Below are 109,683 nucleotides of genomic sequence, written 5' to 3'. Positions count from 1 at the left end.
GTGCATCACCGTGCCGACCTACACCACGAACACCGAACGCGATCACCAGCATATCCTCGACAACAGCGGCGCGCGCGCCGTCATCGTCTCGACCGCAAAGCTCGCGCGTACCCTGATGCCCGCGGTGATGCGGTCCGACGCGCATATCGTCATCAGCATGGAAAGCCTGCGCGTCGGCCAGCAGGGCGAGGTGGCGGTCCACGACTGGGCGCCGCTGGTCGAAGGCGGCGAGGCCCATCTGGCGGACGCGAAGGCGCGCGGTCTGGCGATGACGCGCGATGATACCGCCTGCCTTATCTACACCAGCGGCACCGGCGGCGCGCCGCGCGGGGTGATGCAGCATCATGGCGCGATCCTGCACAATGCGGCGGGCGCGGCCGAGGTGCTGGTCAATGATTTCGGCATCGGCGACGAAGAGGTGTTCCTCTCCTTCCTGCCCCTGAGCCACGCCTATGAACATTCGGGCGGACAGTTTCTGCCGATCATGGTCGGCGCGCAAATCTATTACAGCGAGGGTCTCGAAAAGCTCGTCTCGAACATCGAGGAAACGAAGCCGACGATCATGGTCGTCGTCCCGCGGCTGTTCGAAGTGATCCGCGCCCGGATGATCAAGTCGGTCGAAAAGCAGGGCAAGCTCGCAAACTGGATGCTCAGCCAGGCGCTGCGTGTCGGCGAAAAGGATTATGAGCGCCGCCTGGGCGTGCTCGACCGCCCGGTCGACCTCATCCTCAACAAGCTGTTCCGCCCCAAGATCCAGCAGCGCTTCGGCGGCCGGATGAAGGCGCTCGTTTCGGGCGGGGCGCCGCTCAATCCCGAAATCGGCGTCTTCTTCCACTCGATCGGCCTGACGCTGCTTCAGGGTTATGGACAGACCGAGGCGGGGCCGGTGATCAGCTGCAACCGCCCCTCGGTCGGCCTCAAGATGGATACGGTCGGCCCGCCGCTGATGAACACCGAAGTGCGGATCGCCGACGACGGCGAAATCTGCGTCCGCGGCGAGCTCGTCATGAAGGGCTATTGGCGCAACAAAGAGGAAACGGCGCGGGTCCTCGTTCCCGATCCGGCCGAACCCGACAAGGGGCCGTGGCTTCATACCGGCGACATCGGCCATATCGACGACCAGGGCCGCATCGTCATCACCGACCGCAAAAAGGATCTGATCGTCAACGACAAGGGCGACAATGTCTCGCCGCAGCGCGTCGAAGGGATGCTGACGCTCCAGCCCGAAATCCTGCAGGCGATGGTCTATGGCGACAAGCGCCCGCACCTTGTCGGCATATTGGTGCCCGATCCCGAATGGATGGCCGAATGGGCCGAGGTCGAGGGACTGCCCAAGGATTTGAAACTGCTGCGCGAGCATGAAAAATTCCGCACCGCGATCCGCGAGGCGGTCGACCGGGTCAACGGCCAACTTTCGGTGATCGAAAAGGTGCGCAAGTTCGACTTTGCCGACGAACCCTTCACGATCGAGAATGAACAGATGACCCCGTCGATGAAGATCCGCCGCCATATCCTGCGCAAGGTCTATGAGGACAAGATCGCGGCGCTCTACAAGGGGTAGGGGCGGAGCGTCGGAGGCGGGAATTGACCGATGCTGTTGAAAAGCTCTTGCAGTGTTGGCAAATCCTGATCCAGAATCTCCAGGACCGGAGATTTTTTGCAGATGCTGGGTGAACGGACCGTAATGCAGGAGGCGCTGTTTTACAGCTTCGGCCTTGAGGGACATGTGTCGACAGATCACCTGCTCCGGTTGATTGACCGGTTCGTGGACCCGGGTGATCTGCGCAAGCATCTTCACCCTGTCACAGCGAGATGGGTCGGCCATTGATCGATCCGGAGCTGATGGTCCGGATGCTTATCATCAGCTATCTCAAGGGATGCGTTGGCAGCGTCGGCGGGGCGACGAGGTACATGCGAACCTTGCTGCGCCAAAGAAGGATCGAACGACCGCTTCCGGTCGTTATCAGGCGTAAATTGCGATCGCCTGGCTGCCGTGCAGCACCGGTTCGCCGGCGCGGTTCCACAGCATCATGTCCTGCACCGACAGCCCGTTGCGGGCAAAGCCGGTCTTGGCCGAGAGCAGCCACCAGCCGTCGTCGGTCTCGGGCTTTGCGGTGAGCATGTTGACCGTCCAGTTCATCGAGCTGATCGGGCCGAATTCGGTGAACAGCGCCATCGCCGCGGGCGGCAGCGCATCGCCCATCGCGAGCAGCGCGACCGCCGGATGACAGGCGGGTTCTTCGACGAAGCGCACCCAGGTCAGATATTCGCCGACATCGCTTTTCCAGTTGAAGCGCGGGCCGGTCGTCGGGCGCATATCGAAATGGCGGGTGAAGCTGGGCCGCGCCTTATGCTCGGGCACCGGCTGAAGCGTTTCGGGGGCGGGCGCGTCGGGTATGGCGAGCCGGTTGTGATCGAGATGGCTTTGCCGGTCGGGCGAGAAGGCGAAGACCGCGGCGGTGCCGAAGCCCGCATCGCTGGTGACGCCCGCGTCGATGAACAGGCTCGATTTCGATTGGCGCAGTACGCGCGTCTGTACGGTGCAATCGCCGCTGACCGGTCCGACGAAGCTGATCTGTGCATAACGCAGCGGCGCCTCGGTCGGGTGGAGCGCCATCGTCCCGGCGAGCGCGACCGCCGAGCTGATCCCGCCATAGGCGGTGCGACCCTGCATCCAGCCGTCGTCGATATGTGCCGTCGCGACATCGCGGTCGACGCGCAGGGTGGAGAGCAGCGCGTCGAGCGCGCTGGGGGAGCTTGTCATCGGAAAACTCAATCCTCGATCTGGAAGGTCAGTCCGGCGTGGGCGGTCAGCCGGTCGATCAGCGCCTGGCCGAGCAGCGCGCCGGGGGTCCATACGCCGCCCGCGCCATCGGTTTCGAGCAGCGTCATGCCGGTTTCGGCAAGCATCTTCGACGTCGATCCATAGCCGGGATCGCGGTCGCCCTGGACGCTGGCGCGGATCGTGGTGCCGTCGGGATATTCGCCAACGAAGAGGATGTCGTAGAAGCCGTTTTCGCGTTCTTCCTTGCTCGGCCCCTCGCCGGGTTGAAGCTTGGATTCGCCGAAGGGGTTCGCCTTTGCCATCGCTTCGGCCATCGCCTTTCCGGCTTCGCCGATCGTCGTCATCACCATCTCGTCATAGACAAGGTCGGATCCCCATGCGTGGCCGAGCAGGAAATTGGTGCGGTGGACATTTTTGGTGTTGATCGGCGCCATCACGAAGGGCGCGGTCCAGGTGCCGGTCGCATGATCATATTCGGGGATCAGCCCCGACGGCTGGTGCGGACCTTCGAACCCCGGGGTCAGCGCGAAGGAGGATTTGAGCAGCAACGCGAGCGACGGCTTTTTGGCGACCGCCTTCAGGGTTTCGGTCAGGCTGGCGATAGTGCCGCCCGACGCGCCGCCCTGCATCTTGCGCACGCGGCCCTTCACGCGCGGCGCGGGCTTGCCGTGGCGCCTCACCGCTTCGGCCTGGAGGAACAGCACGCCGAGGTCGAAGGGGATCGAATCGAAGCCACACGAAAAGGTAATGCGCGCGCCCGATGCCTGCGCCTGATCCTGATGCGCGTCGATCATCTCGCGCATCCAGCCGGGCTCGCCGCACAGATCGGCATAGGCGGTTCCGGCCTTGGCGCAGGCGTTGACGAGGTCGCTGCCATAAAGCTGATAGGGGCCGACGGTGGTCAGCACGACGCGCGTGCGATGCGCCATCATGTCGAGGCTGGCGGGCTCGCTGGCGTCGGCAACGACGAGCGGCGTGTCGGCGGGGGCGCCGATCAGGTCGCGGACCTCGGCAAGCTTGTCGAGGCTGCGTCCCGCCATCGCCCATTTGGGCGCGTCCCTGCGGCCGCCATAATGTTGCACGAAATATTCGGCGACGAGGCGGCCGGTAAAGCCGGTCGCGCCATAGACGATGATGTCGAATTCGCGGGCCTCTGCCACGGCACCCTCCCATTTACGTAAACGTCAACTAGAGGCTAGCGCAGATGGGCGGCGGTGCCAAGGGGCGTCGCATCGCGCCCGGTCCGCGGAGCTCAATCCGCCAGTGTCAGGCGGGCGTCAGCGACCGTGCGAGCGCCACCCATTCGGCGACGCTGACCGTCTCGGCGCGGCGGGTCGGATCGATCCCGAGCGCATCCAGCGCGTCGATTGCGCCGGGGACGCCCTTGAGGCTCTGGCGCAGCATCTTGCGGCGCTGTCCGAACCCCTTTTCGGTGAGCTTCGACAGCATCGCGGGCGACACGCCGGGCGGTTCGTTGTCCGGGGTGACGTGGACGATCGCCGACATCACCTTGGGTGGCGGGGTGAAGGCCGAGCGGTGGACCTTCATCGCGAGCTTCACCTGCGCGCGCCATTGCGCCAGCACCGCGAGCCGCCCATAGGCCGAGCCGCCGACAGGAGCGACGATGCGTTCGGCGACCTCGAGCTGGAACATCAGCGTCAGCGACAGCCATTGCGGCGGCCAGGCAGCGGGTTCGAGCCAGCGTGTGAACAGTGCGGTGCCGACATTGTAGGGAAGGTTGGCGACGATATGATAGGGGCCGCCCGCCAGTGCGTTCGCATCGACCGCCATCGCGTCGTCCGAAACAACGGTCAGCCGGCCGTCGAAGGCATCCGCAAGATCGGCGAGCAACGGCAGACAGCGTTCGTCGCGTTCGACCGCGATCACCCGCGCGCCGGCGCGCAGCAGCGCGCGCGTCAGCCCGCCCGGTCCGGGACCGACCTCGAACACCGTGGCGCCGTCGAGATTGCCGGGGATCGCGGCGACGCGATCGAGCAATTGTTCGTCGAAAAGGAAATTCTGCCCAAGCGCCTTGCTGGCCGAGAGGCCGTGCGCGCGCACGACATCGCGCAGCGGCGGCAGCGGACGATTGGGCTGCGTCGTCACGCGGCGGCGGCACAGCCGCGCGCCCGCGCCCCAGCCATCCGCGCGGCCATCGCGATCGCGGCGATCGTCGGTCCGGGATCGGCGGTTCCCGAACCTGCGATGTTGAAGGCGGTGCCATGATCGGGCGAGGTACGGATGATCGGCAGCCCAAGCGTCAGGTTCACGCCGTCGTGGAAATGCAGCGCCTTGAACGGCGCCAGCGCCTGATCGTGATAGCCGCAGAGCAGCGCGTCATAGCGGTCGCGGATGCCGGGCGCGAACAGCGCATCGGCGGCGAGCGGGCCATCGACGACGATCCCCTCGGCGGCAAGCTGCTCGATCGCGGGGGCGATGATGCGGATTTCCTCGTCGCCGAGTCGGCCGCTTTCGCCGGCATGCGGGTTGAGCCCGGCCATCGCGAGGCGCGGCTGGGCGATACCGAAGTCGCGGATCAGGCCGCGCACGACGATGCGCGCCTTGGCAACGATAAGCTCGGCGGTCAGGCGTTCGGGCACCTCGGCGAGCGGGATATGGACGGTCAGCGGTACGACCCGCAGGCCGGGGCCGGCGAGCATCATCACCGCATTGGTCGCCGTAACGCCGCAGCGTTCGGCGATGAATTCGGTCTGCCCCGGATGAGTATAGCCGATGCTTTGCAGCGCATGTTTCGACACCGGACCCGTCACCAGCGCCGCGGCGGCGCCGTTGCGGGTGAGGCCGATGCCGGTTTCCAGAGCATGCAGGGCGCAAGTCGCGCCCGCCGCAGTCGGTTCGCCGGGGGTGAGGGGGCCGCTGTCCTCGAGATGCCAGACGGGCAGCGCCGTGTCGAACAGCCGTCCGGCCTCGTCCATGTCGTTGACGCGAACGATCGGGCCGTCCCAGACGGCTTCGACCACCGCAGCGTCGCCGACCGTTACGAAGGGAGGCAGGTCGTGCTTGTGGCGTTCGGCCCAGGCGCGGGCCGCTACCTCGGGACCGACGCCCGCCGGGTCGCCCATGGTGACCGCGATCGGGCGTCGTCTAATCATAGCCGTCATCAATTATATTCGATCACCGCATCCCGGCGCAGGTCGCGCAGATAGCGTTGCGCGCGCTTGTTGACCTTGTCCTCGAGCAGCTTCTGCTCGATCGCCTGAACGTCGGGAGCGGTTGCCGATTCAGGCAGGTCGCGGCCGCAAAGAACCAGGACGCTGACCCCTTCATTGGCGGCGCCGAACGGTTGAGTGACTTGCCCGATCTGCATGTTGATCAGCGTGTTCTGCAGCTGCGGCGGCAGTGCGCGCATCGAGATATTGTCGCGCGACACGACATTCGCGCCGAGCTTGGCGGCGATATCGTCGGCCGCGCCGCAACCGGCGATGCTGCGCGTCGCGTCGGCGAACTGGCTGGCGAGCTCGCTCGCCTTTGCTTCGGTCGTGCCGGGGGCGAAATCGAGTGACACCTGCTTGAGACTGAGCACCGCGTCGCGCGGGTCGGCCGTCAGAACCTGGCGCCGGTCGATCATCAGCAGGATCGATATCCCGCCCGGGACTTCGACCGGGCCGACGAGCTGGCCGGGCTGCATGTTGAGCGCCGCCTGCGCCATCGACGGCGGGAGGGTCGCGGGGCGGACCCAGCCGAGATCGCCGCCAACGACCGCGGTCGAGGCTTCGGAGAATTGGCGTGCATAGGCAGCGAAGCTGCCGCCGGCCTGAAGCGCCTGAATGATTTTTTGCGCATTCGCCATCACGGCGGCGGCATTTTCGGGCGTCGTCGCGAGATAGATTTCGCCGAGGTGCAGTTCGTCCTGACCCTTGGCCTCCTGCAGCCGCTTGACCACCGCTTCCACCTCGTCGGTCGACACATTGGTCGTCGATTGGATATTGCGTGACAGCAGGCGGTCCCAAGCGAATTCGCCGCGGATTTGCTGCTTTACCGCGGCGGCCGAAGACCCCTTGGACGCGAGATATTTGCTGAATTCGTCGGGCGTCTGCTTGAAACGCGCCGCCAGCCGGGCAAATTGTTCATTGATGACATTTTCGTCGATGTCGATCTTTGCCGCGCGGGCTTCCTGAATCTGGAGCTTTTCGTCGATCAGGTTGCTGAACACCTGCTGGCGCAGCCGCTGAATTTCCTCGGCGGGCAGTTCCATATTGTTGTTCGCAATGCGGATCAGCGCCATGCGCTGTTCGATGTCGGTCGCGGTGATGACTTCGCCGTTGACGATCGCCGAGGGGCGATAGACGTTGGGCTTGCCGTCGCCGTAAAGCTGGACATTGCCGGGAATGGCGAGGTTGGTCGCAGGGGTTTCGCTGTCGGCTACGGTCTGGGCCGACGCCGGGACGGACCCCACGGCCGCAGCGGCAATCAGTCCGAACATGGTCGAAATTTTGGTCATTGCCATCCTATTCGAGTAAGAATGCGACGCTCCGTATCAGCCGAAGCGCCCGATGGTCCAGCGCAATCCGCCATCCGGACCTTTGAAGCCGGGAGATAGCGGGAAAACGCTGAACGCAGGCTGAGCGATCAGAAACCGAGGTTGCGGAACGCGACGCGGAACGAGAAGCTGTTGCCGCGCCGCGCGTCGCCGGTGTCGACATAGTCGCGCCGCCAGGTGAAGGCGATCGACAGGCAGTCGTCGTCATAGGCGACGCCGAGCCGGTGGCGAATCGGGTCGAAGCCGTCCGATGTGCTGAGCGGATCGTCGGCCTTGCTGGTCAGATCGACGATCGCCGAGCCGAAGATCGACCAGTTTTTCGCGACCGCCACACGGCCGCCGACGCGCGCTTCTTCGCGATCCTGCAGATCTTCGCCGAGCAGGGTGATGTCGCGGTTGAGGCGCGAATAGCCGAGCACGGCATAGGTCGAGCGGCTGCCGATTGTCGCATCGAATTCGTTGCGGCGGATCGCCAGATTATCCTTGTCGAGCCGGAAGCGGTGGGTAAGGCGCAGGAAATCCTTGTAGGCGACGGTCGTCCGCCCGACGATGTCGGAGAGCCGGTCGGTGAGCCCGGTCCCGTCGGGGAACAGCGTCGGCTTGTCCGACAGGCGATAGCTTTGACCGATGACGCTGCTGATGTTGAAGCCGGGGCGGCTGAAATTCCATTCAACGCCATAGGTGATGCGCGCGCCGTCCTCGAACCGGTCGTAGCCGTTGAAGCGATTGATCGCGAAGAGATTGCCGTCCTCAAGATCGAAGGCGCGCGAATCCTCGTTCGGTATATCGACATTCTTGAGCGGCGGCGTCGCGACGATCTGCACCCGCGGGGTCAGCGTTTGGGTGCCGCCGAGGAATTCGCCGATGAAGGGCCAGCGCATGTCGGCGGCGATGGCGGCGATGCCGCGGGCCTGCCAACCCGACTTGCCGCGATAGTCGGCGATCGGCGTCAGCAGATTTTCGTCGCTGTGATAGACATCGCCGCGCACCAGCGCGGTCAGCGTGACTTCCTGGCCGAGCCCGGTCAGCCCGCGCAGATCCCAGCGGGCGCCGGCGAAGGCGCGCTGCGTATCCTGTCCCGCTGTGCGGGCGATCGACAGCGTGTTGAGCTGAAGCTCGAACTGACCGCCCAGCCACGGATCGGGCAGGCGTTGGCGATAGTCGATGATCGGAAGCGCGATCGGTTGCTGCCCCTGGCTGTCGCCCGCGCGCAGGGTCTGCGTCGCCCAGCCGGCGATCGACAAATAGCTCTGCCCGCCGATCCGCTCCAGCTCGAACATCGATCGCAGCCGGTCGTCGCGGCTGATATCGTAGCGGCGCATGAAGGTGCGGTCGGTGGTGATCCGGCCCGAATAGGTCAGGCTCCACTTGGGATCGAACTGGAACTTGCCTGCGCTTTCCAGATAGCCGCGAAAATCGTTGCGCTGATCGGCGGCGGTGCCGGTTCCGGTCAGCGGCACCACCGAGCTGTAGGTCGCGTAGCCATTGATGCGGAAAGCGCCGATATCGGTGAGAGCGCGGAACTCGCCTTCGATCATCGGCGCCGTATTGGTGTAGACGTGCGGTGTGATTGTCAGGTCGCGGTCGGGAGCGAGCCGCAGATAATAGGGTAGGGCAATTTCGAACCCGTTGGTGCGGCCGAGGCGGACGTCGGGGACGAGGATACCGCTGCCCGCATCATTGTTGGCGGGGTGGCTGAGCCCCGGCAGCGGGATGAGCGGCAGACCGAAGACTTCGACGCGCGCGCCCTTGTAGCGGATCTTGTTCTTCGCCTGGTCGTAAACGACGCGGACGGCGCGGATCTGCCAGCTCGGGTTCTTGGGGCAGCCCGCGTCATCCTCGACCGGGCAGGGCGTGTAGGCGGCGTTTTCCAGCTCGATGTTGCCGTTGTCGAAGCGCCTACCCTTCACCGCGGCGAGCCGCGCGCCATTATCGAACACGACGAGCATATTTTGGACGATGCCGTCGCGCAGCGTGTCGGTCAGCACGATGCGGTCGCCATAGGCGGTGTCGCCTTCGGGATTCTTGATCGCGACATCGCCCTCGGCGACCACTTCGCCGGTCTTGCGGTTCCACGTCACCTTGTCGGCGCGCATCGAGATGGTGTCGCGGTTCATTTCGACATTGCCGTCGGCAACCACGATGTCGGCATCGCTGTCGTAATTCAGATTGTCGGCGGCAAAGCCGATCTGTTCTTCGTCACCGGGCTTCGGTGCATCGACCGTGACGGCCGAGACGTCACGATTCTGGAGGTCGGGCTGCGCGGCCGGAGCCGCAGGTCCGGCGGCGGGCGCGGGCGCGCCGGTCTGCGCCGCGGCGGGCACGGCGACAAGGAGCATGCCGCTCGCGGTGGCGACCCAAAGGGGCCGCGCGCGCGCCGCGTGGGGGAACAAAGTCCGACTCATTTAATTTCTTTGTCCCACACCTTATCTTGCGTCCACCCTTTGCGGGCTGGCTGCTTTAGTTTTGCAACTCGCGAGCGAAACCCCTATCGGTCCGGCACGTTCCAATCAATCATCGCATAAGAGAGTTAAAAGATGGACATTCAGTTTGTCGCGCAAATCGATGCGTCTGCCGACGTTGTCGCTTTTCCGGTCCGCAAGGGCGAGGCCGGCGCGCTCGGTGCGCTGCTCGGCGCGCTGGCGAAGCAGGCGCGGTTCGATGGCGCCGCGGGTTCGGTGGCCGAAACCGCCGCCTTCGACGGTGACCGGGCCACGCGGCTGCTGCTGGTGGGCATCGGCGAGGGGACGGTCCATGATCTCGAGCGCGCTGGCGGCGCGCTGACCGCGCGGCTGCAGACGAGCGGCGTCGCGGTGCTGCACGTCGATTTCGCCAGCGCGGGCCAGATCGACGAAGATGATGTGCTCGCCTTTGCGATGGGTGCGAAGCTGCGCGATTGGCGCATCGACACCTATCGCACCCGCCTTTCCGACACCGCCAAGCCCAGCCTGAAAACCATCGTGATCGCGTCGCCCGCGGGTGATATTTCGGCGCGCTGGGGCAGCTATTCGGCGGTGGCCGACGGCGTGGCGCTGACCCAGACGCTGGTCGCCGAGCCGCCAAACATCCTCTATCCCGAAAGCTTCGTCGAGCGCTGCCAGCATCTGGCCGACCTCGGCGTCGAGATCGAGGTGCTCGACGAACGGCAGATGAAGGCGCTCGGCATGGGCGCGCTGCTTGGCGTCGCGCAAGGGTCGGTGCGGCCGCCGCGGCTGCTCGCGATGCGCTGGAACGGCGGCAATGCCGACGACAAGCCGGTCGTATTCATCGGCAAGGGCGTGACCTTCGACACCGGCGGGATCAGCCTGAAGCCCGGCCCGGGCATGGACATGATGAAGTGGGACATGGGCGGCGCGGGCGCTGTCGCGGGCGCGATGAAGGCGATCGCGGGCCGCAAGGCCAAGGCGAATGTCGTCGGCATCGTCGGCCTTGTCGAAAATATGCCGGACGGTAATGCGCAGCGCCCCGGCGACATCGTCACCACCATGTCGGGACAGACGGTCGAGGTGCTCAATACCGACGCCGAAGGCCGGCTGGTGCTGTGCGACGCGATCACCTGGGCGCAGAAGGTCTATGAGCCCAAGGTCATCGTCGATCTGGCGACGCTGACCGGCGCAATGGTGATCTCGCTCGGCCACGAATATGCGGGCATTTTCGCCAATGACGACGGGCTTTCCGAAAAGTTGATCGCTGCGGGTGAGGCGACGAACAACAAGCTGTGGCGTTTTCCCCTGTCGCCGGCCTATGACAAGCTGATCGACAGCCCCATCGCCGACATGAAGAATATCGGTCCGCGCGAAGGCGGGTCGATCACCGCGGCGCAGTTCCTCAAGCGGTTCGTCGACGACGGAGTCGCCTGGGCGCACCTCGACATCGCCGGCACGGCATGGAGCGACAAGGACGGCCCGGTGTGGGCGAAGGGCGCGACGGGTTATGGCGTCCGCCTGCTCGACCGCTATATCGCCGACAATCACGAAGGCTGATCCGGTTCGGGGAGCATGGCGCGCGTCGACTTCTATCGGCTGACCCGCGACCCGGTCGAACGGGTGCTCCCCGCGATCGCCACGCGCATATTGGATGGCGGCAGCCGGCTGCTCGTCGTCGCTGCCGCGGCGATGCAGCGGCAGGCGATCGACGAGGCGCTGTGGACGCTGCAACCCGCGAGTTTCCTGCCGCACGGCGCGGCGGGATCGCCCGACGAGGCGATCGAGCCGATCCTGCTCAGCGGCACGCTGGGCACCCCGGCGATCAACGGCGCCACCCATGTCGCGCTCGCCGATGGCGAATGGCGCGATGAGGCGCTGGCGTTCGAGCGCGCTTTCCTGTTGTTCGACAACAGTCGCATCGACGATGCGCGCGCGACCTGGCGCGCGCTGACCAAGGCCGAGGGCGTGGAAATCCACTTCTGGAAACAGGATGAGCGCGGACGCTGGTCCGAAGGGCCGTGACGCGATAGGCTGACCGGGCCGGGGAAGAGCGTCTTTCTGTGAGGGGGATCACCGACGGCAACCGGGTCGCACCCTAGGGACAGCAGCCGACCGATTCGGGGCAACAGGAGGTAGATTATGGCGACGCTCAGGACATTCACGCTTGGCACCGCAATTGCGCTGGCGATGACGCTTTCGGCGTGCGGATCGAAATCGGAAAAGGAAGTCGCGAGCGGCACTTACACCGACCCCGAAACCGGAAAGACCGCCGACTATAAGGTGACGTCCGACACCAGCGGCGAAAATGGCACAATCAGCATCAAGACCGAGGATGGCGAGATGCAGTTCGGCGGCGGCGCGGGCAATGCGAAATTCCCCGCGGGTTTCTCGCCCTATCCGGGTGCGAAGGTTACGGGCGGCTTCACCGCGACGAACAAGGATGGGGCCGGCGGCATGGCGAGCTTTGAGGTCAAGGGCCAGGCGGCCGACGTGATCGCACATTTCCGCAAGCAGGCCGAGGCCGCAGGCATGAAGATCACGACCGAGGTCAAGGCCGGCGAAACCGCAATGTTCGGCGCCGAACGGCCTGGCGACAGCAAGTCGGGCGTGCAGGTCACGGCGACGCAGGCGGGCGACATGGTCAACGGGTCGATCACCTACGGCCACGGCGGCTGACCCGGGGACGGGAAAGCCCCCCGCGCTCTTTGCTTGCGGAGCGGCGAAAGCGCGGCTAGAGGCGCGCCCATTCCGACAAGATATAAAGCAGGAGCTTTCCCAATGGCGGTCACCCGCACCTTTTCGATCATCAAGCCCGACGCGACCCGCCGCAACATCACGGGCGCCGTCACCAAGATGCTGGAAGACGCCGGCCTGCGCGTCGTCGCGTCGAAGCGCATTCACATGACCAAGGAACAGGCCGAAGGCTTTTACGCGGTCCACAAGGAACGCCCCTTCTTCGGCGAACTCGTCGAATTCATGACCTCGGGCCCGGTCGTCGTCCAGGTTCTCGAAGGCGAGAATGCGATGCAGCGTAACCGCGACGTGATGGGCGCGACCAACCCCAAGGACGCGGCTCCCGGCACGATCCGCAAGGAACTGGCCGAAAGCATCGAAGCGAACACGGTGCACGGCAGCGACAGCGATGAAAATGCGGCGATCGAAATCGCCTATTTCTTCAAGCCCGAAGAAATCGTCGGCTGAACCAGCCGAGCCGCAAGGCCAAAGAGGCCGCCGGAGCGATCCGGCGGCCTTTTTCAGTTGCGCGACGGGTAGATGCCTTGGATCGCGACGCAGTAGCGAATGGCTAGTGTCGGCTGCGTTTTGACTGTGCCCGATGCCGCGGGGTCGCGGGCGACGCTGCTGTTGCCGCCCTTTTGGCCGAGCACCAGCGGCGGTACATCACGGCCGTTACCGACATGGACCGGCGCGCGTCCCCGCAGATCAGGGAGCGCAAAGGTCTTGCTCCCATCCCCGCCATAAGTCGTTCCCAGCAACGAAAAAAGCGCCATATTCTCGCTGATTGACACGAGTTGGCCATTGGCTTCGGTCCAACCGCGCGGACAGAAGGTCGCGGCTGTCATCATTACTTCGCCGATAAAAGGGTCGCTCGCTGCATGAGCTGGCACAGATGTGGCCAGCAGCGCCACGCCCACGATCGAAAATGCATTGAATTCCTTGCCCATCGTCAAATCCCCCAGATCTAGCAGCGCACTTCTCGGGAAGGGGCGGCGCGCTGTCAACATGCCCGCCATCAGGTGGAACGGGCGGTGGTGGAGCGGCTGGCGCTAGAGCAGCGGACTGACCGTCGCGACGAGGTTTTGCCACAGCCGCCGGACGATGCCGAAGGATACGACATCGGCGGCGCCGACGGGTATCGAATCGGCGCGGTAAACTTCCTGCCGCGTACGAAGTTCGGCAGCAAAAGCTTTGTCAAGCAACAGGATATTATTCTCGAAATTGAGTTCGAAGCTGCGGCGATCGAGGTTGGCGGACCCGATCAGTGCGACTTCGCCGTCGACCACCATCGTCTTGGCGTGGAGCAGGCCGGGACGATATTCGTAGAGCTTTACCCCCGCGTCGACGAGGTCGGCATAATAGCTGCGGCTCGCGCCCGCGACGACGCGGCTATCGTTGCGGTGCGGCACGATCATCACCGTCGCGACGCCGCGCCGCGCGCAGTCGAGCAGCGCGAAGAGCAATTGTTCGTCGGGGACGAAATAGGGGGTGGTGACGACCAGCTCGCGCCGCGCCGAGTGGATGAGCGCGGTGAAACAGGCGGTCATCGCGGCGTAGCGGACATTGGGGCCGGTCGCGATTACCTGCGCCGCGATGCCCGGATCGGCGGCGGCCGGAGGCTCGGCATCGTCCTGCAAAAGGTCGCCGATGTCGTCGCCGCGCTCGCTTTCCCAGTCGGCGGCAAAGACGAACTGGCAGTCTCGCACCACCGGGCCTTCCCAGCGCGTCATGATGTCGACCCACGGCGCATATTTCGACTTGATGCGAAATTCGGGGTCGGCGAGATTCTGACTGCCGCACCAGGCGATGCGATTGTCGATGATGAGTTGCTTGCGGTGATTGCGCAGGTCGAAGCGCCCGCGGATCAGCGTCCAGATCAGCCCGCCGATCGGCAGCGCGATGCGCGCATCGATCCCGGCATTTTCGAGTTCGATCCAATAGGCCGACCGGATGAAGCCGCGCGAGCCGAGCGCGTCGGCGAGGACGCGGACCTTGACGCCGCGCCGGGCCGCGCGGACCAGCGCGTCCTTGATCCTGAAGCCGTTATTGTCGGCGAGCCAGATATAGAAGCAGAGGTGGACGGTGGACTTCGCATTGTCGATATCCTCGACCATCTCGCGGATCGCGGCGTTGCTGTCGGCGGCGAGATGCGCGCGATTGCCCGCGGTGGGCGGTAGAGCGTTTACGGTCTCTGCGAGCGCGAAGGGGGCGGCCCAAGCGCTGCGCGCGAGCCTGCGGCGCACGTCGGCATTGTCGTGCGGATGCGGCAGATGCGCCTCGATCGCGGCATAGCGCGCGCGCCGCTTGGCGCTGATCCGCGCCTCCCCGAGCAACAGATAGGCGAGGATGCCGACCACGGGTACCGCGATCGTCGCGATCAACCACGCGAGCCGCGAGGCGGGCTCGCGCTGCGGCCGCAGGATGATCCGGCCCAGGATGACGATGAAGACCGCGACGTACGCGGCCCACAGGATCAGGGCGAAATCATACTCCATCGCCGCCAGTTCACCGTGCTTTGGCGCAAAAGGCCAGCGCGAATTTTGGACGGGGCAAGTATGGCGCCCTTGTTCGTCATTTGCGAGCGGCGACGCCGCGCGGCAATCCAGAGTGCGCGTGAACCGCTCTGGATTGCTTCGCTCCGCTCGCAATGACGCGGGTGGCGACTTAAAAGTCCTCGGCTGCCGCCATCAGCCCCGCGAGCTTTTTCGGCGCGATCGCCAGCCAGCTCTTGCGGAGCCAGTCGCCGATCGCATCCCAGTCGGTATCGCCGAGGTCGAGGCGGATGCCGATCCAGCCGTCGCCGAAATAGGCGGGGCGGTAATAGCGCGCTTCGTCGAGTTCGATGAGCTGCGCCTGCTCGTCGGCGCCGCTGATCTTGACCAGCAGCGCGGTCTTGCCGTCGCCATGGTGGTCGTGGGTGAAATAGGCGAATTTCTTGCCCTTGACGATGCCGAAGCAGGGCATGCCGTGCGAGGTAACCTCGTCGGCTTCGGGCAGCGCCATCGCCAGGGCGCGGACGCGGCCGAGCAGCCAGTCGGGCGCCCGTTCGCGCGTCACGAAGGCGGCGAGCGCGGCGGGATAGAGCTGATGCTCGGCAAAACGGACGCGTTCCGCCAAGGTTTCGGCGGTGTCGCCGGGCACGATCGCGACCGGGGTCTGCGCCAGCACCGGCCCATCGTCGAGTGCGGGCGTGACGACATGGACGCTGCACCCGCCGAAACGGTCGCCGGCGTCGATCGCGCGCTGATGGGTGTCGAGCCCCTTGTAGAGCGGCAGCAGACTGGGGTGGATGTTGAGCATCCGGTCGGTCCAGCCGGCGACGAAATCGTCGCTGAGGATGCGCATATAGCCCGCAAGCGCGACATAGTCGGCGCCAGCGGCACGCAGCCGTTCGTCGACCAGCGCGTCGAAGGCGGCGCGCGACATTCCCTTGTGCGATTGCGCCCAGGTCGCAATGCCTTCGGCCGCGGCGAGCGCGAGGCCCGGCGCTTCCGGGTTGTTGCTCGCGACCAGCACGAGTTCATAAGGGCAGTCGGCGGCTTTCGCGGCATAAAGCAGCGCCGCCATATTGGTCCCGGCGCCCGAGATGAGGACGCCGACTTTCGCTTTCGTCACGGCGCCACCCTTTCAATCCGTTCGTGCTGAGCTTGTCGAAGCACTGTTCTTCGCTTTCAAGGTCCAAAGGGAAGGACGGCCCTTCGACAAGCTCAGGGCGAACGGAAATGTGCGTCAGCCGTGGTGCGTGGCGCTCCACGCACCCATCGCGCTCCAGGTTTCCGCGCCGCCCGACACGGTGCAACCTTTGTCGCCCGCCGCGATATGCCCGATCCGGTGCACCGTCTCGCCCGCGGCTTCGAGCGCCGCTGTCACATCGGCAACGTCGCTTTCGGCGACGACCACGGCCATGCCGATCCCGCAATTGAAAGTGCGCGCCATTTCTTCGGGCTCGATATTGCCCTGCGCCTGCAGGAACGCCATCAGCCGCGGCTGGTCCCAGGCGTCGGCATCGATATGCGCGTGCAGCGTCTTGGGCAGCACGCGCGGGATATTTTCGAGCAGGCCGCCGCCGGTGATGTGCGCGAGCGCATGGACCTTGCCGGTCTTCACGAGCGGCAGGAGGCTTTTCACATAGATGCGCGTCGGCGCCATCAGCGCGTCGATCAGCAGGACGGTCTGATCGAACAGCGCCGGGCGGTCGAGCTTCCAGCCCTTGTCGGCGGCGAGGCGGCGCACGAGCGAAAAGCCGTTCGAATGCACCCCCGACGAAGCGAGGCCGAGGATCACGTCGCCCGCCGCGACCTTGTCGGCGGTGAGTACGTGGTCGCGCTCGACCGCGCCGACGCAAAAGCCCGCAAGATCATAGTCGCCGTCCGAATACATCCCCGGCATTTCGGCGGTTTCACCGCCGATCAGCGCGCAGCCCGCCTGTTTGCATCCCTCGGCGATGCTCGCGACCACCTGGGTCGCGACATCGTTTTCGAGCTTGCCGGTCGCATAATAGTCCAGGAAAAACAAGGGCTCGGCGCCCTGCACGATGAGGTCATTGGCGCACATGGCAACGAGGTCGATACCGACGCCGTCATGCTTGCCCGATTCGATCGCGAGCTTCAGCTTGGTGCCCACGCCATCGTTCGCCGCGACGAGCAGCGGATCGTTGAACCCCGCCGCTTTCAGGTCGAAAAAGCCGCCGAAACCGCCGAGGTCGGCATCGGCGCCGGGGCGGCGCGTTGCGCGGGCGAGCGGGGCGATGGCACGGACCAGCGCATTGCCTGTCTCGATCGAGACGCCGGCCTGCGCATATGTATAAGGGGCGGGTTGGTTATGCTTGGAATCCATGGCCCGCGCGACTAACGCTTCCGGCCGACAAATGCCATGATTTCCTTGTCGGTGACCTCGACTTTCGCGTAGGGCATGCAGGAATCGTCATCCCGGCGAAGGCCGGGATCTCGCCGGGGCATTATGGCACGAGGTCGAGATTCCGGCTTTCGCCGGAATGACGGACAGAGTGATGGTTGCATCTTGGTTGGGAACAAAGCGTAAGAACCCTATGACCTCGGCCGCTTTCCCCCGTTCGACTCCCGGTCTCCCCCTTCGCTCGTTCGTGCCTCGCGATCGGCGCTGGGCGGCGCTGTTCGGGCTGTTCCTGGCGGTTCTGATCGCGGGCCTCGTCCAGGGGCAGATCGCGCATGGCGACCGCGGCATCACGCCGATCAACAGCAGCGGCGATTTTCTGGCGAGCGGCATCGCGATCGACGTCACCGGCGACAATCCGGAGGATGCGCGCGAAAAGGGCTGGCGCGAGGCGCAGCGCAAGGGGTGGCAGCAACTCTATCGCAAGACCAACGGCAGCGACGGTCCGGCGCTGTCCGATTCGGTGCTGGACGGCATCGTCACCGCGATCGTGGTGGAAAAGGAACAGGTCGGGCCGCGCCGCTATGTCGCGACGCTTGGCGTCCAGTTCGACCGCGTCCGCGCCGGGCAGATATTGGGTGTCAGCGGCCGCACCCTGCGTTCGCCGCCGCTGCTGGTGATTCCCGTCTATTCGATCGACGGCATTCAGCAGGTGTTCGAACAGCGCAGCGCGTGGCAGCGCGCTTGGGCCGAATATAATACCGGGCAGAGCGCGATCGACTATGTCCGCACCGCGGGCACCGGCGCCGACACGTTGCTGCTCAATCCGGGGCAGACCGGACGGCGCGGCCGCGTCTGGTGGCGCGTCATCCTCGACCAATATGGCGCAGCCGACGTGCTGATCCCGATCGCGCGGGTCGAATACAGCTATCCCGGCGGACCGGTGACGGGCCATTTCGCCGCGCGCTACAGCCCCGACAACCGCCTGATCGGCGCCTTCACGATGACCGCGCCCAACGCCGCCGCAATTCCCGACATGATGGAAAAGGCGGTGGCACGGATGGATGCGCTCTACACGCAGGCGCTCGCCGCGGGACAGCTGCGCACCGACGCCTATCTCGTGCTCGAAAAGCCGGTCGAGAAGGAGGATCTGCCCGAAGATGTGGCGACCGACGACACGGTGGTGGCCGGCGAGACCGACACCAGCCTGCCGACGACGGCGCCTGCGGGGCTGCAGACCTTCACGGTCCAATATGCATCACCCGACGTCGAATCGGTTTCGGCGACCGAACGCGCCGTGGGCGGCATTTCGGGGGTCCAGTCGGCAGCGACGAGCAGCCTCGCGCTCGGCGGCATGTCGGTGATGCGCGTCACCTTCCGCGGCGACGTCGGCGCGCTGAAGGCGGCGCTCGCGGCGCGCGGTTTCAAGGTGCAGGAAGGCGGCGGCCAGCTCAGGATCAGTCGCTGATGCCCCGCGGTTCGGGACAGATCGCGCTGCCGCTCGACTGGAGCGCCGGCGGCGCCAACGACGGTCCGCTGATCGTCGGGACGAGCAACGCCGACGCGGTGCGCTATCTGCGCCATGTCGCGACCTGGCCGGTGCGCACCGCGGTGCTGACCGGGCCGCGCGGATCGGGGCGCAGCCTGATGGGGCGGCTGTTCGCGCGCGAATCGGGCGGGCGCGTGATCGACGGTCATGCCAGCGTGTCCGAAGAGGAGATTTTCCACGCCTGGAACGCGGCGCAGGCGTCGGGAACGCCCCTGCTCATCATTGCCGATGCGCCGCCGTCCGAATGGGCGATCGCGCTTCCCGACCTCGCTTCGCGGTTGCGCGCAGTGCCGGTGCTGACGATCGGCGAGCCCGACGATTGCCTGGCGCGCGACCTGATCGACGCACTTTTTGCCCAGCGCGGGATGGCGATTTCGCCCGACGTCGCCGCCTATGTCGTGCCGCGGATGGAGCGCAGCTATGCGATGATCCACCGCGTCGTCGCGGCGCTCGACGCCGCATCGCTCGAAAAAGGGCGCGCCATTAGCATTCGTCTTACGCGTGAAACATTACTGTCACAGGGGCTCATCGATCCCGATTTGCTCGAAAGGCAGGAAACAGGCACATGTCGATAACCGGTCAGCCCCTTCGCGCCGATAATGATCCGGTGGTTCCGGGCTTCGACAAGACGAACCCCGACCGCTTTTTCAACCGCGAACTGTCGTGGCTCGCCTTCAACCGGCGGGTGATGGAGGAGGCGCGCAATCCGGCGCATCCCTTGCTCGAGCGGCTGCGCTTCCTGTCGATTTCGGGGAGCAATCTCGACGAATTCTTCATGGTCCGCGTCGCCGGCCTGAAGGGGCAGCAGCTTCAGGGGATCGACGATCCGTCGGCCGACGGTCGCTCACCGGGGCAGCAGCTCGCCGAGATCGAGGCCGAGGTGAACCGGCTCGTCGACGAACAGCAGAGCGAGTGGCAGAAGCTGCACGGTCTGCTCGCCGAACAAGGGGTCATCGTTCACGGCGCCGGGTCGGAGCGCGAGCGGCTGCGCGCTTCGCTCCGCCAATATTTCAGCGAACAGATATTCCCGATCCTGACGCCGCAGGTGCTCGATCCTGCGCACCCCTTTCCCTTCATCCCCAACCGCGGCCTTGGCGTGATCTTCGATCTCCAGCGCCAGGCGACGGGCGACACGGTGCGCGAACTGGTGATGATCCCCGCTTCGCTGCCGCGACTGGTGCCGGTACCGGGCGAAGCGACGAGCTTCGTGCCGATCGAATATCTGGTCGAACTGTTCGCCGACCTGATTTTCCCCGGCTATACGAGCCGCTCGATTGGCGTGTTCCGCATCATCCGCGACAGCGACATCGAAATCGAGGAAGAGGCCGAGGATCTGGTGCGGCTGTTCCGCACCGCGATCCGCCGCCGTCGGCGCGGACGGGTGATTCTGCTCGAACTCGAGGCCGACATGCCGGCCGAACTGGCCGCAGTGCTCAACGCCGATATTCAGGGGCATGAGGCGATCGTCGCGAAGATCGGCGGTTTCGTCGGGCTCGCGGCGCTGTCTGCGCTGGTCGATGTCGATCGCCCCGACCTGAAGTTCCCGGCCTATTCGCCGCGTTTTCCGGAACGCATCCGCGAACATGGCGGCGATTGTTTCGCGGCGATCCGGTCCAAGGACATCGTTGTCCATCACCCCTATGAAAGCTTCGATGTCGTCCTGTCCTTTCTGCGGCAGGCAGCCGCCGATCCCGATGTCGTCGCGATCAAGCAGACGCTCTATCGTGCCGGCAACCAGTCGCCCGTCATCCGCGCGCTGATCGAGGCGGCCGAGGCGGGCAAGTCGGTGACGGCGGTTGTCGAACTCAAGGCGCGCTTCGACGAGGAGCAGAATCTGCTCTGGGCGAACCAGCTCGAACGCGCTGGGGTGCAGGTCGTCTACGGTTTCATCGAGTGGAAAACGCACGCCAAAATCTCGATGGTCGTGCGCCGCGAGGGGCAGGGGTATCGGACCTATTGCCACTTCGGTACGGGCAATTACCACCCGATCACCGCGCGCATCTATACCGACCTCAGCTTCTTCACCGCCGATCCGCGCGCGGGGCGCGATGCTGCGCAACTGTTCAACTATATCACCGGTTATGTCGAGCCCGAGCGGCTCGAGCTGGTGACGATGTCGCCGCTCAACATGCGCGCGCATCTGTGCGAGCTTGTCGATGCCGAGATTGCGGCGGCGCGAGCGGGATTGCCGTCGGGGCTGTGGGCCAAGATGAACAGCCTCGTCGACCCCGGCATCATCGACAAGCTTTACGAGGCGAGCGCGGCGGGGGTGCCGATCGAGCTGATCGTGCGCGGCATCTGTTGCCTGCGTCCCGGCGTTCCCGGCCTGTCGGAGACGATCCGCGTCAAATCGGTCGTCGGCCGCTTCCTCGAACATAGCCGCATCTGGGCCTTCGCCAACGGATCGCGCCTGCCGCACCAGCGCGCCAAGCTTTATATCTCGAGCGCCGACTGGATGCCGCGCAACTTCGACCGCCGCGTCGAATATATGATCCCGATCGAGAACCCGACCGTCCACGACCAGATATTGGATCAGGTGCTCGTCGCCAATCTGATCGACAATGAACAAAGCTGGGTGCTGCAGGCCGACGGCACCTATGTGCGCGTCGATCCGGGCGACAAGCCGTTTAACCTGCACCATTATTTCATGAACAACCCGTCGCTTTCGGGGCGCGGGACCGCGCTGCACAAGCGGCAGGATGTGCCGACCCTCGATTTCAACATGCGCGAAGACTGACACTTGCCGATCGCCCGTTCCAACAGACTGACCGCCCATCGTTCCGCCGTCATCGATATCGGGTCCAACTCGGTCCGCCTCGTCGTCTATGAAGGGCCGCCGCGCGCGCCCGCGGTGATCTTCAACGAAAAGGTGCCGGCCGGGCTGGGCCGCGGGCTCGCGATCGACAATCGCATCGCGCCCGAAGATGCCGAACGCGGGCTGATCGCGCTGCGCCGCTACGCGCTGCTCGCGCGGCACATGGAGGTGAAAGACCTGCAATGCGTCGCGACCGCGGCGGTGCGCGATGCAGAGAACGGCCCCGATTTCATCGCCGGTGCTGCCGAGGCGGGATTGAAGATCCGCCTGCTGTCGGGCGAAGAAGAGGCCGAAGCGGCGGGCTGCGGCGTCATCTCGGCAATCCCCGACGCGCACGGCATCGCGGTCGACCTGGGCGGCGGTAGCCTTGAGCTGGCCGAAGTGTCGGGCGGCACCGTCGGGCGGCGCGCGTCCTTCCCGCTCGGCGTGCTGCGCCTGCCCGCGCTGCGCAAGCAGGGGCAGCAGGTTTTCGAGCGATCGGTGCGCAAGATGCTCAAGGGCGCGGGCTGGCCGGACAATATGACCGGACTGCCGCTCTATCTTGTCGGCGGATCATGGCGCGCGCTGTCGCGTCTCGATATCGAACTGACGCAGGATCCGCTGCCGGTGCTCGACCATCATGTAATGCCGCGCGCCGCGCTGCGCCGGCTGCTACGCGCGACAAAGCGGATGAGTTTCGAGGAGTTGCGCGCGATTCCGGGCATGGCGTCGAACCGCGCTGCAACGCTCCCCGATGCCGCGGCGCTGCTCGCGGCGCTGGTCAATATCATCGACGTGCCCGAGATGACCGTCTCCTCATCGGGACTGCGCGAAGGGCTGCTCTATCAGGCGCTCGACCCCGCGACCCGGGCGCAGGATCCGCTGATCGTCGCGGCCGAGTTCGAGGGACGGCGACTTGCTCGCTTCGCCCCGCACGGCCGCGCGATCGCCGAGTGGATCGCGCCGCTGTTCGCCAATGAGGAGGCGAGCGACAGCCGCATCCGGCTCGCCGCCAGCCTGCTCAGCGATGTCGCCTGGTCGGCCAACCCCGATTTCCGTGCCGAACGCGGGACCGAGATCGGACTGCACGGCAACTGGCGCAGCATCGACATTCCCGGCCGCATCCTGCTCGCGCGCGCATTGCACGCCGGGTTCGGCGGCGCCGACGTCGATTTTCCCGCTATGACCAGCCTCGTTCCGGCGGACCGCATCGACCGGGCGCGGCAGTGGGGGCTTGCGATCCGGCTGGCGCAGCGGCTCACCGGGGGGGTCGAGGCGCCGCTCAAGGCGAGCGCCATCGCACTCGACGACGGCAAGCTGCGGCTCAGCCTCGATCCGGGCTGGCATCATCTGGCGGGCGAATCGGTCGACCGGCGCCTGCGCGCGCTGGCGCAGGCGTTCGGGGTCAAGCCGGAGCTGGTGCTGCTCTAAGCAGGGCAGCGAGGGAGCGCGCCCTCAGGCGTCGGTTTCGGCCGGGGCGGGGGCTTCGATCTCGCTCATGACCAGCTTGCCGTTCTTGACCGCAAAGCCGACGCGGCCTTCGACGAGATCGAGTGCGGCGTGGCCGAACACGTCGTAGCGCCAGCCCCGCATCATCGGGATATCGTCACGGCGCCCCGCCGCGAGCGCTTCGAGATCGTCGCTGCGCGCAATCAGCCGCGCCGCGGCATTGAGTTCGCGCGAGCGGATCTTGAGCAGCAGCTTGAGCAGATCGGCGACGAGCGCGCCTTCCTTGCCCAGCCCAGGGCCGCGCGGGGCGCGGTCGGGCATGTCGTCCTTGGGCAGCGGCTTGGCGTTCGCGAGCGCGTCCATCAGCCGCCCGCCGATGTCGTTCGACCGCCATGTCGCCGACAGGCCGCGGACGCTGCCGAGGCCGTCCTGATTTTTCGGCGGATGCGCGGCAAGGTCGGCGAGCGTCTCATCCTTGACGATGCGTCCGCGCGGCAGATTCTTGTTGCGCGCCTCGCGCTCGCGCCATGCGGCGAGGGCCTTGAGCCGCCCCAGCGCGTCGAGCTTGCGCGACGGCACCTTGATCCGCTGCCACGCCTTTTCGGGGTCGATCGCATAGTTGGACGGATCGGCGAGCTTTTCCATTTCCTCGTCGAGCCAGTGGCCGCGGCCGGTCTTGATGAGCTTTTTGAGCATCATCGGGAAAATCTTGGCCAGATGGGTGACGTCGCCGATCGCATAGTCGATCTGCCGCTTGTCGAGCGGCCGGCGGCTCCAGTCGGTAAAGCGCGCGCCCTTGTCGAGCTGCAGGCCGAGCCAGGCTTCGACGAGATTCGAATAGCCGACCTGTTCGGCCTGACCGAGCGCCATCTGGCCGATCTGGGTGTCGAAGATCGGGTGCGGCGTCTTGCCGGTCAGGTTGAAGATGATTTCGACATCCTGTCCGCCCGCGTGGAAGACCTTGAGCACATCTTCATTGTCGACCAGCAGGTCGAGCAGCGGGGTGAGGTCGATGCCTGGCGCCATCGGATCGATCGCCGCGGCGTGGTGCACGTCGGCCACCTGGATCAGGCAGAGTTCGGGCCAGAAGGTGTTTTCGCGCATGAATTCGGTGTCGACGGCGATGAAGTCGCTGCCCTTGATCAGGTCGACAAACTGGTGAAGCGCTTCGCTGGACTCGATTAACGGATGAATTTGCATGGGGAGCCTATACAGCGCCCGCAGCATAATCGTCAGGAAAATTTACCGCTGTTCATCGCAGGGACATGGGCGGCGCCGTTCGGGGCGAATCGCGGGTCCACCCTTGACAAACGGCCCCGCGACCTGCCTTAGGCGCGGCCATATCGGCACGTTTTCCGGCGCGCCTCCCCGGACATTTGAAAGACGAACATAATGCACGCCTATCGCACCCACACATGCGCCGACCTTCGCGCCGCCAACGTCGGCGAGGAAGTCCGTCTTTCGGGCTGGGTGCACCGGACGCGCGAGCATGCGAATGTGCTCTTCGTCGATCTTCGCGACCATTATGGCATCACCCAGATCGTTGTGGAGACGGATTCGGACCTGTATCCGACGGTCAATGGCGTCGGCCCCGAGTCCGTCCTGACCTTCACCGGAAAGGTCGCCGCGCGGTCGCCCGAGACGCTGAACCCCAAGCTTGCGACCGGCGAGATCGAAATCTATCCGAGCGCGGTGACGGTGCAGTCGGCGGCCGACCGCCTGCCGCTGCCGGTGTTCGGCGATGCCGAATATCCCGAGGAAATCCGCCTCACCAACCGCTTCCTCGATCTCCGCCGCGAACGCCTGCACAAGAATATCGTGCTGCGCTCGAACGTCATTTCGTCGCTGCGCCGCCGGATGATCGACCAGGGCTTCACCGAATTCCAGACCCCGATCCTGACCGCGAGCAGCCCCGAGGGCGCGCGCGACTATCTGGTCCCCAGCCGCGTCCACCCCGGCAAATTCTACGCGCTGCCGCAGGCGCCGCAGATGTTCAAGCAGCTGCTGATGGTTGCGGGCTTCGATCGCTATTTCCAGATCGCACCCTGTTTTCGCGACGAGGATGCGCGCGCCGACCGTTCGCCGGGTGAATTCTACCAGCTCGATTTCGAAATGAGCTTCGTCACGCAGGACGACGTCTTCAACGCCATCGAACCCGTGCTGCACGGCGTGTTCGAGGAGTTCGCCGATTTCGACGGCAAGGGACGCACCGTGTCGCCGCTGCCGTTCAAGCGCATTCCCTACCGCGAATCGATGCTGAAATATGGCAGCGACAAGCCCGACCTGCGCAACCCGCTGCTCGTCCATGACGTGGGCGATTTCTTCAAGGGCTCGGGCTTTGGCCGCTTCGCCTCGATGGTCGAGGAAGGGCAGGTTGTCCGCGCCGTCGCCGCGCCCGAAACGCACGAGAAGAGCCGCAAATTCTTCGACGAAATGAACAGCTGGGCGCAGTCTGAGGGTTTTCCGGGGCTCGGCTATGCGACGCAGAAGGACGGCGTGTTCGGCGGCCCGATCGCCAACAACCACGGTCAGGAAGGCATGAAGGCAATCGCCGATGCGATGGGTCTCGGCCCCAACGACGGCATCTTCTTCGCCGCGGGCCCCGAAGCCAAGGCGGCGAAGCTCGCCGGTCTTGCGCGCACCCGCGTCGCCGAACAGCTTGATCTCATCGACAAGAGCCGCTTCGAATTCTGCTGGATCGTCGACTTCCCGATGTTCGAGGCCGACGAGGAAACCGGCAAGATCGATTTCAGCCACAATCCCTTCTCGATGCCGCAGGGCGAGATGGAGGCGCTGGAAACCAAGGACCCGCTCGACATCCTCGCCTATCAATATGACATCGTCTGCAACGGCGTCGAACTGTCGTCGGGGGCGATCCGGAACCACCGCCCCGATATCATGTACAAGGCGTTCGAGATTGCAGGCTACAGCCAGCAGGACGTCGACACCAACTTTGCGGGCATGATCAACGCCTTCAAATTCGGGGCCCCGCCGCATGGCGGTTCGGCGCCGGGCGTCGACCGCATCGTGATGCTGCTCGCCGACGAGCCGAACATTCGCGAGGTGATCGTCTTCCCGATGACGCAGAAGGCCGAAGATCTGATGATGGGCGCACCGGCACCGGTCTCCGAGAAGCAGCTCAAGGAATTGCATATCCGTCTGGTGGACGGTCCGAAGAGCTGACCCGATGAACGGGCCGCGCGAACACCGGCTCGCTACGCCGGAAGGCGACATCTGCTGGTTCGAATGGGGCACCGCGGGGGCGGGGCCGTCGCTGCTGCTGCTTCATGCGACGGGGTTTCATGCGCGGCTGTGGGACCAGGTCGTCGCCGCCTTGCCGCAAGGCACGCATGTCGTCGCGCCCGATCATCGCGGGCATGGGCGCAGCTATCGCCCCGCGACGCTCGCCGATTGGGGCGCGACCGGCGACGCGCTGTTGCCGCTCATCGATCGCTTTGCCGGAACGCCGCTGATCGGGTGCGGGCACAGCATGGGCGGGCATGCGCTGACCCGCCTGTCGGCGCAGCGGCGCGATGCCTTTCGTCACCTTGTCCTGATCGATCCGGTCATCATGGCGCCCGACCTTTATGAGGGTCAGGATGCGCTGCCGATCCCCGATCCCGCCGAGCATCCCGTGGCGCGTCGGCGCGATAATTGGGACAGCGCAGAACAGATGCGCGCGCGCTTCGCCGATCGTCCGCCCTATGCACATTGGCAACCGGCGGTGCTGGACGATTATTGCCGCTATGGCCTGCTGCCCACGTCCGGAGGGACGGGGCTGGAGCTGGCTTGTCCGCCGCGGCTCGAGGCGTCGGTCTATCAGAATGCGCTGCGCATCGACCCCTATCGCTGGCTATCGGGGCTGGCGGCGCCGGTGACGCTGATTCGCGCGCCGAGCGGCGAACGCGGCGGTTCGATGGATTTTTCGCAAAGTCCCACCTGGCCGGGGCTCGGCGCACATATCGGCGCGGTACGCGACGAGCGCTGGGACGACCATAGCCATTTCATCCCGATGGAAGACCCGGCGCGCGTCGCCACGCTGCTCGCCGCGTTTTGACAAGGCGGCGGGGCTGCGATAGCTCCGCGCATCGGCAGGTTTGACGCGCAAGGGGGCGAAGATGCGACGTTGGCGAATGGCACTGGCGGCGCTGCTGTTCGGGTTCGCGATGCCGGCGGCGGCGGAGACTTTGACGATTGCCGCGAACGATCCGCCCGAGCGCGCGAACGTCAATGATCTGGTTCGCATCGCGGTCGATCGCTTCGAAGGCGAGGACGGGGCCGAATTTGCGCAGGGCATCGAAGCCGCGCTCGGAACCGTTTGGTTCGGTAATCGACCCTATTTCCGGATGATCGGCCTCGAAACCGGGGCGGCCTATGACGCGATCGTCACCGGTTCGGCGAAGACCGCGCTCAGCGAAAGCAATGTGACGGAAAAGCGCAAGCGCTGCGTCGATAAGGATCCCGCGAACAAGGACAAGTGCCTGAAGGAGGACGAGGTCGATATTCGCTGTCGCAGGCGGATCGTCACCGTATCGAGCACCGTGCGGCTCGCGGCTGTCGCCGATGGCAGCGTTCGCTATTCGCGTCCGCTCGTCACGCGCGACGAGCAAAATATCTGCCCCGACAGGCAAGCCAGCCGGACCATCGAGGATTTCGTCGCGGAAGCGTTGAGAGGGCAGGTCGACACCATTCGCGGCGATGTGGCGCCTCGCGCTTACACGATCGACGTTCGTGTCGATGAAAATCGCAAGGGGCTCGACAAGCCGGTGGCCGAGGCGTTCAAGGCCGCCGTACGGCAGACCAAGACCGATCCCGCCGACGCGTGCGATGCCTGGGCGGCGATGACGCGCGATGCCGAGCCGACCGCCGCGCTCGCTTTCAACCTGGGCCTGTGCGCCGAGCAACGGCGCGATTTTGCCGCCGCTGGTGACTGGTACGGGCAAGCGCAGCGGCTGGGTTCGAAGAGCCGCGATATCCCCGCGGCGTTCGAACGCATGGCGCGCACGCAAAGGACGCTCGCCGACTGGGAGGCGCGCCAGCGATTGATGGACGGCAACTGACGCCAGATGGAATGTTCCATAAGCTGACAATCCGCATCGACCGCTTGGTGTGCGAGCGGCAAATGCGCTACGAGGTCGCCCATGACCATCTCTCTCGCCGACTATGAAGCCGGTACCAAATATGACGGCGATTATGCCAAGGATCTGGCGGCGCTGCAGGCGCGGCTCGAAAATGTCCAGGCGGCGCACATCACCCACGGGCAGCGCAGCATCATCATGCTCGAAGGCTGGGACGCGGCGGGGAAGGGCGGGATCATCCAGCGCCTGACCGCGCAGCTCGATCCCCGCTATTTCGAGGTCTGGCCGATCGGCGCCCCCACCGACGAGGAAAAGGCGCGTCATTTCCTGTGGCGTTTCTGGACCCGCCTGCCCGGCAATTGCGACATCTCGATCTTTGACAGGAGCTGGTACGGCCGCGTCCTTGTCGAACGGGTCGAGGGGTTCGCGACCGAGGCCGAATGGCGCAAGGGCTATGACGAGATCAACGAGTTCGAGGCGCAGCTGACCGGCAGCCGTACCAATCTGGTCAAGCTGTTCGTCCATGTGACGCAGGCCGAGCAGGACAAGCGCCTTGCCGACCGCCTCGACGATCCGTGGAAGCGTTGGAAAACCGGGGCCGAGGATTATCGCAACCGCGCGCACCGCGGCGCCTATCTGGACGCGATGCACGACATGTTCGCGCACACCGATACGCGCTGGGCGCCGTGGAAGGTTATCGACGGCAACAACAAGAAGGCGGCGCGGATCGCGGCGCTGTCGCATGTTGCGGCCACGCTGGAGGCGGCGGTTCCGATGACCCCGCCCGACCGCGATCCTGCGGTTGTGAAGCTGGCGCAAAAGGCGTTCGGATATAAACCAAAGACTTAGGATTTTGGCCCGCTCGGGTAGCAATCGGCGTTGCGAGCCGCTACATGGTCCCGATGAGCCGCGCCAAGAGATCCGACGATTGGGGTTTCCCCCGCTGGCGCGCCTATGGGCAGGGCCGCGAGGCGCAAAAGGTTCGTCTGTGCGACCGTCATGGTTGCGACGCCCCCGGACAATGCCCCGCACCCAAATCGCCCAACAGCCCTGAACGCTGGTATTTCTGCGAAGCCCATGCCGCCGAATATAATCGCGGCTGGGACTATTTCGCGGGCCTGAGCGCCGAGGATGCAGCGGCGCGCGCCGCGGAGGAGGCGCAGGGCGCACGCAGCTACGCCCGCGCACAGCATTATGGCTGGGGCGGCCCCGGCGACGGCAGTCGCAGCGCGGACGAGATGCGCGCGCTGGAGGTGTTCGGGCTCGACAGCGACGCCGACTTCGACGCGGCCAAAAAGGCCTGGCGCGCCTATGCCAAGGAATGCCACCCCGACGTCAAGCCCGGCGACGCCGACGCCGCCAAACGCTTCGCGGCCGGGCAGGCGGCGTTCGAGGTGCTTAAGCAGGCCGAAGACCGCAAGAGCTGGAAGCCGGCCTGAGCGCGCTTTGCGGGCAAAGGCGGCGGGCGATGCGGGGGTGTTCGGGGCCGACTGGTGTCGGACTTATCCTTCGTCGTCATCCCGGACTTGATCCGGGATGACGAAGGGATGTTATGGCCTAAGCATCCCACGCCAGCCGCCAAAGCCGCATCGCGTCCGCCCGTGCCGCCTAGCGTTTTATCGCCAATGCGGCGTCGCTCGCGAGTTTGTCGGCGAGTTCGTTGTCGCCGTGGCCGGCGTGGCCCTTGACCCACAGCCATTCGATCTCGTGCCGTGCGGCCTCGCGCACCAGGCGTTGCCACAGGTCGGCGTTGGCGACAGGCTTTTTCGCGGCGGTTTTCCAGCCGTTGCGTTGCCACCCATGGACCCATTTGGTGATGCCGTCGCGGACATAGACGCTGTCGGTCGACAGTTCGACCTTGCACGGGCGCTTGAGCGCGGCGAGCGCCTCGATCGCGGCGAGCAACTCCATGCGGTTGTTGGTGGTATCCGCCTCGCCGCCCGACAGCGTCTTGACGACATCGCCCCAGCGCAGCACCGCGCCCCAGCCGCCGGGGCCGGGATTGCCCTTGCAGGCGCCGTCGGTCGCGACGATTACGGTATGACCCTTGCTCATTGCAGCGCTCATCCTGCGCGGAACAGGTCGGCGGCGTCGGCAGCCCGGTAGCGGCGCAGGCGATCGAGGAAGGGCGCGGGATCCTTGCGCGTGACGAGCGCGTCAGCGGGGGTGTGGATCCAATCGTGCGCGCGGGTGAGCAGAAAGCGCAGCGCCGCGCCGCGTGCGAGCAGCGGCAGCGCGGCGACTTCGTCCGCGCTCAGATCGATTTCCGAAGCATAGCCGCGCATCAGCGCCGACGCGCGGGCACTGTCGCAGGTCCGGCCGTCGTCGGAAAAAGTCCAGGAGGCATGGGTGACCGCGAGGTCATAGGCGCGAAAGTCGGTCGCCGCGAAATAGAAGTCGATGAGGCCGGTCACGCGATCGCCGAGCATCAGCACATTGTCGGGGAACAGGTCGGCGTGGATGACGTGGCGCGGCAGGTCCGCCGGCCAGCGATCGTCGAGGAAGGCAAGCTCTGCATCGACGATCGCCTGCAACCCCGGAAGCACGGTGTCCAGATCGCCCGCAGCGGCGGCGACGCCGCGCCAATGCGCGCGGCCCATGCTGTTTTCACGGGCGCCGGAAAAATCTTCGACCGCCTTGTGCATCGCGCCGAGCGCGGCACCCGCAGCGGCGCATTGCGCGGTGGTCGGATGCGTCAGCGAAATACCTGCGAGAAACTGGATGATGCAGGCGGGGCGCCCCGAAATCTGCTGGATCGCGTGGCCGCCGCGGTCGCGGATCATCGCCGGCACCGGGCAACCCTGCCGCGCGAGATGGTCGAGCAGATCGACGAAGAAGGGCAAGTCGCCCTTTTGTACCCGCTTTTCGTACAGGGTCAGGATGAAGCGCCCGCCGGTCGTTTCGAGCAGGAAGTTGCTGTTTTCGACGCCCTCGGCAATGCCCTTGCACGACAGCACCGTGCCGATGTCGTAACGGCCGACCAGCGCGGCGAGATCGTCGGGGTCGACCGCGGTATAGACGGCCATCAGGCGGCCGCCGGCTCGAGCCCGCGGGGGAGCTTGAAGGTCATATGCTCCTCGGCCGTGACGACGACGTCCTCGACGATCGCGCGATGCGCCGCGACCGCGTCGATCACCTCGCGCACCAGCGTTTCTGGCGCACTGGCTCCGGCGGTAATGCCAAGCGTTGCGATCCCGGTCAGCCATGCGGGATCGACGTCGGTGCCGCGCTGGACGAGGTGGGCAGGGGTGCCGAGCCGTTCCGCGACTTCGACGAGACGCAGGCTGTTCGAGCTGTTGGGCGCGCCGATGACGATGACGCGGTCGCACTGCCCGGCGATTGCTTTCACTGCTTCCTGCCGGTTCGACGTGGCATAGCAGATATCCTCGCCGCGCGGCCCCTGGATGGAGGGGAAGCGATGCTGCAGCGCCGCCACAATGTCGCGCGTGTCGTCGACCGACAATGTGGTCTGGGTCAGGAAGGCGAGATTGTCGGGATCGGCGGGCGACAGCGCGGCAACATCGTCGACCGATTCGACCAGCGTCATCGCGCCATCGGGCAATTGGCCGAGCGTACCGATGACTTCGGGGTGGCCGGCGTGGCCGATGAAGATGATGTGACGGCCCTGTTCGTTGGCGCGCTCGGCCTGTTTGTGGACCTTGGAGACCAGCGGACAGGTCGCGTCGATGTAGTCGAGCCCGCGCGCTTCGGCCTTGGCCGGAACCGCCTTGGGAACGCCGTGCGCACTGAACACGACCGGAACGCCGTCGGGCACCTGATCGAGCGATTCGACGAAAATCGCCCCCTTCGCCTTCAGCGATTCAACGACATAGCGGTTATGGACGATCTCGTGCCGGACATAGACGGGGGCGCCATAACGCTCGATGGCCAGCTCGACGATGCGGATCGCCCGGTCGACGCCGGCGCAAAAGCCGCGTGGGGCGGCCACCAAAACCTTGAGTTCCGGGGCTTCGGCGGCGGATTGCGTAAGATCTGTCATGACCCGCGCGCTCTAGCGCAGCGGCCGTGACAAGGTAAAGCCGCTTCGTCCATGTTGCGCCTTGTTCATCGCACCGATAAGAAGCGGCGCGCATGGAGCGGTGACGTTCGTCCTCCGCGGCCCGCGCCTGATTGGAAAGCTATATCATGATGCCCAGTTTCGTCCCGCCCCGTAAATCAATCGCCATGCTGTGCGGCGCGGCCGCCATGGTCATGGTCGCGGGGTGCGCGAAGGACAATGATATCGACCTGTCGTCGGGCGTCGGCATCACCGCGACGCGCAGCGCTTGTCCGGCGGTTGCCGTGCCTCTGCACACCGGCGACATTACGCTGTTCGATCCGGCGACGAGCCGCGATGCGAGCGCGGTCGACGTCGTTGCGACGATCACCCATGTTGTGCCGCAGTGCAACGATCAGGCCGAGAAAGTCTATCAGCTTGCCGATTTCGACGTCGTGGCGACGCGCCGCGATGCCGGCCCGGCCCGGACGGTCGAGCTTCCCTATTTCGCCACCGTCGTCCAGGGCGGCACCGCCGTCGTGGCCAAGCGGCTCGGCACCGTTACCGTCTCCTTCCCCGAAGGTCAGACGCGCGGTAGCGGCCATGCCCAGGCGGCCGCCTATGTCGACCGCGCCGCCGCGACGCTGCCCGCCGATGTGCAGGAGCGCATCAACCGCAAGCGCCGCGCGGGCGACGCCGACGCCGCGATCGACCCGCTGAGCATCCCCGAGGTACGCGCCGCGGTGCAGCGCGCGAGCTTCGAACTGCTCGTCGGCTTTCAGCTGACCCAGGAACAGCTCGAATATAACGTCCGACGATAGGCGTCGCGGCGGTGCGCCCGCGCGCGCCGTTCGCATCCGTTTCGCCCTGCGCCGCTATCCGGGCGACGCGGGGCTTTTCGTGCCTGCCAAGCTGCGGTAGGGCGCCGACCGACCTTTTGACCGAAGATTGACCTGACCCATGACCCTGTTCAGCCGTTTTTCCGCCCATATCGATACCGCTCTGGATGCGCTTGTCGCGCGCGGGGCGCTGCCCGCCGGGCTCGATCGCGGCGCGATCAGCGTCGAACCGCCGCGCGACCCGGCGCATGGCGATGTCGCGACCAACGCGGCGATGGTGCTCGCCAAGCCCGCGGGGACGAACCCGCGCGCCCTTGCCGAACTGCTCGTCGGCGAACTGACGGCGATCGGCGAAGTGACCGAAGCGAGCGTTGCCGGGCCGGGCTTCATCAACCTGCGCGTCGCCGACAATAGCTGGCGGGACGAGCTGGCGCTGATCCATGCCGAGGCGGGCGACTATGGCCGCTCGGCGATGGGCGCCGCGCGGCGCGTCAATGTCGAATATGTGTCGGCGAACCCGACCGGCCCGATGCACGTCGGCCATTGCCGCGGCGCGGTGGTGGGCGACGCACTGGCGGCGCTGCTCGAATATTCGGGGCACAAGGTCACGCGCGAATATTATGTCAACGACGCCGGTGCGCAGGTCGATGTGCTCGCGCGCTCGGTCCACATGCGCTACCGCGAGGCGCTGGGCGAAGATATCGGCGCGATCCCCGAGGGGCTCTACCCCGGCGATTACCTGAAGCCCGTCGCTGAAAAGCTCGCCGCCGAATATGGCGACCGCTATGTCGGCGCGCCCGAAAGCGCGTGGCTCGGCCTGTTCCGCGCCGAGGCGGTGAGCGCGATGATGGACATGATCCGCGCCGACCTCGCCAAGCTGGGCATCCATCATGATCTCTTCTCGTCGGAGGCCGAGCTGCAGGCCGAGGGCAAGCCCGCCGCCGCCGAAAAATGGCTGCGCGAGCATGGCCTGGTCTATGACGGTGTGCTCGAAGCGCCGAAGGGCGAGACGCCCGAGGATTGGGAGCCGGTTGAACTGCCGCTGTTCCGCTCGACCAAATTCGGCGACGATCAGGACCGGCCGATCAAGAAATCGGACGGGAGCTGGACCTATTTCGGCGCCGACCTCGCCTATCATTATCAGAAGGCGCAGGATGCCGACGAGCTGATCGACATCTGGGGCGCCGACCATGCGGGGACGGTCAAGCGGATCAAGGCGGCGGTAGCGGCGCTGACCGGCGGCGCCAAGAAGTTCGACGTCAAGCTGGTCCAGATGGTCCGGCTGCTCAAGAATGGCGAGCCGTTCAAGATGTCAAAGCGTGCGGGCAATTTCGTTACGCTTGCGGACATCGTCGACGAGGTCGGCAAGGATGCGGTGCGCTTCACCATGCTGACGCGCAAGGCCGACGCGCAGATGGATTTCGACTTTGCCAAGGTGGTCGAGGCTTCGCGCGACAATCCGGTCTTCTATGTCCAATATGCCCATGCGCGGATCGCATCGCTGAAGCGCAAGCTTGCCGATGCGGGCATCGCGGCGGCGGCACCCGATGTCGCGCGGCTCGATGCCTATGAACTGGGTCTGGTCAAGCTGCTGGCGCAATTCCCGCGCACGGTCGAGGCGGCGGCGACGGCGCGCGAGCCGCACCGCATCGCTTTCTATCTGGGCGATGTCGCCGCCGCTTTTCATGCGTGGTGGAACATGGGCAACGATCGGCCCGACGCCCGTGTCATTTTGGCAAATGACGCCGAACTGACCGCAACCCGCCTTTATTTGGCCGATGGAATCGGGCAGGTTATCCGCAACGGGCTGCACCTGATGGGGGTGGAGGTGCTCGAGGAGATGGCGTGATGGCGACGGATGCGGGATTGGGGCTGGAGGACGAGGATCGCCTGCCGTGGCTGGAACCCGCCGAAGGTTTCGAGGATGATGCCGAAGTCTCGCCCGCGCGCCTGCTCATCATGGTGCTCGGCGGGCTGCTGCTGATCGGTGCGGTGCTCGGCGGGCTGTGGTGGGTCCAGAACGGCGGTGCGCGCGGGCAGGGCGAGCTGATCGTCGCCGACAAGGGCGACTACAAGGTGCCGCCAAAGACCGACGGCGCCAAGACGTTCGAGGGTGAGGGCGCAGCGAGCTTTGCCGCGAGCGAAGGATTGACCCCCGGGGGCAAGGTCGATCCGACCCGTATGCCCGAGGAGCCCGCGGTGACACCCGCCGAACGCGACGCGATGGCGCAGGCCGATGCCGCGAAGGCGCAGGCCGACAAGGCCGCCGCTGCAAAGGCTGAAGCGGCGCGGATCGCGGCCGCTGACAAGGGCAAGCCCAAGCCCGCGGCGATGTCGGTCAAGACCGGCGAAGCGACAGGCGCGCAGGCCGAGGCAGCCGGCGCCGCGACCGGACTGGTCCAGCTCGGCGCGTTCAGCAGCGAGGCGGCGGCGAACAAGGCGTGGGGCAATTTGAGCAAGCGCTTTGCCTATCTGTCCGAATTGAACCGGTTCGTTTCGCCGGTGAAGACCGGGAGCGGCACCGTCTACCGTCTGCGCGTGGCGACGGGAACGGCGGCTAACGCATCGAATTTGTGCGGGAAATTGCGCGTCGCGGGCGAAAATTGCGTCGTCGTTCGCTGATATCGCCCGTTTTGCCGCACCCGCCGTTGGTTCGCCGCGGCGGCTATGGCATAGTCGATCCCTTGGCTGGCGCCTGAGGGGGCGTCTGCCGGTGGAGGTTGACGTACGATGATACCCGCGATCTTCGGCCTGTCGGGCCTGACGCTGACCGACGACGAGCGCGCTTTCTTTCGCGACAGCGCGCCCGCGGGCTATATATTGTTCGGCCGCAATATCGAGAACCGCACACAGCTTCGCCGCCTGACCGATACGCTGCGCGAGCTTGATGGGCGCGCCAATCTGCCGATCCTGATCGATCAGGAAGGCGGCCGCGTTGCGCGCATGAAGGCGCCCGAATGGCCCGATTTTCCGAGCGGGGCGGCGTTCGATGCGCTGTACGAACGCGCGCCGGCGAGCGCGATCGAGGCGGCACGGCTCAACGCGATGGCGCTCGCTTCCATGCTTGCCGAAGTGGGGATCACCGTCGATTGCCTGCCGCTGCTCGACGTACGCCAGCCGGGGGCAAGCGATGTGATCGGCGATCGCGCGCTGGGCAGCGAGCCGATGCGCGTTGCGGCGCTGGGCCGCGCGATCCTGAGCGGATTGCAGGACGGCGGCGTCGTTGGGGTCGTCAAGCATATTCCGGGGCATGGCCGTGCGCTGCTCGATTCGCACAAGGCACTGCCCGTCGTCGATGCCCACGACCGCGAGTTGCAGACCGACCTTGCGCCCTTTGCTGCTCTGCGTGACGCGGCGATGGCGATGACCTGCCACGTCATCTTCAAGGCGTGGGATCCCGATCTGCCCGCGACGCTGTCGCCGACGATCATCGGCAGCGTGATCCGTCAGCGCATCGGCTTTCACGGCCTGCTGATGACCGACGACCTCGATATGGAGGCGCTGTCAGGCGACGTCCCGTCGCGCGCGGCGGCGGCGATCGCCGCGGGCTGCGACCTGGCGCTCAACTGCTGGGCGAAGATGGACGACATGGTCGGCATCGCCAACGCACTCGACCCCATCGGCGCGGACTCGCTCGCGCGGCTCGAAGGCGCGATGGAGCGGATCGCCGGGATGCATGACGAGCGCCAGTTCGCGGCGCTGATCGACCAGCGCGACGCGCTGCTGGCGCTGGCGTGATGGCGGGCTGAGGCGTCGATGGAGGAACTGCCGCTCGAATATGAAGTCGTGCCGGCGGCGGCGGAGCGCGAGGATGCGCTCCAGCTCAATCTCGAAAGCTGGGAAGGGCCGCTCGACCTGCTGCTGACGCTCGCGCGCAGTCAGAAGGTGGACCTGCGCCAGATTTCGATCCTGGCGCTGGTCGAACAATATCTGACTTTCATCGCCGAGATGCGGGCAAAGCTGGAGGTTGCGGCCGATTATCTGGTGATGGCAGCGTGGCTTGCCTATCTGAAATCGGCACTGCTGCTGCCCAAGGATCCGACCGAAGACCCGTCGCCCGACGAACTGGCGCTGCGTCTGCAATTGCGCTTGCAGCGGCTCGCGGCGATGCGCGAGGCGGCGGCGCGGCTGCTGGCGCGCGACCGGATCGGCCGCGACGTCTTCCTGCGTCCGAATCCCGAGGGGTTGCAGGATGTAAAGGTGCGGCGCTGGGACGCGAGCCTCTACGATCTTCTCGCCGCCTACGGACAAGTCAAGCTGCGCACCGAACCCGTCGTGCATATGGTCGCGCGGCGCCCCGTGGTGACGCTAGACGCGGCGCTCACCCACTTGCAGCGGATGCTGGGCGTCCAGCTCGATTGGGCCGAATTGTCGGCCTTTCTGCCCCCCGATTATCAAGGGCCGCTGCGCCGGTCGGCGATCGCGTCGAGCTTTGTCGCCGCGCTGGAACTGGCGCGGCAGGGGCGGGTCGAATTGCGGCAGGAGGCGGCGTTCGAGCCCCTTTATCTGAAAGCGAGCCAGGGATGAGCGAGATCGACGACCGCGAACGCGCGATAGAGGCAATGGTCTTTGCCAGCGACGAGGCGCTCGACGCGCGCCAGATTGCCGGGCGTTTTCACGACGAACTGACGCCGGGCGAAGTGCGCGCGATCCTGCAGGCGATCGCGGCGCGCCACGCGGAGAGCGGTATCGAACTGGTCGAGCGCGGCGGCCACTGGCATTTCCAGACCCCCGCCGATCTTGCGCATCTGCTCCGCCGCGAACGCGACGATCCGCGCAAGCTGTCGCGCGCCGCGGCGGAAGTGCTGGCGATCATTGCCTATCACGAGCCGGTGAGCCGCGCCGAGATCGAGGCGATCCGCGGCGTCCAGACGTCGAAAGGGACGCTGGACGTGCTGATGGAGGCCGAATGGATCGCGCCTGCCGGGCGGCGCGAGGTGCCGGGGCGGCCGCTGATCTACAAGACCACCGACGCTTTCCTGCAGCATTTCGGGCTCGCGAGCCGCAAGGATCTGCCCGGGATCGAGGATCTGCGCGCGGCGGGCCTGCTCGACCCGGTCGATCTCGCCTTCGATGCGGCGATGGACGAACTGGACCTAGTAAAAGACGGCGAGGAAGCCTAGATAGCGGCCTCAAGGAGAATTTGAGATGGGTAGCTTCAGCATCTGGCACTGGCTCGTGGTCGGGATTCTCGTCCTGCTATTGTTCGGCAAGGGTCGCTTTTCGGACATGATGGGCGACGTCGCCAAGGGCATCAAAAGCTTCAAGAAGGGCATGGCCGAAGACGATGTGCCGCCGCCCGCACCGCGCCAGCTCGACGGTCAGCGCGCGCCCGAGGCCACCCCGACCCCCACCGCGGAAACCGAAAACCGCTGATCGCGGCCCGCACGCGGGGGAAGGCCTGAACGATGTTCGACGTCGCGCCGACCGAGTTGCTGCTCGTCGTGGTGGTAGCCCTGGTCGTCATCGGACCCAAAGATCTGCCGAAGGCGATGCGTTTTGTCGGCAAATGGGTCGCCAAGGCCCGCGGCATGGCGCGCCACTTCCGTTCGGGACTCGACACGATGATGCGCGAGGCCGAGCTTGAGGAACTGGAAAAGCAGTGGCGCGAACAGAATGACGCGATCATGCGCCAGTTCCCGCGCGTCGATGGCGTCGATGCGCCGCCAATGATTCCGGCGACCTCGCTGCCCGACGCGGGCGCGGCCGACGCCGGCGAAACGCCGCCCGTCGATCCCGATCATGCCGCGGCCCTTACGCCGCCTACCGCCGCCCCGGCCGGCTCGTCAACCGAAACTCCGCCGGAAACCCACGCCGTTCCGCCGAAGGACGGCCCGTTACCATGAGTGCCGATACGCCGGTCCATAAAGAGGATGAGGATGGCGCGGGCGGCAAGATGCCGCTGCTCGACCATCTGATCGAGCTGCGGTCGCGGCTGCTGAAATCGCTACTCGCGATCGCGCTCGCATTCGGCGTGTGCCTCTATTTCGCGCGGCCGATCTTCGGCGTGCTAGTGCATCCGCTCGTCGCGGCGGGGCAGGGCAAGCTGATCTATACGCAATTGTTCGAGGCGTTTTTCGTCGAGATCAAGGTTGCGCTGTTCGCGGCGATGATGATCGCCTTTCCGGTGATCGCCAATCAGCTGTGGAAATTCGTCGCGCCGGGCCTTTATCGCAAGGAGCAGCGCGCCCTGCTGCCCTTCCTCTTCGCAACGCCGGTCCTGTTCGCCATCGGCGCCTCCTTCGCCTATTTCATCACGATCCCGATCGCGCTGAAATTCCTGCTCGGCTATCAGGGCGAGATCGGCGGCGTGACGCAGGAAGCGCTGCCGTCGGTAGGCAATTATCTGAGCTTCGTGATGCAGTTCATCATGGCGTTCGGCATCGCCTTTCTGTTGCCGATCCTGCTGATGCTGGTTGAGCGCGCCGGGCTGGTGACGCGCCAGCAGCTGATCGGCGCGCGCCGCTACATGATCGTCGCGGCGTTCGCGATCGCCGCCGTGTTCACGCCGCCTGACGTGATGAGCCAGCTCCTCCTCGCGGTGCCGCTTGTCTTCCTTTACGAGATTTCGATCTTTGCGATCTGGTTTACCCAGCGCCGACGCAAAACAGGCGCCGAAGCGGCGCCTGTCGAGCCTCCGGAAGAGGCTAAAGGGTAAGTAACCCGCCGATCAGTGAATGGCGTCGTCGCCAGCTTGGCCGACCGATTCGATATCGCGGCCGACGCCCTTCACCGTGTTGCAGCCAGCGACCAGAAAGCTGGCGAGCAGGGTAAGAAGGATTACGCGAGCACTCGTCATAGTCTGTCACCTCTCACGGGATTTTTGCAAAATGGCCCGGCGCGCTTCGAGGGGGGGGGGGGAGGGAATGCGAGCCGGGCCAATGTTGCTGAGCAGCGCTGCGGGGGGGCGATGATCGCTGCTCGAATGGGAAACCCGTGTTGCGAGCGATAAGTTCCGCAAAAAAATCGCCGCGATGAAAAAATTTTCGGGGAGCCCGGCGAAGCGTGCAAATCCAGCGACTTGGGTCAGCCCATCGCCGTCAGGCCGCTGAGCACCGCGAGCCCGAGGAACGAGAAAAAGCCCATCATGTCGGTCATCGTCGTTACGAAGACGGCCGATGATACCGCCGGATCGATGTCGAAACGGTCAAGCGTTACCGGCACCAATATGCCCGCGAGCCCCGCGACCAGATTGTTGATGAGCATCGCCGAGGCGATCACCGCACCGAGCAGCGGGTTGCCGAAGATGAGCGCGGTGCCGGCGCCGATCAGAATGCCGAGCGAGAGACCGTTGACTGTCGCGATGCGAAATTCGCGCAGGATCATACGCATCGTGTTCGACGCGGTAAGCTGATTGGTGGCGATCGCGCGCACGGTCACGGCGAGCGTCTGGGTTCCGGCGTTGCCGCCCATGCCCGAGACGATCGGCATCAGCACCGCGAGCAGCGCATATTTGGCGATCGCGGTTTCGAAGATGCCGACGACCGATGCGGCGAGCATGGCGGTGCCGAGATTGACGACCAGCCAACTCAGCCGGGTGCGGATGGTCAGCGCGATCGGTTCGTTGATGTCGCCGTCGCCGGCGCCCGACAGGCGCAAGATATCCTCGCCTGCCTCTTCCTGGATGATGTGGACGACGTCGTCGACCGTGATCATCCCGACGAGCCGCCCCGCCTTGTCGACCACCGCGGCCGAGATGAGCGCATATTTCTGGAAGCGCAGCGCGACCTCTTCCTGGTCCATGTCGACCGGGATCAGCGTCTGTTCGCGCCTCATGATGTCGTTGATCGCGACGCTGCGCGGCGCCCGCAATATCCAGCTCAACTGGCAGGTGCCGACCGGGCGGTGCATCGGGTCGACGACGAAGATTTCCCAGAAGTCGGTGGCGAGATCGACATCCTCACGCAGCCGGTCGATAACGTCGCCGACGGTGACATGTTCGGGCACCGCGACGAATTCGCGCTGCATCAGGCGCCCGGCGGACTCCTCGGGGAAGGAGAGGGCGTCCTCGATCGCGGCGCGATCTTCGGGCTCCATGGCGCGGAGGACGGCCTGCTGTTCGTCCTCCTCCATATCCTCAATGATCGCGACGGCATCGTCGGTGTCGAGTTCGGACGCGATTTCGGCGACCTGTTCGGGCGCGAGCAGATCGATCAGCCGCTCGCGCACATAATCGTTCATTTCCGCCAGCACGTCGGGCGACAGAAGGTCGCCGAGCACCTGGGCCAGGAGCGGCCGGTCTTCGTCGGAAACGAGCTCGAAAAGGTCCGCGATGTCCGCAGGGTGCAGGCGGCCGACGCGTTCACGCGCCGCCTCGACCTCGCCCTCTTCGGCAAGATCGATGACGTCGCGCACGAACGCGGGTTTCAGGCGATCGTCTTCGTCGAGTTCGGTTTCGGTTTCGCGCGGGGGGTGGCCGGGGTCATGATCGAGCCCGTCGGCGGTGAGCACGTCTTCGGGCGGCAGGGAATCTTCGCGTTTGTCCATCGCGCGGTCCTCCCTGGCTGCTACGGCGTCGAAGGCCCTCCACTAGTCGCGGACGCGCGTCATGGCAACGCTGCAGCCGAATTTAGTGCGTGGCATTGGCGCGGCGCGCCGCTATGGCGGCGCCAACTCATTCGAAGGAGAGACACCATGTCCGAACAGACCCTTACCCTGTCGCTGTCGACCGGCGACGTCGTCATCCGCTTGCGCCCCGACCTCGCGCCGCAGCATGTCGAACGCATCACCCAGCTCGCGCAGGAAGGCTTTTACGACGGCGTCGTCTTCCACCGCGTCATCCCCGGCTTCATGGCACAGGGCGGCGATCCGACCGGCACCGGCATGGGCGGCAGCAAGCTTCCCGACCTTCCGGCCGAATTCAACGCCGAACCGCATGTCCGCGGCGTCTGTTCGATGGCCCGCGCGCAGAATCCGAACAGCGCGAACAGCCAGTTCTTCATCTGCTTCGACGATGCGCGCTTCCTCGACCGCCAGTACACGGTGTGGGGCGAAGTGATCGAAGGCATGGAAAATGTCGACGCGCTGCCCAAGGGCGAGCCGCCGCGCGAGCCCGGCAAGATCGTCAAGGCGACGGTTGCGTAAGACCTGATAGCTCCTCCCCGTCGCGTAGCGATGGGGAGGACACTTACTCTCCCACGAATCCATTCAGCCGTTCGCAGGCGGCGATCCAGTCTTCCTTGAACGCCTGGACGACCTGGCCCGCGCTCATCGCCTCGTTCATCAGGCCGACGCCCTGGCCGACCCAATAGGTTGCGAGCTGCTTGGCGCCTTCATGACCGCCCTCTGACAGCTTGTCGACCTTGCGCAGCGCGGGTTCGCTGACCAGCGATTGCAGCGGCATCGGGAGCGGTTTCGGCGCGCCGTCGGCCTCCCATGCGTCGGTCCAGGGCGAGCGGAGCTGACGCGAGGGCTTGCCCGTCCGGCTCTTTGAACGCACCGTGTCGCGCGACGAGGCGGCGAGCATTTTTTCCTTCACCACCGGATTGGTCTCGGCCTCCGACGTGGTCAGCCACACCGATCCGCACCAGGCGCCATGCGCGCCCATCGCCATCGCCGCGGCCATCTGACGCCCGGTGACGATGCCCCCCGCAGCGAGGATCGGCGTCGTCGCGCCGACGGCGTCGAGTGCCGCAGCCACTTCGGGCACCAGCACCATCGTTGCGACCTCGCCGCAATGGCCGCCCGCTTCGCCGCCCGCAACGACCAGGATGTCGACCCCGGCGCGGACCTGCGCCAGCGCGTGGTCGCGGGTGCCGACGAGCGCGGCGACCGGCACGCCATGCCGTTTGCCGAGATCGAGCATCAGTTGCGGCGGCACGCCGAGCGCGTTGGCGATCAGGCGAATCGGATGGCGAAACGCAACTTCGAGCAGCTTCGCCGCGCCTTCTTCATGCATATTGTCGCCGAAGCTCTGCCGCGCTTCGGTCGCACCGTCGAGGCCGGCCGCATCGACGCCGAATTTGTCGAGCACATCGGCCGCGAAGCCGAGATGCGTCCCGGGCACGCGCGCCGCGCCCGCCGCCGGTGCCTCGCCCTTGCCGGCGAAGCTGTTGGGGACGATCAGGTCGACGCCATAGGGCTTGCCGCCGATGTGCGCGTCGATCCACGCAAGCTCTTCCTCAAGTCGCTCGGGCGGCAATGAGGCGGCGCCGAACACGCCCATGCCGCCGGCTTTCGACACCGCGACGACGACGTCCCGGCAGTGCGAAAAGGCGAGCAGCGGAAATTCGATGCCGAGCATGGCGCAGATGGGCGATTGCATGTCTCTCTCTCCAATTTGCTATTTGCACCCATGTCAGCGCCAGTTGACGTAAACGTCAAGTTGATTTGCGCCCGCCACGCTTTATCGCCGGGGCATGACCGGATTTTCCCTGCCCGAATTCGACCTCGACGCCTTCGTCCGCGCGACGCTTGCCGAGGATATGGGGAGCGGCGGCGACATCACCTCGATGGCCGTCATTCCCGCCGACGCCGTTTTTACGGGGGTGATGGACAGCCGCGATGCGATTAGCGTTGCGGGGCTGCCGATCGCCGAGCGATTCTTTCGCGCGCTGGCACCCGATATGGTCATCGAGATTCTGGTCGAGGAGGGCGCATGCGTTCCCGCCGGCACCGACCTGATGCGCCTTTCGGGCAATGCGCGGGCGATGCTGACCGCCGAGCGGTCGGCGCTCAACACCGTCCAGCATCTGTCAGGCATTGCGACGATGACGCGAAGCTATGTCGATGCGATCGCCGGCACCGGCGCGACGCTGCTCGATACGCGCAAGACGATCCCCGGTCTGCGCGTACTGGAGAAATATGCAACCCGCATGGGCGGCGCGACCAATCACCGCATGGGCCTGTGGGACGCGGCGATGATCAAGGACAATCATGTCGCGGTCGCGGGATCGGTCGAAGAGGCGGTGCGCCGCGCGGTGGCGGCGGGAATCGCCGATATCATCGTCGAGGTCGACCGTATCGACCAAGTCGAGGCCGCGCTGGCATCGGGCGCGACGCATCTGCTGCTCGACAATATGACCCCCGACCAATTGCGCGAAGCTGTGGGGATCGTCGCCGGGCGCGTTCCGACCGAGGCGTCGGGTGGGGTGCGGCTCGACACGATCGGCGCCATCGCCGCGACCGGCGTCACCTTTGTTTCGGTCGGGCGCCTGACCCAGTCGGCGCCGGCGGCCGACATCGGGCTCGATTTTGCGCTGGTCTGATACAATCGTCGCCCCCGCGCAGGCGGGGGCCGCTATCGGTATTGCGCGCGGCCTCCAGCGGCCCCCGCCTGCGCGGGGGCGACGCGCGCTTCTGGCGCTGACTCTGCTGCTCTCACCCACCGCGGCGCAGGCGCAATCGCTGGCCTGTGTGGCGCCCGACCGGACGCCGGTACCGCGGCTCGAGCGGCCCGCGCGCGGCGAGCCCGTCCGCAAGCCGCCGACGACCGGCTATCTGCTGAGCATGAGCTGGTCGCCGCAGCATTGCGCAGGTGCGCGCAATCCCAAGGATGCGCGCGACCGATTCCAATGCTCGGGCGAAAGCGGACGCTTCGGCTGGGTACTGCACGGCCTGTGGCCCGAAGCCGATACGCCGGCCTATCCCCAATGGTGCCGTCCCGCGAAGATCGTCCCCGCGCCAGTGCTGCGCCGCCATATGTGCATGACCCCTTCGGCGCAGCTTTTGCAGCATGAATGGGCGAAGCACGGCACCTGCATGAGTTCCAACCCCGCCGCCTATTTTCGCGCCGCCGAAATCCTGTTCCGCGCCGTGCGCTTTCCCGACATGAAAGCGCTGTCGGGGCATGTCCGCACCGCGGGCGACGTGCGGCGCGCCTTTGCGAAGGTCAATCGCGGCATCGACGAGCGGATGATCGCGGTCGCGACCGATCGCGGCGACTGGCTGACCGAGGTACGGCTGTGCCTGGGGCCGCGGATGCGCCCGCAGGCGTGCAAACCCTTTCAGCGCGGCCTCGCCGAGGCGCGCGCGGTGCGCGTGCGGCCGATGGATTAACACCTGCAGGGCAAGGCGTCCCGCGCCGGGACGGCGGCGATGTTAACACTCTTTTAACCTTATCGACTCGTTAACGGGCGCCTAGCCTGCCGGGCATGGATTCGGACGAGCATATCGACATCCGCGAGCGCATCCGCGCTTATGGCGCCCGGCAACTGGTCCTTGCGCGGCTGAGCGCGCCGGAGGATTGGCAAGGCGAATTGTGCGGCGCGCTTGCGGCGCAGCGCGAGCGTCCGGCGCTCTGGTCGCGCGACAGCGATTTTCGCCTGTTCGCGGAGAGCTTCGCCGTCTTCTTCACCGCGGCGATGATGTTCCTGATCTGACGGCGGACCGCCGATCGGCCCGCACTGCTAGAGAATCTCGCGCACGACATCCTGCGGGCGGCAGAAGCGGACGCCCTTGTCGGTTTCGACGAAGGGGCGGTTCACATAGGCGGGATTGGCGACCATCGCCGCGATAATTGCTTCTTCGTCGGCGTCGGGCAGACCGCGTTCCTCGGCATCGGTGCCGCGCAGGCGCAGCGCGTCCCGCGCGCTCAGACCTGCGTCTCGAAACAGCTGGCGTAGCTTGTCGGGGCTGTAGGGCGCTTTCAGATATTGAATCACCTCGACATCGACGCCGGGGGTTTCCTCGAGAATCGCCAGCGTCTTGCGCGAAGTGCCGCAGGCGGGGTTATGCCAGATGGTTGCCTTCATGGCGCAGTTCCTAACGGGAGCGTAATGGAACGTAAACGCACTATTCATGGCATATATGGCACATTTGCCCGCATGAAGAGGCTTGGACTCCTTGCGTTTGGTGCGCGAACCAAGGCTTATAGACGGCCGAGGGACCGCCAAAGGCGGCTATGAGGGCTGGGTTGCACGTGAAAGAATTGATCGATCGCAGGGCTATGCTGGCGGCGATGGCGGGCGCGGGGGCGCTGGCCGCGACATCGGCGCGCGCAGCCCCACTTCCGGACTGGATCACCGGGCATGGGCAGGCGGCGACACCGCCGCCGGTCGACTATCTGGCCGTCGCGCGGCAACAGCTGGCGCGGCAGGGCAACCGGATCGCGCAGGCCGACCGTGTCGGGATCGTCGATTTCGGGCTGCCCTCCTATCGCCCGCGCTTCGCGCTCGTCGATCTGATTGCCGGCAAGGTGGACATGTATCCCGTCACCCATGGCCGCGGATCGGACCCGCAGCATGACGGCTGGCTCAAGACCTTTTCGAACGTCCCCGGCTCGCTCGCCTCGTCGCGCGGGGCCTATCGCACGAGCGATTATTATTGGGGATCGAACGGATCGTCGATGCGGCTCGCGGGGCTGGAGGCCGACAACAGCAATGCCGACATGCGCGCGATCGTCGTGCATGGCGCCTGGTACGCCGAACCGTCGCTGATCGCGACGCAAGGCAAGCTGGGGCGTAGCGAGGGCTGTTTCGTGTTCGGCGAGGAGTTGCTGCCGCAAATTCTGTACAAGCTCGGGCCGGGCCGGCTGCTCTATGCCGACAAGCTGAGCGTAGCGCCCGCTTCGCCACCGCCCTTCGAGTTGCCGCCGGTCGCCGACAATATCATCCGCACCGGCGCCACCCAGGGATCGATGCCGACCAAGGCCGATTGAAGATTCTCGGGTTTCAAGCCTGGGATTCGTCATTGCGAGCGCAGCGAAGCAATCCAGAGTGCGCGTAAACCGCTCTGGATTGCTTCGCTGCGCTCGCAATGACGGGGATGTCAAAGCAAAGTTATCGGATTCGGCGAGGAAGCACGGGGCCGGGGGCATCGCCGCCCGGTCGCCGCTTCATCAGTAGATCGCGCCCTTTTCGGGTTTCGGCGCCTGCACCGTCTGCGTCGTCGGGACGACCGCAGGCGGCGTCGGCGAAATCACCACCGCGGCGGCGCGGCCGGGCTTGGCGAAGCTCGTCACCACCGGCGCGTCGCGACCGTAAAGGTCGTTCAGCTTCTTGATGCCGCCCTTGCCGTCGGGGACGACGGTCCAATACGCGACATAGACGGGGAAGGGCTTTTCGAAGCCGAAGCGCGTCGTCTTGCCGCTGGCGACCACATCGCCGAATTCCTTGGGCGTGCGGCCGGCGAACATCACCGCCATCAGGCCGGAGAAATGCAGCGCCTTTTCGGTGCGGATGCAGCCGTGGCTGAAGGCGCGCGAATCGGCGGCAAACGCGCCCTTCGAGGGCGTGTCGTGCAGATAGATGGCGTGCGGGTTCAGCATTTCGAGCTTCATGACGCCCAGCGCATTGTTGGCACCTGGCTGCTGCACCACCGACAGCGACTTGCCGCTGCCCGTCCAGGTATAGCCCTGCGCGCGGGCGCGCGCCGGATTGGTCGCAATCGTCGATCCGATGCCTTCGGCGATGATGCTCTTGGGCAGCGTCCAGGTCGGGTTGACGATGATCCCCGTCGCCATCGGGTTGAGCTGCGGCGTCGGGGTCGACGGCTTGCCGACGACCGCCTTGTGCGTCGCGATGACGACGCCGTCATGAACGACGCGGGTCAGATATTCGGGCACGTTGCTGACGACATAGCCTTCGCCAAGATCGCGCGGCATCCAGCGCCAGCGTTCCATGTTGACACGGATCGCGTTGGCGTCGGCGGGCGTCTTTGCGGTCTTGAGCGCGGCTTTCAGCACCGCGAAATCGGGATGAACGGGGTCGAGGCTGACCAGCGCCTGCGCGACGTCGTTCGCGGTGAGCGCGCTGCCGAGCAGCGGGATCAGCGGTTCGGTCTGCGCGTCGCCATCGGTCATGAACCATTGTTTGCGCGCAGCATTGGGGGTGCGGCCGTCGCGCATGTGCGTGGCGAGCAGCAGGAAGCTGTCGGTCGCGACCTTGTCGAGCGTGATCTGATTGCCGCCATCGATCGCGGCCTTCAGCGCGTCGGGATTGTAATCCTTCGGGAACAGGCCTTCATCGCCCGCCGACTGGATGAAGGCGAGCAGCGCCTTGGCATTGTCGACGCTCCAGCTCGGCAGATTGGCCTCGGCGACCGTTTCGATCTCGGGCGCGTCATCGGTCACCTTGTCGGGTTGCAGAACGACCGAGTCCTCCTTGACGCTCGTCTGCGCGGCGACGGGCGCCGCAAGCAGGGTCAGCGGGAGGATCAGCGCCGCGGCCGGGCGCGCGTAAAGGGGGAGATTTCTGGCCATGGTTAAGGCCCATAGCCAATAATCCCCCCGTGCGAAAGTGAGCTGGGACACAATCCGTCGTGTCCGCGCGCGAACCCGGCCTCAATGGGCGCAGCGTCAGGCCTTGTTGTCGGCGTCCTGCTTCGCCAGCCATTCCTCCAGCCATTTGATCGTATAATCGCCGTGAATGACGTCGGGATCGGCGAGCAGCGCCTGATGCAGCGGAATATTCGTCTTCACCCCGCCGATAACCATTTCCTCGAGCGCGCGGCGCATCCGCATCATGCAGCTTTCGCGCGTGCGGCCATAGACGATCAGCTTGCCTATCATGCTGTCGTAATAGGGCGGGATCGAATAGCCCGCATAAAGCCCGCTATCGACGCGCACATGCATGCCGCCGGCGGCATGATAATTGGTCACCTTGCCCGGCGAGGGGAGGAAGTTGCGCGGATCTTCGGCGTTGATCCGGCATTCGATGGCATGGCCGCGGAATTCCAGCTCGTTCTGCTGCACCGAAAGGCCCATGCCGTCGGCAATGCGGATCTGTTCGCGGACGAGGTCGAAGCCGGTGATCATCTCGGTCACCGGATGTTCGACCTGGATGCGCGTATTCATTTCGATGAAATAGAATTCGCCATTTTCCCACAGAAACTCGATCGTCCCCGCGCCGCGATAGCCCATCTTTGCCATCGCATCGGCGCAAATGCCGCCCATGCGGGCGCGCTCTTCGGCCGAAATGACGGGCGAGGGGGCTTCTTCGAGCACCTTCTGGTGGCGGCGCTGCAGCGAACAGTCGCGTTCGCCGAGATGGATGGCATTGCCCTTGCCGTCGCCGAAAATCTGGAATTCGATGTGGCGCGGGTTGCCGAGATATTTTTCCATATAGACGGTCGGATCGCCGAACGCCGCCGCAGCCTCGCTCGAAGCCTGACCCATGAGACTTTCGAGACCGGAGGGGTCGGGGACGACCTTCATCCCGCGGCCGCCGCCGCCCGACGCGGCCTTGATCAGCACCGGATAGCCGATTTCCTCGGCCATCCGTTTCGTTTCCTCGCCATAGGTGACGGCGCCGGGCGAACCCGGCACCACCGGCAGACCGAGCGCGACCGCGGTGCGCTTCGCCTCGACCTTGTCGCCCATCGTGCGGATATGTTCGGGCTTCGGCCCGACGAAGATCATGTCATGCGCTTCGATAATCTCGGCAAAGCGCGCATTTTCCGACAGGAAGCCATAGCCGGGGTGGATGGCGTCGGCGCCCGTCACTTCGGCAGCCGAAATGATTGCCGGGATGTTGAGATAGCTGTCCTTCGCCGCTGGCGGACCGATGCAGACGGCTTCGTCGGCCAGGCGGACATGCATCGCATCGGCGTCGGCGGTCGAATGGACCGCGACCGTCTTGATGCCCATTTCGTGGCAGGCGCGGTGAATACGCAGCGCGATCTCGCCGCGGTTGGCGATCAGCAGTTTCTCGATGGCCATCGGCTGTGCCTCAGCCGATGGTGAACAGCGGCTGGTCATATTCGACCGGCTGGCTGTTCTCGACATGCACGGCCTTGAGCGTGCCCGAGGTGGGCGCGGTGATCGGGTTCATCACCTTCATCGCCTCGATAATCAGGATGGTATCGCCTTCCTTCACCGCCGAACCCACGCTCGCGAAATTGGGCGCACCCGGTTCGGCAGCAAGATAGACGGTGCCGACCATCGGGGACTTCACGGCGTCGGCGAAGCTGTCGGCGGCGGGGGCAGCTACGGCAGCCGGCGCGGCGGCCGCGGGTGCGGCAGCGACGGGCGCGGCAACCGGGGCCGGCGCGAAAGCGACCGGCGCCGCGGCGGCGGTCAGCGTGCGCGCAACGCGCACCTTGCGTTCACCGTCCTCGACCTCGATTTCGGAAAGCTGCGTGTCGTCGAGCAGTTCCGCGAGCGCACGGACGAAGGCCGGATCGATGTTGATGCCGTGCTCTTTATGGTCACCCATGAGATATTTCCTGTTGTTGCGGCACTGTTGATCGCGTGCCTTGACCCCGTTTCTGATCGCGCCTCTTGTCAGAAGCGCGCGGCGGCGTCCAGCGCCAGCATATAGCTGTCTGCGCCGTGGCCTGCAAAATGCGCGGCCGCCGCCATGCCGATATAGCTGAGATGGCGAAAGGATTCGCGCTTCATCGGGTCCGACAGATGGACCTCGATCACCGGAACGCGGATCGACTTGATCGCGTCGTGCAGCGCGACCGATGTGTGCGTATAGCCCCCGGCATTGAGCAGCACCGCCTTGGCGCCGGCGAAATGCGCTTCGTGCAGCCAGTCGATCAGCGTGCCTTCGTGGTTCGACTGGCGGCAATCGACGCGCAGACCCAGTGCCGCGGCACGCTCAGCGAGCCGCCCGTGGATATCCTCCAGCGTGTCATGCCCGTAGATTTCAGGCTCTCGCGTGCCCAGCAGGTTGAGATTGGGCCCCGAAAGGACAAAGACGGCGGGCGTTTCGGAACACTCGTTGGACAAGGGCACGGTCTTTCGGTTGCGACGCGGGTCGCTCCCCCTATATGGGCTGCACGTCAAAAGGCAAAGCAGGCGGGACTCGTGATTTCCATCATTCTCAACGGCGATGCGCGGCAGGTGCGCGCAGGCAGCATTGCTGATCTGGTCGCGTCGCTGGGCCTCGACGTCAAGAAGGTCGCCGTCGAGCGCAATCGCGAGATCGTACCGCGCTCGACGCTCGCCGACGTCGCGCTTGCCGAGGGCGATGCGCTGGAAATCGTTCATTTTGTAGGAGGCGGTTGTTGACCGACCAGTGGAGCGTTGCCGGACGGACCTTTAACTCGCGCCTGATCGTGGGCACGGGCAAGTACAAGGATTTTGAACAGAATGCAGCGGCGGTCGCCGCGTCGGGTGCGGAAATCGTCACCGTTGCGGTGCGGCGCGTCAATGTGTCGGACCCGACCGCGCCGATGCTGACCGATTATATCGACCCGAAGACGATCACCTATCTTCCCAACACCGCCGGCTGTTTCAATGCCGACGACGCGATCCGCACCTTGCGGCTGGCGCGCGAGGCGGGCGGCTGGGATCTGGTGAAGCTGGAGGTGCTGGGCGAAGCAAAGACGCTCTATCCCAATATGCGCGAAACGCTGGAGGCGACCGAGGTGCTGGCCAAGGAAGGCTTTCTGCCGATGGTCTATTGCGTCGATGATCCGATCGCCGCCAAGCAGCTGGAAGATGCGGGCGCGGTTGCGATCATGCCGCTCGGCGCGCCGATCGGGTCGGGGCTGGGCATCCAGAACCGGGTGACGATCCGCCTGATCGTCGAGGGCGCGTCGGTGCCGGTGCTGGTCGATGCGGGCGTCGGGACGGCGAGCGATGCGGCGGTGGCGATGGAACTCGGCTGCGACGGCGTGCTGATGAACACTGCGATTGCCGAAGCCAAAGACCCCATCCGCATGGCGCGCGCCATGAAGCTCGCGGTCGAGGCGGGGCGCGATGCCTATCTCGCCGGTCGTATGGGCCAGCGTCGCTACGCCGATCCGTCGAGCCCGCTCGCCGGGCTCATCTGATATTGATCCAGCGCAATGCGCCGCCCGCGCGGCGCTGCCATGCCGGTGTCTCTAACAAGGAGGCATGGGCATGGGTGGCACGCGGCGCCGGATCGTCATCGTCGGGGCGGGACCGGCGGGGCTGAGTTTCGCGCGCGCGCTGGCGGATACGCCCGCCGAGATTACGCTGATCGAGCGCGCGCCGCTTGCCGCGCTGGCCGAACCGCATTTCGACGGGCGCGAGATTGCGCTGACGCACCGGTCCGAGCGCGCGCTGCGCGACCTGGATGCCTGGTCGCGGATTCCGGCGGCGGACATTCACCGCCTCGATTGCGCCGAGGTGCTGAGCGGCCGGGCGCGGTTTGCGATGCGGATCGATCCGGGCGACGACGACGCGCGGCCGCTCGGCCATCTTGTGTCGAACCATCATCTGCGCCGGGCGCTGTTCGAAAGCACTGCTGGACGGGGCAACATAAGCCTGATGGCCGGGCGCGCGGTCGCACGGGTGCACGCCGGCCGCGACGGCGTGACCGCGGTGCTTGCCGATGGCGCTGCGATCGAGGCCGATCTTCTGGTTGCGGCAGACTCGCGTTTTTCGGCGATACGCGACCAGCTCGGCATCGGCGCCGAAATCCGGCCGGTCGGCAAGACGATGCTTGTCGGCCGGGTAAGTCACGCGCCCTGCAAGGCGGGCGTCGCGACCGAATGGTTCGCCCGGCACCACACGCTGGCGATGCTGCCGCTGGGGGTGGGGCTTTCGTCGGCAGTCATCACCCTGACGCCCGAAGCCGCCGAAGCTTTCATGGCCGAATCCGGCGAGGCCAAGGCGCGCCGGATCGCGGCGATGACGCGCGGCAGATGGGGCGCGGTCGCGTTGGCGAGCGATTTTCACGCCTATCCGCTAACCACGACTTTTGCGCATCGCTTTGCGGGGCCGCGTGCGGTGCTGATCGGCGATGCGGCGGTCGGCATGCATCCGGTGACCGCCCATGGCTTCAACTTCGGGCTGGCGGGCGCGGTCCGGCTCGCGAAGCTGTTGGCGTCGGCGGAGGATGTCGGCGACCCGCGCCGCCTTGCGCGCTACGCCGCCGCGCATCGTGCCGAGACCTGGTCGCTGTTTCAGGCGACGCGCGCGATCGTCGGCCTCTTCACCGATGACCGCCATCCGGCGATGGCGCTCCGCCATGCAGCGCTGCGGCTTGGCGCGCTGCCGCCGGTTCGGATGGGCCTGCGCGCGCTGCTGATGCAGCAGCGGGACGCGCGGGCTGCCTGAGCCGTCCGGTCGACGCTTCGTCTCGTTTCATCCCGCGGTGAGGGAACAATGCCCGGGTGCAAGTCGTTGATTTGACAAGAGGCGCGATCGCCTCTTGCAGCAAAGGAGACTCCCCATGGGTGAACTGACGGAAAAGGCGAAAGGCCTGACCAACGAAGCGATCGGCAACACCAAACAGGCGATCGGCAAGGCGACCGACAATGAACGCCTGCGCGCCGAAGGCGAACTTCAGGAACGCAAGGGCGAAGCCCAGAATCTGAAAGGCAAGGTGCAGGGCGCGCTTGGCGACAAGGTCTGATCGACCGCCCCGGCCATCGGCCAACAAAAACCCCCGGGATCGCTCCCGGGGGTTTTTGTTGGCCTGCGAATGCGGCGTTATTTGCCGCCGGACGCGACCAGATCGACGTCGGTCATCCCGCCATCGGTGCGGATGAACAGGACATAGGCAAGATCGCCCTTCGTTCCGCCCAGAATATGTTCGTTGCCGCGCACCCGGTGGTCGCTCGTATAACCCGCACGCACCGCCATCGTGTGATAATAGTCGAGAACGCCCTGGATCGAGGCGGCGGTCTGGAAATTGACGACGCGGATGTTGCACTTTCCGCCGGCCACCCCTGCCGCCTCTCGCAGCGTCGCGCGCGGATAGAGCTTGAACGCGGGCGGCAGACGGTCGACCCACTGGTTGCCGTAGGTCAGCTTGGCGTCGCAGCTGCCCTTTTGCTGTTCGCGCGCCAGCGCGCCGATGGTGACCGGGCGCTTGGCGGCGCAATCGCCGTTGCAACCTTCCTCGAACGGCAGCGCCTTGGGCGCGGCGAGCAGCTTGCCCGCGGCCTGCGCCGCCGCCGCTTCGGCCGCCGCGGCCGCCTTGCCGCTCGCTACGCCCGGAACGCCGCCGTCGACGGGCCGGTTGCCCGGGGTCGCCGCATTGCGGTTCGCCTGCCCGGCCAGCTTGGGATCGACCATGATCTTGTCTTCAAGCGCGCCCTTCAGCGCGGGGTCTTCATTGGTCAGCCCGTCGTCGAGCGGTTTGAGGTCGGCCTTTGCCTGCGGATTGTCGCGGCACCCCGCGAGCGGGGCCGCGGCCATCAGCAGGCCGGCAATCAGCCATTTTCCCCGGACGATCATTGCTAACACTCCCTTAATCTCTCACCCGGACTTGCCGGAAGCTGGTTAAGAAGATGTGAGCAAAAAGCGTTAATTGGTAAGACTTTGTTAGCCGAAAACTGTCTCGGACCGAGACGGATTGCTCGCGCAGCGGATCAGACGGGAGGTTTCGACCGCCGCCTGACGGTGGACAACCGCCTGACGATAGACCGGATCGGTGACCATTTCCATGAAGGCGCCGCTGTTCGGATAGCGGGCGATGAACATCGCGTCCCAATGCTCCGCCAGAGGGCCGATCACCATCGCCTCCATCATGCCGCTCCAAACGACACTGCCGCCGACGCGCGAAAAGACGGCGCTGCTGTCCTTGCCATAGTTGGCATAGGCTTCCGCGCCGGTGAGCGCTTTGCCGGCGAGGGGGTGATCGTCGGGATAGGTCGCCCTGTCCTTGAAGCGGACGAGGTTGAGCATGTGGATCGGCGTATCGCGCGGCAGGGCCTTGAACGCGTCGAACTGCGCGCGTTCGGGGTCGATGTGACGATCGCTCATGGCTGGAACTCCTTGCGTTTGATCCGCCATGCCTCGGCGCTTTGCGTCCAGGCATCGACGCGGGTCTGTTCGAACGGGGCGGGGAGGTGCGTCGGGCCGCTGTTGGTCGCGCCCAGCCTCTTGGCCAGCGCTTGCGAGCGGACATTGTCGGGAGCGATGCTGTGCATCAGCTCGGGCCATTTGAGGAATTCGACCGCGAAGTCGCAGGCCGCGACCGCCCCCTCGAACGCATAGCCTTTCCCGGCGAACTTGGCGCGCACGCCGTAGGCGATTTCAGGCGCGGGCCAGCCGTCGGGCTCCCATGGGCCGAGCCGCCCGACCCATTCGCCGCTTGCGCGTTCGAGCACCGAAAACATCGAAAAGCCGCGGATATGCCATGCCCCCGCGAGCGTGCACCATTGGCGCCACGCCTGCGATCGGGCGCAGCTGCCGCCGATGAAGGTCATTGTCTCCTCTTCGGCGCACATTTCGGCGAAGGCGTCGAAATCCTCGGCCGCGGGCGGGCGGAGGATCAGCCGCTCGGTGACGAGCAGGGGGCCGTTAAGCATCGATATTCTCCCGCAGCAGTGGCCGATGCTTCTGGGAGAAAGCAGGCTGGCGGGCAAGCCGAAACACGCGCCGCGGCCGCGCGATCGGCCTTGAGGGCGTCGGCAGGAACCGACGCCCTCGCCATCACAGAGTGCGGATGGAGGGGTCTCGGACCCGCACCCGGACGGTTTCCGTCAATTAGCGGCAGCGATATTTGTCGCGGTCGATCTCACGGCCGAGGAGCGCACCGGCGCCTGCGCCGAGGACCACGCCGAGCAGCTTGTCGCCTCTGCCGGCGATTTCGTGACCGGCAAGGCCGCCGACCGCGGCACCGATCAACAGGCCGGTGGTGCCATTATCCTTCTTGCAGTAATATCGGCCGTCGTTACCGCGCCAGATCCGCGTGTTGGCGCCGACGCGCTGGTCGCGGCTAGCGTAATAGCGGCGGTCGTGATGCTTGCGCTTGTAAAAGTCGGCGGTAGCTTCGCTCTTGTGATAGCCCTGCGCCGGGGCGGCGGTTGCCATGCCGGCATAGGCGGGGGCGGTCGCGACGACACTGGCGGCGGCAATCGCGCCCATCATGCCTTTGGTAAGAATAGCCATATCCTGTCCTTTCCTGGTTCGCGTCTCGACCGTTCGGGAACGAGCGCTTCACCCGAAACAACGAGAAGGGTCCGCACAGCGTTGCATGAACCTTGGGCAACAAGACGAATTGAGTGTTGTCGTCGACGAACCGAAAGATGCGGACGCGGCGCGCAGCCTGTTGCATTGCCCTCGATCTTGGCTGTAGTAACCCAGAGAAATTAACGGGGGCGATAATGTCGGATAACTCGGCGCGGGATGCGGCACTTTCTACCATGATGTTTGAAGCCAACAAGAAGTCGGTTGGGGTTGCTTACTTGCTTTGGTTCTTTTTGGGCGGATTAGGTGCGCATCGCTTTTATGCAGGCAAAGCGTTTACCGCTATCCTCCTCCTCCTCTTATTCCTCCTCGGGTGGATGACCGTTATCATTGGCGTCGGTTTTGTGTTTCTCGGGATTGTCGGCCTCTGGCTCCTGATCGACGCGTTTCTTATCCCTGGGTGGATCAGAAACGAAAATATGAAACTGGTCCAGAAAATCACCGGGTGATCGCGCAGTCCGACTCGCACGCAGATAATTCTCTGGATTGATCAATGGAACGCAGCCAGCAGAACGGTTTGCCCTTCGCGCTCGCCGCCTATGGCATCTGGGGCTTCGTCCCGCTGTTCTTCAAGCTGCTGGCCAGCGTGCCGCCGGTCGAGGTGCTGGCGCAGCGCATCGTCTGGTCGCTGCCGCTCTGTTTCTTCATCATGGCATTCCGGCGGCAGATCGCCGACTATCTCGTCGCCTTGCGCGATTGGCGAGTGCTGCGGATGCTGCTGGCGAGCGCCCTGCTGATCGCGGTGAACTGGCTCGTTTATATCTATTCGATCTTCACAGATCATGTCCTGGCCGCCAGCCTCGGCTATTATCTCAACCCGCTGGTCAATGTGATGCTGGGAATGGTCTTCCTCGGCGAGCGTCTGTCGCGATTGCAGATGGTGGCGGTCGCGATCGCCGCCGTCGGGGTGGCGATCCTGCTCGGCGGTGCGCTTGACACGCTGTGGATCAGCCTGACGCTCGCCTTCAGTTTCGGCTTCTATGGCCTGCTGCGCAAAGTGGTGCCCGTAGGTTCATTGCCCGGTCTCGCGATCGAAACGACGCTGCTCATGCCCTTGGCGCTCGCGGCGTCGGCCTGGTATCTGTGGATCGGCGACGGGCGCGGTTTCGGATCGGACCCGAAAATCAGCCTGCTGCTGATGGCGGGGGGCATCGTCACCGCGGTGCCGCTGCTCCTCTTCGCCACCGCCGCGCGGCGGATGAGCTATGCAGCGCTCGGCTTCGTCCAGTATCTGGCGCCGACACTGCAATTCCTGCTGAGCCTTTTCGTCTTCGCCGAACCGCTGAAGTCCGTGCAACTGGCCTGCTTCCTGCTGATCTGGATCAGCATTGCGGTGTTCAGTTTCGACATGTGGCGCAAGATGCGCACCGACCGGATGGTCGAGATCGCCTAGGGTCTATGAGATTGCCGTGGGCTTAGACGACCCTCCAGCTGAGCGTTTCGCCGGCATGGAAGGGCACCACATCGCCGATCCGGTCGGGAACAACGGTCGCGCCGCGTTCGAGCGTGATCGTACCCTGATTGAGCGGCAGGCCATAGAAGCGCGGGCCATGTTCGCTCGCAAAACCCTCGAACCGGTCGAGCGCGCCGTCTTCGTCGAACGCCGCGATATAGCTTTCGAGCGCGAAGGGGGCGTTGAAGATGCCGGCGCAGCCGCACGGCGCTTCCTTGGTATGCACCGCGTGCGGCGCACTGTCGGTGCCGAGGAAGAATTTGGGCGAGCCCGAAGTCGCGGCGGCGCGCACCGCGAGCCGGTGATGCTCGCGCTTGGCGACGGGCAGGCAATAGGCGTGCGGGCGGATGCCGCCGACCAGCATCGCGTTGCGGTTGATATGGAGATGCTGCGGCGTGATCGTCGCGGCGACATTGGCGGGCGCATCGGCGACGAACTGCGCCGCCTCCGCCGTCGTGATATGTTCGAACACGATCTTGAGCTCGGGCAGCCGCGCGACGAGCGGTGCGAGCGTGCGATCGATGAATACCGCCTCGCGGTCGAAGATGTCGACGTCATGGTCGGTGACTTCGCCGTGGATCAGGAGCGGCATGCCGATATCGGCCATGCGTTCGAGCACGCCCATGATGTTCGCGACATCGGTCACGCCGCGGGCGCTGCCCGTCGTTGCATGCGCGGGGTAGAGCTTGGCGGCGGTGAACACGCCCTCGGCATGGCCGCGCGCCATTTCCTCCGCATCGGTGCCGTCGGTCAGATAGGCGACGATCAGCGGGGTAAAATCGAGCGCCGCGGGGACCGCCGCGACAATCCGTTCGCGATAGGCGCGGCCAGCGTCCACCGTCGTCACCGGCGGCGACAGATTGGGCATGACGATCGCCCGCGCGAACTGGCGCGCGGTATAGGGCGCGACATGCGCCAGCATCGCGCCATCGCGCAGATGGACGTGCCAGTCATCGGGGCGGCGGATGGTCAGGCGATCGGTCATGGCGGGCTCTCGGGCAAATCGTGGCTTGGCTTTGGCTGCCCCGCCCCTAAATTATCGGCATGGCCAATACCACCCTCAACGACCGCGCGCTGATCCGATTGTCGGGCGACGATGTCCGCGGCTTTCTGCAAGGCCTCGTCACCAATGACGTGTCGGGCAATCTGCCGGTATGGGCGGCGCTGCTGACCGCACAGGGCAAGGCGCTGTTCGACTTTCTGATCTGGGCCGACGAGGCGGATGTGCTGATCGATTGCGAAGCGGCGGCTGCCGACGATCTGACCCGGCGCCTGACGCTCTATCGCCTGCGCCGCTCGATTACGACCGAGCGCGAAGAGGTTTTGCGGGTTCATTGGGCGCCCGAGGGCGATCTTGGCGTCGTCGACCCGCGGCTTGCCGAACTCGGGCAACGCTGGCTTGCTCCCGCCGACGAAGACGGCGCGGCGGGCGTCGAGGCGCCGTGGCGCGCGCACCGCCTGGCGCTCGGCGTCACCGAAGGGCGCGCCGAACTCGGCGACGGCACGACGCTGTGGCTCGAATGCAATGCCGCCGAACTGAACGGCGTGAGTTTTTCCAAGGGCTGTTACGTCGGACAGGAAAATACCGCGCGGATGAATTGGCGGCAGAAGGTCAATCGCCGGCTCGTCGTCGTGCCGATCGCCGAAGCCGACGAAAAGCGTCAGGTCATTGCCTATCCCGAACTCGGCTGGTCGGTGGAGCATCGGCGCGTCGAGGGCATCGATCCGGCGAAAGCACCCGCCTGGATGCGCAGCGCCCTTCTTTCGCCCGGTTCATGACCGGTGCAGCGCGGGCGCGGTAGAGGGGAAGGATGATCGCGCCGCTCGCCCTGCTTGCTCCCGCCGCGCTGGCCGCCGCCGGTCCGGCCTCCTGCCCGGAAGATAATGCGCGCACGATGACGCTGGCCGAAGCCGCTGCGGCGCAGCCGGGCTTGTGTGTGCGTCTGGAAGCTATCGCGTGGAACGGCCGCCTCTACGCCGATGTGGACGCCATCTATGCCGGGGTGTCGATTGCCTATCGCGGCGACGTGCCGGGCCGGCCGATGCGCGGCGGGCCCGCGCGGATGGTCTTCGACCCGGCCTCGCGCGAATTTGTCGATGCGGGAAGTTCCGGTGCGCCGCGTGCGCCGATGCCGCAATGGCTGCGCCTGACCGCGCAGACGGCGCGCTGCGCGGGCGTGCAATGCGCGGCCGATGCGGCGCCGACGCTCGATATCGTGATGGCGGACAGGGTTCGCGACCGGCCGGTGGAACGGCAACTGCGCGCCGATGTCGCGCCGGCGGCATGGAAGCTTCGCCCGCTCGCCGCGGATTCGCCGTGGACGGCTCGCTTTGCCGCTGCGGCCGATGCGCTGTTTCCGGCACTCCGCTCGCGCGATCCGCGGCAATGGGTGCCGATGCTCGGCGGGCGCTGGCTGGCTACCGCCGACCGCGCGCGGGTCGAACGGCTGCTCGGTGCACAGACAAGCCCCTTTGCATCAGCGTTGCGCGCTCCGGCAAAACTGCAGCGCGTGATTTTGGGTTGGGACGCGGCCACGCTCGATGCGGGCGAACGGGCGCTGGTCGATGCGGGGCAGGAGGCCGAGGCAATCGTTTGCTGGTCCGATCACGCCGATGCCGAGCGCCTGTGGCCAATCGCCGCCTTCGATGCCGACAACCGGCCGGGACGCCCCTATGCCTGCGCGCGGATAGCCTACAGCATCCGGGGCGGGGAGCCGCAATGGCGCGCCTTCATCGATCAGGCAGCCGGCGGCCTGGCCGAACCATAGAATCGCGGCGCCATTTAACCATTCTCCAACCCCGATTTGCGAATAAGCCGGGCATGGTGAGGCGTTTCATTGCCCTGGTAGCCGGGATCGCAGGCATATCGATCGGCATGGCGAGCATCGCCGGCCGGCAGGTCGCCGACGTGCCGAAAGCGCCGGTGGACCCTTATGCCGGCGAGAGTAACTGGACGACCGGCGCGCGGGATAAGGCCGCTGTGGCCGCCAGCGACGCCGCCGCGCGGCCCAGCGAAGTCCGGATCCGGCGGGCATCCGATTCGCATTTCTATGCCGACACCCTTGTCCAAGGCAGGCAGGTTCGCATGCTGGTCGATAGCGGCGCATCGCTCGTCGCGCTGACGCGGAACGATGCCGAGGCGATCGGCATCGATGTCGACCGTCTGCCGATCGGCGGCACGGCCCAGACCGCGGGCGGCGCGGTGCCGCTGCGGACGGTCCTTCTCGACAGTGTCGAGGTCGATGGAATCACGATCCGCAATGTCGAGGCGGCGGTGGTCGATGCCAACATGGGGGTGTCGCTGCTCGGCCAAAGCTATCTTGCAAAGCTCGCTGCGGTGAATGTCGAAGGCGACACGATGACGCTGCGCTAGGGCGGCAAGCCAGTCGCCGGATGCTCGCTGCCGTTTTAAAGTACTACGGACGCGCCACCCGAATGGCGCGCCCGTCGCCGGGAATCAGTCGAACAATTCTTCCAGGAAGGACTTTCGCCGCTTGGGATAGCCGCGGCGATAGTCGTTGCCATGGCCGTAAGCGGGCGGCGGCGCTGCCGCTCGCGGAGCAGCTTCGGCGGCGCTCCGTTCGATGATCTTGTCGAGTTCGCCGCGATCGAGCCATACCCCGCGGCATTGCGGGCAATAGTCGATTTCAACGCCTTGCCGGTCGCTCATCGCGAGCGGAACCTTGCAGATGGGGCAGGGCATATTGTGGGCAGTTGTCATGGTCACCTCGTGGAAAGATTTCGATCCATCGAGGGTGCGCGGAGAGCGAAGGCCATGGCCGATCACGCACCGAGCACGCTCGATGCGGTCCGACATCACGATCCTGGGATCGCCAGAGGGGCCCGGCCCGCACCGGGTAAATGGGGGCTGTTCGGGAACCTTCAACCCCTGATGCAGCGGCAAAGGTCGTGGCGCGGTTCTTCGTCAGCGCTCGCGCCTGCTTGCCATTTGCGCGGCATTTCCCCACATCTGCGAGCATGAACGCTCCCAACCCGCCGCTCAAGGCCGCCATCGTCCCGGTCACCGCCTTTCAGCAGAATTGCACCCTCCTTTGGTGCACCGAAACCAACAAGGCGGCGCTCGTCGATCCCGGCGGCGACTTGCCCAAGCTGCGCGAGGCGATCCGGCAGACGGGGGTCGAGGTCGAAAAGATTCTCGTCACCCACGGTCATATGGATCATTGCGGGCAGGCGGGGGTGCTCGCCCGGGAGTTGGGCGTGCCGGTCGAAGGGCCGCACGAGGACGATCGTTTCTGGATCGAGCGGCTGGGTGAGGATGGCGCGCGCTTCGGCATGACGGGCGAGGTGTTCGAGCCCGACCGCTGGCTGGTCGATGGCGACACGGTTAAAGTCGGCAATCTGACGATCGACGTCATTCATTGTCCCGGCCACACGCCCGGCCACGTCGTCTTCTATCACGGCCCCTCGAAGCTCGCGATCGTCGGCGACGTGCTGTTCCAGGGGTCGATCGGGCGTACCGACTTTCCGCGCGGCAATCATCAGCAACTGATCGATTCGATCACCGGCAAGCTGTGGCCGCTCGGCGATGACACCATCTTCCTGCCCGGCCATGGTCCGCACAGCAGCTTTGCGCAGGAACGGCGCACCAACCCCTATGTCGCCGACGGCGTTGTGGGCGGCTGAGGCGCCGCCCTTACGCGCGGGGCCAGCGCTATTTCATTTCGGCTGGATGGCGACGGTTTCGGTGACTTCGGTGCTGACGATTTTCGTCGGGGTCAGATAGACCGAGAGCAGTGCGGTGATCGCCAGGCCGAGCAGGGTCAGCATGGTGATGATGGTGCCTACCATGCGGCCCCACATCATGCCGTCCATGCCGATCGCGTGCAGGATGCGCCCGACGAGATAGAGCGCGCCCACCGCCCACAGCCAGATCGACGAGCCGATCCCCAGTTCGACCAGCGCAAGCAGGATCAGGACGAAGGGCGTATTCTCGACATAATTGGCCTGTGCGCGCATGCGGCGAATCAGCCGGTCGTTGCCGCCGTCGCCGATCGAGACTTTTTCCTGTCCGCGCACGCGCCCGACGCGGGTCGCGAGCCAGAGGTTGAGCAGGGCGGCGCCCGCGGCGATGGTCAGGCTGATCGGCAACATGAACATGAAATTCCCCCTCTTGTTATCGGCCGGCGCTCGTGCTGGCGCGACCGGGTGCAGATGTGGCACCGGCGCGCGTCCGCGGCAAGGGGCGACGGGGAAGGTGCATCCGCCCGGGTTCCGACGCGCGGCGAGGGGGTTGCCTTTGCGGGCAAAAACGCTATAGCCGCGCCCGATCCGGCACCCGACACCATCAGGCGTTGAGGCACCTTCCGGCGGAAGATTATACTGCAGTTCCAAAGCAGTTATGGTTTTCGGCGCGGCGGGCGGGCCAGTCATTCCCCGGCATCGGGGGGTGACAACACCGGGTTTGCCGATTCGTATAAACATTTGAGAATGCAGGATTTAAAATGGCCGTCCCCAAGCGAAAAACCTCGCCCTCGAAGCGCGGCATGCGTCGCAGCCACGACAGCCTGAAGGTCGAGGCCTATCAGGAATGCCCGAACTGCGGCGAACTGAAGCGTCCGCACAACCTTTGCAACGCCTGCGGCCATTATAACGGCCGCGAAGTGGTTTCGGCTGGCGCCTAAGCATTAGCCGGAGGGCGTTGGTATGAGCCTTACACCGCGAATCGCGATCGATGCGATGGGCGGTGACGTCGGCGTGCGCGTGATGCTCGCCGGCGCGGCGATGGCGCGCCACCGGCACGACGGCCTGCGGTTCCTGCTCGTCGGCGACGAGCAGCAGATCAAGGCTGCGCTCGACAACCACCCCAATCTGCGCGCCGCGTCGGACATCATCCACACCGACAAGGTCGTGTCCGGCGAGGACAAGCCCAGTCAGGCACTGCGGAGCGGCCGCGGCAGCTCGATGGGACTCGCCATCGATGCGGTGAAGCGCGGCGATGCCGGCGGCGCCGTTTCGGCGGGCAACACCGGCGCGCTGATGGCGATGTCGAAGCTGGCGCTGCGCACCATGCCCGGCATCGACCGACCCGCGCTCGCGGCACTGCTGCCGTCGCTCGGCGACAATGACGTCGTCATGCTCGATCTCGGCGCGAACACCGACTGCGACGCCAACAATCTTGTCCAGTTTGCGGTGATGGGCGCGGCCTATGCGCGCACCGCGATGGGGCTGGAGCGTCCGCGCGTCGCGCTGCTCAATATCGGGACCGAAGAGCTCAAGGGCACCGACGAAATTCGCGACGCCGCCGCGATCCTTCGCGATGCCACCGGGCTGCCGATGGAGTTCGCGGGTTTCATCGAGGGCGACAAGCTGTCGCGCGGCAATGTCGATGTCGTCGTCCACGATGGTTTTTCGGGCAATATCGCGCTCAAGACGATCGAGGGGACCGCGCGGTTCGTGACCGATCTGCTGCGGCGCGCCTTCACCTCGTCGGTGCGGTCGAAGATCGGTTTTCTGATCTCGCGGCCGGCGACCGAATTGCTGCGCCACCATCTCGACCCCAATAATCACAATGGCGCGGTGTTCCTCGGCCTCAACGGCGTGGTACTCAAGAGCCACGGCAGCGCCGATGCAAAGGGCGTCGCGAACGCCGTGCATCTGTGCGCCGAACTCGTCGAAAAGGACATTACACGCCAGGTGACCGAGGATCTTGCCAATTTCCGCAGCGACGCCGCGGCATGACCCGGCGCGCTGTCCTCGCCGGCACCGGCTCGGCGCTCCCGCGCACCCGCGTTTCCAACGCCGAACTCGCCGAACGCGTCGATACCAGCGACGAATGGATCGTCGAACGCACCGGCATCCGTTTTCGCCATATCGCCGAACCCGATGAAACGACCGCGACGCTGGGCGCCGATGCGGCGCGTGAGGCGCTGAAGGCAGCGGGTCTGTCGCCTGCGGACATCGGCCTGATCATCGTCGCGACCGCGACGCCCGACAACACCTTCCCCGCCACCGCCACCAAGGTCCAGGCGCTGCTCGGCGCGCCAGACTGCATCGCGTTCGACGTGGCGGCGGTCTGTTCCGGCTTTCTCTATGCCGTCTCGGTCGCCGATTCGATGCTGCGCACCGGCGCGGCCGAACATGCGCTGGTGATCGGCAGCGAAACCTTCAGCCGCATCCTCGACTGGGAGGACCGCACGACCTGCGTCCTGTTTGGCGACGGTGCGGGGGCGGTCGTGTTGTCGGCAAAGGACGTCGCGGACGACCAGGGCATCCTCGCGACGCGGCTGCACGCCGAGGGGCAATATTGCGACATGCTCTACGTTGACGGCGGTCCCTCGACCACCGGCACCGTTGGCCATGTACGGATGCAGGGCCGCGAAGTGTTCCGTCATGCCGTCACCAATCTTGCCAATGTGCTGGGCGAGGTGCTGGCAGACGTCGGGCTGAAGGCCGAGGATATCGACTGGGTCGTTCCGCATCAGGCGAACAAGCGCATCATCGACGCCACCGCGAAAAAGCTGGGCCTGCCCGCCGACCATGTCGTGCTGACGGTCGATCAGCATGCGAATACGTCGGCGGCCTCGGTCCCGCTGGCGCTCGACCTTGCGGTGCGCGACGGGCGCATCAAGCGCGGCGATCTGGTCGTGCTGGAGGCGATGGGCGGCGGCTTTACCTGGGGTGCGGCGGTCCTGCGCGTCTAGTTTTTGCAGTCCACGAACGGGCTTTCGACGCTCGTCGCATCAACTCCACGCTCCATCCGTTTAAGTTTGGCGGATTAATTCGCTTTTGTTACATATAATCCCGGGACTCGCGACGGTGGGGGCTGTCTGGGTTCCTCTTGTGCATCCGCTTCAGGAGGGGAGGGGTCAATTATGACAGCAGGAACGCTTACCCGCGCCGACATTGCCGCGCGCATCAATCAGCAGGTCGGCCTGTCGCGAAACGAATCGGCGACGATCGTCGAATCGATTCTCGCGCATATGTCGGACGCGCTGGCCGCGGGCCAGAATGTGAAGATTTCGGGCTTCGGCACCTTTGTGCTGCGCGACAAGGCCGAACGCGTCGGCCGCAATCCCAAGACGGGGATCGAGGTTCCGATCCTGCCGCGCCGGGTGATGACCTTTCGCGCCAGCCAGGCGATGCGCGCCCGCGTTGCGGGCAAATAAGCCGGTCGTATCCGATGGGCGATCACGATAGCCGCAACGGGGACGGCAAGGCGGTCGGAGCGATGCTTGCCATTGGCGAGCTCGCAGACCGTATCGGGGTGCCGACCCACGTCCTGCGCTACTGGGAAACGCGCTTTCCCCAGCTTCGGCCGCTCCAGCGGTCGGGCCGCAGGCGCTATTACCGGCCCGACGATATTGCGCTGGCAGAGCGCATCCATCACCTGCTTCACGTGAAGGGCTATACGGTCGATGGCGCCCGCAAGGCGCTGTCGTCGGAACCCGACGGCGCTGCCGCGATACCCCGCGACGTCCCGGTCGCGCGGGCGTCGCACAGTGAAGCGAAGGGTATTCCGGTCGCCGCGCTGGTGGCACTGCGCGAGCGGCTGGCCGCGGCGCTGCGCTGAGACAGCGGCGCCCCATCTGAACAATTCGCGCTCCGTCTACCGGGCGTAGGCGTCGCGCAATTCGCGTTTCAGCACCTTGCCGATCGGGCTGCGCGGCAGTTCGTCGACGGTGGTGATCGCGCTCAGCCGCTGGGTCTTGCCGACCTTGGCGTTGCAATCGGCGCGCACGCTTTCCGCATCGGCGCCGGGTTTCAGCACAACGAAAGCGACGGGGGTTTCGCCCCACTCCTCGCTCGGCATGCCGACCACCGCCGCTTCGACCACGCGGTCGTCGGCGAGCAGGATCGCCTCGAGGTCGCTCGGGAAGATGTTGAACCCGCCCGAAATGATCATGTCCTTGGCGCGGTCCATCAAGGTCAGGAAACCGTCCTCGTCAAAGCGGCCGATGTCGCCATGACGATAGAAGAGATTCCCTTCCGCATCGTGCCAGTGCATGGCCTTGGTCGCATCGGGGCGGTTGTTGTAGCCGGTCATCATCGCCGGGCTGCGACCGACGATTTCGCCGACCGACCCTTGCGGTAATTCCTGGCCCTCTTCGTCGATGACCTTAGCGATATGGCCCGGTGCGGGCTTTCCGACGGTGTGCAGCTTGTCGGGGAATTGATGCGCCTCGAGGATGAAGGCCGCGCCGCCTTCGGTCATGCCGTAGATTTCAACGAGGCCGCCCGGCCAGCGCTTCAGCACATCGGCTTTGAGTGCGGCGGCGAAGGGCGCCGAGGTGCAATATTTCATCACGAAGCTGGACAGGTCGAAGCGGTCGAAATCGTCGAGCGCCATGATGCGGCGATACTGGACGGGAACGAGCATCGTGTTGGTGGCGCGTTCGCGCTCCGCCAGCTCCAGAAAGCCGCGCGCATCGAATTTCTTCATCAGCACGACCTGCCCGCCCGAACCGACCGTCGGCAGAAAGCTCGCCATCGTCGTGTTCGAATAGAGGGGCGTCGACAGGATCGTCACCGCGTCCGGGCCATAGGCCGGGACGCCGCGCTGGATGTGCTGCCAGCGCATCGCGTGACTGTGAACGATCCCCTTCGGCGTTCCGGTCGTCCCCGACGAATAGATAATATTGAACCCGTCGAGCGGATCGATCGCGACCGCCGCAGGCGTGGTGCCTGCGGGCGCCATCCATTCGTCCAGCGCGACGCCGACGTCGCTGCCGTCCATCGCGATGCGATCGCTGGCGGTGACGGTCTGGCCTTCGAGGCTTGCCGACGCCGTGCTGTCGAGGAACAGGTGACGCGCCCCGGTATCAGCGATCATCGCCGCCATCTGTTCGCCCGTGGCGCTGTTGGTAATCAGCCCGGCAACGCCGCCGGCCCGCAGCGTGCCGAGAATGACCGCCATCTGTTCAACGCTGTTCAGGCCCGCAATCGCGGTCCGGTCGCCCTTCGCCAGTCCGTCCTGCTGCAGCCGCGCGGCGATTCGGTCGACCATCTGATCCAGTTCGGACCAGCTCAATCGCCGCGCCGGGTCTGCGGCCGCTACGGCATCGGGACGTTCGGCGGCGTGGGCGCGAACGAGGTCGGGCAGGGTGGCGAAGGTGCTGTCAAGCAATTCGATACTGGTCATGGCTACCGGTTAGCACAGCAGGGGGGCGGTGCAATGCCGGTGGGGCGGCGGCGCGACAACAAGTTGCGTCACGGCAGGGGCGAACGATGCATCCATCGGGGATGGCGGCAGAAAGCGACACGAAGTTGCTCGTCGCCCTCTATCATCCGGAGCCTGCCGTGGCGGCACGGATCGCCGCGACGGTGGTCGCGGCGGGCTGTGCGGTCGACATTCTGCCCGACCCCGACGCGGGGCTGCGCCCCTGGCTCAGCCAGTGTTTCGATCTGTTGCTCCTGGGCTCATCGGCTGGCGCCGCGGCGGCCGATGCGCTTGCGGCCGTCCGTCTCGCGCGCTCGGTCGCAGGACGCCGGCCGCTTTTCGTTTTGACCGATCGCGATTCGCCCGCCGCCCGGCTGACGGCGCTTGCCGGCGGCGCCGACGACGCGCTCGGCTGGCGCGGCAACCTGCCCGAGGTGGCGGCGCGGATCGCGGCCTTGCTCCGGCGCAGCCAATTGGCCGCCGGGCAGCTTGGTGCGGGCGATCTGCGCATCGACCTGATCGACCGCCGCGTCGAGCGCGCCGGAAAGCTGATCCGCCTGCCGCAGCGCGAATTCGACCTGCTCGCCCATCTCGCCCGCGTTCCCGGCCGCCCGATGTCGCGCGCCGCGCTGCTCAAGGCGGTGTGGCGGATCGACTTCGATCCCGGCACCAACCGCGTCGAAGTTCATGTCGCGCGGCTGCGCGCCAAGATCGACCGCGGCTTCGACTGGCCGATGCTGCACACGATCAAGGGCGAAGGCTATGCGCTGCACCCGCATCGGGGCGTGCTCGGTCTCCCGGCGCGCCAGCCTTAGCGGGTATTGGTAAATTTGGGCAACTGCAGGCACCCGGAGGATCACATTAATTGCATCGTCATCCCGGCGCAGGCCGGGATCTCGACCTAACGGAATAACGCACCGGCGAGATCCCGGCCTTCGCCGGGATGACGAAAATGGAGGGCGGCAGCTTCCCACCTCGAAGCCGCCAAATCCCCTCAGTCGTCGTCCATCGCGGGCGACAGCGATGCGTCGAGGTCGCGGGGTCGGATGAAAGCGACGAAACGCGCGCTCTTCGTATTGAGGTCGCGCCAGTCGGCGATGTCGAGTTCGAGGCGGGCGAGCGCCGATGTCGGTAGCTTTTCCTCGACTTTGGCGCGCAATTCGTCGTCGGGCGATTCGGGGACGAGTTCGAGGATCAGATCCTCCAGCCCCGGATTATGGCCCGCGATCAGCAAATTCTGCGCGTCCTTGCCCATGTCGCGGATTACATCGATCAGCGTCGCCGACGAGGCAAGATAGATGCGGCGGTCCCAATCGGGTTCGATTGCATCGATTCCGGCGGCGGGTTGAAACAGATCGAGCGTTTCGGTCACGCGCACCGCGGGCGAGGCGATGATGCGGTCGATCGCCATCGCCTGCCGCCTTGCATATTGGCCAACGAGTTCGGCGCCGCGACGGCCGCGCGCGTTGATCGGGCGGTCGAAGTCGCGTTCGACGGTCGCGTCCCAGCCCGATTTCGCATGACGCAGGATAGTCAAAGTCTTCAAAATCTCTCCCCGCGCCGCTGCGCCAGCCCCCGAGCCCAATAGCCTTGCTGCGCTGCCTTCTGCCGGAAACTCATGACGGTGAAAAGGCAGCAAACGCTCTTTTTCGCTGTTCGCCGTTCGCCGCCGCAACATGGTTCACAACCTCGTCGAGCGGCAGGCGGCGGATCGGCGTCCCGGCGGGAAAAGCGCTGAGCAGCCGCGACGGAAAGCTGGGCGACAGCATGACGAACTGTCCGAAATCGTCGGCGCGGCGGATCAGGCGGCCGAACGCCTGCCCGATGCGCGCCCGGATGACGGCGTCGTCATAGGCGCCGCCGCCCTGCGCCGCGCGCCGCGCCGCATGGAGGATGGTGGGGCGCGGCCACGGCACCCCCTCCATGACCACGAGCCGCAACGATTCACCCGGCACATCGACCCCGTCGCGAAGCGCATCGGTGCCGAGCAGCGAGGCGTGCGGATCGGCACGGAAAATGTCGACCAGGGTGCCGGTGTCGAGCGGATCGACATGCTGGGCATAGAGCGGCAGTCCGGCGCGCGCGAGCCGGTCAGCGATGCGGGCGTGGACGATGCGCAGCCGGCGGATCGCGCTGAACAGGCCGAGCGCACCGCCACCCGACGCCTCGATCAGGCGGCTGTAGGCGCCGGCGAGGGCGGGGAGGTCGCCGCGCGCAATATCGGTGACGATCAGCACTTCGGCCTGCCGCGCATAGTCGAAGGGGCTCGGCACCGCGAAATGCCGGACGCCGCCGTCGATGTGCCGCGCCCCGGTGCGGATGTCGGCGTCGGACCAGCCGCTGCCTGCATCACCGCCCGCCTGCGCGCCGCTGCGCAACGTCGCCGAGGTGACGAGCACGCCCTGCGCCGGCGCATAGACGATATCGGCGACGGGGCGCGCCGGATCGAGCCAGTGGCGGTGCAGGCCGATATCATATTCGCGCCCGTCGAAACGGTCGACCGCGAGCCAGTCGACGAAGTCGGGATCGGCCGGGCCGCCGACGCGCCCGAGCAGCGACAGCCACGCGCCGAGCGTGTCGATGCGCGTGCCGAGGCTGGCGCGGGCGCCGTCGACGCGGGCGCGGGCCTGTCCGTCGAGCCAGTCGGGCGGATCGTCGACCAACGCGTCGAGCCGCTTGCCGAGCGCCATCAGCGGCCGCAGCAGCGCCTCGATCGCATCGCTCGCGTCGGCGGCAGCCGCCACCAGATCGGGGCCGGGATCGGCAAGTTCGGTTTCCAGGCCATAGCCGCTGTCGGCATTTTTCGGATCGGCGCCGCGTGCATAGACTTGCCCGCGTGCGGCGACGAGCAGCCGCTCGATCGCGCCCCAAGCGCCGTTCTCGGCGATGCGCGCGAGCCACCCGTCGCCGGGAAGCTGGCCCGCCGCCTCGATCGCCGCCTGAATCGCCTTGTCGCCGGCCTCGTCATAGCTTGCGACGTCGGCCAGCCGCGCCGCAAGACCGCGGCGGCGGCCGCGCGACTTGCCCTCCGGCCCCAATACCCAGCGGCGGATCTCGATCGCTTCCTGCCCGGTGAGCGCGGCGGCGAACATGCTGTCGGCGGCGTCCCACAGATGGTGGCCTTCGTCGAAGATCAGCCGCGTCGCGGGGGCGCCGCCATCACGCGGGCGCGCGGCCTGCACCATCGTCAGCGCATGGTTCGCAATGACGATGTCGGCCTGCGCTGCCGCGCGGGTCGAGCGTTCGATGAAACATTTGCGGAAATGCGGGCAGCCCGCATAGATGCACTCGCCGCGCCGATCGGTCAGCGCGGTCGTGCCGTTGCGGCGGAACAGCGCGGGCAGCCAGCCGGGCAGATCGCCGCCAACCATGTCGCCGTCGCGCGTATACGCCGCCCAGCGCGCGACGAGCTGCGCCAGAACGGCCGCGCGGCCCGAAAAGCCGCCTTGCAGCGCATCCTCCAGATTGAGCAGGCAGAGATAATTTTCGCGTCCCTTGCGCACCACCACCTTTTCGCGGTGCGTCCGGGCATCGGGGTACAGCCGCTCGGTCTCGCGCGCCAGCTGGCGTTGCAGCGCCTTGGTATAGGTCGACACGCAGACGCTGCCGCCCGACTGATCGATCCATTGCTTGGCGGGGGCGAGATAGCCCAGCGTCTTGCCGATCCCCGTGCCCGCCTCGGCGACCAGCATCTGCGGCCGGTCGCGGCGTTCGCGCGGTTCGAAGATCGCGGTGGCGGCGCGGGCATAGTCGCGCTGCCCCGCACGGCGTTCGGCGCCATCACCGGTGAGCCGGTCGAGCCGGGCGGTCACATCGTCGGGATTGACCGTTACCTGGCGCGGCTGCGGGCGCGGGGCAGCTTCCTCCCATTCGGGCAGCCGCGCGAACAGCCAGCGCTCGCTGCGTTCGGGCGCGCCGATGCGCGGCTGCAGCAGTGGCGCCCACGGCCAGCGCTGGCGCGACAGCGCCTGCAGGCCGTGCCACGCGCCCTCGCGCTCGGGCCACGCGGCATCGCCCGCGCGATCGAGCATCGCTGCGGCGGCGCGCGGCAGGAACGCCGCAACATCGGCTTCGCTATCGGGCGGGGCGATGCCCATCGCGGCGGCGATCCCCGCCGGTGTCGGTACCGCGAAGCGCGCGGGAAAGAGGAAGGCGAAGAGTTCGAGCAGATCGAGCCCCGACAGCTCGGGGTAGCCGAGCCGGTCGCCCGTCAGCGTCGCGCCGAGCAGGACATGCGGGGTTGCGGCGACCGCCGCGATCGCTTCGCCGCGTCCGACGCGCTGGACGCGGCCCGATGCGTCGGCGATCCAGATGCCGACATGGCTCGCGTGGATCGCGGGGAGGGAGAGCGGATCGGGCGCCATTGCCCCACGCTAGGCACAAAAGGCGAACGCGGCAAGGCGGGCAATCGATGCGACACGCTTTCGGGTTGCAGCGGCGTGAAAAGCGACCATCTTTCGGCGGGAGATTGATGAGAGGGGCGACACAATGGGTGAAGAGGCTGCGATCGGCGCGGTGGTCGACGAAATGTATGCGATGATTTCGGGCCCGAAGGGGCCGCGCGACTGGTCGCGCCAGGATAATTGCTTCCATCCCGAGGCCCGTCAGATCCGAACGGGCGTCGATGCCGATGGCCGCGCGATATTTCGTAGCATGGGCCTCGCTGACTATGCTCGCGATACGACGCCCTTCTTTGCCGAGAATGATTTCTTCGAGCTCGAAATTGCCCGGCGGATCGACGTACTCGGCAACATGGCGCACGTATGGAGCGCTTATGAAGCGCGTTCGGCGCTCGACGACTCACCGCCAGAGAGGCGCGGCATCAATTCGATCCAGCTATTCAAAGACCCCGAACGCGGGTGGCGTATCATGGCGATGATCTGGGACAATGAGCGCGACGGCGTCACCATCACGCCCTTCTGATCGCTCAGCTCAGCCCGCGCCGTCCGAAACCTGGGCTGCGGTTTGACAGAAATATCTGCGCAGGATGTGCGCCGGCGGCGCCGCGCGCGCGTTCGAGCGCGTTAAACAGCGGTCCGTGCGACAGCTCGTAGGGAAAGCGCACGCCCATGCGGTCGAATTCGGACCACATGACGATCGCGTAGACGACCTGGCCACCGTAGTGGATTTCGCAGCGGGATCGCGCCGGCATGCTCGCGCCGTCGATGCGGGCGCCGCCTTCCGAAAGGTCGCAGATGCGCCCTTCGATCTGGTTGAGCACGCCGTTGACGATCACCTCGATGGCGACCGGGGTACGCTTGTGAGCGCGGGTGATGGGAGTGTGGGGACTCGTCATGGCCCGAGGCTAGGACGGACGTGGTTAATTTGGCGTAACCATGTCTGGCGCCGTTCCGTTGCGGCGGGCGGACAATTTTGCCTTTCGATTCGGGGGCGCTTGCCGCTATGGGCGCCCCATGACCGATTTGCACCTTCATCCTTCGCTGCGCGAGCCCGCGCAAACGTCCAAGGCCTGGCCGTTCGAGGAAGCGCGCAAGCTGATCAAACGCTATCCCGACGGCAAGCCCGGCGGCGCGCCGGTGCTGTTCGAAACCGGCTATGGCCCCTCGGGCCTGCCGCATATCGGCACCTTCAATGAAGTGCTGCGCACAACGATGGTGCGGCGCGCTTATGAAACGCTGACGGGCGGCCTGCCGACGCGCCTCGTGGCGTTCAGCGACGATATGGACGGGCTGCGTAAGGTTCCCGACAATGTGCCGAACGGCGACATGCTGCGCGAGCATCTGGGTCGGCCGCTCACCGCGATTCCCGATCCGTTCGGCAAGTATGAGAGTTTTGCGCATCACAACAATGCGATGCTGCGCGAATTTCTCGACCGCTTCGGCTTCGAGTATGAATTCGTTAGCTCGACCGAACGCTATCGCTCGGGCGCGTTCGACGAAGCGCTGAAGAATGTCCTGCGGCACAATCAGGATATTCTCGACATCATGCTGCCGACGCTGCGTGCCGAGCGCGCCGCGACCTATTCGCCGATCCTCCCGGTGAGCCCCAAGTCGGGGATCGTGCTGCAGGTGCCGGTGACGGTCGTCGATGCCGATGCGGGGCTCGTATCGTTCGAGGATGAGGGCGTGACGATCACCCACAGCATCCTGTCGGGCGGTGCCAAGCTGCAATGGAAGGTCGACTGGGCGATGCGCTGGGTCGCGCTCGGCGTCGATTACGAGATGTACGGCAAGGATCTGACCGACAGCGGCATCCAGTCGGGCAAGATCGCCAAGGCGCTGGGCGGACGCAAGCCCGAGGGGCTGATTTACGAAATGTTCCTCGACGAAAAGGGCGAGAAGATTTCGAAGTCGAAGGGCAATGGCCTGTCGATCGAACAATGGCTGAGCTATGGCAGCGAAGAGAGCCTGGCTTTCTACGCCTATCGCGAGCCGAAGGCGGCGAAGCAACTTCATATCGGCGTCATCCCGAAGGCGGTCGACGAATATCTGCAGATGCGCGGAAGCTATCCGGCGCAGGAACCCGACAAGAAGCTGGGGAACCCCGTGCATCACGTCCATGTCGCGCGCGGCGAAGATGTGCCCGACGCGGTGCTGCCGGTGACCTTCGGGCTGCTGCTCAACCTTGTCGCCGTGATGGGCGCCGATGCGGCGAAGGACCAGATCTGGCGCTACCTCGGCCAATATGTCGCGGGCGCCGACGCAGCGACCTGGCCCGAGCTCGACCGGTTGATCGACAATGCGATGGCGTACAACCGCGACTATGTCGCCCCGACGCTGAAGCGCCGCAAGCCTGTGGGCAGTGAGGGCGCTGCGCTCAAGGAACTCGACGACCGGCTTGCCGCGCTTTCCGCCGATGCGTCGGCCGACGACATCCAGAACATCGTCTATGAGATCGGCAAGAGCGAAGCCTATGGCTTTGAAAATCTGCGCGATTGGTTCAAGGCGCTTTATGAAACGCTGCTCGGGTCGAGCGCAGGTCCGCGCATGGGCAGCTTCATCGCGCTGTTCGGGATCGACAACACGCGGCGCCTGATTGCGGAAGCTTTGGCATGATCGACATCTTCACCACCGGCGGGACGATCGACAAAGTCTATTTCGACGCGCTGTCGGAGTTCCAGATCGGGCCGGCGGCGATCCCCGACATGCTGCGAGAGAATAATGTTCATGTGCCGCACCGCGTCACCCAGTTGATGCGCAAGGACAGCCTAGAACTCACCGACGCCGACCGCGAGGCGATCCGCGCGGCAGTCGCCGCGAGCGATTCGGCGCATGTTCTCGTCACGCATGGCACCGACACGATGGTCGTCACCGGCCGGGCGCTGGCGGGAATTGCGGGCAAGACGATCGTGCTGACCGGCGCGATGCAGCCTGCGTCGGTGCGGGCGAGCGATGCCGAGTTCAATGTGGGCTTTGCGCTGGCGGCGGTGCAGACGCTGCCGCCCGGTGTCTATGTCGCGATGAACGGCATGATCTTTGATCCCGAGACCACGGTAAAGGATCGCGCGGGCGGCCGTTTCGTCGCGGCGGGCGAATAGCGCCGACTGTAACCTCGCGCGCGCGCCTCCGAATATAGGAGCATGGACGGACATATTGTCCCTCCATCCCGTCTTCGGAGGATAGCATGACCAACACGAAATTCGCCGCTGCCATTGCCGCTTCGGCCACTGCCCTCGCACTCGCCGGCGCCGCTCTGGCCGCTCCGGCGCCTGCCGGCAGTTCGGGCGCCGCGGTCGGTGCCAAGGACACCGTGCATTGCTATGGCGTCAACAGCTGCAAGGGTACGGCTGACTGCAAGACCTCGGCCAACGAATGCAAGGGTCAGAACGAATGCAAGGGCCATGGCTTCAAGGCCATGACCGCCGCTAAGTGTCTGACCGGCGGCGGCGTCATCGGCGACCTCGGCTGATGCCATTCCCTCCCGCACGGCGCTCCGGCTCCGTGCGGGAGGAATTAATCGAGCCCAATCATGCCTCAAGATCAGCGGATCGCGATCCCGTCGCCCGGCTTCGGTTTGGGACTGCGCCCCGTCCATTATCCCGATTTCCTGGCGCGGCGCCAACCGGTCGAGTGGCTGGAGATCATATCGGAAAATTATATGGTGCCGGGCGGACGCCCGATGGCGACGCTCGACCGGATTCGCGCCGATTATCCGATCGTCATGCACGGTGTGTCGCTGTCGATCGGGTCTGACGAGCCGCTCGACCACATCTATCTGTCAGCGCTGAAGGCGCTCGCCGATCGGGTCGATCCGCTTTGGATTTCGGATCATCTGTGCTGGACCGGGATCAACGCGCATAACAGCCATGATCTGCTTCCGCTGCCCTATGATGCACCGACATTGCAGTGCGTCGTCGACAATATCGGCCGCGTGCAGGATTATCTGGGGCGGCGCATTCTGATCGAAAATCCGTCGAGCTATGTCAGCTTTCGCGCCTCCGATCGCAGCGAATGGGATTTTCTGGCTGAAATGGCGGAACGCGCCGACTGCCTGCTGCTGCTCGACGTCAACAACATCTACGTCAGCGCGCGCAACCATGGCTTCGATCCGCTGGACTATCTGAGCGGCTTGCCCGCCGGGCGTATCCAGCAAATCCATCTCGCGGGCCACAGCGACATGGGCGATTATGTCATCGACACGCACGATGCAGCGGTATGCGATGCGGTATGGGATCTTTACGCCCGCGCCATTGCGATGGTCGGCCCCGTCGCGACGATGATCGAACGCGATGACGACATTCCGCCGCTGGCGGCGCTGTTGTCCGAACTCGAACGGGCCCGCAAGCTGGCGCAGTCGGCGCTGGAGCCGGTCGGTGGCTGACGCACTGTACGCCATCCAGCAACGCTTTCTTGCCGCGATCATGGGCGAGGACGTGGATGCCGAAGCCCTGATCGTCGATGACGCGCGAGTCGGCGCGGCCCGCCGGATCGGCATCTATCGCAACAATTACCGCGCGAGCCTGACCGGCGTCCTCGCCGATCATTTCGAGCGGCTGCATGCCTATCTGGGCGATGCGCAATTCGGCCATATCGCCGATGCCTATGTAAAGGCGCACCCGTCGACGACACGCAATCTGCGCTATTATGGTGCTGCGTTGCCCGACTTCGTCGCGCATCATTTTCAGGAAGACGGCGAACTGGCCGAACTTGCCCGGCTGGACTGGGCGCTGCGCCATGCCTTCGACGCGCCCGATACGCCGCCACTCGATGCCGGCGCGATCGGCATGCTCGGCGAGCAATGGGTCGGGGCCGGCCTAGCGCTGCATCCCTCGGCGCGGCTGCTCGCGATGGACCATAATAGCGCCGCGCTGTGGAGCGCGCTCGACGCCGGCGAAGCCCCTCCGGCGGTTGCGGTTCTTGCAGCTCCCGTGGATGTGCTGGTGTGGCGCAACGGACTCCAGCCGCATTTTCGCAGTCTGGCCGCGGTCGAGGCGGCTACGCTGGTGCGGATCGGGCGCGGCGCCAGTTTCGCGGATATCAGCGCGCATTTAGTGAACGAAGTTGAGGAAGCGACCGCCATGGAAACGCTGGCTGCGCTGCTCGCTCGGTGGCTGGCCGACGGCGTGCTGATATTGGCCGATCAGGCCGCAGCGGTAACTTGACGCAGCACCGCAGCGTAATTCGGCGCGATGGTCATCGCATCATGCTTGCCGGCGCGGCCGAGCGCGGCATGGACTTGGGGCAGGCGATAGCAGGGCACGCCCATGAAGAGGTGATGCTCGGCATGATAATTCACCCAATATGGCGCAACCGTCGCGCGCGCGAGCCAGCCGGCATGCGTCGTGCGCGCGTGGCTGAAGGGATCGTCGCTCCCTGTCGCGGTGCAGGCATGTTCGGCGATGTTACGGATGCGCAGATAGAGCTGAAAGGTCGTCGCCAGTCCGGCAAACCAGAGCAGATAGGGCGTCCAGCCGTAGAGCAGCAGCGACGCCGCGAGCAGTATGGCCTGAACGAGCAGAAAGCGGCCGACAGACCGCGTAACCGTCATCGCGCCGGCAAGATCGTCCATGGGCGATGTGACGCCATCGTCGGATTGCTTGTTGAAAGGCGTTCCCGCCTTGGTGCTCGCCCTTCTTTTCTCCGCCCGTTCGCCGCGAAGCATCGCCCTCAATCCCACGAAGGCGAAGCGGAACTGGGCGATGCGTTGTTTGAAAAATGTCTGTCCGGTCAGGTCGCGGACGATCTTGCGCATCAGGCTGGCGCGGGTGGTCGGGAATGGCTTGGACAGCGCAAGGTCGGGGTCTTCGGTCTGCTGCGTATATTTGTGGTGCTGGAGATGATAGGTGCGATAGGCGATCAGATCCGATCCGACCGCCGCTCCGGTGAGCCACTGTCCCAGGAAATTGTTGACCTTGCGATTGGGGTGTAGCGCGCCATGTGCTGCATCGTGCATCAGGATCGCAAAGCCGAGCTGGCGTCCGCCGACGATGATGACGGCGAGCGGCCAGGCCAGGGGATTGCCGCTCCACGCCGCCAGGCCGATGGCAGCGACGCTGACGATCCAGCCGTGCGCGACGAGCCAGATACCGTACCAGGCGGAGGGCTTGGTGATGGCCGCCCACTGCTGGCGGTCGAAAAAGCGATCGGGCGGCAAGAGGCGGACGGCGGGCATGCCCCGGTGTAACCCGTTGCGAAGCGAAACCCAACCCCTTCCATTTTGGCACAGCAATGGGGTTAACGATCCGCCCGCGGTAAGGATTTGGAAACCCCGCCGGCGACAGAGCGGTGGGCGGGACCAGATAGCGGGATTGGCGAACACATTGGGGGTCAGGCACAGCATCAGCCGGGGCGCAAGCGGCGGGTCGTCCGACGACGAATCGCTGTTGCAGACACCCGAATTCGTTGGGCGCATGATGCGCGTCGCGCAGCTGTGGCACTATGTGCTGATCGGCCGGACCGTGGCCTTCTTCGCTTTTGCTTTCGTCCCCGGCCTGTCGGGTTTCCTATCGCATCCGCTGCAATGGGCCACATTGGTTGCCGGACTGCTGTGCGATGTCGCGCTTACCGTTATCGGCCAATGCTCGCGCTTGCGCTGGGCGCATCGGATCGAATGGCTGCCGACGCTTGCCGCCGCCTCGCTGGCGCTGGTCGGCGCAGGAACATTCTTCGTTTCAATCGGCACCTTCGCAGCGCTCGGGACGCCTGACGCACTGTCCCACCTCGATGCCTTTTCGGCAATCCGGCTGGGTACCGTCCTCGTAGCCGCGGCCGCGGCGGCGATTGTGCGTCCGGCCTTCTTTGCCTTTGCCGGCGGCACCGCGATCGGTGGCGCGATCGGGATCGCATCTTGGCCGTTCGGGATTGCGGGCATCATCTTCCTCGGCATGCTGGTCGTGATGATGCGCGAGGATATCCGGCATCAGCGGCGCGCGACGCGCGTGCGCCGCCAGTCGGGAAGCGAGCAGCAGCGGGCGCTTGGACTGATGCGCGATTTCGAGCGCGCCGGACGCGGCTGGTTCTGGGAAACCGACCGCAACGGCGACCTCGTCTATATTTCGCCGACCGTCGCGGCGAAGCTCGATCGGCCGGCCGAAGACCTGCTCGGGCGCCCCTTTACCGACATGATCCGCAAGCGCGGCGGCGCCGACGAGAGCGAGGAGCGCACGCTGGGCTTCAGCCTGTCGTCGCGGACGCCGTTCAACGACCTGACGGTCCAGGCGGCGGTCGCGGGCGAGGAGCGCTGGTGGTCGATTTCAGGCCATCCGATTTCGAACGCGCTCGGTAATTTCCAGGGCTTTCGCGGCAGCGGCACCGACCTCACCGAAAAGCGCAAGTCCGAACAGCAGATCAATCAGCTCGCGCGGTACGACACGCTGACCGGCCTCGCGAACCGCCTGCACATCACCGATCTGCTCGAGCGCGCGCTGAAGAATCATATCGGCCAGGCGCAGCCCTGCGCGCTGTTGCTGATGGACCTCGACCGGTTCAAGGCGGTCAACGACACGATGGGGCATCCGGTCGGCGACCAGTTGCTGCAACAGGTCGCGGCGCGGCTGACGCAGGTCGTCGGCGACAAGGGGCAGGTTGGTCGACTGGGCGGCGACGAGTTCCAGATCGTGTTGCCGCAGATCACCCAGGTCGAAAAGCTGGCGGGGATCGCCAATGCGATCATCCTGAGCCTTGCCAAGCCCTTTCTGATCGAAGGCGAGCGCATCCGCATCGGATCGTCGATCGGCATCGCCATTTCGGAAAGCGACGGCATCGGCTCGTCGGCGCTGGTGCGCAACGCCGACCTTGCGCTCTATGCGGCGAAGGACGCCGGGCGCGGGGTTTATCGCTTCTATGCCGACGCGATGCATAACCAGGCAAGCGAGCGCAAGGCGATCGAAGATGCGCTGCGCGATGCGCTGGCAAAGGACGAACTGAAGCTGCTTTACCAGCCGATCGTCAACGTCGGCAGCGAACGGATCAGCGGCTTCGAGGCGCTGATCCGCTGGCAACAGGGCGGCGATGCGATCATCAGCCCGTCGAAATTCATCCCGATCGCCGAAGAATCGAACCTGATCGTTCCGATCGGCGAATGGATCATCCGCACCGCCTGCGCCACGATCGCTCGATTGGGGCCGGGGTATCGCGTTGCCGTCAATGTGTCGCCGCGCCAGTTTGCCAATGAAAAACTGCCCGCGACGATCCTGAGCGCGGTCGCCGCGGCGGGCATTCGTCCCGATCAGCTTGAGCTGGAAATTACCGAAGGCGTCTTCCTCGACGAAAGTCCCGAAAATCTGGAGATGTTCCAACGGTTGAAGCGCACCGGGGTACGGCTAGCCCTCGACGATTTCGGCACCGGCTATTCGGCGCTCGGCTATCTGAAGAAGGCGCCGTTCGACAAGATCAAGATCGACCAGAGCTTCGTGCTCGGCGCGGCCGATCCCAGCAGCATGAATGCCGCGATCATTTCGTCGATTGTCGGACTGGCGACGGCGCTCAAGATGGAAACCACCGCCGAGGGGGTCGAAACGCACGACGATCTGGCGCTGATCCGCGGCCTCGGCTGCAGCCATGTCCAAGGCTATATCTACGGCAAGCCGATGACCGTCGAGGAAGTGCTGGCTTTGCTCGCCGACGGCAATGGCAAGGCGGTCGCGCAGGGTTACAAGAGTGCGCGCGAAGCGCGGATGCGGACCTTCCGGACGATCCAGATCGCGAGCGGCGGCTATCGCTATGAAGCGATTGTGCGTAATCTGTCGTCGCGCGGTGCGCTGATCGAAGGTTTGTGGAATGTCCCCGAAGGAACGTCGCTGTTGATCGAATTTGGCGCTGATGTGGTGATGGACGCCGAAGCGCGCTGGTCCGACGGGAACCGCGTCGGAGTCCGTTTTGCACAAGTGGTCGACATCGGCGCGCTGGTTGGCGGCGCCGGGGCGAAGGAACGCCGGACAGGCGGGCGGATCGACCGCGCCGCCTGATCTCCTGTCGTCAGTCGGCGATACGCCCGCGCGCCATCACCCAGCGCACATGTTCGAGGGTCGTCACATCGCCGAGCGGATCGCCATCGACCGCGATCATGTCGGCGGACATGCCCGGCGCGATGCGGCCGATCTCGTTTTCCATCGACAACAACCGGGCGGCGGTGGTCGTCGCGCTCGCCAACGCCTCGCGCGGGGTCAGCCCCGCCTTGACGAGCAGCGCGAACTCGCCCGCGTTGCGGCCATGTTCGAACACACCGGCGTCGGTGCCGAAGGCGATCGGCACGCCCAGCGCCTTTGCCCGCGTCACGGCCTGACCCACGCGGCCGAGCGTCATGCGGACCTTTTCCTCGACAGTGGGGGTGTAGATGCCCTTGCCGAGCCGTTCGCGCACGCCCTCGAACGCCATCAGGGTCGGGACGAGATAGGTGCCCTTGGCCTTCATGACCTTCAGCGCGGCATCATCGGCGAAGGTGCCATGTTCGATGCTGTCGATCCCGGCGGCGGCGGCCGCTTCGATGCCGCGCTCGCCATGCGCATGCGCCATGACCTTGAGGCCCAGCGAGTGGGCGGTATCGGCGATGCTGACGAGTTCATCATTCGAGAAATGCGCACCAAGGCCGCGGCCCTGCTGCGACAGGACGCCACCGGTCGCGGTGATCTTGATGACATCGGCGCCGGCGCGCGATGCCTTGCGCACCTTTTCGGCGCATTCCACGGCGCCCGTGCAGGTATAGCCCTGATCGAGTATAGCGTGGACATCTTCGCGGAAGCCCGTCACGTCGCCATGGCCGCCGATGATCGACAAGGGCACACCGGCGGCGACGATCCGCGGTCCTTCGATCAAGCCTTCGGCGGTGCCGCGGCGCAGCGAGAAGGCGGTATATTGCGCCGACCCCGCCTCACGCACCGTGGTGAAGCCGGCGCGCAGCGTGATCGCGGCATTTTTGACGCCGACGACAACGCCCCATTCGTCGGGATCGACCGCTTCGTTGCGGAAATCACCGCCTGGGTCGCCGGTCAAATGAACGTGGAGGTCGATCAGGCCGGGAAGCAGCGTCTTGTCGCCGAGATCGATGACGTCGGCACCCGCCGGAGCGGCGGCGCGGCCCGGCTCGATCGTCATGATCCGGCCATCGGTGACGGTCACGGTCGATGGGCCAAGCGCGGGCTTATCGGGATCGGTGATGACGCGCGCGGCATAGACGAGCGTCGTCTTCGCTTCGGCGGCAACCCCGCCCAGCATGGCGGCAACCGCCACGGCGGCGAGCAGGCTTTTCTTCAGCATGATGTCTCCCCTGTCTTTCGCCCACCGTGGCGCGACCGGAGCGCGAGGGCAAGGGGAGGGTGCATAAAAGAAGGGCCGGACGAACCGGCCCTTCAGTTTGGCTTCTGATAACCGAAAGGAATATTACCAGAAGAAGTCGTAGATCACGTCGACGACCTGACCCGTGTAGGTGTTCACGAGCAGCGCATCGTCATAATAGCGCACCCAACGATAGGGGCCGTAAGCGGGCGGCAGGCGATAATAGCCGGGATCGTTGATCCAGTACCGCTGGCTGTAGAAGAGCGAACCCAGCGAAAAACCGATGCTGAAGCGCGTGTAATTGCGGCCCCGGTACGGGTTGTAATAGCGCGGCATCCGGTAATAGCTCCGGTTGTGGTCGCGATAGCTGCGCCAGTCGTAGCGACGGTCGCTGCGCCAGCTGCGGTTCCAGTTGTTGCTGCGCCGATTGTCGTAACGACGGTCGTTATCATAGCGCCGGTTGTTATCGTACCGGCGGTGGTCGTTCCGGTCATAGCGCCGATTATCGTCACGATCGTAACGCCGGTCGTTCCGGTCATTATCCTGACGATAGAAGCGCCGGTCGGGCTGGCCGCTGCGATCGCGGCTGCGGTCATTCGTGCTACCGCGCTGGCCTTGCCATTGCTGGCGCTGGCCGTCGCCGCGCTGACCCTGCCATTGCTGCGGGCGCTGCGTATCGCTGCGCTGTCCCTGACTCGGCTGCCCCTGCGGCGCGCGCCGGTCGGTGCGGTAATTGCGCTGCTGCGGCTGGGCCTGCGGTTGCGGTGCCGGCTGGGCGGTTCGGTTCTGGCCGCGATTGCCGCCGTTCCAGTCGCCACGGCGGCCATCGGTCCCGCGCGAACCGCGGTGGTCGCCGCGATCGCCGCGCTGAGCAATCTGAATCCGCTCGCCATTCGCCTGTGCGGCGGCGGGCGCGATGGGGGTGAGGATCGTCGCTGCGATCAGCAATCCTCCGAATGTCTTCTTCATCTCGGCACACTCCAGATCCATGTCCCATGCGGCACCCGGCCGATCGGGATGATGAATCGGAAATTACCGCCGGTCAGATGAGTGAGCGCTGAACCGGACTGTTGCCTGTCGTTCAGTTTCCCTCCGCCGGGCGCAGCGCCGGGACGGCCCGGGCGGCATCGTCGGGACGTATGCCCGGCGGCGGTGCGGCGGCGATGCGCTCCTCGCCCCGGATTACCCGGCCGGCGCGGCGGATCGCTTCGCGCATCCGGGGGTAACTGCCGCAGCGGCAAATGCCCGTCATCGCGGCGTCGATTTCGGCGTCGCTGGGATTGCTGTTCTTGCGCAGCAACGCGGCGGCCGTCATGATCATGCCCGACTGGCAAAAACCGCACTGCGGTACCTGTTCGGCGACCCAGCTTTGCTGGACCGGGTGACTACGGTCGCGTGACAATCCCTCGATCGTGGTGACGAAACGGCCCTCGCATTCGGCAATGGTCACAAGGCAACTGCGGATCGCCTCGCCGTCGATATCGACGGTGCAAGCACCGCACTCGCCGGTGCCACAACCATATTTGGTCCCGGTCAGGTTCGACGCATCGCGCAGCGCCCAGAGCAGGGGCGTTTCGGGATCCATGCGATATTCGACCGGGCGGTCGTTGACCGAGAATTTCGTCATGCCGCCCGTCTTAGCGAAACGCGGTGATTAGTCACGCCAGCTCGTATCGATCTTGTCGACCTTGCGCACCATCGCGTCGAATTCGGCCTTGCCCGACTGGCCGGGAATCGCCGCCATATAAAGGTCGCGCTGATGCACCTTGATCACGTCTTCAGGGACGGTGATCGGCTTGCCCATGCTCATCGTTGCGAGCTGGATTTCGCAGGCGCGCTGGAGCGCCCAATATTTGATGAAGGCGTCGGTCAGCGTTTTGCCCATCACGACGGGGCCGTGATTTTTGAGCATCAGGATGCGCTTGTCGCCCAGGTTTTCGACGAGGCGTTCGCCCTCTTCCTCGCGCACCGTCACACCCTCGAAATCATGATAGCCAAGCTGGCCCATGAAATTGCAGGCATAGAAGTTCACAGGCTGGAGCCCACCCTCGAGCGAACAGACCGCCGTTGTCGCGGTGGTGTGAGTGTGGATGATCGCATGCGCGTCGGGCAGCACGCGGTGGAACAGGCTGTGCTGGACGAAGCCCGCCTTGTTGACGTGCCAAGGATTGTCGGCGTCGACCTTGTTGCCGTCGATGTCGATCTTGATCAGGCTCGACGCAGTCACTTCGCTGAAGTGCATGCCATAGGGGTTGATGAGGTAGCTGCCGTCCTCGTCCGGCACCTTCACCGTGATGTGGTTGAAGATCATTTCGTCCCAGCCCATCATTGCGAAAATACGGTAGCAGGCGGCGAGTTCGAGCCGCGCCGTCCATTCGGCTTCGCTATATTTGCTGTTGCGCTTGAGCTGGGTTGCCATCGGGCGATCCTCTTCCTGTCGGTTTCGTCTTGCTACCTATGCCACAGGCGAGTGGGCGCGCGCAATGGCGGCGACGGGCATCCGCGCGCGGAAGAGCGACGCTTTGCCGCGTGGGGGCTTGCATTTTGGCGCGAATCTCTCTAGTGGCCGCCCCAACGGAACGTCGCGCCTTTGCGACGCTCTTTTTATTGCCCGAATATCGGCGACCTATGGCAACCCGGATTTCCGCCGGAAGCCTCGGCCGTCTGACGAACAGGAGACGACACGGCGTATGCAGATCATCGTTCGCGACAATAATGTCGACCAGGCCCTCCGCGCGCTCAAGAAGAAGCTGCAGCGGGAAGGCGTGTATCGCGAAATGAAGCTGCGCCGTCACTACGAAAAGCCGAGCGAAAAGCGTGCGCGTGAACGCGCCGCCGCCGTCCGCCGCGCCCGCAAGATGGAGCGCAAGCGGATGGAACGCGACGGTATCAAGTAAGACCGTCTTCGATACGAAATCCTGTTTCGTAAAAGGGCGCTGCGGCAACGCGGCGCCCTTTTTCTTTGCCGGTGGCGCGGGGCTTATCCCAGTGCTTCGACTTCTTCGGCCAGCGCCAGCCAGCGATCCTCGGCTGCGGCCTTTTCCGCGCGCAACGCGTCGAGCTTTGCCGTCAGGGCACTGAAACGCGCATTATCGCGCGTGAACAGACTGCCGTCGGACAATTCGGTTTCGATGCCCGCCATCTCCTTCTCGATCTCCTCGATACGGCCCGGAAGCAGGTCGTAGTCGCGCTGGTCCTTGTAGGAGAGTTTCCGGCGTGCCTGCGGCGGTGGGGGCGGCGCGGTATCGGCGCCGGCCGCCTTGGCTTTCGCCGACGCGGGCTTGCTGCGCTTGGCTTCCCAGTCGGCATAGCCGCCCGCGACGATATCGACCTTGCCCGAGCCGTCGAGGCCGAGGGTGACCGTTACGGTGCGATCGAGGAAGTCGCGATCGTGGCTGACCAACAGCACGGTTCCCGCATAGTCGGCGATGACCTCTTGCAAAAGGTCGAGCGTTTCGAGATCCAGATCGTTGGTCGGTTCGTCGAGGACGAGCAGGTTCGATTCGCGCGCGAATTCGCGGGCGAGCAGAAGCCGGGAGCGTTCACCGCCCGAAAGCGCGGCGACGCTAGCCTCGGCAACCGAAGGATCGAAGAGGAAGTCCTTGAGGTAACCCTGGACATGCTTCTTGACGCCGCGCACCTCGACCCAGTCGCCGCCGTCGGCGAGGATGTCGCGTACGGTCTTTTCGGGCGACAGCAGGCTGCGCTGCTGATCGATGACGATGCCGTCCAGCGTGGGGGCGAGGGTGACCTTGCCCTCGTCGGGTTCGATTTCGCCAGTGAGCAGCTTGAGCAGCGTCGATTTGCCCGCGCCATTGGCGCCGACGATCCCGATGCGATCGCCGCGCTGGACGCGAAAGTCGAAGTCCTTGATGATCGTGCGGTCGCCGAAGCGCTTGCTGATGTGGTCGGCGACGATCACCGATTTCGAGCGGACGTCGTCGTTGGCCAGGCCGAGCTTGGCGACGCCGGGACCGCCGATCATCGCCGCGCGCGTGGCCCGCATCTCCATCAGCTTTTCGAGCCGGCCCTGGTTGCGGCGGCGCCGCGCGGTCACGCCGCGCTGCAGCCAGTGCGCCTCCAGCTTCAGCTTCGCATCGAGCTTTTCCGCGGCGCGCGTTTCTTCCGCATAAACGGCCTCCATCCATGCATCGAAACCGCCGAAGCCGATTTCCTTGCGCCGGATGCCACCGCGGTCGAGCCACAGGGTCTGACGCGTCAGGCGGGTCAGGAAGGTGCGGTCGTGGCTGATGGCGACGAAGGCGCCGGAGAAGCGCGAGAGCCAGCCTTCGAGCCAGTCGATCGCCGCAAGGTCGAGGTGGTTGGTCGGCTCGTCGAGCAGCAACACGTCGGGATTCTGCGCCAGCGCGCGCGCGATGGCGGCGCGGCGACGCTCGCCCCCCGAGGCGCTTGCCGCTTCGCGCGCCATGTCGATGCCAAGCTGGTCGGCGATCGCCGCCACCTCATGTTCGGCGGGCGGGTTCGCGCCGCCGATCGCATAGTCCATCAGCGTCGCATAGCCCGTGAAATCGGGCTCCTGTTCCAGCAGCACGACGTGGGTGCCGGGGACAATCGTCCGCTTGCCCTTGTCGGGCTCGATGCGTCCGGCGAGCAACTTGAGCAGCGTCGTCTTGCCCGCGCCGTTGCGGCCGATCAGTGCGAGCCGATCGCGCGCGCCGACATAGATGTCGAGATCCTGAAACAGCCAGCCGGTGCCCTGCACCAGGGCCAGGCCTTCGTAAGAGAGAATGGGAGCTGCCATGATGAACGGCTCGCTACATAGGCGTTCAGCGTCATGCAAGCGCCGAGCGCCCAAAGGCGGGAACGGGCCCGCTCCGTCCTGCGTATGGGGTGGGTATCCACGATCGGCCGGGGGTCCGGCCTACAGGAGTTTGATATGACCAAGCATATGTTCACCGCCATGGCGACCGGCATCGCGCTGCTGGCTGCGACGCCGGCCATTGCACAGCAGGGAGGTTCGACGGTGACGACAGCGACGACCGAAGGCCCGATCCTGAGCTTCAGCGTGAGCGAGGAAGTGCGTTCGCGGCCCGATCAGGCGACAGTCGGCGCCGGCGTGACGACCACCGCGCCGACCGCAGTCGAAGCGATGCGGCTCAATGCCACCGCGATGGACAAGCTGATCGCCGCTGCCAAGGCGCGCGGGATCAAGGCCGAGGATATTCAGACGAGCGGCATCAGCCTGTCGCCGCAATATGACTATAATAATCGTAGCGACGGTCAGCCGCCGCGCTTCCTGGGCTATCAGGTCAGCAACAGCGTGCGGGCGACGACGCCGAAGATCGACGATATCGGGCCGCTGCTCGATGCGCTCGTCGCGGCGGGCGGGACCAATATCGATGGCCCCTGGTTCGCGATGAAAGACCCCGATGCGCAGCTTGTCGGCGTTCGCGGCGCGGCGATCAAGGCCGCCGAAGCGAAGGCGGCGGACTATGCCAAGCTGGCCGGCTATCGCGCCGCCGAACTGGTTTCGATCAGCGAAGGCGGCGCGGTCGGTGGACCGGTGCCCATGCCGCGCGTGCAGATGATGGCCGCAGAGGCCAAATCGACGCCGGTCGAGCCGGGTCAGGTCGGCAACACGTTGACGCTGAGTTTCCAGTATCGACTGGTACGCTAAAGGCTTGGGCCGTGTCTCGGTAGGCGCCGGGGCACGGTCGGCCGGATCAGCCTAGCTCGCCCTCGGCCCATGGCCAGGCGCGTTCGCGGAACCATTTGGTGATGATATATTTGCGGCCCTTGCGCACCTTCATCCCGTGATGGAGCGTCTCTGGGTTCGGCTTTCCGTCCGCGCGGACATTGTTCCACGCGACGAGTTTGCCCGTTTCGGGCTGGTGCATCTTGCCCGTGGCGAGAAACCGCGTCGCACCGCCAGCCTCGGGCTGGTTTAAATAGACCATCAATGTCCAGGTGCGCTGCCCGGGAATCGCGCAATAGGTCTCCCAGTCGGCGCCTTGCGGGTCGAAATAGTCGGTATGCGCCTTGAATTCCTGCCCCACATCATAGCGCTGCCCCTGTAGCGGCTCGCCATGATCCAGCGGTATTCCGGTGATGTCGTGCAGCCGAGCGTTGACCGTCCGCACCAGCGGATCGCGGTGATCGAGGTCGCAGGTCGTGCTGGTCCGGAACGCTTCGTCGCCATTGGGATCGGCAATCGTCGAAGGGCGCACGTCGCGGTCGATCTGCGCCATCAGCCCGGCGCATGTTGCGGGATCGAGAAAACCCGCCAGCATGAATTGTTGCAGCTTGGAAGTCGGCGCGCGTCGGATGCCGGGAAGCAGCGCGAGCCGCTCGGCGGTGCGGTCGGCGCCCGATGGCGCCATATCGACATGCTCGTTTCCGGACATGGCCTCTTTTAGGCGGCGTTGGCCATGCGAACAATGCTTGACGAAAGGGGTAGCCGCGCCTATCGCCGCGCGCTGTCGCAGGCGGTCTCGCCCGGCATATGGCGATCGTAGCTCAGTTGGTTAGAGCACCGGTTTGTGGTACCGGGGGTCGCGGGTTCAAGTCCCGTCGATCGCCCCATTTTCAAAGCTTTTCGTTGATCGGAAAACCGGCGATCCCTTTAGGGGTGACTCGCGCGGGCTATTTCATTATTACGTCCCTACGTAATTTTTTAACGCGAGGGTGACGCCATGTCCGCAGTCTGGGATTTCGCCGATTTCGACGATCATAAACATGTTCACATGTTCCGCGATCGCGACAGCGGACTGACGGCGGTCATCGCCGTGCATTCGACCCACCTCGGCCCCGGCGCGGGCGGGGTTCGCTTCTGGCACTATCCGCAGCGGTCGGCCGCGATCGTCGATGCGCTACGCCTCTCGCGCGGCATGAGTTACAAGAATGCGATGGCGGGGCTGCCGATGGGCGGCGGCAAGGGGGTAATCCTGGCCGACGAAGCGGGCACCAAGACTCCCGAACTCCTTGCCGCCTTCGGCCGGGCAGTCGAATCGCTGGGCGGCGCCTATGTGACCGCGGAAGATGTCGGCATCACCGACGCCGACATGGTCCAGATCGCGAAGCAGACCAAACATGTCAGTGGCCTGCCGGTGGCGAGCGGCGAGGCGGGGGGCGACCCCGGCCCCTATACCGCGCTCGGCGTCTATCTGGGCATAAAGGCGGCGATCCGCGAAGGGCTGGGTACCGACAGCGCTGCGGGCGTGCGGATCGCGATCCAGGGGGTAGGCAGCGTCGGCGGCGGTGTTGCGCGGCGGCTCGCGGCCGAAGGCGCGAAGCTGACCCTTGCCGACGTCAATCTGGCGCGCGCAAAAGCGTTGGCGGAGGAATTGGGTGCCGATCTCGCCGACTCGGCGGCGATCATGGAAATCGAAGCCGATGTGCTCAGCCCCAATGCGCTGGGGGCGATCCTGACCGAACGCAGCATCGAAAAATTGCGCGTGCCGATCGTCGCGGGCGGCGCGAACAACCAGCTCGCGACTGCCGCCGACGGTCAGCGCATCCACGATCGCGGAATCGTCTACGCGCCCGATTATGTGATCAACGCCGGCGGCATCATCAACGTGGCGCTCGAATATCTGGGGCAGGGCAGTCAGGAGGAGGTCGAAAGCCGCATCCACCTGATCCCGGGTCGCCTCGCCGAAATCTGGGCCGAGAGCAAGGCAAGCGGCACGCCGGCATCGACGGTGGCGGATCATATGGCGCAAAAGCTGATCGGGCGGCGCTGACGATCGGCCGGTTGCAACATGGGATGGCGCGCGCGCGAAAACGCGCTAAGCCGCTCCCATGAAGCGGCATTTCTATCTGGTTTCGGGATGGGCCTCATTGGGGCTCGGCGCGCTCGGCGCGTTTCTGCCGCTGCTGCCAACCGTGCCTTTCGTGATCCTTGCCGCCTTCTGTTTCGCGCGCTCGTCACCGCGCCTTGAGGCCTGGCTGCTCACGCATCCGACCTTCGGACACCATATTGTTGCCTGGCGCGAGAAGGGGGCGATCAGCCGCCGCGGCAAGCTTGCCGCAAGTGCCGCCTTTGTTTTCAGCATTGCGCTGGCGCTGCTTTTTGCGCCCTGGCCGTGGATGATGGCGCCGATCATCGCGGCCGTCGTAACGGGAAGCTGGATATGGACAAGGCCGGAGGCATAGCCCCCGGCCTTGACCCTTTCAGCAATGTCGCCCGAGCTTAGAAGTCGACCGACACACGCCCATATACGAAGCGACCGCTGAAGCCGAACGGCGACTGCGACGAATAGGGCAGGAAGCTGTTGTTCGTTCCAAAGTTGACCCCGTTTACCGTCCCGTAGGGCAGGCGGTCCGGATATTCGTCGAGCAGATTGTTTGCCCCGACAGCCAGACCCACAGTGTCGAACAATTTGTAGCGCAGCTCGAGATCGACGACCCATTTTGGCGACAGCGTGATATCACCTGGGGCGTCGCCCTTGCCGACCCGGATATCGTCGCGGACCGCCGGGTTGCTCAGGGTAACGGGCTGACCGTTTGCCGCGACCGAGGTCACGCCGTCGGGAAGGAAAACGCTCCCGTAGCGGTTGGCATTCACCGTCAAGCCGAAGGCGCCGATGTCCCAGCTGATGCCCGCGTTGAACTTGTTACTCGGCTGGCCGTCGGTCAGTCGGAAGCTTTCCTGTCGTGCATAAAGGCGCTGTGCGTCAAAGGCCGAAAAGGCGCGGCGGTCGGTAATCTTTGTGTCGTTGATATTATAGCCGACATTGATGCGCAGCGTTCCGAGGCCGAAGTCCGGTACGCGATAGCTACCGACAATATCCAGGCCCTGCGTTCGCGTGTCGATCCCATTGATGAAGAAGCGTGCCGATGTGCCCTGCACATTGGCAGCCTGAAGGATCGCGACGACATCGGCGCCTTGCAGATTTTCGGTGAGCGTGATGCGGTCCTTGATCTTGATGCGGTAATAATCGACCGTCAGGCTAAGCCCCTGGACCATGTTGAAGGCGATGCCGCCGCCGAAGTTGACCGATTTTTCCGGCTTTAACGGCTGCGCGCCGAGTGCGACGGCAATCGGCGACGCCACCGGGAAGGTGCCGATCTCGATCAGCGTGCCGCCGACATTGTTCGTCGAGGTGGTCGAGAAAAACTGCTGCGCCATCCCCGGTGCACGGAAACCGGTCGAAACCGACCCGCGAAAAGCAAGCCCGTTGACGGGTTCGAACCGCGCCGCAAGCTTTCCGTTTACCGTGTCGCCGAAGTCCGAGAAATGTTCGTAGCGGCCAGCGGCCTGGACGTTGAACATATCGCTGATATCGGCATCGAGTTCGAGATAGCCGGCAAAGCTGTCGCGCGATTTGTCGATCGCGGTGGTCGGCGAAAAGCCGGGGAACACCTGCGCGCCCGGCGCCGCGCCGTTCGAGAAGGTGTAGGGGCCTGCGATATAGCTTTCGAGCTGCCCCGGAACGATCCGGTAATTCTCGTTCCGCCATTCCGCGCCGAGCGCCAGCGTGGTGCTGCCGATCCCGACGTTCAGGTCGCGGCTTGCGTCGAGGTTGACTGACGTCTGCCCCGAACGGAGACCGCCAGCGTCGAACTTGCGCGGGCTATGCAGGCTGCCGAGCGAGGTGTTGATGCTGTCCTCGACGCCATAATCCAGCCGGTTCGATCCATAATTAACCGACAGGTCGAGGTTCCAGCCCGCAGTTTCGCCGCGCAGCCCGCCGGCGATGGCGATGTCCTGAATGGTGCTGGTGATCAGCGGCAGGAAGCCGTCGGGATAGATCGGCTGGCCACCATTGTCCCAGTCGGCGTTGCGCGAGTCGAGCGAGCGACGGTAGAAGCCAGCGCCATTGGCGTCGCGGATGCCGTAGCTGCCGAAGCTGTAGAGTTCGAAGCTATCGCCAACATCCATCCCGGCGTTGAAGAAGAAATTCATGTCCTTCGATTCGCCGTCGCCGAAGCGGTGTTCAAAACGGTTGAAGGTCACTTCGCGCGGATCACCCGCACCGGCATAGTTGCGGCGCAGATCGGGGCCCGATCGGTTGGTCGGCGAACGGTCCTTATATTCCGCCGTGAAGTTGAAATAGCCGCCATCTCCCACCGGCAGACCGATGTTGGTCGCCATGGTGAGCGTTCCGCCGTCACGGCGTTTGCGATCATTATCGGACAGCGTGATGACCGGATTTTCGCTGGAGCTGCCGGTCAGGGTCGGCGAAACGCTGGCGACGTCCTTAACATCCTCCATCGTTGTGATATATTTGCCGTAGGTGATCTGCGCGCGTCCTCCGACGCTTTTCTTGAGCTGGATGTTGATAACACCCGCAATCGCGTCCGAGCCATATTGCGACGACGCCCCGTCGCGCAGCACTTCAATACGCTCGATCGCCATCGGCGGAATCGTGTTCATATCGACGCCCGCCGAGCCGCGTCCGATCGAACCATTCAGGTTGAGCAGCGACGACAGATGGCGGCGCTTGCCGTTCACGAGCACGAGCACCTGGTCGGGCGCGAGGCCGCGCAGCGTCGCCGGACGCAGCGAGTCCGTACCATCGGTCAGAGACGGTTGCGGAAAATTGAACGAAGGCACGAGCTGGTTGAGCAGCCGGTTCGTTTCGGTCGTCCCGCTATTCTGCAGCGATTCGCTCGAGATCACGTCGATCGGCACCGTGCTGTCGGCGATCGTCCGGTCGGTCCGGCGGGTGCCGGTTACGATGATCGTTTCGTTCGCATCCGCGTCGTTGGCGCCTTGCTGTGCGAAAGCCGGTGCAGTCCACCCGCTTGCGACAAGAGCGGTGGCGAGCGCGAGGCTCGATAATTGGGTCGTGTTTTTCATGGTCATCTTTCCCTGTTGATTGCCCCTAGAGACGACCAGCACAGGTTTGATGAGAAATGCCGACGCTTCCACCCCTCACGCGGTCGAACGAGGCGCTATTATTTCGTTTTGGTGACATCTGTGGCAATTGAGCCACACAATCTCCGCACGCTAAGTAATTTTATGTCTCCTAAGCATTGCTATCGATATCATTCGTGCGCACTGCCCATGGCGTCAATTGTCTAGACCGCGGGCGTGCGCTCGCCTAAGGCTCGGCGCGCGATGCACGCCTATGCGAATCCGACCCGTTTTCTGGCCATTGCGCGTCCGCTGACGCCGTGGCTGCTGTGGCTGGGACTGGTGTTCTTGCTCGCCGGGGCATGGGCCGGGCTGACGATGGTGCCGGGCGAAGCGAAACAGGGCGAGACGGCGCGCATTCTCTATGTTCATGTTCCCGCCGCCTGGCTCGGCATGGGGGGCTGGACGTCGCTCGCTCTTGCAGGATTGGTGCAGCTCGTATGGCGGCACCCGCTGGCAGGGATTGCGGCGCGCGCGATCGCGGTGCCTGGCATGCTGTTCACCGCACTGTGTCTTGCGACTGGATCGATCTGGGGAAAGCCGACCTGGGGAACCTGGTGGGAATGGGACGGGCGCATGACGTCGATGCTCGTCCTCTTGTTTCTCTATGCCGGTTTCGTGGCTTTGACGACGGGCGACGAAAGCGAGCGGCAGGGTGGAACGCTGTCGCGCGGTGCCGCGATTTATGCGCTGGTCGGCGCGATCAACATCCCGATCATCAATCGCAGCGTCGTGTGGTGGAACAGCCTGCATCAAGGGCCGAGCATCACCATGCGCGGATCGAGCATCGACGGCAGCCTGTTGTGGCCGCTGGGCTTGACCTTGGCCGGATTTTCGCTGCTATTCGGGGCGATCGTGCTGATGCGCATGCGGCGGATCATCGCCGACAATCGCGTCGCGGCGCGCCTGCGCCGACTGGCCGACGATGAGAGGACCGACTTTTGACCGGCGTCATAACCGGAAACGGCCAATGGGCCTATGTCGCGGCGGCCTATATGCTGACCGCGCTCCTGACCGGAGCGGTGATCTGGCATAGCTGGCGGGCGATGACGAAGGCTGAAAAGCGTAGCGACGCGCTGCGCAGGGACCGGACATGAAGGCGAAACATCAACGGTTGATCCTGGCGGCGGTGGCGCTGTGCGGTGTCGGCGGCGCGGGGGTTCTCGCGGCGAGCGCGCTGCGTGACGAGGCGGCCTATTTCCGCACGCCCGCCGAAGTTCAGGCCGGCAAAACCGAAGTGGGCGAGGCGATGCGACTGGGCGGAATGGTCGCGGCCGGCAGCATCAAGCATCAGCCCGACGGCGTGACGATCCGCTTCGTCGCCACCGACGGCAAGGCATCGATCCCCGTCGAATATAAGGGCATCGTGCCCGATCTGTTTGCCGAAAATGCCGGAATGGTCGCCGACGGCCGGATGCGGGCCGATGGCACCTTTGTGGCCGATCGTATCCTGGCCAAGCATGACGAACGCTATATGCCGCCGCAAATGGGCGATATGCCCAAGGCTATGAAGGCAGCGCCGAAAGCATGATCGCCGAACTGGGTCTCGCGCTGTTGTGGATGGCTGCGGCGCTCGCCTGCCTGTCGCTCGTCGCGGGCAGCCTCTATCTGCTGAACGGGAAGGGCGATCTTGCGGCCCTCGTCCGGCCGGCGAGCGTCGCGCAGGGCGTTTTGACCGCGGCGGCTTTCGCGATGCTGATCGCGCTTTTCGTGCGGTCCGACATGTCGGTCGAACTGGTGGCGCGCAACAGTCACAGTTTGAAGCCGATGCTGTTCAAGGTCGCGGGCGCCTGGGGCAATCATGAAGGATCGATGCTCCTGTGGCTCACGATCCTCGGCCTGTCGGGCGCGCTCGTCGCGATTTTCGAAAAGCGGCTGCGCGAGGATACGCTGGTCGCAACGCTTGCGGCGCAGGCAGCACTGAGCCTTGGCTTTTTTGCGTTTCTGCTCTTTTCGTCGAACCCCTTCAAACGGCTGCCGATCGCGCCGCCGGACGGGCAGGGACTGAACCCGCTTTTGCAGGATCCGGGGCTCGCCTTTCACCCGCCGACGCTCTACGTCGGCTATGTCGGTTTGTCGGTCGCCTTCAGCTTTGCGGTCGGCGCGCTGATCACGCGCGAGATCGGACCGGCCTTTGCGCGCGCGATGCGGCCGTGGGTGTTGGGAAGCTGGATTTTCCTGACTCTGGGGATCACCGCTGGCAGCTATTGGGCCTATTATGAACTTGGCTGGGGCGGCTGGTGGTTCTGGGACCCGGTTGAAAATGTGTCGCTCATCCCGTGGCTTGCAGGCGCGGCGCTGCTCCACTCGGTGAGCGTGACCGCGACGCGCAACGCGTTGCGCGCATGGACGGTGATGCTCGCGGTTGTCGCTTTCTCGATGTCAATGGTCGGCACGTTCATCGTGCGGTCGGGCCTGCTGACCAGCGTGCACAGCTTTGCCGTCGACCCCGAACGCGGAACCTTCCTGCTCGCGCTGATGGCGATCTACATCGGCGGCGCATTGACGCTGTTCGCGTTGCGCGCCAGCAGCGTCGCCGAAGGCAAGAAATTCGCGCTGCTCAGTCGCGAGGGATCGCTCGTCATCAACAATCTGTTGCTGACGACGATCCTCGCGCTCGTGCTGCTCGGCACGCTCTATCCGATCGTCGCCGAGGCGATGGGCGAAAAAATCTCGGTGGGACCGCCTTATTATAACAAGGTTGCGGGCCCGCTCGCGCTGATCCTGTGTCTGGTCATGGTGGCGGGCCCGCTGCTCGCTTGGCGCAAGGATGATGGGCGCAAGCTGTGGTCGCGACTTCCTGCCGCGATCTTTGCCGGGTCGGCGGTGCTGTTCGGTCTGATCCTGTTCGGCGGCAAGGTCGGCGTGCTGCCGCTGCTTGGCATGACGGTCGCCGGGATCGTCGCGGTTGCCAGTCTGGCGCCCCTGTGGGGCCGAAATCTGCGCCGGACGCCGCTGCCGACGTGGGGCATGGTGATCGCGCACTTCGGCGTCGCAGTCGCGCTTGCCGGGATGGCCGCCGAAAGCGCATTCATCAAGGAACGGCTTGTGGCCGCCGCGCCGGGCGAGACCGTCACCGTCGATGATTTCACGGTGAAGTTCGTCGGCGTCCGCCCGATCGCTGGCCCCAATTATACCGCGGTCGAAGGAACGCTGATCGCGACAACGCCTTCCGGACACAGCTTCACCCTGCGGCCCGAGGCGCGAACTTTTCCCGGGCTGATGGGCGGCGCGCCAACCGAAACCAATGAGGCTGCACTGCTGACGCGGCCGGGCGGGCAGCTTTATGCTGTGCTCGGCCAGCCCGTCACCGGCGCCGATGGCCGAGCCGATCGCTATCAGCTTCGCCTGTGGTGGAAGCCGCTGGTCTGGTGGATATGGCTGGGCGGGGCATTGATCGCGATCGGTGCGGCCCTGTCGCTGCTCGGCCGCGCGCAATTGCTGACCCTGTGGCGCAGTCACCGCGCGCGCAAGGCCGAAGGGCGCTACGCATGAAGACCCGCTGGATCCTGTTCATGCCGTTGGCGATTACCGCGCTGCTATTTGGGGCCTTCATCTATCGCCTGACGACTCCGCCCGAAACGCTGATCCAGTCGCAGTGGATCAACAAGCCGATGCCGTTGTTCGACCTGCCGCCCGCAACTGCCGGCGTCGAAGGCCTGAAAAGCAGCGACCTTGCCGACGGGCGGCCGCGCCTCGTCAACGTCTTTGCCAGCTGGTGCATCCCGTGCCGCGCTGAGGCGCCGCAGCTTGAGGCGCTGAAGGCCGCGGGCGTGCCGATCGACGGAATCGCGATCCGCGACCGGCCCGACGATGTGGCGCAATTCCTGCGGGAAAATGGCAATCCCTTCGACCGCATCGGGTCGGATGTGCAAAGCAGCGTCCAGATCGCGCTCGGCTCGTCGGGCGTCCCCGAAACCTTTCTGATCGACGGAAAGGGGATCATCCGCGAACAGATACAGGGCGTAATCCTTCAGGAGCAGGTGCCGGAAATCGTCGCCAAGCTGGAGAAGATGAAGTGAGGGGCTGGACCATCCTGCTCGCCTCGCTTGTTCTGGCCGCTGCGCCTGCGGCCGCGCAGGATCGCCTGCCGCCGGCGCCCTATGCCTATCAGCAGCTTCCTGATCCCGCGCAGGAGGAAAAAGCGAAGGCACTCATGGAAACGCTGCGCTGTCTCGTCTGCCAGGGGCAGTCGATCGCCGACAGCGATGCGCCGCTCGCCGGCGACATGCGGCATGAGGTGCGCACCAAGATTGCCGCGGGAGAAAGCCCCGAGGCGATCCGCAAATGGCTGGTCGCGCGCTATGGCAATTGGGTCAGCTATGATCCGCCGTTCGATGCGGCCACCGCCCTGCTGTGGCTCGGCCCGCTCGCTTTTCTTTTGCTCGGGGGATGGCTGGCCTTCGGACGCTTCCGCCGCGACGCGGGCGATGCGGAGAACGCTCCATGATCTGGATGTGGATATTGCTTGTCGCCTTGGTCACGCTGGGCGCCATCTTCTTGTTCGGCAAGCTGCCGGCAGCGGCTCGGCCGCTCGCTGTCGCTGCGGTCATGGTGGGCGTCGCCGGTTATGCGTTGCAGGGTAGCCCATCCTTGCCCGGCAAGCCTATCGTAGCGCCCGAACAGCTTGAAGGTTTCGGCGAGGCGATCACGGATCGTCAGCAGGGTATGGCCGACCGTTTTGGACCGGCCGCACAGTGGATCGCGATGTCAGACGGCTTTGCGCGAACCGGCAAGACGGCGCTCGCTGCGCAAACGCTCGAAAAGGGGCTGGAGCGTTATCCCGACAATGTCGATCTTTGGGTGGGCTTGGGCAATGCGCTTGTTGCGCATGGCGGCGGCGTGATGTCGCCCGCCGCCGCGCTCGCGTTCGATGAGGCCGCAAAGCGCGATCCGAACCATCCCGCGCCGCCTTTCTTTGCGGGCCTTGCGATGGCGCAGAGCGGCGATCTGAAGGGTGCGGACGCGGTATGGAGCCAGCTTCTGGCGCGCACCCCGCCCGATGCGCCGTGGCGCGCGGACCTCGAGATGCGGCTGGCCCAATTGCGACAGGCGATGGGGCCGGACCTGTCCCCCAATGCGCCGACCGGGCCTTGATTCAATGCTATTCCTGTCTCTCCCGCTGGTCTAAGGCGCGCCAATGACTGTCGAGTCGCAACAGGGTCAGGCAAGCGCCGAAAGCGCCGCGCCCACCGGAATCGAAATGGGCCAAACGGGTCACGGCCATCACGGTGACGGCACGCTGAAGCTGGCGGTCGGCGCAGTCGGCGTCGTTTTCGGCGATATCGGCACCAGCCCGCTCTACGCTTTCCGCGAAACCTTCGCCGGCCATCATTCGATCGAAGCCGACCAGCTGCACATCTATGGTGTGCTCAGCCTCGTCTTCTGGTCGATGATGCTGGTCGTCACTTTCAAATATGTGATGACGATCATGAAAGCCGACAACAAGGGCGAGGGGGGCAGTCTGGCGCTGCTCGCGCTGATCAGTCGCTCTTCGGGCGGTGCTCGCTGGACCTGGCCGATCGTTTTGCTCGGCGTTTTTGCCACCGCGCTCTTTTACGGCGACAGCATGATCACTCCGGCGATGTCGGTGTTGTCGGCCACCGAAGGCCTGCAATATGTCAGCCGTGGTTTCGAACCCTACATCGTCCCGATCGCGCTGGCGATCCTGATCGGTCTCTTTGCGATCCAGTCGCGCGGAACCGCGAAGGTTGGGATGCTTTTCGGGCCGATCATGCTTGGCTACTTCCTGATGCTCGCGGTATTGGGGGTCATGCATATCGTCGATCATCCGACGATCGTCATGCACACGCTGAACCCCATCAACGCGATGCGCTTTTTCTATTATGACGGCTTCACCGCCTTCATCGCGCTTGGCGCCGTCGTCCTCGCGGTAACGGGGGCGGAGGCGCTCTATGCCGACATGGGCCATTTCGGCCGAGCGCCGATCGGGCTGAGCTGGTTGTGTTTCGTGCTACCCGCGCTGATGCTCAATTATATGGGGCAGGGCGCGATGGTGCTTGCCGGACAGGTCGCGCCCACGGCGCAATTGATTCAGGATCCCTTCTTCCTGATGATGCCCGACGCGTGGCGCGTCCCCGTCGTGCTGCTCGCGCTGCTGGCGACGATCATTGCCAGTCAGGCCGTCATTTCGGGCGCCTTTTCGCTGACTCAGCAGGCCATCCAGCTCGGTTTCGTACCGCGCCTGCGGGTCGAACATACCAGTGCGTCGGCGCAGGGGCAGATTTACATTCCCGTCGTCAATTGGGGCCTGATGGTCATGGTCATCCTGCTCGTGCTGTTCTTCGGCTCGTCGAGCAATCTGGCTGCGGCTTATGGTATTGCCGTGACCGGCGCGATGTTCATCGACACCTGTCTGATGAGCGTGGTGCTGTTCAGCCTGTGGCGCTGGCCGGCGTGGAAAGCGCTGCCCGTTCTGGCGGTATTCTTCATCGTCGATGTCGCCTATTTCGGCGCCAATCTGATCAAGGTACCCGATGGCGGCTGGGTGCCACTGGCGATCGGCCTGACGATCTTCACCATGCTGACCACCTGGTCGCGCGGCCGCAAGCTGATGCAGCAGGAAATGGCAGAAAGCGCGATGCCGATCCCGGTGTTCGTGAAGTCCGCGGCGAACAGCGCAACGCGCGTGCCGGGCACCGCCGTCTTCATGACGTCGACCTCCGATGGGGTGCCGCACGCTTTGCTTCACAATCTGAAGCACAACAAGGTGCTGCACGAACGTATCATCCTGTTGACGATCAAGATTGCCGACGTGCCGTTCGTGCCGGAAACGAAGCTCTGCCAGCTTGACGATCTGGGGCAGGGATTCCATCGCCTGATCCTGCACTATGGTTTCATGCAGCCAGTGGACGTGCCCGATGCGCTGAAACGCACGACCGCGTGCGGCGGCGAATTCAAGATGATCGAAACGAGCTTCTTCCTCTCGCGTCAGACGCTGATTGCCGCCAAGAAACCCGGCATGCCGATCTGGCGCGAAAAGCTGTTCGCATGGATGCTGCGCAATTCGGAAAGCGCGATGGAGTATTTCCGTCTCCCAACCAACCGCGTTGTCGAACTGGGAAGTCAGGTTGCCATCTGATCGTCCGCACCGGACCAATAAGCATTTGAACATCGGCGTGTGCTTTGCGATGCTGGCGCGAACCCATCGGGACGCCCGACATGCAAGCAGGGATTAGCTCCGCGTCATTACTGCCCGCCGCGCCGGCGCCCTTCGCGCTGATTGCGGGAAATGACTTTTCGACCCTGCCGGCGGACGCCGAAGTCGCGCTGCGTCATATGGGCCTTCGCCCGGAGCGGCTGGATGTGTCCGGAACATCTGGCGAAGGCGCTGCCTTTCGCTTGCGCCTTGGCGACTTGTATCTCACGGCAGCGCCAGCAGGCGATCGTGCGGTTGCGCGTATCGATCCGGCGCATCCGTCGACGAGTTCGCTCGCCGCCAGCCTTCCCGCCGATTGGCGGACCGGAGGGCGATGCTGGTTTTTCGAGCCCGCACCGATCGGGAGCGAAGACGAAGAGAAGCCCTCAATGCGCGATTTCTTCATGATGGCTTCGCTGCTGATCGATCTCTTCGACGCAAGTCACTTCTTCTGGGGGCCAGCGCGGCTGTGGTCCGACGCAAAGCAGTTCCGCGCATCGACTGCGGAGATGCTTGCGAGCGGGATGCCTCCGGTGCTCCACCTCATCGCTTTCCGGCAGCACGACGCAGGCGAGGTGGAGATCATCCGGACGCGCGGCCTTGCGCATTTCGGAGGGCAAGAGATGGAGGCCGCGCGTCCGACCGGATGGACCGTTGCCGATCTGGTGCGCCGCCTTGCGCGGCTGTCGCTCGACATCATCATCAATGGCCCGGTTCGGGGGGCGCGCCGCTTGCCCGGCCTTGATCCGGGCGAGTGGATATCGATGGCACCGCGCGGACCGTCCGAAGCGCTTTTGGTCGAGTTTGGCCGCAATCCTTGATGGCAAGGAGGCGGTGGTATGGCGCCCCGCCGCCGCGACGTGGATTTCAGCGCCATCACCTGATCCCACTCGCGCTTCTCGCCCAACCGCAGATGGCGACGATGTTCGGAGCGCTGAAAAGTGAAGGGTTTTGCCTCAGTGACTTTCCGCGCAATGGATTGAGCCTGCCGGCGTGCGAGCGGCTGGCGCTGTCGTGCGGACATGCTCTCCATCGCGGCCCCCACCATGGTTATAATGATGTGATGACGGCGCGGGTCGATATGATCCGGATATGTTTCGAGCGGCAAATTAATCGCGACGCCCGCGCGGCACGGCGCACGGCCGCGATGCGTCTGACGTTGTTGCAGGACACCATGCGCCGCGCGCTCACCGACCGACATGGCGCGGGCTTCTGGCTCAACCGGCGCGATCCGATGCGCTTGTTTGCGGATCGCCCCTATCTTGACGAAGCGATCACGCGGCTGTTCGGTTAGCCTTGGAGCCGCACCTTGCTCTGCAATTCGGCCCATGCGTCCTGATATTGCGCTTCGAGTTCGGCGACGAATTCGGCAACCGGGCGTACGCCGCGGACCGAGGCGATCCCCTGACCCGAGCCCCAGATATCTTTCCACGCTTTCGCTTTGGTGTTGCCGCCGGACCCGAAGTTCATCGTCTTGAGGTCGCCTTCCGGCAGGTCGTCGGGATCCATCCCTGCGGCCACGATCGACTGGCGCAGATAATTGCCGTGAACGCCGGTGAAGAGGTTCGAATAGACAATGTCGGCCGCGCGCCCTTCGACGATGCCGTTCTTGTAGCCGTCGTCGGCATTGGCTTCTGCAGCGGCGATGAAAGCGCTTCCCATATAGGCCAGGTCGGCGCCGCATGCCTGGGCGGCGAGGATCGAGCGACCGTGGGCAATAGCGCCCGAAAGCGCCACCGGGCCGTCGAACCATTCGCGGATTTCCTGCACCAGCGCAAAGGGCGACTGGGTGCCGGCATGGCCGCCGGCGCCCGCGGCAACGGGGATCAGCCCGTCGGCACCCTTTTCGATCGCCTTGCGCGCGAAGCGGTCGTCGATGACGTCGTGCAAGGAGATGCCCCCCCACCCGTGGACCGCCTGGTTCAATTCTTCCCGGGCGCCCAATGAGGTGATGGTGATCGGCACCTTCCATTTTTCGCAGGTTGCGATATCCGCCTCGAGCCGATCGTTCGAGCGGTGAACGATCTGGTTGACCGCGAAGGGTGCGGACAGCCGATCGGGGTTGGCGCGGTCCCACGCCGCCAATTCCTCGGTGATGCGGTGGAGCCACTCGTCGAGCAGCGATTGCGGCCGGGCGTTGAGGGCCGGGAAGCTGCCTACGATCCCCGCCTTGCACTGCGCGATGACCAGATCGGGCCCCGAAACGATAAACAGCGGCGAGCCGATGACGGGCAGGCGCAGGCGGTCGAAAATCGGGGGAAGGGCCATGAATCAGTCTCTCCAAGATGGTCTTGAGCTTACCCTAACGTAAACGGAAGGTTGCGCAAGCATGAACGCCCGCGCTCTGCTTGGCGTAGCCGCGTCTGGGGCGTCGAGCGGGTTGGGCATCAAGATAGACTTGCGCCTTTGTTTGGAAGGATGGCGCCGTCGTTCGTCGAGCCGCAGCGTCGGCCCGTCGAAGATACAATGCTTAGGAGGTAAAGCAAAAATATCTCAATCTTTCTATAAGTTGGACTAAGCGTGTGCCGGTGGGGCGGTATGCGATTCGGAGTTCGCGCGTCGAGATATTGCCCTGCCCAGGTCGCGGGCTGGCCTGACAAGCCTGCCGGACCCCTTCGTTTCCCCCCGCCGAAGGATTTATGCCATGCCTATCCCCTCCCCAAATGACGGTGTGCCGCGCGGCGATTGCGACTGCCTGCCGCGACCGGCTGGTGATGTGCCCGCTATGCCGCCGCCAAACACATACGTCCTGCGTTACGAGGATCGATGGTTTGGCATCGAGAAACACGTCGCTTTCGAGGCGGCAGATCTCTTTGCTGCGCTAGCCGTAGCTGAAAGCGAGCCGATTGGTAGCTGGGCCGAGCTTTGTGATGGTGAAGGCGTGTTCATCTGCCGCCGCGGCGGGGCATTGGGTGCCGCGGATTACTGGTCGGTCGATTAGTCCGGCGCTGCATCAGCGGAGCGCTGCGACCAGCTGGCGCATCGTCGTGTGAAGCCGCCCCATCTCCGCTTCGCCCAGCGTTATCGCCAGTTCGGCCTCGGCCTCGCGGCTTAGACGGGCAAGGGTGTCGACCGCGGCTTTGCCCCGTTCGGTAAGCGCAACCCGTTTCGCTCGCCCGTCGTCGGGATCGGGTCCGACCGCGACATAGCCGAGTTTGGCCAGGCTGTCGGTCAGATAGGCCATGCTCTGCTTAGTCATGCCGGCCCGCTCGGCGAGGTCGACGACCCGCGACCCGGCGGGGTCGATGTTGCGCAGCAGGCTGGAGTGGGCGGGGCGGAGGTCGGCGAAGCCGGCGTCGCGGGCCTGGCCGTAGATGCGGGTGCGGAGCCGGTCGTAGGCAAGGTGGAAGAGCTGGGCGAGGCGTTGGCCTTCGCCGGATGGCGGGGGAGGGAGATTGTCGGTCATCGCAGCCTCTTGACACAAGACAGATTAACTGTCTATTGCGCCATTAGACAGAATGACTGCCTATATCGGCGATCCGCCGGAGGCTGTGATAGAAGGTGACGGCAATGGAGCAGGTGGTGGAGGCGATGGACCGCGGCGACGAGATGGTTACGCGCAATCTGGCGGTGGCGGCGGAGCATATCGAGAATGAGGCGCGCGATCCTGCGTCGGTGATGGACCTTTATACCGATGACATCGTCCTGGAAGTGCCGGGACGGGGGCTGTATCTGGACAGCAAGGCGGCGATCGAGGCCAATTACCGCCGCATGTTCGCCTCGCTGGCCGAGGTCGAGCTGGAACCGCTCGACCGTTTTGCCACCGAAACCCGCGTCGTCGACGACATGAAGGTCCGGTTCCGCCTGATTGGCGAGGGGATGGTCAATGCGCCGGTGGCGATCGGGGCGCGGGTCGAGTTGCGGCTGGTGCATGTCTTTCACATGCGCGGCGGGCGGATTGCCCGCGAAATCGTGCATGAGGAGTGGCGCACCATCGGCTGAGCGGCGCCCCCCCCGTGCGGCGCACCCGTCAGGGCGCGGGCGCCGCGGTCGTTCCGGTTTCAGCCGCTTCCACGACCCGCGCTTCCTTTTCGGCGCGCAGGCGTTCGGAGTGGAGCAGCTTGTCGGCCATCGCCTGCCACGCCGCGGCGGCGCGCAAATTGCGGTCGCGCACCTGCGTCAACGACGAGGCGTCGGCATCGGTGCGGCACTTGTCCGCCTGGGCGATGTAGAATTCGGTGGTGGCCGACATGGCTGCGCTTCCTTGTGCGGTTATCCGTTACGGTCGATCAATCGACCATATCGGCGATCAGGCGCCGAAGCTCGCGGCGCGACAGCGTCGGGCGGCGGCGCGGCGCGCGGGCCGGAGAAATCCGGGCCGTCTGCGCCCGGCCGGCCAGCGACAGCGCGGGCAGAGCGGGAAAAATCGAAGGGTTGTTATAGAAGTTCGTCATCATCTTTATCTTTGCTTTGGATGTTGTGGTTTTTGGAGACCGGCGCCGCTGCGCCGATCCCGTATCGTTTGACCCCTGAAGGATCAGAGCCCGCGCCGTTTGCGCTGGCTGGGGGGAACCGGCCCGCCGCCGCGTTCGCGGTAGACAAGGCGGCCCTTGCTGAGGTCATAGGGCGTCACTTCGACGCGCACGGCGTCGCCGACGACCGACCGGATGCGGAAACGCCGCATCCGGCCCGCCGTGTAGACGATCAGCCGATGACCGTTTTCGAGCGTGACGCCGAAGCGCCCGTCGGGCAGGATCTCGTTGATCTGCCCCTCGAAGGTCATGACTTCCTCTTTGGCCAAGATCAGGCCGACTGGAGGTTGACTGCCGACGTCTTGCCGTTCTTGCCGGTTTCGAGTTCGAACTGGACGCGCTGGTCCTTGTCCAACGTCGTCATGCCGGCGTTCTGGACGGCGGTGATGTGGACGAATGCGTCGCCCGAGCCATCTTCATTTTCGATGAAGCCATAGCCCTTGTCCTGGCTGAAGAATTTTACGGTGCCGATCGGCATAGGGTGTTTCCTTTCACGAGAAACGGGAATCCCCCGGCAAAAGCACCGGAGGAGCTGGTAGCGTGTGAAGGGAAGAGTCTGCCCCAAAGAGGCCGTCAAATTCCGTCGCAGGCGACGTTAGCGAGGCCGATATGGAGGATTGTTCCCGAAAAGTCAAGGTGCCGCGCAAATGGCGGTAAAATTGCGCGCCGCAAAGGCCGCCGATTTCAAGTCACGCCGAACCGGAGAAATATAGGCGAAACGCGCCATTCTATTGTCCACGATCGCCGCAATATTCGTCCTTATTCAGTCGCGCAGCGCCGTTTTACGTGCCCTGCGCCGCGCGTCCGGCGGCGGAGGCAGGACAGGCCGCGCGGTCGTTGGCGGGGGCGGGCAGGCAGAAGAAGGCGCGGCGCGCGGCCTCTCCGGCGAGGCGCAGCGGCGCGGTCTCGGCATCGCGGAGCACTTCGTAGCGTTCGAGTTCGTCATCGTCGAGCGCGCGGGCATAGGCGGGGTCGCCGAACTGGCCCTCTTCTTCGCCGTAAAAATCGTCGGGCGGCGGAAAGTCGGTGCGCCAATCGTCGGCATGATCGTCGAACCAGACGGTCATCGCGGCGGCCGCCTCTTCGGGCGTTTCGGCGCTTTCGGGCTCTTCGCCAAAATCGGCGGAAATCTGCGCAACTTCATTCGCGATTTCGCTGCCGCGCCACAGCGCGGCGAGCGGATTGGCGTTATTGTCGCGGCCCGCGAGCCAGAGCGCGAGCGCGGCGGCGAGGCCGGCGGGGGCGTCGGTGGCGGAGGTTTCGGCGGCGGGCGCTTCGCCGTCGGGAGCGGTTTCGGCGGCGCGCGCGGCTTCGGCGGCGTCGAACAGCATCAAAAAGCCCGGCCAGTCGCCCGCGACGATCTGCGCCAGCATCTCCTCGCCCGCGCGCGCCCGCGTTTCGACCATGCGGTCGAGCCGCGCGAGCATCGCGAGGCCAAGGCGGCTGTCGATGCGGCGGCGCTTGACGAAGCTGCGACCATCCTCGCGTTGCAGTTCGGTGGTCTCGTCATGCCCCCAGATCGCGCGGTCGAGCAGCTCGTCGGCGAGCCGCGTCCGCGCAATCAGCACCGCCGCCGCGCAGCCGATCCGGAATGCTGCCCCCTCGGGCCGCTGCTTCAATTGATAGACGGCGGACGGCGACATGCCGACCTTCGCCGCCGAAATCTTCACCGACCCGTTGGTGGCGAACGCCCCCAGAAAGTCGCGCTGGAGACGGGGTGTCCAATGGTAGCTGGCGGGGGCGGGGAAATGCGTGGGATCGTAAGGGGAGTCGTCCATCGATTCGTCCTTTCGGTTGGGTGAAGCCGACAGAATGAACCATATGGGTGAAATGTAGGAAAGGGGATAATGGATGAGCTTGCTCGAAAAATATGAAGCAAAATCTCAAGCTATCCATTATCAGTTTAAAAAGAAGATTGGGGTGAGGGGCTGGATGATTGAATTTGGGGAACTTAGGAGAGACGTCACTACGTTTCTTATGTCGTTGCGACAGGCGGTGGACAGACCCTATCGAGGTAGTCCACCTTTTCATGAGCGCGAGCGCGAGCGTTTTACGCGTTCGATGATAATTATCGAAGAGGCACGAGTTCGCTTCAATAGTTTAACCCGATATCGAGAAGAGCCTTCTAAGGAGGTTTGGAAATTGATCCGGCAAGAGTTGTTGGAGTTTTCAGATCTGTTTATATCTTCGCGGGATATCGATCCCGCAGTTTTTGATCGTCGGTTCAGAATCGCCCCGATCGGCTTAAGGGAACGGGAGAATGCTTCGCAATTCATAGCCTCGATGCTAGCGCGTGATGAAATTACTGTAGCTGAAGCGCTGATATCATTCCGGTCATATATCGAGGGTGTCGATGTGGAGCTGGCGTCGACGCAAACCGTGATGAATTTCGGCGATCTTGAGAGAATTGTTCCACGACAGCAGGTCGCGCCTGTTCAATTTGATGTCGTCGATGGACGCATTGTAGTCCGTCACCAATCATCATGCGCCCTCGAAAGCGACAGGGGCAACGTCGCAGCTGCGTTAGACCACATTAAGGGTGCGGGCGAAAAGCTTATTGAGAGCTTAAAGAACTCAAATTGCGACAGAAGACTACTTGAGAGCGTAGAAGAGCTTCATTCTCAAATTTGTTCTGGTGAGAATGTTGTAAAAATAGGTCTCACAAATATGGCCTGTGGAATAATGGGCGGAAAATTCCAAGAAGAACTACCAGATGCGGTTTCTGCAATGGTTGGTTCATACAATGCCAGCATATCGATGTATGTCTCCCAGTTTCCGGATTGGGAGAATTTCACTCAGAAGGCAGCAAAGATAGATGTCGATGAGGACGATGTTGCTGAAGTATATGTTGCTGCGGGGGATCTTTTAGACTCTCTTGAAAACAATAAGAAACTTGTTGATCCCGAAGTTCCCAAGACTATCGCGTTCGTTCGACAATTCCTTACCTTGCCGGGGGCGTCTGCAAAGCGGGCCGCATTCGCTATGATAAGGACAATCGAGAATCTGGTTTCAAGCATTTTTCATCACAGCATAAGCTTCTTCAGCAAAACGGCTGAAAAGACTGTGGAATCCGCATCAACCGTGGCTTCGAAAGTAATCATTGGCTTGCTCAGCGTCGCTTTGGTGGGGGCATCAGGCATTGGGCCGGCAGCCATTCGGACGGGGGCTCCGTGGGTGCAGCAGGCGGCGGAAATCGTGCAGAAGCAAATAGACGAACTCGTGAAGTAGAAAACACGAGTCCCGCCAGTCGATCTGAGTTCGGTTGTTACTAGTCCCTCTGAACGGCTAGTGAGATTAAGCCCCATTCGCCGCGCTCAGGATCGCCCGCACACTCGCGGTCGCGACGTCGGTGTCCAGCCCGCAGCCAAACAGGCTCTTCCCGTCCGCCGTGCGGCATTCGACATAAGCCGCGGCCTGCACATTGCTGCCCTGGCCGATCGCGTGTTCGCTGTAATCGACGATGTCCATCAGCGGGCCGCCGCTTTCGGCGAGCGCGGCGATGACGCTGCTCATCAGGCCGTTGCCGCGGCCGCTGACGCTGCGTTCGGTGCCGTCGATGGTCAGCTTGCCGGCGAAGATGCGGTCGGCGCCCGAATGGGTCTCATGCCAGTCGACGAGCTGGAAGCGCTTGCCTTCGGTGGCGAGATAGGCGCGTTCGAACGCCTGCCAGATGTCGTCGGCGGCGAGTTCGCGGCTCGTTTCGTCGGCGAGCGCCTGGACGACGTGGCTGAAGCTGGCCTGCATCTTTTTGGGCAGTTTCAGCCCCTTGTCCTGTTCGAGCACCCAGGCGACGCCGCCCTTGCCCGACTGGCTGTTGACGCGGATCACCGCTTCGTAGCTGCGCCCCAAGTCGGCGGGGTCGATGGGCAGGTACGGCACCTCCCACGCCTCGTCATTCTGGCGTTCGCGCGCGGCGAAGCCTTTCTTGATCGCGTCCTGATGGCTGCCCGAAAAGGCGGTGTAGACCAGATCGCCGCCATAGGGATGGCGCGGGTGGACGGGGATATTGTTGCAATATTCGACCGTCTGGATGACCTGATCGATGTCCGAGAAATCGAGCTCGGGATCGACGCCCTGCGTATACATGTTGAGCGCGATGGTGACGAGGCAGGTGTTGCCGGTGCGTTCGCCATTGCCGAACAGACAGCCTTCGACGCGGTCGGCGCCGGCGAGCAGGCCGAGCTCGGCCGCGGCGACGCCGGTGCCGCGGTCGTTGTGCGTGTGCAGGCTGATCAGCGCGGCGTCGCGGTTCGGCAGATGCTTGCCGAAATATTCGATCTGGTCGGCGTAGATATTGGGGGTCGCCGCCTCGACCGTCGCGGGCAGGTTGAGGATGATCGGCTTGTCGGCGGTGGGCTGGAGAATGTCCATCACCGCGGCGCAGACCTCGATCGAGAAATCGATCTCGGTCGTCGAGAAACATTCGGGGCTATATTCGAAGCGCCAGTCGGTGTCGGGCAGGCGCGCCGCATTGTCGCGCAGCTGCTTCGCACCCTCGACCGCGATCGCCTTGATATCGGCCTTGTCCATACCGAAGACGATCTTGCGCCACGCGGGCGCGACGGCGTTGTAGACGTGGACGATCGCGGTTTTCGCGCCCGCCAGGCTGTCGAAGCTGGTGCGAATGAGGTCGGCGCGGCTCTGCGTCAGCACCTGCGGCGTGACGTCATCGGGGATGCGGCCCGAGCGGACGAGGTTCTGGATATAGTCGAAATCGGTCGCGCCCGAGGCGGGGAAGCCGACCTCTATCTCCTTCAGCCCGCAGCGCACGAGCAGGTCGAAGAAGCGCGTCTTCTTCTCGGCATCCATCGGATCGATCAGCGACTGGTTGCCGTCGCGCAGATCGGTCGACAGCCAGATCGGCGCGCGCGTGATCGTGCCCGACGGCCATTGGCGATCGGTCAGCGGAATCTGGGGAAAGGGGCGATATTTGACCGAAGGGTCGCGGAGCATGGTCATGGGAGTGAACTTCTTCTGCTGGGATTGGCTGGCTGTGTCGATCGGACCCTTGAGCGGGTGGCCGCGACTAGCGCGCAGCCAGTGTCACGCCCAAGGGCGTGTAAGTCGCAGAAGAAGAAGAGCGTTGCCGCGCATGGCGCCCCCATGATGCATAATGTCGCGCTTGGCAAGGGGGGCGTGCGAAAATGTCGCCGGACCGCTTTCCGGGAGGATGGGCGGCGGCCCGGCGCAGGGTGGGGTTAGGGGT

The 109,683-nt window shown here is 65.0% G+C and carries 118 protein-coding genes, 1 tRNA gene and 1 pseudogene (1 of these 120 only partly in view); 70 read left to right on the top strand and 50 right to left on the bottom strand.

Annotation, left to right across the window (positions count from 1 at the left end; genetic code table 11):
- Both ATE59_RS13110 and ATE59_RS18255 read left to right on the top strand, forming a co-directional pair.
- Positions 1-1,561, top strand: the 3' portion of a protein-coding gene (locus ATE59_RS13110) for an AMP-dependent synthetase/ligase (protein ID WP_003047896.1). It extends 269 nt beyond the left edge of the window; only the last 1,561 of its 1,830 coding nucleotides appear in the window; its start codon lies off the left edge, out of view; the stop codon is at positions 1,559-1,561.
- A 102-nt stretch (positions 1,562-1,663) separates the two neighbouring features.
- A pseudogene (locus tag ATE59_RS18255) lies at positions 1,664-1,925 on the top strand (IS5/IS1182 family transposase); the annotation flags it as partial.
- A 38-nt stretch (positions 1,926-1,963) separates the two neighbouring features.
- Here ATE59_RS18255 and ATE59_RS13100 read toward each other — a convergent pair.
- The 6 genes from ATE59_RS13100 to ATE59_RS13075 all read right to left on the bottom strand — a co-directional run bounded on the left by ATE59_RS13100 (position 1,964) and on the right by ATE59_RS13075 (position 9,691).
- Complete coding sequence (locus tag ATE59_RS13100; protein WP_058812748.1) at positions 1,964-2,764, bottom strand: acyl-CoA thioesterase; 801 nt, start codon at positions 2,762-2,764, stop codon at positions 1,964-1,966.
- An 8-nt stretch (positions 2,765-2,772) separates the two neighbouring features.
- The gene (locus ATE59_RS13095; RefSeq protein ID WP_058812747.1) at positions 2,773-3,945 is read right to left on the bottom strand and encodes a saccharopine dehydrogenase family protein; all 1,173 of its coding nucleotides are present in this window, start codon (positions 3,943-3,945) and stop codon (positions 2,773-2,775) included.
- 106 nt (positions 3,946-4,051) lie between these two features.
- Positions 4,052-4,891 (bottom strand): 16S rRNA (adenine(1518)-N(6)/adenine(1519)-N(6))-dimethyltransferase RsmA, encoded by an 840-nt coding sequence (gene rsmA, locus ATE59_RS13090; RefSeq protein WP_231737356.1) that lies wholly within the window; start codon positions 4,889-4,891, stop codon positions 4,052-4,054.
- Positions 4,888-5,907, bottom strand: coding sequence for a 4-hydroxythreonine-4-phosphate dehydrogenase PdxA (pdxA, locus tag ATE59_RS13085; protein WP_081611205.1), 1,020 nt, complete (start codon positions 5,905-5,907; stop codon positions 4,888-4,890). The genes rsmA and pdxA overlap by 4 nt, the downstream gene beginning before the upstream one ends.
- Positions 5,907-7,247: a peptidylprolyl isomerase gene (locus ATE59_RS13080; protein ID WP_058812746.1), complete on the bottom strand. Its 1,341-nt coding sequence runs from the start codon at positions 7,245-7,247 to the stop codon at positions 5,907-5,909. The genes pdxA and ATE59_RS13080 overlap by 1 nt, the downstream gene beginning before the upstream one ends.
- 128 nt (positions 7,248-7,375) lie before the next feature.
- Positions 7,376-9,691: an LPS-assembly protein LptD gene (locus ATE59_RS13075; RefSeq protein WP_058812745.1), complete on the bottom strand. Its 2,316-nt coding sequence runs from the start codon at positions 9,689-9,691 to the stop codon at positions 7,376-7,378.
- A gap of 132 nt (positions 9,692-9,823) precedes the next feature.
- On the opposite strand from ATE59_RS13075, the gene ATE59_RS13070 reads away from it, so the two are divergent.
- The 4 genes from ATE59_RS13070 (at position 9,824) to ndk (ending at position 12,913) form a co-directional block, all read left to right on the top strand.
- Positions 9,824-11,269 carry a leucyl aminopeptidase gene (locus tag ATE59_RS13070; RefSeq protein ID WP_058812744.1) on the top strand — a complete coding sequence of 482 codons (1,446 nt, stop codon included), beginning with the start codon at positions 9,824-9,826 and terminating at the stop codon, positions 11,267-11,269.
- Between the two features lie 15 nt (positions 11,270-11,284).
- Complete coding sequence (locus tag ATE59_RS13065) at positions 11,285-11,734, top strand: DNA polymerase III subunit chi (RefSeq protein ID WP_058812743.1); 450 nt, start codon at positions 11,285-11,287, stop codon at positions 11,732-11,734.
- A gap of 117 nt (positions 11,735-11,851) precedes the next feature.
- Positions 11,852-12,388 carry a hypothetical protein gene (locus ATE59_RS13060; protein WP_003047866.1) on the top strand — a complete coding sequence of 179 codons (537 nt, stop codon included), beginning with the start codon at positions 11,852-11,854 and terminating at the stop codon, positions 12,386-12,388.
- 102 nt (positions 12,389-12,490) lie between these two features.
- On the top strand, positions 12,491-12,913 hold the full coding sequence (gene ndk / locus ATE59_RS13055; RefSeq protein ID WP_003047863.1) for a nucleoside-diphosphate kinase: 423 nt from the start codon (positions 12,491-12,493) through the stop codon (positions 12,911-12,913).
- Between the two features lie 53 nt (positions 12,914-12,966).
- Here the strand turns inward: ndk and ATE59_RS13050 are convergent, their stop codons facing one another.
- The 4 genes from ATE59_RS13050 to purM form a co-directional block, all read right to left on the bottom strand.
- Positions 12,967-13,464, bottom strand: a complete 498-nt coding sequence (locus ATE59_RS13050; protein WP_231737353.1) for a phage tail protein — start codon at positions 13,462-13,464, stop codon at positions 12,967-12,969.
- Between the two features lie 33 nt (positions 13,465-13,497).
- Positions 13,498-14,943 carry a cardiolipin synthase gene (gene cls / locus ATE59_RS13045; protein WP_058812741.1) on the bottom strand — a complete coding sequence of 482 codons (1,446 nt, stop codon included), beginning with the start codon at positions 14,941-14,943 and terminating at the stop codon, positions 13,498-13,500.
- Between the two features lie 169 nt (positions 14,944-15,112).
- Complete coding sequence (gene purN, locus ATE59_RS13040) at positions 15,113-16,063, bottom strand: phosphoribosylglycinamide formyltransferase (RefSeq protein ID WP_058812740.1); 951 nt, start codon at positions 16,061-16,063, stop codon at positions 15,113-15,115.
- A gap of 114 nt (positions 16,064-16,177) precedes the next feature.
- The gene (purM, locus tag ATE59_RS13035; RefSeq protein WP_058812739.1) at positions 16,178-17,284 is read right to left on the bottom strand and encodes a phosphoribosylformylglycinamidine cyclo-ligase; all 1,107 of its coding nucleotides are present in this window, start codon (positions 17,282-17,284) and stop codon (positions 16,178-16,180) included.
- 265 nt (positions 17,285-17,549) lie between these two features.
- Here purM and ATE59_RS13030 point away from each other — a divergent pair, with 265 nt between their 5' ends.
- Genes ATE59_RS13030 through ATE59_RS13015 form a run of 4 tightly spaced genes read left to right on the top strand, consistent with a single transcriptional unit; the run spans position 17,550 to position 23,073 of the window.
- Positions 17,550-18,767: a heavy-metal-associated domain-containing protein gene (locus tag ATE59_RS13030; RefSeq protein WP_231737351.1), complete on the top strand. Its 1,218-nt coding sequence runs from the start codon at positions 17,550-17,552 to the stop codon at positions 18,765-18,767.
- Entirely contained in the window at positions 18,767-19,423 is a 657-nt protein-coding gene (locus ATE59_RS13025) for an HdaA/DnaA family protein (RefSeq protein ID WP_003047844.1), read from the top strand. The genes ATE59_RS13030 and ATE59_RS13025 overlap by 1 nt, the downstream gene beginning before the upstream one ends.
- Positions 19,414-21,585: an RNA degradosome polyphosphate kinase gene (locus ATE59_RS13020; RefSeq protein WP_231737349.1), complete on the top strand. Its 2,172-nt coding sequence runs from the start codon at positions 19,414-19,416 to the stop codon at positions 21,583-21,585. Before ATE59_RS13025 ends, ATE59_RS13020 begins: the two co-directional genes overlap by 10 nt.
- 3 nt (positions 21,586-21,588) lie before the next feature.
- The gene (locus tag ATE59_RS13015) at positions 21,589-23,073 is read left to right on the top strand and encodes a Ppx/GppA family phosphatase (RefSeq protein WP_058812737.1); all 1,485 of its coding nucleotides are present in this window, start codon (positions 21,589-21,591) and stop codon (positions 23,071-23,073) included.
- A gap of 24 nt (positions 23,074-23,097) precedes the next feature.
- Here ATE59_RS13015 and rnd read toward each other — a convergent pair whose 3' ends face one another.
- Positions 23,098-24,291, bottom strand: a complete 1,194-nt coding sequence (rnd, locus tag ATE59_RS13010; RefSeq protein WP_058812785.1) for a ribonuclease D — start codon at positions 24,289-24,291, stop codon at positions 23,098-23,100.
- Between the two features lie 192 nt (positions 24,292-24,483).
- On the opposite strand from rnd, the gene aspS reads away from it, so the two are divergent.
- The 5 genes from aspS to ATE59_RS12985 all read left to right on the top strand — a co-directional run bounded on the left by aspS (position 24,484) and on the right by ATE59_RS12985 (position 29,608).
- Positions 24,484-26,274 (top strand): aspartate--tRNA ligase, encoded by a 1,791-nt coding sequence (gene aspS, locus ATE59_RS13005; RefSeq protein WP_058812736.1) that lies wholly within the window; start codon positions 24,484-24,486, stop codon positions 26,272-26,274.
- Positions 26,275-26,278: 4 nt separating this feature from the next.
- Positions 26,279-27,148, top strand: a complete 870-nt coding sequence (locus ATE59_RS13000) for an alpha/beta fold hydrolase (RefSeq protein ID WP_058812735.1) — start codon at positions 26,279-26,281, stop codon at positions 27,146-27,148.
- Positions 27,149-27,209: 61 nt separating this feature from the next.
- Positions 27,210-28,151, top strand: coding sequence for a hypothetical protein (locus ATE59_RS12995; RefSeq protein WP_156416787.1), 942 nt, complete (start codon positions 27,210-27,212; stop codon positions 28,149-28,151).
- Positions 28,152-28,232: 81 nt separating this feature from the next.
- Positions 28,233-29,018 carry a polyphosphate kinase 2 family protein gene (locus tag ATE59_RS12990; RefSeq protein WP_058812733.1) on the top strand — a complete coding sequence of 262 codons (786 nt, stop codon included), beginning with the start codon at positions 28,233-28,235 and terminating at the stop codon, positions 29,016-29,018.
- Between the two features lie 53 nt (positions 29,019-29,071).
- Positions 29,072-29,608 (top strand): DnaJ domain-containing protein, encoded by a 537-nt coding sequence (locus ATE59_RS12985; protein WP_040590347.1) that lies wholly within the window; start codon positions 29,072-29,074, stop codon positions 29,606-29,608.
- Positions 29,609-29,777: 169 nt separating this feature from the next.
- Here ATE59_RS12985 and rnhA read toward each other — a convergent pair whose 3' ends face one another.
- Genes rnhA through ispH form a run of 3 tightly spaced genes read right to left on the bottom strand, consistent with a single transcriptional unit; the run spans position 29,778 to position 32,169 of the window.
- Positions 29,778-30,224 (bottom strand): ribonuclease HI, encoded by a 447-nt coding sequence (gene rnhA, locus ATE59_RS12980; RefSeq protein WP_058812732.1) that lies wholly within the window; start codon positions 30,222-30,224, stop codon positions 29,778-29,780.
- A gap of 8 nt (positions 30,225-30,232) precedes the next feature.
- Entirely contained in the window at positions 30,233-31,195 is a 963-nt protein-coding gene (gene thrB, locus ATE59_RS12975) for a homoserine kinase (RefSeq protein ID WP_058812731.1), read from the bottom strand.
- Positions 31,195-32,169 carry a 4-hydroxy-3-methylbut-2-enyl diphosphate reductase gene (ispH, locus tag ATE59_RS12970; RefSeq protein WP_058812730.1) on the bottom strand — a complete coding sequence of 325 codons (975 nt, stop codon included), beginning with the start codon at positions 32,167-32,169 and terminating at the stop codon, positions 31,195-31,197. The genes thrB and ispH overlap by 1 nt, the downstream gene beginning before the upstream one ends.
- 185 nt (positions 32,170-32,354) lie before the next feature.
- Between ispH and ATE59_RS12965 the strand changes: the two genes are divergently transcribed.
- From ATE59_RS12965 to tatC, 9 genes are all read left to right on the top strand, one after another.
- Positions 32,355-32,987, top strand: coding sequence for a hypothetical protein (locus ATE59_RS12965; protein ID WP_231737340.1), 633 nt, complete (start codon positions 32,355-32,357; stop codon positions 32,985-32,987).
- A gap of 139 nt (positions 32,988-33,126) precedes the next feature.
- Positions 33,127-34,854 (top strand): arginine--tRNA ligase, encoded by a 1,728-nt coding sequence (gene argS / locus ATE59_RS12960; protein ID WP_058812729.1) that lies wholly within the window; start codon positions 33,127-33,129, stop codon positions 34,852-34,854.
- Positions 34,854-35,627, top strand: a complete 774-nt coding sequence (locus ATE59_RS12955; RefSeq protein WP_058812728.1) for an SPOR domain-containing protein — start codon at positions 34,854-34,856, stop codon at positions 35,625-35,627. The genes argS and ATE59_RS12955 overlap by 1 nt, the downstream gene beginning before the upstream one ends.
- Before the next feature lie 108 nt (positions 35,628-35,735).
- Entirely contained in the window at positions 35,736-36,743 is a 1,008-nt protein-coding gene (gene nagZ, locus ATE59_RS12950) for a beta-N-acetylhexosaminidase (RefSeq protein ID WP_003047798.1), read from the top strand.
- Positions 36,744-36,761: 18 nt separating this feature from the next.
- Positions 36,762-37,532 carry a segregation and condensation protein A gene (locus tag ATE59_RS12945; RefSeq protein WP_003047795.1) on the top strand — a complete coding sequence of 257 codons (771 nt, stop codon included), beginning with the start codon at positions 36,762-36,764 and terminating at the stop codon, positions 37,530-37,532.
- Positions 37,529-38,128: an SMC-Scp complex subunit ScpB gene (gene scpB, locus ATE59_RS12940; RefSeq protein ID WP_003047793.1), complete on the top strand. Its 600-nt coding sequence runs from the start codon at positions 37,529-37,531 to the stop codon at positions 38,126-38,128. The genes ATE59_RS12945 and scpB overlap by 4 nt, the downstream gene beginning before the upstream one ends.
- Before the next feature lie 25 nt (positions 38,129-38,153).
- The gene (locus ATE59_RS12935) at positions 38,154-38,381 is read left to right on the top strand and encodes a twin-arginine translocase TatA/TatE family subunit (RefSeq protein WP_003047789.1); all 228 of its coding nucleotides are present in this window, start codon (positions 38,154-38,156) and stop codon (positions 38,379-38,381) included.
- A 32-nt stretch (positions 38,382-38,413) separates the two neighbouring features.
- A complete protein-coding gene (gene tatB, locus ATE59_RS18250) occupies positions 38,414-38,851 on the top strand; it encodes a Sec-independent protein translocase protein TatB (RefSeq protein ID WP_003047786.1) in 438 nt (145 codons plus the stop codon).
- The gene (tatC, locus tag ATE59_RS12925; RefSeq protein WP_003047782.1) at positions 38,848-39,663 is read left to right on the top strand and encodes a twin-arginine translocase subunit TatC; all 816 of its coding nucleotides are present in this window, start codon (positions 38,848-38,850) and stop codon (positions 39,661-39,663) included. Before tatB ends, tatC begins: the two co-directional genes overlap by 4 nt.
- Positions 39,664-39,675: 12 nt before the next feature.
- Here tatC and ATE59_RS12920 read toward each other — a convergent pair whose 3' ends face one another.
- Positions 39,676-39,804 carry an entericidin A/B family lipoprotein gene (locus ATE59_RS12920; protein ID WP_003047780.1) on the bottom strand — a complete coding sequence of 43 codons (129 nt, stop codon included), beginning with the start codon at positions 39,802-39,804 and terminating at the stop codon, positions 39,676-39,678.
- Between the two features lie 227 nt (positions 39,805-40,031).
- Complete coding sequence (gene mgtE / locus ATE59_RS12915) at positions 40,032-41,492, bottom strand: magnesium transporter (RefSeq protein WP_003047778.1); 1,461 nt, start codon at positions 41,490-41,492, stop codon at positions 40,032-40,034.
- 147 nt (positions 41,493-41,639) lie between these two features.
- On the opposite strand from mgtE, the gene ATE59_RS12910 reads away from it, so the two are divergent.
- Complete coding sequence (locus ATE59_RS12910) at positions 41,640-42,089, top strand: peptidylprolyl isomerase (RefSeq protein ID WP_058812727.1); 450 nt, start codon at positions 41,640-41,642, stop codon at positions 42,087-42,089.
- Between the two features lie 43 nt (positions 42,090-42,132).
- Here ATE59_RS12910 and ATE59_RS12905 read toward each other — a convergent pair whose 3' ends face one another.
- Entirely contained in the window at positions 42,133-43,269 is a 1,137-nt protein-coding gene (locus ATE59_RS12905; RefSeq protein ID WP_058812726.1) for an NAD(P)H-dependent flavin oxidoreductase, read from the bottom strand.
- A 94-nt stretch (positions 43,270-43,363) separates the two neighbouring features.
- Here ATE59_RS12905 and nadC point away from each other — a divergent pair, with 94 nt between their 5' ends.
- The 3 genes from nadC to ATE59_RS12890 all read left to right on the top strand — a co-directional run bounded on the left by nadC (position 43,364) and on the right by ATE59_RS12890 (position 45,325).
- The gene (gene nadC / locus ATE59_RS12900; RefSeq protein ID WP_058812725.1) at positions 43,364-44,212 is read left to right on the top strand and encodes a carboxylating nicotinate-nucleotide diphosphorylase; all 849 of its coding nucleotides are present in this window, start codon (positions 43,364-43,366) and stop codon (positions 44,210-44,212) included.
- Complete coding sequence (locus ATE59_RS12895; RefSeq protein WP_231737339.1) at positions 44,199-45,002, top strand: ribonuclease T2 family protein; 804 nt, start codon at positions 44,199-44,201, stop codon at positions 45,000-45,002. The genes nadC and ATE59_RS12895 overlap by 14 nt, the downstream gene beginning before the upstream one ends.
- Positions 45,003-45,097: 95 nt before the next feature.
- Positions 45,098-45,325 carry a hypothetical protein gene (locus tag ATE59_RS12890; protein WP_058812724.1) on the top strand — a complete coding sequence of 76 codons (228 nt, stop codon included), beginning with the start codon at positions 45,098-45,100 and terminating at the stop codon, positions 45,323-45,325.
- 27 nt (positions 45,326-45,352) lie between these two features.
- On the opposite strand, the gene ATE59_RS12885 is transcribed toward ATE59_RS12890, so the two are convergent.
- Complete coding sequence (locus ATE59_RS12885) at positions 45,353-45,697, bottom strand: arsenate reductase family protein (RefSeq protein WP_058812723.1); 345 nt, start codon at positions 45,695-45,697, stop codon at positions 45,353-45,355.
- A 167-nt stretch (positions 45,698-45,864) separates the two neighbouring features.
- On the opposite strand from ATE59_RS12885, the gene ATE59_RS12880 reads away from it, so the two are divergent.
- Positions 45,865-46,602, top strand: coding sequence for a murein L,D-transpeptidase catalytic domain family protein (locus ATE59_RS12880; RefSeq protein ID WP_058812722.1), 738 nt, complete (start codon positions 45,865-45,867; stop codon positions 46,600-46,602).
- Between the two features lie 180 nt (positions 46,603-46,782).
- Here the strand turns inward: ATE59_RS12880 and ATE59_RS12875 are convergent, their stop codons facing one another.
- The 4 genes from ATE59_RS12875 to ATE59_RS12860 form a co-directional block, all read right to left on the bottom strand.
- Positions 46,783-48,144, bottom strand: a complete 1,362-nt coding sequence (locus ATE59_RS12875; protein ID WP_058812721.1) for a L,D-transpeptidase family protein — start codon at positions 48,142-48,144, stop codon at positions 46,783-46,785.
- 96 nt (positions 48,145-48,240) lie between these two features.
- A complete protein-coding gene (gene accC / locus ATE59_RS12870; protein ID WP_058812720.1) occupies positions 48,241-49,602 on the bottom strand; it encodes an acetyl-CoA carboxylase biotin carboxylase subunit in 1,362 nt (453 codons plus the stop codon).
- Positions 49,603-49,612: 10 nt separating this feature from the next.
- Positions 49,613-50,098 (bottom strand): acetyl-CoA carboxylase biotin carboxyl carrier protein, encoded by a 486-nt coding sequence (gene accB, locus ATE59_RS12865; RefSeq protein ID WP_003047748.1) that lies wholly within the window; start codon positions 50,096-50,098, stop codon positions 49,613-49,615.
- Positions 50,099-50,166: 68 nt separating this feature from the next.
- Entirely contained in the window at positions 50,167-50,619 is a 453-nt protein-coding gene (locus ATE59_RS12860; RefSeq protein WP_058812783.1) for a type II 3-dehydroquinate dehydratase, read from the bottom strand.
- A 78-nt stretch (positions 50,620-50,697) separates the two neighbouring features.
- Between ATE59_RS12860 and thiS the strand changes: the two genes are divergently transcribed.
- The 4 genes from thiS (at position 50,698) to ATE59_RS12840 (ending at position 53,218) form a co-directional block, all read left to right on the top strand.
- On the top strand, positions 50,698-50,901 hold the full coding sequence (gene thiS, locus ATE59_RS18350) for a sulfur carrier protein ThiS (RefSeq protein ID WP_082657424.1): 204 nt from the start codon (positions 50,698-50,700) through the stop codon (positions 50,899-50,901).
- Positions 50,898-51,668 carry a thiazole synthase gene (locus ATE59_RS12850; RefSeq protein WP_058812719.1) on the top strand — a complete coding sequence of 257 codons (771 nt, stop codon included), beginning with the start codon at positions 50,898-50,900 and terminating at the stop codon, positions 51,666-51,668. The genes thiS and ATE59_RS12850 overlap by 4 nt, the downstream gene beginning before the upstream one ends.
- A gap of 70 nt (positions 51,669-51,738) precedes the next feature.
- Positions 51,739-52,920, top strand: coding sequence for a 5-demethoxyubiquinol-8 5-hydroxylase UbiM (gene ubiM, locus ATE59_RS12845; protein WP_058812781.1), 1,182 nt, complete (start codon positions 51,739-51,741; stop codon positions 52,918-52,920).
- A gap of 115 nt (positions 52,921-53,035) precedes the next feature.
- A complete protein-coding gene (locus tag ATE59_RS12840; RefSeq protein ID WP_003047733.1) occupies positions 53,036-53,218 on the top strand; it encodes a CsbD family protein in 183 nt (60 codons plus the stop codon).
- 77 nt (positions 53,219-53,295) lie between these two features.
- Here ATE59_RS12840 and ATE59_RS12835 read toward each other — a convergent pair whose 3' ends face one another.
- The 4 genes from ATE59_RS12835 to ATE59_RS12820 form a co-directional block, all read right to left on the bottom strand.
- The gene (locus ATE59_RS12835) at positions 53,296-54,045 is read right to left on the bottom strand and encodes a hypothetical protein (protein WP_058812718.1); all 750 of its coding nucleotides are present in this window, start codon (positions 54,043-54,045) and stop codon (positions 53,296-53,298) included.
- Positions 54,046-54,132: 87 nt separating this feature from the next.
- Complete coding sequence (locus ATE59_RS12830; protein WP_058812717.1) at positions 54,133-54,573, bottom strand: DUF1330 domain-containing protein; 441 nt, start codon at positions 54,571-54,573, stop codon at positions 54,133-54,135.
- Complete coding sequence (locus ATE59_RS12825; RefSeq protein ID WP_003047726.1) at positions 54,570-55,121, bottom strand: GNAT family N-acetyltransferase; 552 nt, start codon at positions 55,119-55,121, stop codon at positions 54,570-54,572. Before ATE59_RS12825 ends, ATE59_RS12830 begins: the two co-directional genes overlap by 4 nt.
- A 178-nt stretch (positions 55,122-55,299) precedes the next feature.
- Positions 55,300-55,704 (bottom strand): glycine zipper 2TM domain-containing protein, encoded by a 405-nt coding sequence (locus ATE59_RS12820; protein WP_058812716.1) that lies wholly within the window; start codon positions 55,702-55,704, stop codon positions 55,300-55,302.
- Between the two features lie 215 nt (positions 55,705-55,919).
- Between ATE59_RS12820 and ATE59_RS12815 the strand changes: the two genes are divergently transcribed.
- Both ATE59_RS12815 and rarD read left to right on the top strand, forming a co-directional pair.
- A complete protein-coding gene (locus ATE59_RS12815; RefSeq protein ID WP_058812715.1) occupies positions 55,920-56,231 on the top strand; it encodes a TM2 domain-containing protein in 312 nt (103 codons plus the stop codon).
- 44 nt (positions 56,232-56,275) lie between these two features.
- Positions 56,276-57,175: an EamA family transporter RarD gene (rarD, locus tag ATE59_RS12810; protein WP_058812714.1), complete on the top strand. Its 900-nt coding sequence runs from the start codon at positions 56,276-56,278 to the stop codon at positions 57,173-57,175.
- A 22-nt stretch (positions 57,176-57,197) separates the two neighbouring features.
- On the opposite strand, the gene pyrC is transcribed toward rarD, so the two are convergent.
- Complete coding sequence (gene pyrC / locus ATE59_RS12805) at positions 57,198-58,220, bottom strand: dihydroorotase (protein WP_058812713.1); 1,023 nt, start codon at positions 58,218-58,220, stop codon at positions 57,198-57,200.
- Positions 58,221-58,279: 59 nt separating this feature from the next.
- Between pyrC and ygfZ the strand changes: the two genes are divergently transcribed.
- Genes ygfZ through ATE59_RS12790 form a run of 3 tightly spaced genes read left to right on the top strand, consistent with a single transcriptional unit; the run spans position 58,280 to position 60,608 of the window.
- Positions 58,280-59,014: a CAF17-like 4Fe-4S cluster assembly/insertion protein YgfZ gene (ygfZ, locus tag ATE59_RS12800; protein ID WP_058812712.1), complete on the top strand. Its 735-nt coding sequence runs from the start codon at positions 58,280-58,282 to the stop codon at positions 59,012-59,014.
- Positions 59,015-59,046: 32 nt separating this feature from the next.
- On the top strand, positions 59,047-60,003 hold the full coding sequence (locus ATE59_RS12795; protein WP_058812711.1) for a hypothetical protein: 957 nt from the start codon (positions 59,047-59,049) through the stop codon (positions 60,001-60,003).
- A 53-nt stretch (positions 60,004-60,056) separates the two neighbouring features.
- The gene (locus ATE59_RS12790; protein WP_058812710.1) at positions 60,057-60,608 is read left to right on the top strand and encodes a retropepsin-like aspartic protease family protein; all 552 of its coding nucleotides are present in this window, start codon (positions 60,057-60,059) and stop codon (positions 60,606-60,608) included.
- Between the two features lie 84 nt (positions 60,609-60,692).
- Here the strand turns inward: ATE59_RS12790 and ATE59_RS12785 are convergent, their stop codons facing one another.
- Entirely contained in the window at positions 60,693-60,956 is a 264-nt protein-coding gene (locus ATE59_RS12785) for a TFIIB-type zinc ribbon-containing protein (protein ID WP_058812780.1), read from the bottom strand.
- 257 nt (positions 60,957-61,213) lie between these two features.
- Between ATE59_RS12785 and ATE59_RS12780 the strand changes: the two genes are divergently transcribed.
- Positions 61,214-61,879, top strand: a complete 666-nt coding sequence (locus ATE59_RS12780; RefSeq protein WP_003047701.1) for an MBL fold metallo-hydrolase — start codon at positions 61,214-61,216, stop codon at positions 61,877-61,879.
- A gap of 33 nt (positions 61,880-61,912) precedes the next feature.
- Here the strand turns inward: ATE59_RS12780 and ATE59_RS12775 are convergent, their stop codons facing one another.
- Positions 61,913-62,353, bottom strand: a complete 441-nt coding sequence (locus ATE59_RS12775) for an MAPEG family protein (protein WP_058812709.1) — start codon at positions 62,351-62,353, stop codon at positions 61,913-61,915.
- A gap of 344 nt (positions 62,354-62,697) precedes the next feature.
- On the opposite strand from ATE59_RS12775, the gene rpmF reads away from it, so the two are divergent.
- The 5 genes from rpmF to ATE59_RS12750 all read left to right on the top strand — a co-directional run bounded on the left by rpmF (position 62,698) and on the right by ATE59_RS12750 (position 65,765).
- Positions 62,698-62,877, top strand: a complete 180-nt coding sequence (gene rpmF / locus ATE59_RS12770; protein ID WP_003047695.1) for a 50S ribosomal protein L32 — start codon at positions 62,698-62,700, stop codon at positions 62,875-62,877.
- Between the two features lie 22 nt (positions 62,878-62,899).
- The gene (gene plsX, locus ATE59_RS12765) at positions 62,900-63,934 is read left to right on the top strand and encodes a phosphate acyltransferase PlsX (protein ID WP_003047692.1); all 1,035 of its coding nucleotides are present in this window, start codon (positions 62,900-62,902) and stop codon (positions 63,932-63,934) included.
- Complete coding sequence (locus ATE59_RS12760) at positions 63,931-64,896, top strand: beta-ketoacyl-ACP synthase III (RefSeq protein WP_003047689.1); 966 nt, start codon at positions 63,931-63,933, stop codon at positions 64,894-64,896. The genes plsX and ATE59_RS12760 overlap by 4 nt, the downstream gene beginning before the upstream one ends.
- Before the next feature lie 171 nt (positions 64,897-65,067).
- The gene (locus ATE59_RS12755; protein WP_003047685.1) at positions 65,068-65,361 is read left to right on the top strand and encodes an integration host factor subunit alpha; all 294 of its coding nucleotides are present in this window, start codon (positions 65,068-65,070) and stop codon (positions 65,359-65,361) included.
- 14 nt (positions 65,362-65,375) lie between these two features.
- A complete protein-coding gene (locus ATE59_RS12750) occupies positions 65,376-65,765 on the top strand; it encodes a MerR family transcriptional regulator (protein ID WP_058812708.1) in 390 nt (129 codons plus the stop codon).
- Between the two features lie 36 nt (positions 65,766-65,801).
- Here ATE59_RS12750 and ATE59_RS12745 read toward each other — a convergent pair whose 3' ends face one another.
- Complete coding sequence (locus ATE59_RS12745) at positions 65,802-67,334, bottom strand: class I adenylate-forming enzyme family protein (protein WP_058812707.1); 1,533 nt, start codon at positions 67,332-67,334, stop codon at positions 65,802-65,804.
- A gap of 101 nt (positions 67,335-67,435) precedes the next feature.
- Between ATE59_RS12745 and ATE59_RS12740 the strand changes: the two genes are divergently transcribed.
- Positions 67,436-68,167 carry a response regulator transcription factor gene (locus ATE59_RS12740; RefSeq protein ID WP_082657423.1) on the top strand — a complete coding sequence of 244 codons (732 nt, stop codon included), beginning with the start codon at positions 67,436-67,438 and terminating at the stop codon, positions 68,165-68,167.
- 179 nt (positions 68,168-68,346) lie between these two features.
- Here ATE59_RS12740 and ATE59_RS12735 read toward each other — a convergent pair whose 3' ends face one another.
- Positions 68,347-68,898 (bottom strand): SixA phosphatase family protein, encoded by a 552-nt coding sequence (locus ATE59_RS12735; protein WP_058812706.1) that lies wholly within the window; start codon positions 68,896-68,898, stop codon positions 68,347-68,349.
- Positions 68,899-68,968: 70 nt separating this feature from the next.
- Positions 68,969-71,716, bottom strand: coding sequence for an ATP-dependent DNA helicase (locus ATE59_RS12730; protein ID WP_058812705.1), 2,748 nt, complete (start codon positions 71,714-71,716; stop codon positions 68,969-68,971).
- A 124-nt stretch (positions 71,717-71,840) separates the two neighbouring features.
- On the opposite strand from ATE59_RS12730, the gene ATE59_RS12725 reads away from it, so the two are divergent.
- The gene (locus ATE59_RS12725; protein ID WP_058812704.1) at positions 71,841-72,275 is read left to right on the top strand and encodes a hypothetical protein; all 435 of its coding nucleotides are present in this window, start codon (positions 71,841-71,843) and stop codon (positions 72,273-72,275) included.
- Between the two features lie 4 nt (positions 72,276-72,279).
- Here ATE59_RS12725 and ATE59_RS12720 read toward each other — a convergent pair whose 3' ends face one another.
- The gene (locus ATE59_RS12720) at positions 72,280-72,648 is read right to left on the bottom strand and encodes a PilZ domain-containing protein (RefSeq protein WP_058812703.1); all 369 of its coding nucleotides are present in this window, start codon (positions 72,646-72,648) and stop codon (positions 72,280-72,282) included.
- Between the two features lie 118 nt (positions 72,649-72,766).
- Between ATE59_RS12720 and ATE59_RS12715 the strand changes: the two genes are divergently transcribed.
- The 5 genes from ATE59_RS12715 to ATE59_RS12695 all read left to right on the top strand — a co-directional run bounded on the left by ATE59_RS12715 (position 72,767) and on the right by ATE59_RS12695 (position 76,914).
- Positions 72,767-74,368 carry a lysine--tRNA ligase gene (locus tag ATE59_RS12715; protein ID WP_058812702.1) on the top strand — a complete coding sequence of 534 codons (1,602 nt, stop codon included), beginning with the start codon at positions 72,767-72,769 and terminating at the stop codon, positions 74,366-74,368.
- Positions 74,365-74,850, top strand: coding sequence for an asparaginase domain-containing protein (locus tag ATE59_RS12710; RefSeq protein WP_003047656.1), 486 nt, complete (start codon positions 74,365-74,367; stop codon positions 74,848-74,850). Before ATE59_RS12715 ends, ATE59_RS12710 begins: the two co-directional genes overlap by 4 nt.
- Positions 74,851-74,936: 86 nt before the next feature.
- Positions 74,937-75,221 (top strand): BufA2 family periplasmic bufferin-type metallophore, encoded by a 285-nt coding sequence (gene bufA2 / locus ATE59_RS12705; RefSeq protein ID WP_003047653.1) that lies wholly within the window; start codon positions 74,937-74,939, stop codon positions 75,219-75,221.
- Positions 75,222-75,281: 60 nt separating this feature from the next.
- Entirely contained in the window at positions 75,282-76,133 is an 852-nt protein-coding gene (gene bufB / locus ATE59_RS12700) for an MNIO family bufferin maturase (protein WP_058812701.1), read from the top strand.
- The gene (locus ATE59_RS12695) at positions 76,126-76,914 is read left to right on the top strand and encodes an HvfC/BufC N-terminal domain-containing protein (RefSeq protein ID WP_197409175.1); all 789 of its coding nucleotides are present in this window, start codon (positions 76,126-76,128) and stop codon (positions 76,912-76,914) included. Before bufB ends, ATE59_RS12695 begins: the two co-directional genes overlap by 8 nt.
- On the opposite strand, the gene ATE59_RS12690 is transcribed toward ATE59_RS12695, so the two are convergent.
- Positions 76,893-77,924: a fatty acid desaturase family protein gene (locus tag ATE59_RS12690; protein WP_058812699.1), complete on the bottom strand. Its 1,032-nt coding sequence runs from the start codon at positions 77,922-77,924 to the stop codon at positions 76,893-76,895. The two genes, ATE59_RS12695 and ATE59_RS12690, sit on opposite strands and share 22 nt — an antisense overlap.
- A gap of 211 nt (positions 77,925-78,135) precedes the next feature.
- Between ATE59_RS12690 and ATE59_RS12685 the strand changes: the two genes are divergently transcribed.
- Entirely contained in the window at positions 78,136-80,718 is a 2,583-nt protein-coding gene (locus ATE59_RS12685) for an EAL domain-containing protein (RefSeq protein WP_231737336.1), read from the top strand.
- A 10-nt stretch (positions 80,719-80,728) separates the two neighbouring features.
- Here the strand turns inward: ATE59_RS12685 and ATE59_RS12680 are convergent, their stop codons facing one another.
- The 4 genes from ATE59_RS12680 to ATE59_RS12665 all read right to left on the bottom strand — a co-directional run bounded on the left by ATE59_RS12680 (position 80,729) and on the right by ATE59_RS12665 (position 84,443).
- Complete coding sequence (locus tag ATE59_RS12680) at positions 80,729-82,006, bottom strand: metal-dependent hydrolase family protein (RefSeq protein ID WP_082657421.1); 1,278 nt, start codon at positions 82,004-82,006, stop codon at positions 80,729-80,731.
- Between the two features lie 123 nt (positions 82,007-82,129).
- The gene (locus ATE59_RS12675; protein WP_082657428.1) at positions 82,130-82,993 is read right to left on the bottom strand and encodes an RcnB family protein; all 864 of its coding nucleotides are present in this window, start codon (positions 82,991-82,993) and stop codon (positions 82,130-82,132) included.
- Between the two features lie 112 nt (positions 82,994-83,105).
- Positions 83,106-83,651 carry a (2Fe-2S)-binding protein gene (locus ATE59_RS12670; RefSeq protein ID WP_058812696.1) on the bottom strand — a complete coding sequence of 182 codons (546 nt, stop codon included), beginning with the start codon at positions 83,649-83,651 and terminating at the stop codon, positions 83,106-83,108.
- Between the two features lie 27 nt (positions 83,652-83,678).
- Positions 83,679-84,443 (bottom strand): class II aldolase/adducin family protein, encoded by a 765-nt coding sequence (locus ATE59_RS12665; protein WP_003047636.1) that lies wholly within the window; start codon positions 84,441-84,443, stop codon positions 83,679-83,681.
- 271 nt (positions 84,444-84,714) lie between these two features.
- Here ATE59_RS12665 and rpsU point away from each other — a divergent pair, with 271 nt between their 5' ends.
- Entirely contained in the window at positions 84,715-84,921 is a 207-nt protein-coding gene (gene rpsU / locus ATE59_RS12660) for a 30S ribosomal protein S21 (protein ID WP_003047635.1), read from the top strand.
- A gap of 83 nt (positions 84,922-85,004) precedes the next feature.
- Here rpsU and ATE59_RS12655 read toward each other — a convergent pair whose 3' ends face one another.
- Positions 85,005-86,786, bottom strand: a complete 1,782-nt coding sequence (locus tag ATE59_RS12655) for an ABC-F family ATP-binding cassette domain-containing protein (RefSeq protein WP_058812695.1) — start codon at positions 86,784-86,786, stop codon at positions 85,005-85,007.
- 135 nt (positions 86,787-86,921) lie between these two features.
- On the opposite strand from ATE59_RS12655, the gene ATE59_RS12650 reads away from it, so the two are divergent.
- On the top strand, positions 86,922-87,662 hold the full coding sequence (locus ATE59_RS12650) for an SIMPL domain-containing protein (protein WP_003047630.1): 741 nt from the start codon (positions 86,922-86,924) through the stop codon (positions 87,660-87,662).
- A 46-nt stretch (positions 87,663-87,708) separates the two neighbouring features.
- On the opposite strand, the gene ATE59_RS12645 is transcribed toward ATE59_RS12650, so the two are convergent.
- Positions 87,709-88,389 carry a prolyl hydroxylase family protein gene (locus ATE59_RS12645; RefSeq protein ID WP_003047628.1) on the bottom strand — a complete coding sequence of 227 codons (681 nt, stop codon included), beginning with the start codon at positions 88,387-88,389 and terminating at the stop codon, positions 87,709-87,711.
- Positions 88,390-88,490: 101 nt separating this feature from the next.
- Here ATE59_RS12645 and ATE59_RS12640 point away from each other — a divergent pair.
- The 3 genes from ATE59_RS12640 to ATE59_RS12630 all read left to right on the top strand — a co-directional run bounded on the left by ATE59_RS12640 (position 88,491) and on the right by ATE59_RS12630 (position 90,139).
- Positions 88,491-88,567, top strand: a tRNA-His gene (locus ATE59_RS12640).
- A 110-nt stretch (positions 88,568-88,677) separates the two neighbouring features.
- The gene (locus tag ATE59_RS12635; RefSeq protein ID WP_058812694.1) at positions 88,678-89,727 is read left to right on the top strand and encodes a Glu/Leu/Phe/Val family dehydrogenase; all 1,050 of its coding nucleotides are present in this window, start codon (positions 88,678-88,680) and stop codon (positions 89,725-89,727) included.
- Between the two features lie 58 nt (positions 89,728-89,785).
- Positions 89,786-90,139, top strand: a complete 354-nt coding sequence (locus ATE59_RS12630) for a YbaN family protein (RefSeq protein ID WP_058812693.1) — start codon at positions 89,786-89,788, stop codon at positions 90,137-90,139.
- A gap of 37 nt (positions 90,140-90,176) precedes the next feature.
- Here ATE59_RS12630 and ATE59_RS12625 read toward each other — a convergent pair whose 3' ends face one another.
- Positions 90,177-92,789, bottom strand: coding sequence for a TonB-dependent receptor plug domain-containing protein (locus ATE59_RS12625; RefSeq protein WP_082657427.1), 2,613 nt, complete (start codon positions 92,787-92,789; stop codon positions 90,177-90,179).
- A 261-nt stretch (positions 92,790-93,050) separates the two neighbouring features.
- On the opposite strand from ATE59_RS12625, the gene ccmC reads away from it, so the two are divergent.
- Genes ccmC through ATE59_RS12590 form a run of 8 tightly spaced genes read left to right on the top strand, consistent with a single transcriptional unit; the run spans position 93,051 to position 99,948 of the window.
- Complete coding sequence (ccmC, locus tag ATE59_RS12620) at positions 93,051-93,791, top strand: heme ABC transporter permease CcmC (RefSeq protein ID WP_058812691.1); 741 nt, start codon at positions 93,051-93,053, stop codon at positions 93,789-93,791.
- Complete coding sequence (locus ATE59_RS18045) at positions 93,788-93,943, top strand: hypothetical protein (protein ID WP_197409174.1); 156 nt, start codon at positions 93,788-93,790, stop codon at positions 93,941-93,943. Before ccmC ends, ATE59_RS18045 begins: the two co-directional genes overlap by 4 nt.
- Positions 93,940-94,377, top strand: a complete 438-nt coding sequence (ccmE, locus tag ATE59_RS12615) for a cytochrome c maturation protein CcmE (protein WP_058812690.1) — start codon at positions 93,940-93,942, stop codon at positions 94,375-94,377. Before ATE59_RS18045 ends, ccmE begins: the two co-directional genes overlap by 4 nt.
- Positions 94,374-96,341: a heme lyase CcmF/NrfE family subunit gene (locus ATE59_RS12610; protein WP_058812689.1), complete on the top strand. Its 1,968-nt coding sequence runs from the start codon at positions 94,374-94,376 to the stop codon at positions 96,339-96,341. Before ccmE ends, ATE59_RS12610 begins: the two co-directional genes overlap by 4 nt.
- Positions 96,338-96,868, top strand: a complete 531-nt coding sequence (locus tag ATE59_RS12605; RefSeq protein ID WP_003047600.1) for a DsbE family thiol:disulfide interchange protein — start codon at positions 96,338-96,340, stop codon at positions 96,866-96,868. Before ATE59_RS12610 ends, ATE59_RS12605 begins: the two co-directional genes overlap by 4 nt.
- Complete coding sequence (locus ATE59_RS12600) at positions 96,865-97,296, top strand: cytochrome c-type biogenesis protein (RefSeq protein WP_058812688.1); 432 nt, start codon at positions 96,865-96,867, stop codon at positions 97,294-97,296. Before ATE59_RS12605 ends, ATE59_RS12600 begins: the two co-directional genes overlap by 4 nt.
- Positions 97,293-97,943 (top strand): tetratricopeptide repeat protein, encoded by a 651-nt coding sequence (locus ATE59_RS12595; protein ID WP_058812687.1) that lies wholly within the window; start codon positions 97,293-97,295, stop codon positions 97,941-97,943. Before ATE59_RS12600 ends, ATE59_RS12595 begins: the two co-directional genes overlap by 4 nt.
- 43 nt (positions 97,944-97,986) lie before the next feature.
- Positions 97,987-99,948, top strand: coding sequence for a potassium transporter Kup (locus ATE59_RS12590; RefSeq protein ID WP_003047592.1), 1,962 nt, complete (start codon positions 97,987-97,989; stop codon positions 99,946-99,948).
- Positions 99,949-100,055: 107 nt separating this feature from the next.
- Here the strand turns inward: ATE59_RS12590 and ATE59_RS18040 are convergent, their stop codons facing one another.
- Entirely contained in the window at positions 100,056-100,283 is a 228-nt protein-coding gene (locus ATE59_RS18040; RefSeq protein ID WP_120694222.1) for a hypothetical protein, read from the bottom strand.
- A gap of 111 nt (positions 100,284-100,394) precedes the next feature.
- Here ATE59_RS18040 and ATE59_RS18035 point away from each other — a divergent pair, with 111 nt between their 5' ends.
- Both ATE59_RS18035 and ATE59_RS12580 read left to right on the top strand, forming a co-directional pair.
- A complete protein-coding gene (locus tag ATE59_RS18035; RefSeq protein WP_196795424.1) occupies positions 100,395-100,826 on the top strand; it encodes a hypothetical protein in 432 nt (143 codons plus the stop codon).
- Positions 100,826-101,299 (top strand): AHH domain-containing protein, encoded by a 474-nt coding sequence (locus ATE59_RS12580; RefSeq protein WP_081611203.1) that lies wholly within the window; start codon positions 100,826-100,828, stop codon positions 101,297-101,299. Before ATE59_RS18035 ends, ATE59_RS12580 begins: the two co-directional genes overlap by 1 nt.
- Here ATE59_RS12580 and ATE59_RS12575 read toward each other — a convergent pair.
- Positions 101,296-102,273 (bottom strand): NAD(P)H-dependent flavin oxidoreductase, encoded by a 978-nt coding sequence (locus tag ATE59_RS12575; protein ID WP_058812685.1) that lies wholly within the window; start codon positions 102,271-102,273, stop codon positions 101,296-101,298. The genes ATE59_RS12580 and ATE59_RS12575 overlap by 4 nt on opposite strands.
- Positions 102,274-102,649: 376 nt before the next feature.
- On the opposite strand from ATE59_RS12575, the gene ATE59_RS12570 reads away from it, so the two are divergent.
- The gene (locus ATE59_RS12570; RefSeq protein ID WP_156416786.1) at positions 102,650-102,946 is read left to right on the top strand and encodes a hypothetical protein; all 297 of its coding nucleotides are present in this window, start codon (positions 102,650-102,652) and stop codon (positions 102,944-102,946) included.
- A gap of 12 nt (positions 102,947-102,958) precedes the next feature.
- On the opposite strand, the gene ATE59_RS12565 is transcribed toward ATE59_RS12570, so the two are convergent.
- Positions 102,959-103,411, bottom strand: coding sequence for a MarR family winged helix-turn-helix transcriptional regulator (locus tag ATE59_RS12565; RefSeq protein WP_058812683.1), 453 nt, complete (start codon positions 103,409-103,411; stop codon positions 102,959-102,961).
- A gap of 104 nt (positions 103,412-103,515) precedes the next feature.
- On the opposite strand from ATE59_RS12565, the gene ATE59_RS12560 reads away from it, so the two are divergent.
- Entirely contained in the window at positions 103,516-103,947 is a 432-nt protein-coding gene (locus ATE59_RS12560; RefSeq protein WP_058812682.1) for a nuclear transport factor 2 family protein, read from the top strand.
- Positions 103,948-103,975: 28 nt separating this feature from the next.
- On the opposite strand, the gene ATE59_RS12555 is transcribed toward ATE59_RS12560, so the two are convergent.
- The 5 genes from ATE59_RS12555 to ATE59_RS12540 form a co-directional block, all read right to left on the bottom strand.
- Entirely contained in the window at positions 103,976-104,197 is a 222-nt protein-coding gene (locus tag ATE59_RS12555) for a hypothetical protein (protein WP_003047576.1), read from the bottom strand.
- Between the two features lie 37 nt (positions 104,198-104,234).
- A complete protein-coding gene (locus ATE59_RS17865; protein WP_156001238.1) occupies positions 104,235-104,402 on the bottom strand; it encodes a hypothetical protein in 168 nt (55 codons plus the stop codon).
- Positions 104,403-104,482: 80 nt separating this feature from the next.
- Entirely contained in the window at positions 104,483-104,746 is a 264-nt protein-coding gene (infA, locus tag ATE59_RS12550; RefSeq protein ID WP_040590296.1) for a translation initiation factor IF-1, read from the bottom strand.
- 2 nt (positions 104,747-104,748) lie between these two features.
- Complete coding sequence (locus ATE59_RS12545; protein WP_003047572.1) at positions 104,749-104,955, bottom strand: cold-shock protein; 207 nt, start codon at positions 104,953-104,955, stop codon at positions 104,749-104,751.
- Positions 104,956-105,259: 304 nt separating this feature from the next.
- Positions 105,260-106,255 (bottom strand): hypothetical protein, encoded by a 996-nt coding sequence (locus ATE59_RS12540; protein ID WP_156416785.1) that lies wholly within the window; start codon positions 106,253-106,255, stop codon positions 105,260-105,262.
- A 73-nt stretch (positions 106,256-106,328) separates the two neighbouring features.
- Between ATE59_RS12540 and ATE59_RS17860 the strand changes: the two genes are divergently transcribed.
- Complete coding sequence (locus tag ATE59_RS17860) at positions 106,329-107,705, top strand: hypothetical protein (protein WP_156416784.1); 1,377 nt, start codon at positions 106,329-106,331, stop codon at positions 107,703-107,705.
- Positions 107,706-107,771: 66 nt separating this feature from the next.
- Here ATE59_RS17860 and leuA read toward each other — a convergent pair whose 3' ends face one another.
- Positions 107,772-109,436, bottom strand: a complete 1,665-nt coding sequence (leuA, locus tag ATE59_RS12530) for a 2-isopropylmalate synthase (protein ID WP_082657420.1) — start codon at positions 109,434-109,436, stop codon at positions 107,772-107,774.
- Positions 109,437-109,683 lie beyond the last annotated feature (247 nt).

It is taken from the genome of Sphingopyxis sp. A083, from assembly GCF_001468495.1.
Lineage (GTDB): Bacteria > Pseudomonadota > Alphaproteobacteria > Sphingomonadales > Sphingomonadaceae > Sphingopyxis > Sphingopyxis terrae.
The sequence above is the reverse complement of the archived record's forward strand: the minus strand, read 5'-3'. Positions and strand labels throughout refer to the sequence as shown.

Coding starts and splice junctions, on each gene's coding strand:
- ATE59_RS13100 (WP_058812748.1), bottom strand. CDS start 2,764: ATGACAAGCTCCCCCAGCGCGCTCGACGCGCTGCTCTCCACCCTGCGC.
- pdxA (WP_081611205.1), bottom strand. CDS start 5,907: ATGACGGCTATGATTAGACGACGCCCGATCGCGGTCACCATGGGCGAC.
- ATE59_RS13080 (WP_058812746.1), bottom strand. CDS start 7,247: ATGACCAAAATTTCGACCATGTTCGGACTGATTGCCGCTGCGGCCGTG.
- ATE59_RS13075 (WP_058812745.1), bottom strand. CDS start 9,691: ATGAGTCGGACTTTGTTCCCCCACGCGGCGCGCGCGCGGCCCCTTTGG.
- ATE59_RS13070 (WP_058812744.1), top strand. CDS start 9,824: ATGGACATTCAGTTTGTCGCGCAAATCGATGCGTCTGCCGACGTTGTC.
- ATE59_RS13065 (WP_058812743.1), top strand. CDS start 11,285: ATGGCGCGCGTCGACTTCTATCGGCTGACCCGCGACCCGGTCGAACGG.
- ATE59_RS13060 (WP_003047866.1), top strand. CDS start 11,852: ATGGCGACGCTCAGGACATTCACGCTTGGCACCGCAATTGCGCTGGCG.
- ndk (WP_003047863.1), top strand. CDS start 12,491: ATGGCGGTCACCCGCACCTTTTCGATCATCAAGCCCGACGCGACCCGC.
- ATE59_RS13050 (WP_231737353.1), bottom strand. CDS start 13,464: ATGGCGGGCATGTTGACAGCGCGCCGCCCCTTCCCGAGAAGTGCGCTG.
- cls (WP_058812741.1), bottom strand. CDS start 14,943: ATGGAGTATGATTTCGCCCTGATCCTGTGGGCCGCGTACGTCGCGGTC.
- purM (WP_058812739.1), bottom strand. CDS start 17,284: ATGGATTCCAAGCATAACCAACCCGCCCCTTATACATATGCGCAGGCC.
- ATE59_RS13025 (WP_003047844.1), top strand. CDS start 18,767: ATGCCCCGCGGTTCGGGACAGATCGCGCTGCCGCTCGACTGGAGCGCC.
- ATE59_RS13020 (WP_231737349.1), top strand. CDS start 19,414: ATGTCGATAACCGGTCAGCCCCTTCGCGCCGATAATGATCCGGTGGTT.
- rnd (WP_058812785.1), bottom strand. CDS start 24,291: ATGCAAATTCATCCGTTAATCGAGTCCAGCGAAGCGCTTCACCAGTTT.
- aspS (WP_058812736.1), top strand. CDS start 24,484: ATGCACGCCTATCGCACCCACACATGCGCCGACCTTCGCGCCGCCAAC.
- ATE59_RS13000 (WP_058812735.1), top strand. CDS start 26,279: ATGAACGGGCCGCGCGAACACCGGCTCGCTACGCCGGAAGGCGACATC.
- ATE59_RS12995 (WP_156416787.1), top strand. CDS start 27,210: ATGCGACGTTGGCGAATGGCACTGGCGGCGCTGCTGTTCGGGTTCGCG.
- ATE59_RS12990 (WP_058812733.1), top strand. CDS start 28,233: ATGACCATCTCTCTCGCCGACTATGAAGCCGGTACCAAATATGACGGC.
- ATE59_RS12985 (WP_040590347.1), top strand. CDS start 29,072: ATGAGCCGCGCCAAGAGATCCGACGATTGGGGTTTCCCCCGCTGGCGC.
- rnhA (WP_058812732.1), bottom strand. CDS start 30,224: ATGAGCAAGGGTCATACCGTAATCGTCGCGACCGACGGCGCCTGCAAG.
- thrB (WP_058812731.1), bottom strand. CDS start 31,195: ATGGCCGTCTATACCGCGGTCGACCCCGACGATCTCGCCGCGCTGGTC.
- ispH (WP_058812730.1), bottom strand. CDS start 32,169: ATGACAGATCTTACGCAATCCGCCGCCGAAGCCCCGGAACTCAAGGTT.
- ATE59_RS12965 (WP_231737340.1), top strand. CDS start 32,355: ATGCTGTGCGGCGCGGCCGCCATGGTCATGGTCGCGGGGTGCGCGAAG.
- argS (WP_058812729.1), top strand. CDS start 33,127: ATGACCCTGTTCAGCCGTTTTTCCGCCCATATCGATACCGCTCTGGAT.
- ATE59_RS12955 (WP_058812728.1), top strand. CDS start 34,854: ATGGCGACGGATGCGGGATTGGGGCTGGAGGACGAGGATCGCCTGCCG.
- nagZ (WP_003047798.1), top strand. CDS start 35,736: ATGATACCCGCGATCTTCGGCCTGTCGGGCCTGACGCTGACCGACGAC.
- ATE59_RS12945 (WP_003047795.1), top strand. CDS start 36,762: ATGGAGGAACTGCCGCTCGAATATGAAGTCGTGCCGGCGGCGGCGGAG.
- scpB (WP_003047793.1), top strand. CDS start 37,529: ATGAGCGAGATCGACGACCGCGAACGCGCGATAGAGGCAATGGTCTTT.
- ATE59_RS12935 (WP_003047789.1), top strand. CDS start 38,154: ATGGGTAGCTTCAGCATCTGGCACTGGCTCGTGGTCGGGATTCTCGTC.
- tatB (WP_003047786.1), top strand. CDS start 38,414: ATGTTCGACGTCGCGCCGACCGAGTTGCTGCTCGTCGTGGTGGTAGCC.
- tatC (WP_003047782.1), top strand. CDS start 38,848: ATGAGTGCCGATACGCCGGTCCATAAAGAGGATGAGGATGGCGCGGGC.
- ATE59_RS12920 (WP_003047780.1), bottom strand. CDS start 39,804: ATGACGAGTGCTCGCGTAATCCTTCTTACCCTGCTCGCCAGCTTTCTG.
- mgtE (WP_003047778.1), bottom strand. CDS start 41,492: ATGGACAAACGCGAAGATTCCCTGCCGCCCGAAGACGTGCTCACCGCC.
- ATE59_RS12910 (WP_058812727.1), top strand. CDS start 41,640: ATGTCCGAACAGACCCTTACCCTGTCGCTGTCGACCGGCGACGTCGTC.
- ATE59_RS12905 (WP_058812726.1), bottom strand. CDS start 43,269: ATGCAATCGCCCATCTGCGCCATGCTCGGCATCGAATTTCCGCTGCTC.
- nadC (WP_058812725.1), top strand. CDS start 43,364: ATGACCGGATTTTCCCTGCCCGAATTCGACCTCGACGCCTTCGTCCGC.
- ATE59_RS12890 (WP_058812724.1), top strand. CDS start 45,098: ATGGATTCGGACGAGCATATCGACATCCGCGAGCGCATCCGCGCTTAT.
- ATE59_RS12885 (WP_058812723.1), bottom strand. CDS start 45,697: ATGAAGGCAACCATCTGGCATAACCCCGCCTGCGGCACTTCGCGCAAG.
- ATE59_RS12875 (WP_058812721.1), bottom strand. CDS start 48,144: ATGGCCAGAAATCTCCCCCTTTACGCGCGCCCGGCCGCGGCGCTGATC.
- accC (WP_058812720.1), bottom strand. CDS start 49,602: ATGGCCATCGAGAAACTGCTGATCGCCAACCGCGGCGAGATCGCGCTG.
- accB (WP_003047748.1), bottom strand. CDS start 50,098: ATGGGTGACCATAAAGAGCACGGCATCAACATCGATCCGGCCTTCGTC.
- ubiM (WP_058812781.1), top strand. CDS start 51,739: ATGGGTGGCACGCGGCGCCGGATCGTCATCGTCGGGGCGGGACCGGCG.
- ATE59_RS12840 (WP_003047733.1), top strand. CDS start 53,036: ATGGGTGAACTGACGGAAAAGGCGAAAGGCCTGACCAACGAAGCGATC.
- ATE59_RS12835 (WP_058812718.1), bottom strand. CDS start 54,045: ATGATCGTCCGGGGAAAATGGCTGATTGCCGGCCTGCTGATGGCCGCG.
- ATE59_RS12830 (WP_058812717.1), bottom strand. CDS start 54,573: ATGAGCGATCGTCACATCGACCCCGAACGCGCGCAGTTCGACGCGTTC.
- ATE59_RS12825 (WP_003047726.1), bottom strand. CDS start 55,121: ATGCTTAACGGCCCCCTGCTCGTCACCGAGCGGCTGATCCTCCGCCCG.
- ATE59_RS12820 (WP_058812716.1), bottom strand. CDS start 55,704: ATGGCTATTCTTACCAAAGGCATGATGGGCGCGATTGCCGCCGCCAGT.
- ATE59_RS12815 (WP_058812715.1), top strand. CDS start 55,920: ATGTCGGATAACTCGGCGCGGGATGCGGCACTTTCTACCATGATGTTT.
- rarD (WP_058812714.1), top strand. CDS start 56,276: ATGGAACGCAGCCAGCAGAACGGTTTGCCCTTCGCGCTCGCCGCCTAT.
- pyrC (WP_058812713.1), bottom strand. CDS start 58,220: ATGACCGATCGCCTGACCATCCGCCGCCCCGATGACTGGCACGTCCAT.
- ygfZ (WP_058812712.1), top strand. CDS start 58,280: ATGGCCAATACCACCCTCAACGACCGCGCGCTGATCCGATTGTCGGGC.
- ATE59_RS12795 (WP_058812711.1), top strand. CDS start 59,047: ATGATCGCGCCGCTCGCCCTGCTTGCTCCCGCCGCGCTGGCCGCCGCC.
- ATE59_RS12790 (WP_058812710.1), top strand. CDS start 60,057: ATGGTGAGGCGTTTCATTGCCCTGGTAGCCGGGATCGCAGGCATATCG.
- ATE59_RS12785 (WP_058812780.1), bottom strand. CDS start 60,956: ATGACAACTGCCCACAATATGCCCTGCCCCATCTGCAAGGTTCCGCTC.
- ATE59_RS12780 (WP_003047701.1), top strand. CDS start 61,214: ATGAACGCTCCCAACCCGCCGCTCAAGGCCGCCATCGTCCCGGTCACC.
- ATE59_RS12775 (WP_058812709.1), bottom strand. CDS start 62,353: ATGTTCATGTTGCCGATCAGCCTGACCATCGCCGCGGGCGCCGCCCTG.
- rpmF (WP_003047695.1), top strand. CDS start 62,698: ATGGCCGTCCCCAAGCGAAAAACCTCGCCCTCGAAGCGCGGCATGCGT.
- plsX (WP_003047692.1), top strand. CDS start 62,900: ATGAGCCTTACACCGCGAATCGCGATCGATGCGATGGGCGGTGACGTC.
- ATE59_RS12760 (WP_003047689.1), top strand. CDS start 63,931: ATGACCCGGCGCGCTGTCCTCGCCGGCACCGGCTCGGCGCTCCCGCGC.
- ATE59_RS12755 (WP_003047685.1), top strand. CDS start 65,068: ATGACAGCAGGAACGCTTACCCGCGCCGACATTGCCGCGCGCATCAAT.
- ATE59_RS12750 (WP_058812708.1), top strand. CDS start 65,376: ATGGGCGATCACGATAGCCGCAACGGGGACGGCAAGGCGGTCGGAGCG.
- ATE59_RS12745 (WP_058812707.1), bottom strand. CDS start 67,334: ATGACCAGTATCGAATTGCTTGACAGCACCTTCGCCACCCTGCCCGAC.
- ATE59_RS12740 (WP_082657423.1), top strand. CDS start 67,436: ATGGCGGCAGAAAGCGACACGAAGTTGCTCGTCGCCCTCTATCATCCG.
- ATE59_RS12730 (WP_058812705.1), bottom strand. CDS start 71,716: ATGGCGCCCGATCCGCTCTCCCTCCCCGCGATCCACGCGAGCCATGTC.
- ATE59_RS12725 (WP_058812704.1), top strand. CDS start 71,841: ATGGGTGAAGAGGCTGCGATCGGCGCGGTGGTCGACGAAATGTATGCG.
- ATE59_RS12720 (WP_058812703.1), bottom strand. CDS start 72,648: ATGACGAGTCCCCACACTCCCATCACCCGCGCTCACAAGCGTACCCCG.
- ATE59_RS12715 (WP_058812702.1), top strand. CDS start 72,767: ATGACCGATTTGCACCTTCATCCTTCGCTGCGCGAGCCCGCGCAAACG.
- ATE59_RS12710 (WP_003047656.1), top strand. CDS start 74,365: ATGATCGACATCTTCACCACCGGCGGGACGATCGACAAAGTCTATTTC.
- bufA2 (WP_003047653.1), top strand. CDS start 74,937: ATGACCAACACGAAATTCGCCGCTGCCATTGCCGCTTCGGCCACTGCC.
- bufB (WP_058812701.1), top strand. CDS start 75,282: ATGCCTCAAGATCAGCGGATCGCGATCCCGTCGCCCGGCTTCGGTTTG.
- ATE59_RS12690 (WP_058812699.1), bottom strand. CDS start 77,924: ATGCCCGCCGTCCGCCTCTTGCCGCCCGATCGCTTTTTCGACCGCCAG.
- ATE59_RS12680 (WP_082657421.1), bottom strand. CDS start 82,006: ATGCTGAAGAAAAGCCTGCTCGCCGCCGTGGCGGTTGCCGCCATGCTG.
- ATE59_RS12675 (WP_082657428.1), bottom strand. CDS start 82,993: ATGAAGAAGACATTCGGAGGATTGCTGATCGCAGCGACGATCCTCACC.
- ATE59_RS12670 (WP_058812696.1), bottom strand. CDS start 83,651: ATGACGAAATTCTCGGTCAACGACCGCCCGGTCGAATATCGCATGGAT.
- ATE59_RS12665 (WP_003047636.1), bottom strand. CDS start 84,443: ATGGCAACCCAGCTCAAGCGCAACAGCAAATATAGCGAAGCCGAATGG.
- rpsU (WP_003047635.1), top strand. CDS start 84,715: ATGCAGATCATCGTTCGCGACAATAATGTCGACCAGGCCCTCCGCGCG.
- ATE59_RS12655 (WP_058812695.1), bottom strand. CDS start 86,786: ATGGCAGCTCCCATTCTCTCTTACGAAGGCCTGGCCCTGGTGCAGGGC.
- ATE59_RS12650 (WP_003047630.1), top strand. CDS start 86,922: ATGACCAAGCATATGTTCACCGCCATGGCGACCGGCATCGCGCTGCTG.
- ATE59_RS12645 (WP_003047628.1), bottom strand. CDS start 88,389: ATGTCCGGAAACGAGCATGTCGATATGGCGCCATCGGGCGCCGACCGC.
- ATE59_RS12635 (WP_058812694.1), top strand. CDS start 88,678: ATGTCCGCAGTCTGGGATTTCGCCGATTTCGACGATCATAAACATGTT.
- ATE59_RS12630 (WP_058812693.1), top strand. CDS start 89,786: ATGAAGCGGCATTTCTATCTGGTTTCGGGATGGGCCTCATTGGGGCTC.
- ATE59_RS12625 (WP_082657427.1), bottom strand. CDS start 92,789: ATGAAAAACACGACCCAATTATCGAGCCTCGCGCTCGCCACCGCTCTT.
- ccmC (WP_058812691.1), top strand. CDS start 93,051: ATGCACGCCTATGCGAATCCGACCCGTTTTCTGGCCATTGCGCGTCCG.
- ccmE (WP_058812690.1), top strand. CDS start 93,940: ATGAAGGCGAAACATCAACGGTTGATCCTGGCGGCGGTGGCGCTGTGC.
- ATE59_RS12610 (WP_058812689.1), top strand. CDS start 94,374: ATGATCGCCGAACTGGGTCTCGCGCTGTTGTGGATGGCTGCGGCGCTC.
- ATE59_RS12605 (WP_003047600.1), top strand. CDS start 96,338: ATGAAGACCCGCTGGATCCTGTTCATGCCGTTGGCGATTACCGCGCTG.
- ATE59_RS12595 (WP_058812687.1), top strand. CDS start 97,293: ATGATCTGGATGTGGATATTGCTTGTCGCCTTGGTCACGCTGGGCGCC.
- ATE59_RS12590 (WP_003047592.1), top strand. CDS start 97,987: ATGACTGTCGAGTCGCAACAGGGTCAGGCAAGCGCCGAAAGCGCCGCG.
- ATE59_RS18040 (WP_120694222.1), bottom strand. CDS start 100,283: ATGCGCCGGATCGATACGCGCAACCGCACGATCGCCTGCTGGCGCTGC.
- ATE59_RS18035 (WP_196795424.1), top strand. CDS start 100,395: ATGCGCGATTTCTTCATGATGGCTTCGCTGCTGATCGATCTCTTCGAC.
- ATE59_RS12580 (WP_081611203.1), top strand. CDS start 100,826: ATGGCAAGGAGGCGGTGGTATGGCGCCCCGCCGCCGCGACGTGGATTT.
- ATE59_RS12575 (WP_058812685.1), bottom strand. CDS start 102,273: ATGGCCCTTCCCCCGATTTTCGACCGCCTGCGCCTGCCCGTCATCGGC.
- ATE59_RS12570 (WP_156416786.1), top strand. CDS start 102,650: ATGCCTATCCCCTCCCCAAATGACGGTGTGCCGCGCGGCGATTGCGAC.
- ATE59_RS12565 (WP_058812683.1), bottom strand. CDS start 103,411: ATGACCGACAATCTCCCTCCCCCGCCATCCGGCGAAGGCCAACGCCTC.
- ATE59_RS12560 (WP_058812682.1), top strand. CDS start 103,516: ATGGAGCAGGTGGTGGAGGCGATGGACCGCGGCGACGAGATGGTTACG.
- ATE59_RS12555 (WP_003047576.1), bottom strand. CDS start 104,197: ATGTCGGCCACCACCGAATTCTACATCGCCCAGGCGGACAAGTGCCGC.
- ATE59_RS17865 (WP_156001238.1), bottom strand. CDS start 104,402: ATGATGACGAACTTCTATAACAACCCTTCGATTTTTCCCGCTCTGCCC.
- ATE59_RS12545 (WP_003047572.1), bottom strand. CDS start 104,955: ATGCCGATCGGCACCGTAAAATTCTTCAGCCAGGACAAGGGCTATGGC.
- ATE59_RS12540 (WP_156416785.1), bottom strand. CDS start 106,255: ATGGACGACTCCCCTTACGATCCCACGCATTTCCCCGCCCCCGCCAGC.
- ATE59_RS17860 (WP_156416784.1), top strand. CDS start 106,329: ATGAGCTTGCTCGAAAAATATGAAGCAAAATCTCAAGCTATCCATTAT.
- leuA (WP_082657420.1), bottom strand. CDS start 109,436: ATGACCATGCTCCGCGACCCTTCGGTCAAATATCGCCCCTTTCCCCAG.